Here is a 109,886-nt window from a genome sequence, read left to right on the forward strand (position 1 = left end):
CGACCGGTCCTATGATCCCTCGGTCAAGCCCTGCCCCGACATCAGCGATGTCAGATTACCGAACCCGCTGGACCTGAAGCTGTTCGACAAGACGTGCTTCATCAACAACGCCGAAGTGCAGTTCCGCGCAGCAAGCTGATGACAGGCCGCGGGTGAGATCGCTCACCCGCGGCTTGCGGCCTCACGCAGCAGCCAGCGACATTTCGAGCTTGCCGGCGATGTAGCGCCGCTCCTGCGTCAGGCCGCCAAAGCCGTAGGCATCGCTCTTGACCTCGTCGACATGCAGATAGGTCTCGGGATGCAGCGGGCCGAGGATATCGGCCATGCGCTTGAACATCGCGGCGAGATAGGACGCCTTCTCGTCCTTGGTGTTGGTGCCTTCGCTGACATGGATGTCGATCCAGTAGCTGGCGAGCTTCTGCTCGGCGAGCGACCTGCCGCCGGCGAACCAGTCGTTCGCATCGACCGACTTCACGATGATGGCGGTGACCTTGGGATCCTTGTGCAGGATTTTTGCGGTGAGCTCGGACACCGCATTCGCAATGTCCGCCTTCAGCGACGGCGATTGGCGCGACGTGGTGTAGGACACGGTGATCAGGGGCATGGTCGTTCTCCTCAAAATGCTGCGCAGGTCTTGCGCGGCGTTGATGAGAAGCTAGACCTCCCGTCATCATTTTGGTATCTTATCCTTTCTGATACCAGTGATAATCAATCATAATGACAGCAACACTCGACATCGCCACCATCAAGGCCTTCCTGCTGGTCGCCGACCTCCAGAGCTTTACGCGGGCGGCCGAGGCGCTCGGCACGACGCAGGCAGCCGTCAGCCTGAAGCTCCAGCGGCTTGAGGCGCTGCTGGGCAAGCGCCTCGTCGAACGTTCGCCCCGCGCGGTCCGGCTCACGGCCGACGGCGCGGCGTTCCTCGGTCGCGCCCGCGCGCTGATGGAAGCGCATGACCGCGCGCTGTCGAGCGAGGCTTCAACCGCGCAGTCGCTCTCGCTCGGCATCTCCGATCACGCCGCAGGCCCCGAATTGGTGCCGCTGCTCGAACGCCTGCACGCGATGTCGTCAAATCTCGCGCTCGCCGTCACCATCGGCTTCTCCCGCGAGATGCAGGATGCCTATGATTCGGGCGAGCTGGATGCGGTGATCGTCCGTCAGGAAGGCAGCCGCCGCGGCGGCGAGAAGCTGACCGAGGATGAGTTCGGCTGGTTCGCGTCACGGCGCTTTGTCCTGCCGAAGGGCGAGGCACTTCCGCTTGCGACGCTGGCCCCGCCCTGCGGCGTTCGCGCCATCGCGGTGCGCGCGCTCGACAAGGCCGGCATTGCCTGGCGGGAACGATTTGTCGGCGGCGGCGTCACGGCGGTGGTCGCAGCCGCACTTGCAGGGCTTGCAATTGCGCCGCTGGCGCGGCGGATCGCGCCGCCCGGGCTGGTCGACATCGGGCCAGCGCACAAGCTGCCGAAGCTCGGCAGCTCGAAGGTGATGCTGCATTCGAAGGTCAGCGATCCCGCCAAGCTCGCGGCGCTGCGCACGGTGGCGGCGACGTTCAAGAGTGTGGCGTCCTAACGCTCGGACCGCTATTCCTCTCTCCCCGCATACTTGCCCGCCACACTCCAGTAAACGATCCCAGCCGGGCCACCTGCGAGAACAAACGCCGCGCCGAGCGAGCCGATCTCCCGGAAGAGTAGCGCACAAAACAGCGCGCCGACCGCGACGCCTGACACCGCGTAGAACCAAATGGTGCGGATGCGCAAACGCTCGGCGAGCCAGACCAGGATGGCCGCTGGAGGCCCGGTCAGAACGCACGTGATCAACAGCGTCAGCGGGAAGACGAAGAGCGACGCTGCAAACGTGTCATCCACGATCTGCTTCGCGCTACGCTCAGGTGCGATCAACGCAAGGGTGGCGAATATCACCACATCCAGCACAATCGACGCCGTCAGACACCCACGAAACCAGCCATTCACAGCGCGGGGACATGCATCGCACGACATGACATCACCTCACAGGATCGCCTCGAACGCACTCCGCAACGTCTCGTGCCGGAATACAAACCCACGGCTCAGCGCCTTGTTCGGCAGCACGCGTTGACCGCCGAGCAAAAGCTCGTCGGCAAAGCCGCCGCCGATCCGGCGCAGCAGTCCACCGGGAATGCGGAACACGGCGGGCCGATGCAGGCGGCGGCCGAGTTCTTCGGTGAACTTTGCGTTGGTGACCGGGATCGGCGCCGTGGCGTTGACGGGGCCGGTGAGATCGGGCGTCGCCATCACGTAAGCGATCAAGCGAATGAGATCGTCGCGCTCGATCCAGGACATCCACTGGCGCCCGGTGCCGAGCGGTCCGCCGAGGCCGAACTCGAACGGCGTCAGCATGCGCGTGATGAAGCCGCCTTCCGTGCCGAGCACGAGGCCGATGCGCAGATTGACCACGCGCACGCCAAGCTCTTCCGCGGGGCGTGCTGCCTTCTCCCAGGCCGCGCAGAGTTCATGGCTGAAGCAGGCATGAGACTTGGCAGACTCCGTCAGCACCTGGTCGGCCCACAGGCCATACCAGCCGATCGCGGAGCCGCTGACGAGCACCTCGGGCTTGCGGTCGAGCCGTGCGATCAGCTTGACGACCTCGCCGGTCATGTCCACGCGCGAGCCGATGATCTTTGCGCGCTTCGCCTCGGTCCAGAGCCCGTTGCCGATCGGCTCGCCGGCAAGATTGACGATGGCGTCGATGGGCGTGTCCGGGGCGAGCTGATCGAGGCTGGTGATCAGCGTCACCGGCGGCGGCAGCATCTCGGCCTTGGCGGGGTTGCGGATCAGCGCGATGACATGATGCCCTGCTCCACTGAGGCTTGCGGCAAGACGACCGCCGATGAAACCGGTCGCGCCCGTGACCAGCACGGTCTTGCGGCCCGGCAGCTTTTCGACAAGTCCGCTTGCAGGAACGCTCTTCATGCGGCCGAGCCGGCGCATCGCTGCAAAGTCCCTGACGCCGCAGAGCGCCGCGCCGACCGCGCAGGCACTCGCGGCGAGACTGAGCAGCCCTTGGTTTACGACGATCACGCCAAAGGGCTGCACCGCCCAGTCGATCAGCACCGGCAGCAGCAGCACCAGGATGGCACCGTAATTGATCGCGAGCAGCGTGTGATTGATCCGCTCGCTCGGCGGCAATTTTCGGCTCAAATCCTCCTCGACGAAATCCATCAGCGTGATCACGATCTCGGCGACCAGCACGGCGACAATCAGCAGCGCCAGCACGCCATAGACTTCGAGCCAGCCAAGCAGCAGGAACAGCAGCGCATAGAGCATGTTGCGGATGCCGTGCAGCTTCAGCTCGAAGCGCTGCGAGGGGCGCCAGGCGAGACGCTCGGTGAATTCATGGTGATAGAAGGTGTCGAACACGCCCATCACGATCTGGATGGCGATGAGCGTCCACAGCAGCGGCGTCATGATATGGCCTCCCTGAACACGGCGGACTGGTGGATCAGCGCGCCGTAACGCGGATGAATGACATCGAGGGTGAAGCGGAACGCGCCCTCGCCGAGATCGCTGTGCGTCACCGTGAGATCGCCCGGCGTGAGCCATTGCGGCAGCGGGATCCACAAGCTGCCGATCTGGAGGCCGTAACCGGCGCTGCGGAAGGTCAGCGCATGGCCTTCGACCGCGATACGCAGCGCCATCGAGACGCCGAAGCCGACATATTCCTCCAGCCCGGTCGGGCCGGCAAAACGTTTGGCGGAATGGATCACCTGCGGAAAGCCGCGCTTGCGCGCGCAGATGCGGGTCCAGGTCTGGCCGCCGGTCGCACCGTCCTCGGTGACGGTCACGATCATGGGCACGCCGGTGTCGCGGCCGGTCGGCAACGGGCCGCCGATCAGACGCGCGGCCTGCGCGAACCACCAGCCGATGTCGCTGAAGGATAGCTCGTCGACCACGCCGACATAGACCACGCTGTCGCCGTCCGCCACGCGCTTCGAAAAGCGCCGCCAGGTCCCGAGCGGCAGGCGTCCCCAGTCCTCGTCCGACAGCAGCGCGCGGAAGCGGCGGTCGTCGAGCAGTTTGATGTGAGTGGAGGTTGATGCGCTGGAGGCTGATAATCTCGCCGACGTCATCACAACCTCCTCAGACCTATTTGGCTTTGCCCAGCGGCAGCAAATTGGCGATCTTCTCGCCAAGCCGCATCAAGGCGACCAGCCGCGGCCGCGGCACCTTCAGCATCTGCATGAACCAATGGTCGGCGAGCTCGGTGAAGGCGAGCATCTCCTTCAGCCGTTTGCTCGCGACCGGATTGATGGTGGGATCGTCGGCGGCGTCCGACACGCAGGCCCGGAGCGCCGTGATCGCCGGGTCGAGCTCCCGCTCCTTGCGGCGCGCCGCGATCCGAGCTGCGACCTCCCAGATGTCGGTCTCCGCCTCGTAATGGTCGCGGCGGTCACCCAGGATCGGCACCCGCCGGATCAGGTTCCAGGCGAGCAACTCTTTCAGCGAGTTGGAGACGTTGGACCGGGCCATGCCGAGCGTGTCGGCGATGTCCTCGGCCGTCATCGGCGCCTCCGCGAGATAGAGCAGCCCGTGGATCTGGCTGACCGAGCGATTGACGCCCCACCCGTCCCCCATGTCGCCCCAATGCAGGATGAAGCGCTCGACGGCGGCAGGGAGTTTCTTCTTTCCGGTTATTTCTGTCATGACAGAAATATCTGACGAATACGATTGGGTGTCAAGTGCGGATGCGGCTTGCGTCCTGTATGCCGCTGATCGAAATTGCCTAAAGACTGACCGACAAGGGAACCAAACGCACGCTTGCGCGTTTGCCCCGGTTCAGGCGGGGTTGTGGAATGGTCAAAAAGTCCAGTCAACAGAGAGACTTGTTCGAGAGCGAACGGAGTTTCCGGCTGTTGGTGGAGGGAGTCGCGGACTACGCGCTCTACATGCTCGATCCGACCGGCATCATCACGAGCTGGAACATCGGCGGCGAGCGCATCAAGGGCTACTCGCCCCAGGAAATCCTCGGCCAGCATTTCTCCCGCTTCTACACCGAGACCGACCGGGCCATCGGCAAACCGGCGCGTGCGCTCGGCATCGCGCGCGACCAGGGCCGCTACGAGGAGGAAGGCTGGCGCGTCCGCAAGGACGGCACGTTCTTCTGGGCGAGCGTCATCATCGACCCGATCTACGAGGACGACCGCCTCGTCGGCTTTGCCAAGATCACGCGAGACATCACCGAGCGGCGCACCGCGCAGCTCAAGCTCGAGGCGATGCAGACTCAGCTCGCCGAGTCGCAGAAGTTCGACGCGCTCGGGCAGCTCACCGGCGGCGTCGCGCACGATTTCAACAATCTCCTGATGATCATCACCGGCAGCCTTCACATCCTGAAGAAAGGCGATCCCGACGACGAGAAGTTTCAGCGCGCGATCTCTGCGATCGATACCGCCTCCAAGCGCGGCGCCGCGCTGACCGCCCAGCTGCTCACCTTCGCGCGGCGGCAAAGCGTCAATCCGCAGGCGATCACCTTCGGTGAGCGGATCGATGCGATCCGCGAAGTGCTTCACGCCGGCGTCGGCAGCGCGGTTCGTCTTGCCTTTGACATCGAGCGTGAGGTCTGGCCGGTCAGGGCCGACGTCTCGGAGTTCGAGACCGGGCTGCTCAATCTCGTCATCAACGCCCGCGATGCCATGCCCGACGGCGGCACGGTCACGGTCGGCGCGCACAACATCGTGCTGGACGATCCGCTCCACAGCGGCGAGTACGTCGCCATCACCGTCGCCGATACCGGGCTCGGCATTCCCTTCGACGTCGTCGACAAGATCTTCGAGCCGTTCTTCACGACGAAGCCGGTCGGCAAAGGCACCGGTCTCGGCCTGTCGCAGGTGCACGGCTTCGCGCACCAGGCGGGCGGCACGGTCAAGGTCGCAAGCGAGCTCGGCAAGGGCACGACCTTCACCATCCTGCTGCCGCGCGCAACCGCGACCGCAGCGCATGAGACTATCGAGACAGCGCCCGTGCGTGGCAGCGGCACGGTGTTGCTGGTCGAAGACAATCCTGATGTCGCCATCGTCAGCATCGGCCTGCTGGAGCAGCTCGGCTATCGTGTGCACCGGGTCGCCGACGCCGAGTCCGCGCTGCGCGAGCTCGAGCACAACGGCGTCGACTTCGTCTTCTCGGACATCGTCATGCCCGGCAAGATGGACGGGCTCGGCCTCGCCCATCTCCTGCGCCAGACCCGCCCCGACCTGCCGATCCTGCTCGCCAGCGGCTACAGCGAAGCCGCCGCCGGCGTGCGCGGCGTTTTCCCGATCCTGCGCAAGCCGTATGAGATTCACGAACTGAGCGAAGCGATCTCGAAGCTGCCGAGGTGACCAAGCGAGCTTAGGGCATCAAAGTCACCACGGCGTCATGGCCGGGCTTGACCCGGCCATCCACGGCTAGCCGCGCGGGAGGAAGAACGTGGATGCCCGGGACAAGCCCGGGCATGACGAGATTCTCTGAAGCTACACCGTCGGCAACACCGAGAACGTCTCGCCTGCCCTGCGCAGGTTCAACTCATCCGTGCTCGCCGTCTCACTCGTCACACTGTCCACGCGCGCCGACGGCGGGCCATGACGGCACAGCGCGACCATGTCGGCGACGTGATTGGGCGGACCTGCGAACAGCGCCTCGACGCTGCCGTCGCGGCGGTTGCGAACCCAGCCTTCGAGCCCGCAGGCGACCGCCTGGGATTCGAGCCAGGCCCGATAGCCGACGCCTTGCACGCGACCGCTGATCATGACCTGAAGGATCGCCCGGCTCATTTTTTCAGTCCGAGAAAATCGGCGCTGCGCGCTTTCACGTCGGCCTCTCGCATGACGCGCGAGGTCAATTCAGACGATGGGAGGCCTTTGAGGTTTTTCGGCGGCGTGCCGTCGCGCAGCGCCTTCTGGACCTCGTAGACGGCCTGCGTCGCCGCCGCGATCGGCGCGTGGCCCTGGAGCGCGATGCGCACGCGCTGGCCGGCTAGATAGTCGATCGCGTTCATGTCCTCAGGCGCGCCGCCAAGCACGATCGGCAGATGCGTGGCCGCGACAATCGCCCCGAGCTCGGCACGCGACTTGATGCCGGTGAAGAACAGCGCATCGACGCCGGTGGCTTCATAAGCCCTGGCGCGGCGGATCGCATCATCGATCGAAGTGATCGAGGCCGCGCCGGTGCGGCCGATGATGACCAGCGAGGGATCGCCGCGGCCATCGAGCGCGGCCTTCATCTTGCCGACGCCCTCTTCCAGCGAGATCAACTGCGCCTTGGCCTCGCCGAAGGCGGCCGGCAGCAGCGTGTCCTCGATGGTCAGGCCGGCGGCCCCCGCAGTCTCCAGCTCCTGCACCGTGCGGCGCACGTTGAGCGCATTGCCATAGCCATGGTCGGCATCGACCAGCACCGGCAGCGCCGCCGCGCGCGACATCCGCCGCATCTGCTCGGCCAATTCGGTGAGCGTGATCAGCGTGACATCGGGGTCGCCCAGCACCGCGAGCGAGGCGACCGAGCCGCCGAACATGCCGAGGGAGAAGCCGAGGTCCTCGGCGATGCGGATCGAGATGGCGTCGTAGACCGAGCCGGGATGGACGCAAACCCCGCCCGACAGGATCGATCGCAGTTTCTCGCGGCGGGAACGAAAGGCCATGGTGCTGTCTCTCTCTGGGGACCGACGCGGTTGCCCCAATCTCCGTCATTGCGAGGAGCGCTTAGCGACGAAGCAATCCAGTCTGTCTCCGCGGGTGCGTTTCTGGATTGCTTCGCTGCGCTCGCAATGACGGCGTTTGTGGCGCCGCCATCGCGTCTTGACGAGCTACGCAAACTCCAGGATCAGCGCGTCCACCGCAAGCGTCGCACCGGCGCTGGCGTGCACCTTCTTCACGGTGCCGTCCTGCTCGGCGCGCAGCACGTTCTGCATCTTCATGGCCTCGACCACCGCAAGCGTCTCGCCGGCCTTGACCTCCTGCCCCTCGGTCACCGCGATCGAGACGACGAGCCCGGGCATCGGACAGAGCAGCTTCTTGCCGGTGTCGGCAGCCGTGGTCACCGGCATCAGCTTCGCCGAGGCAGCCTCCGCTTCGGTCCAGACATAGACCGGGACCTCGACGCCCTGATGCGCGAGGCGGATGCCATTGGCGATCGGGCGTGTCTGCACCGCGACGAAATGCCCGTCGATGGTGCCCTGCCAGACCGGATCGCCCGGCTTCCATGCCGACTGCAACAGATGCGCATTGCCGGCCTTGCCGCCGGCATCGACGAAGCGGATCGCAATCGCGTCGCCCTCGCGCGCGACTTCGAGCAAAATCTCCTGGCGATCGAGCCAGACTGCGCGGCGGCGCTCACGCTGCACGATACGGCCGCCCATCTGGCCCGAGATCTGCCGCTTGCGCTCGCCGAGCACGTGATCGACGGCGGCGCCGACAGCGGCGATCCGCCGCGCGACCTCGCCTTCGGGCACCCGCACCGCAAAGCCCTTGGGAAACTCCTCGGCGATCAAGCCGGTCGAGAGATTGCCCTCGCGCCAGCGCGGATGATGCATCAACGCGGACAGGAACGGGATGTTGTGCCGGATGCCGTCGACATAGAACGAGTCCAGCGCGGTCGCCTGTGCTTCGATCGCGGCCGCGCGCGACGGCGCATGCGTGACGAGCTTGGCGATCATCGGATCGTAATGGATCGAGATCTCGCCACCCTCCTGCACGCCGGTGTCGTTGCGCACCGTGATGCCGTCCTTGCTCACTTCCGCCGGCGGGCGATACTTCACCAGACGCCCGATCGAGGGCAGGAAGTTGCGGAACGGGTCTTCGGCATAGAGGCGCGATTCCACGGCCCAGCCGGTCAGAGTGACGTCCTTCTGCGTGATCGCGAGCTTCTCGCCGGCGGCGACGCGCAGCATCTGCTCGACCAGATCGACGCCGGTGACGAGCTCGGTGACGGGATGCTCGACCTGGAGACGCGTGTTCATCTCCAGGAAGAAGAAGCTCTTGTCCTGGCCTGCGACGAACTCGACGGTACCGGCGGAATCATAATTCACGGCCTTGGCCAGCGCGACGGCCTGCTCGCCCATCTTGCGGCGGGTGGCCTCGTCGAGCAGCGGCGACGGCGCCTCCTCGATGACCTTCTGGTTGCGGCGCTGGATCGAGCACTCGCGCTCGCCGAGATAGATCACGTTGCCGTGCTTGTCGCCCAGCACCTGGATCTCGATGTGGCGGGGATCGACGATGAACTTTTCGACGAAGACCCGGTCGTCGCCGAACGACGCCTTCGCCTCGGCCTTGGCGAGATTGAAACCTTCCGCGACCTCGGCCTTGGAATGCGCGATGCGCATGCCCTTGCCGCCGCCACCGGCTGAGGCCTTGATCATCACGGGGTAGCCGATCTCGTCGGAGATCCGCACCGCGTGCTTGTCGTCCTCAATGACCCCGAGATAGCCCGGCACGGTCGAGACGTTGGCCTTGGCCGCAGCCTTCTTGGATTCGATCTTGTCGCCCATCGCGGCGATCGCGCCCGGGTTCGGGCCGATGAAGACGATGCCGGCGGCTTCCAGTGCGCGCGGAAACGCCTCGCGCTCGGAGAGGAAGCCATAGCCGGGATGCACGGCCTCGGCCCCCGTTTTACGGCAGGCCTCGACGATCTTCTCGATCACCAGATAGCTCTCGGCGGCTGCGGGCGGGCCGATCAGCACGGCCTCGTCGGCCATCTCGACATGGAGGGCGTCGCGGTCGGCCTCGGAATAGACCGCAACCGTCTGAATTCCCATGCGGCGCGCGGTCTTGATGACCCGGCAGGCGATTTCGCCGCGATTGGCGATCAGAATGCGTTTGAACATGCTTTTCTTGAGTCTCGACCTTGGGCGGGACCCTTCCCTGGCCGTTGGGGCCTATGGGACGGGCCGTGTGGCACCCGTGGTACATCAAAATCGGCCGGAGGCAACGGTCTAAATCCGGCCGCTCTGGCGTACCAGCGCAAGACCGAAACGGGCTAGCTGGTCCCCGCGACGGACTGCGGCTTCCCGGCTCTGGCCACGTCCCGGACGAGGCTGTGAATGAAGCCCAGTTTGGCGACCACCGCCGGCGACAGGATGAAGGGATAGAGGTCGCGCGCGCCCATGGCACGGTTGACGCTGTTGATGGCGAAGGTGAAAGGTAGCCATGCGTTGACGATTGCCTCGATGCCTTTCGCCTCGTAGGGGTTGAAGCGGATGCGCGTCGTCAACTCCCCGTCGTGGTCGACCCTGGGGCGCACCTCCATACCGAACTCGGCGGCCATCTCCAGGGTATCGACGATGTGGAGGTAGTGAGCCCAGGTTTCGGCAAAGTCTTCCCAGGGGTGCGTGGTGGCGTAGGCCGAGACGTAGCTCTGCTGCCAGTCCGGCGGTGCGCCTTCGGCATAGTGGCGCTGCAAGGCCTGGCCGTAATCGACGGAATCGTCGCCGAACACCGCACGGCATTCCTCCAGCCTGCCGCCGTCGCGGACCAGCACGTCCCAGAAATAGTGCCCCACCTCATGGCGGAAATGCCCGAGCAGCGTGCGGTAAGGCTCGCCCATCTCCAGCCTGCGGCGCTCGCGCTCGCTGCCGTCGGTTTCGGTGAGTGCGATCGTGATCAGGCCGTTGTCATGGCCGGTCAAGACTTTCTGTCCGCTGTTCGGATCGTCGGCAAGGAAATTGAAGATCAGCCCGTGCTCGGGATTGTCCTGCCGGGACTGGAGCGGCAGCTTCCAGCGGATCAGGGAATAGAACAGCCGGTGTTTCGCCACCTCCAGCTCGCGCCAGCCGGCGAGCTGAACGGTGTCGGAGAGATCGGGCACGATGCCGTTGTGGCGGCAGGCCCGGCAGTAGCCGGTGGTATCGCCCGCGTCCGTCAGCCAATTGCAGGCATCGTAATCGGCGTTGCTGCACAACATGCGTCTTTCGCCCTTGTCCGCAAGGATCTTCCAGCCCTCCCCGTCGGGCTCGATCGCCGACATCGTCTCCTTCTCCGGCAGGAAGGCGACCCGGTGGCCGCAGCGTTCGCAGGCGCGGTTCTCGAAATAGAGAACGTTGCCGCAGTCCTGGCAGACAAAGAGCTTCAAGATTTAGCCTCTTGGGAAAGGGAGTCTTACGAATATCAGTTGTGGCGCCTCGCAGATACGCGCCCACAGCCTCATCGTTCCAATGTTTGGAACAAATAGCCAGACCGGCCGTTCGTTCATACCCGCCACGCCGTTCGGTGGGCGTTTCCTGACCTATTCCCTTTTGAGCAATGGCCATCACGCTTTGTCTGTGTGAATATCGGTTCGGCACGTGCGCTCCCGCATCACACCGGCCGACACCTTGAACGATCCCTTGCCCGAGACCATCGCCGCCGAACGGCTGCGCCAGCACCTCGACGAGATCGCGCGCGAGCGCGACAACGCCTATCGCGCGCTCCAGGAGCGTGAGGCGGAGCTGGCGCGCGTCCAGCGCATCGGCAGGGTTGGCGGCCTCGAGGTCGACTTCCGCGAGGGCTTCAAGAACCGCCGCTCGCCGGAATATCTGATGATCCACGGGCTGCCCGCCGAGGCCGCCGACGAAACGCACGAGGACTGGGTCGGCCGCGTCCATCCCGACGACCGCGACGCGACCGTCCAACATTTCATGGATGCGCTGGCCGGAACCAGCGAGGACTACACCGCCGAATACCGCATCATCCGGCCCAGCGACCACGAGACCCGCTGGATCCGGGTCGTCGCCAAGATCGAGCGCGACGGCAATGGCCGCGCCATCCGCCTCGTCGGCGCCCATATCGACGTCACCGACCAGATGCTGGTGCGCGAAACCCTGCGCGAGAGCGAGGAGCGATTTCGGCTGATCGCCGACAGCGCGCCGGTGCCGATCTGGGTGACGAAGCTCGACCGAACGCGGTCCTTTGCCAACCAGGCTTATGTCGATTTCGTCGGCCTGCCCTATGACGAAGCCATCGCTTTCGACTGGCGCAAGGTGCTGCATCCCGACGACCTGCCGCATGTGCTCCAGCAATCCGTCCAGGGCGAAGCCTCGCTGAAACCGTTCGTGCTGGAGGCGCGCTACAAGGACGCATCCGGCGAATGGCGCTGGCTGCGCTCGGAATCGCAGCCGCGCTGGGATCCGACCGGCAAGCATATCGGCTTCATCGGCGTCGCCCACGACATCACCGTCGCCAAGCAGGCCGAGATCGAGCTGCGCCAGCTCAACGAGACGCTGGAAGAGCGCATCGTCGAGCGCACCGCCGAACTCGAATCCAACGAGGCGCGTCTGCGCGCGATCCTCGAGACCAGCAACCAGTATCAGGGCCTGGTCAATCTCAAGGGCGAATTGCTCTACGCCAACAACACCGCGCTCGATGGCTTCAAGGCGCGCTCTGAGGACGTGATCGGCAAGCCGCTATGGGAGACGCCCTGGTTCACCGGCACGCATGGCATGAGCACAACCGTTCGCGAGGCGTTCGAGACCGTGCTGAAGGGCGAAGCGGTGCGGCTTGAAATGCGGCTGCGCCTGCCCATCGGCGAGCGCGATTTCGAGTTCGGCATGCGCCCCGTGCTCGACCGTCACGGCAACATCACCGGCGCGGTGCCCGAGGCCGTCGACATCACCGAGCGCCGCCGCGGCGAGGAAGCCCTGCGGCAGTCGCAGAAGATGGAAGCGATCGGCCAGCTCACCGGCGGCGTCGCGCACGACTTCAACAACCTCCTCACCATCATACGCTCCGCCACCGACTTCCTGCGCCGGCGCGAGCTGCCGGAGGAGCGCCGCCGCCGCTATGTCGACGCCATCTCCGACACCGTCGAGCGCGCCTCGAAATTGACTGCACAGCTGCTGGCCTTCGCGCGCCGGCAGCCGCTGAAGCCGCAGATCTTCAACGTCGGCAGCCAGGTCGAGGGCGTGGCCCAGCTGGTTCGCCCCCTGGTCGGCGGTCGCATCGAAATCGTCGTCGAGATCGACGATGCCGATTGCTTCACGGTGGCCGACATCGCGCAATTCGAGACCGCGCTGATCAACCTCGCCATCAACGCCCGCGACGCCATGGACGGCGAAGGCCGCCTCACCATCGCCGTGCGCAAGGTGGAGGGCATACCCAGCTTGCGCGCGCAGTCGGCGCGTGGCGGCAACTATGTCGCGATCTCGGTCGCCGATACCGGCAGCGGCATCGCGCCCGAAAATATCGACGCCATCTTCGAGCCGTTCTTCACCACCAAGGAGGTCGGCAAAGGAACAGGTTTGGGTCTCAGCCAGGCGTTCGGCTTCGCCAAGCAGTCCGAAGGTGACATCGCGGTGACGAGCGCGCACGGCAAGGGCGCGACCTTCACCATCTACCTGCCGCAGGCGCAAAGCCCGGCCGCCGAGAAGGAAGCCGCGGCGCTGACCAGCGAGACCGCCACGACGGGGCGCGGCTACCGCGTGCTCGTGGTCGAGGACAATGACGATGTCGGCCAGTTCTCGACCGAGCTGCTGGAAGACCTCGGCTATGTTACCCGCCGCGTCGCCAACGCCAATGCCGCGCTCGCGATCCTCGGCGAGAACGAATTCGCCGTCGACCTCGTCTTCTCCGACGTCATCATGCCCGGCATGAACGGCGTCGAACTCGCCGGCATCATCCGCGAGCGCTATCCGGGCCTGCCCGTCGTGCTCACCTCCGGCTACAGCAACGTGCTCGCGGAAAATGCCCATCGTGGATTCGAGCTGATCCAGAAGCCGTATTCGGTGGAGTCGCTGTCGCGCATCCTGCGCAAGGCGATCACGGAGAAGCTGTCGGTGGCACGGTAGGTATGAAGTTCGCAAGACGCCGCCATCAACTCCGTCATTGCGAGCGCAGCGAAGCAATCCAGAATCGTTCCGCGGAGAGATTCTGGATTGCTTCGTCGCTCCGCTCCTCGCAATGACGGCGCGGTGACGCAGTCGCACTCGAACAGGCTTATATGACGTGAAACCCGCCCTCCTCTCCGCCTGGCAGACCTGGGCACTGCTCTCCGCCTGCTTTGCCGCGCTCACCGCCATCTTCGCCAAGGTCGGCGTCGAGAACATCAATCCTGACCTCGCCACCTTCATCCGCACCATCGTGGTGCTGCTGGCCTTCTCGGTGCTGCTGTTCTTCACCGGGCAATTCGCGGTGCCCTCGGCGGTCTCCTCGAAAACATGGCTGTTCCTGGTGCTGTCGGGGCTGGCGACCGGCGCGTCGTGGCTTTGTTATTTCCGCGCGCTGAAACTTGGCCCGGCAACACTGGTCGCGCCGATCGACAAGCTCAGCGTCGTGCTGGTAGCCTTGTTCGCCTTCGCCTTTCTTGGCGAGCGCCCGACCGCACAAGGCTGGATCGGCATCGCCATGATCGGCGCGGGCGCGGTGCTGCTGGCGGTGAAGTTCTAGGGCGGAACAAGCTGCGGCAAGATTGGTTGGTGCCGGGGTGCCCCCAGCCGCGATCGAGAAACGGATGTCGAGCGAAAATCCCGATCAGGCAAGGCAGGCCGGCCGCGCGCTGGATGCGGCGAATTTCTTCCTTGCCGACGTCCGCGATGGGCTCGGCCCCTATCTCGCCGTCTATCTCCTCACCGAGCAGCATTGGGACGAGGCGCGCATCGGCCTCGTGATGTCGATCGCGACCATCGCCGGCATCGTGGCGCAGACGCCGGCCGGCGCGCTGGTCGACACGACGCGGGCGAAGCGGCTGCTGATGGGGATAGCCGCCATCATGGTGACCTTCGCCTCGCTGTCGCTGCCGTTGTTCCCGGGCTTCCTGCCGGTCGCGATCTCGCAAGGCATCGCGCAGGCTGCCGCGGTCGTCTTTCCACCGGCGATCGCTGCCGTCTCGCTCGGCATCTTCGGCCATGCCGCCTTCACCCGGCGGATCGGCCGCAACGAGACGTTCAATCACGCCGGCAATGCGGTCGCGGCGGGGCTTGCGGGGCTCTCCGCCTACTGGTTCGGTCCGACCGTCGTGTTCTACCTTCTCGGCGGCATGGCCGTCGCAAGCCTCGTCAGCATCCTCGCAATCCCCGCCCGCGCCATCGACCACGATCTTGCCCGTGGGCTGCACGATGCAGGTCCGGATGCGCAGCACGAGCAGCCATCCGGCCTCGCGGTGCTGCTGACCTGCCGTCCCCTCCTCGTCTTCGCGATCTGCGTCCTGCTGTTTCATCTCTCCAATGCCGCGATGCTGCCGCTGGTCGGGCAGAAGCTGGCGCTTCAGGACAAGAACATGGGCACCAGCCTGATGTCAGCCTGCATCGTCGCCGCCCAATTGGTCATGGTGCCGTTCGCGATGCTGGTCGGCGCCAAGGCCGACAGCTGGGGTCACAAACGCTTCTTCCTCGCTGCGCTGCTGATCCTGCCGCTACGAGGGGCGCTCTATACGCTCTCCGACAATCCGTTCTGGCTGGTCGGCGTGCAGCTGCTCGACGGCGTCGGCGCCGGTATCCTTGGGGCGATATTCCCCGTCATCGTCGCCGACCTCATGCGCAACACCGGCCGCTTCAACATCGCGCAAGGCGCCGTCATCACCGCCCAGAGCATCGGCGCTGCGCTGTCGACGACGCTCGCCGGCTTCGTCGTGGTCGGTGCGGGCTATAGCGCGGCGTTCCTCACGCTTGGCGGGGTCGCAGCGATCGGTGCGCTCGTCTGCCTGCTCGCGCTGCCCGAGACACGGCATGGCAACCCGCGCCCGAGGGGGAAGACAGCGGCATCGGCTTCCGCTATCGCTGCCGAGTGAACCATTCCATTTCAAGGATTGAACGTGCCGTCTGACGCCATCTGGGCCTGGAGCATCATCGTCGCCGCGACCGCAGGCGTCATCATCCGGCCCTTTCGGCTACCCGAGGCGATCTGGGCTGTCTTCGGCGCCGCGGCGCTAGTGCTGTTTGGCTTGCTGCCGTGGCAGGACGCGCTGACAGGCGTCGAGAAGGGAATCGACGTCTATCTCTTCCTGATCGGCATGATGCTGATCGCCGAGCTGGCGCGGCTCGAAGGCCTGTTCGATTATCTCGCCGCGGTCGCCGTGGAGTATGCAGCCGGCTCGCCGCAGCGGCTGTTTCTCCTGATCTACATCGTCGGCACGATCGTGACCGTGCTGCTCTCGAACGACGCCACCGCGATCGTGCTGACGCCCGCCGTCTATGCCGCGACCCGCGCAGCCGGTGCAAAACCGCTCCCCTATCTCTTCGTCTGCGCCTTCATCGCGAATGCCGCAAGCTTCGTGCTGCCGATCTCGAACCCCGCCAACCTCGTGGTGTTCGGCGCGCACATGCCACAGCTCACCGAATGGCTGCGCCTGTTCGCCCTGCCCTCCGCAGCTTCGATCCTGCTGACCTATATCGTGCTGCGCCTGACCCAGCACCGCGCGCTGAAGGAAGATACGATCGCGCGCAGCGTGCCGCATCCGAAGCTCGGCCGCGGCGGCAAGCTGACGGCGGTCGGCATCGTCGCGATTGGAGTCGTGCTGGTCACGGCGTCGGCGCTGGACAAGCAACTGGGGCTGCCGACGTTCATTTGCGGCGTGGTGACGGCTGCGATCGTGCTGCTGATCAGCCGGCAATCACCGCTGCCCGTGCTGCGCGGCGTGTCCTGGAGCGTGCTGCCGCTGGTCGGCGGGCTCTTCGTGATGGTGGAGGCGCTGGTCAAAACCGGCGTGATCGGGCAGCTCAGCGCGCTGCTGCATCAGGCGGTCGGGCAATCCGTGACGCAGGCCGCCTGGAGCGTGGGCATTGCAACTGGAGTCGCGACCAACATCGCCAACAATCTGCCCATCGGCCTCGTCGCTGGCTCGGTTGCCGCCGGCGATCATCTGCCCGCGCCCGTCGTCAGCGCCATCCTGATCGGCGTCGATCTCGGACCCAATTTGTCGGTTACAGGTTCACTCGCCACCATCCTGTGGCTGGTCGCGCTGCGGCGGGAGAAGATCGAGGTCGGCGCCTGGCGGTTTCTCAAGCTCGGCATGCTGGTGACGCCGCCGGCCCTGATCGCGGCCTTGGCCGCCGCGATCAGGTAACACGCAGACGTCAGTCGTTCTCGTAGCCGTAGACTTCCGGCAGGATGAAGATTGCGGCAAGCAATCCGATCAGCGGGAAGATCGCGACCATCAGCGTGGCATTCGCCTGCCCGATCGCGGCGAACACCGTCGGGAACAGGAAGATCGCCATGAACGACGGCAGCTTCACGAACATGTATGCGAAACCGCTGGCTGTGCCGCGGTACTTCGGCTTGGCGACCATGGTCGGGATCGTCATGCAGTTCGACGCATCCCAATAATGGCCCCACAACATCGCGGCCGCCGCGAACGGCAGCAGGATCTTGTTGTCGGTGTAGAGCGCGAAAGCCGCGACCAGCAGCGAGACCAGCACGATCGAGAAGCCTGCGATGGAGATGCCGCGGTGCCCGATCTTCGGCGTCAGCAACGGACCGACCCAGCCCGATACGGCGGCGAAGGAGAACAGCGCCATCGTCACCAGATTGATGCCCAGAATGCTCGACACGCCGACCATGACAAAGAGCACCGGCAGGTAGAACGCGAAGGTCGAGAACTCGCTGGCTTGCACGAAGCAGGCGATCCAGCCGTAGATCGTGGCGCGCCAGCGGATCGGATCCTTTCTGAGGTCGGCGATGAAAGCGCTGGTAGAGACCTTCGGCATCACCACGTCCTGGTCCGGCAGCATGGCGAGATCGTCGTTGAACATTTCGCGCGCGACCTTTTTGGCCTCGCGGTAGCGTCCCTTCTGCACCAGCCACACCGCCGTCTCCGGCACGTCGTGGCGCATCACCAGGATGATCAGCGCGGGCAGCGCGCCGAGGCCGAGCGTCACGCGCCACAGCGTCTCGTGGTTGATGTCGAGCAGCAGGAAGATGACGATGACGCCGATGGTCAGCACCTCACCGACGGCGAACATGAACTGCCAGCGGTTACCCATGACCTCGCGCTCACCCTTGGCCATGGATTCCATGATGTAGGTGTAGCCGGTCGAGATGTCCGAGCCGAGCGGAATGCCGAGCAGGAAGCGGATCACGATCAGCCATGTCACGTTCGGCACGAAAGCCTGCGCCAACGCCAGCACGATGAACATCACCATCGTCACCAGGAACATGACGCGGCGGCCGATCTTGTCGGACAGCCAGCCGCCGAGCAGCGCGCCGATCAGGGCGCCACCTTGCGTGCCGGCCGCGGCAAGGCCCAGCATCAGCGGATCGGGATTGAACTGCTCCTTGATGAAGATCAGCACGAAGGCGATCGAATAGAGGTCCCAGGCTTCGACCAGGATCGAGGCCATCATCAGCCAGCCGACCTTGTTGCCCTTCGGACTGTAGTTCGTGATGAGGTAGCGGACCGCGGCTTCGCTCGCGGTCGGTTGTGGCATTGCCATCGTCGACATGTCTGGTCCCTTCTTCAAAACTCTTTCCGCCCAGTACTTTTCAAGCGCCAAGCAGCGGCTCGATGCTGCAGTCGAGCAGGCGCGGATCGATCCCCGCCTCCATGCCCTTGAACATCTGGTCCATGTAGTCGATCAGCGCATCGCTCGCCTTCACGGCGTCCTCGACGTGACGTCCGGCGACTGCACTGAGAATGGCGAGGTGACGATCGATCGTGCCTGACAGATCGGTCTGCCCCGGCATGAAGCGGTGGTGGATGTAGCCGATGCGGCGGTACAGCGTGTGCAACGGCCGCAGCGTGTGCACCAGGAACGGCTCGCCGGCGGCTTCCAGCACCAGCGCATCGATGCGACGATCGATGCTGTTGAACTCGTCGAGGGTCAGGGTCGCGCGGCGCTCGCGCAACAGACGCTCGATGTGCAGCGCCTGATTGCGATGCGAAAGGCTGGCGCGATCGGCCGCAAGCCGCACGACGAAGCGCTCCATGTCCCGGCGCAGGGCCAGCAGCATGCGCTCACGCGCGAGATCGATCGGCGCGATGTGCAGGCCATGGCGCGGGCGGATGATGATGAGGGTGTCGGCGGACAGACGGTTGACGGCATGGTGCACCGGCGTGCGCCCGAAGCCGGTGATGTGCTGCAATTCCAGCATCGTCATGAATTGTCCGGGCTTGAGCTCGCAGTGAACAAGGAGCTCTTCGATCTTCTGGTAGGCCAGCTCGAAGAAGTTGAGCCGGTTACGTCGGGAGGGCTTGCCCTCGCCGTCGTCGTCGTTCCTCACCACCTCGAGCGCGCGCTTGCGCTTTGCCATGTCGTTCTCTCCCGTCAGCCTGCGCTCTCGTTGCTGGATGGCGCCCTTTGTCGCAGCCTTAAAACATGTTGTGATATATTACAAGCAGGCGTAAGACGTCCGCGCGTGCTGCAACATGTTGCAGCGCAAAATGAGAAGTCAGGCGCGAGGCGCCTGTGACGGGAGGAGAATGGCCGTGAAGATCACGTCGATCGAGACGCTGCGCACCGAGGAATTCTCCAACGTCATCTGGGTACGCGTCCACACCGACACCGGCATGATCGGTCTCGGTGAAACCTTCTACGGCGCGGGCGCAGTCGAAGCGCAGATCCACGACACCTTTGCCGGCCGCCTGCTCGGCCGCAATCCCCTGCACATCGAAGCCATCCATCGCGACATGCTGAACCTGCCGATGGCGCAGTCGTCCACCGGCGTCGAGTATCGCGCGGCCTCCGCGATCGACATCGCGCTATGGGATTTGTTCGGCAAGGTCTGCAATCAGCCGGTGCACCAGATGCTCGGTGGCCTCTGCCGCGACAAGCAGCGCATCTACAACACCTGCGCCGGCACCCAATATGTCCGCTCGACCAATATCAGCCCGGTGTCGAACTGGAACCTCGGCGCCAACAAGGGTCCCTATGAGGATCTCGACGGCTTCATGAACCGTGCCGACGGGCTCGCCGAAAGCCTTCTGGAGAGCGGAATCTCCGCGATGAAGATCTGGCCGTTCGATCCCGCCGCACAGGAAAACAAGGGCCTCTACATCACCGCCGCGCAGATGAAGCAGGCGATCGAGCCGTTCGAGAAGATTCGGAAGGCCGTCGGCGACAAGATGGAGATCATGGTCGAGCTCCACTCGCTCTGGAATCTCCCGACCGCCAAGCAGATCGCGCGCGCGCTCGAACCCTACAAGCCGACCTGGTACGAAGACCCGATCCGCATGAACTCGCCGCAGGCGCTGGCCGAATATGCCCGCTCCACCGACGTCTGGGTCTGCGCCAGCGAGACGCTGGGCTCGCGCTTCCCCTACAAGGACATGCTCGACCGCGATGCCATGCATGTGGTGATGGCCGATTTGTGCTGGACCGGCGGCCTCACCGAGGGCCGCAAGATCGCGGCGATGGCCGAGACCTATCACCGGCCCTTCGCACCGCATGACTGCATCGGCCCGATCGGCTTCATCGCGGCCATCCACATGTCGTTCAGCCAGCCCAACACGCTGATCCAGGAATCGGTGCGTGCGTTCTACAAAGGCTGGTACAATGAGCTTGTCACCACGATGCCCACGATCAAGGATGGTTTTGTCTATCCGATGGAAGGACCCGGCCTCGGCGTCGACCTTCTGCCTGCGGTGTTCGACCGCTCCGATCTGACCGTGCGCCGCTCCAACGTTTGAGGAATTCTTGAGATGAGCACCGCCCTCTTCGACCTTTCCGGCCGCACCGCGCTCGTGACCGGCTCCTCCCGCGGTCTCGGCCGCGCCATCGCCGAGGGCATGGCCAAGGCCGGCGCCAGGATCATCATCAACGGCGTCGATCCGAAGCGCGTCGAGCAGGCCGTCGCCGAGTTTCGCGCCACAGGCCATCAGGCCGAAGGTGCCGCGTTCAACGTTACCGACGAGCCCGCGATCGTCGCTGCGTTCAACGACTTCGACAACAAGGGCATTGCGGTCGACATTCTCGTCAACAATGCCGGCATCCAGCACCGCAAGCCGCTGGTGGAATTCACCACCGACGAATGGCGCAAGGTGATCGAGACAGATCTCACCAGTGCCTTCGTGATCGGCCGCGAGGCTGGTAAGCGCATGATCCCGCGCAAGCACGGCAAGATCATCAATATCGGCTCGCTCGGCAGCGAGCTGGCGCGCCCCACCATCGCGCCCTACACGGCGGCGAAGGGCGGCATCAAGAATCTGACCCGCTCGATGGCGGTGGAATGGGCCCAGCACGGCATCCAGGCCAACGCGATCGGCCCGGGCTACATGCTCACCGACATGAACGAGGCGCTGCTCAACAACACTGACTTCAACAACTGGCTGATGGGCCGCATCCCCTCCAAGCGCTGGGGCCGACCGGACGAGCTGGTGGGCGCTGCGATCTTCCTCGCGTCGGACGCTTCCACGTATGTCAATGGCCAGATCATCTATGTCGATGGCGGCATGATCGCCGCGATGTGATCGCGAAACGCTGAAGGAACGAGCCCATGCGCGCCGTCGTCATTCACGCCCCGAAGGATCTGCGGATCGACAGTTATCCTGATCCGGCGCCCGGCCCGGGCGAGGTCCGCGTCAAGATCGCCAATGGCGGCATCTGCGGCTCCGACCTGCATTACTATCACCATGGCGGCTTCGGCGTCGTCCGCATCCAGCAGCCGATGGCGCTCGGGCATGAGATCGCCGGCGTGGTCGCAGCGGTCGGTGACGGCGTCACCGCCGTGAAATCAGGCACGCGCGTCGCGGTCAACCCGAGCAAGCCGTGCGGCCAGTGCCTGCATTGCCAGGAAGGCCTACGCAACCAGTGCTTGGACATGCGCTTTCTCGGCAGCGCGATGCGCTTTCCCCATGTGCAGGGCGGTTTTCGCGAGTTCATCACGGTCGATGCGACGCAGGCCGTACCGATCGCCGACAAGCTGTCGCTGGCGGAAGCCGCCGTGGCCGAACCGCTCGCGGTGTGCCTCCACGCCGGCAGGCAGGCCGGCCCCCTCCTCGGCAAGCGCGTGCTGATCACCGGCTGCGGCCCGATCGGCGCGCTGATGATTCTTGTTTCGCGTTTCGGCGGCGCGTCCGAGATCGTGGTGACCGACGTCGCGGACGCACCGCTTGCGGTCGCGAAAAAACTCGGCGCCACGCACGCCATCAACGTCGCGACGAATGCCGATGCGCTCGATCCCTGGCGCGCCGGCAAGGGCGTGTTCGACACGCTGTTCGAGGCCTCGGGCAACCAGGCCGCGCTGCGCGCCGCGCTCGACGTGCTCCGGCCCGGCGCAACGCTGGTGCAGCTCGGCCTCGGCGGCGAGATGACGCTGCCGATCAACGCCATCGTCGCCAAGGAATTGCAGCTCCGCGGCACCTTCCGCTTCGATCCCGAGTTCGAGCTCGCGGTGCGGCTGATGGGTGAAGGCCTGATCGACGTCAAGCCGCTGATCACGGCGACCATGCCGTTCGAGAACGCGGTCGCCGCGTTTGAATTGGCCAGCGACCGCTCGCAGTCGATGAAGGTGCAACTGACGTTCTAAACTAGTGGCTCTCGACCAGCCGTTCGCTCACCAGCCGCACGGCGCCCCGCTTCCACGAATAGTCCGCGCCCAGGCGCAGGCCACTGTCGCCGCGTGCCAGCACCGCACCGGTTCTGGCATCGCGAACCTGGAAGCCGAGCGTGTACTCGGTGCGGCTGACCCGCCGCACCACGCCGATCAGTGACTGATCCGCGCCGAGCTTCTGCGCGATCGCGGCCTCACATCCGTTGCAGTCGCGCAAAGCCTGCGCTTTTGCCACCTCGCCGCCGACATCCACGATACGGTAGCGGCCGGACTGACTGAGCGCCTCGCGCACGCTGCCGGTGACTTCGGCGAGGTAGGACGCATCCGAAATGGCCGACGCGCCCGCCGAGGCGGCCGTCGTGTCCTCCAGCTCGAAATCGAACACAGCAAGTGCGACCGGCGCGGGTATGGTGAGCGCAGCCATGACTTCGCGAGACACAAAGACCTCGGCGCGCTCCCATGATTCATCATTGTCGCCGCGGAAGGTGTAGAGCTTGTCCATCACGAGCCTTTTGGCGCCGACGTCGATGACGGCGACCTTGGCCCATTGCACCAGCGTGCTGGTCTTCTGGATGCCGCCGATGACCTTGAATGCGGCGCCATCCTGGGCTGACGGCACCAGCCGAAAGCGCCCGCCCTCGCCGATATCGCGCCTGAGCGCGGCCATGAACGCCTGAAGCCGCCGCTCATGGGCAGCGGTCTGGTTGGCCGGCTCGGCCGACGTGTCGGTGTAGCTGAAATCGTCCATGGCCACGCCGATGGCGGCCTCGGCATCCGCTGGCGAATACGCCGCCGGAAGGGTGAAGAGGAGGAAAGCGGAGAGGATCAACCTGATGCGGCGCATGCGGGCCTCGTGTGATGGAGCGGCGCGGCAATCTGGATGGCAATCCCGGGCCGCGCAGCAGCGTCGGTCCCGACCAGAGCCGGGAAAATTTCACGACGTTGCACTGCGGTAAGCGTGGCGCTTTGCGCCGCCTGCGTTCTGCCGTCTAATGCGCGCGCGACAATCCCGTTCGCGCCAGGTACCCGCCGATGTGGAACCGTCCGAGGTTCGATCTCAAGGTCCGTCTGACGTTACGCGTGGCCGCGATATCGGCCGCCTGTTTCGCGGCGATTTCCGCCTATTTCCTCGTGACGGCTGACCGCGCGGCCCACACGCGCCTCGACGATATCGCCGCCATCGTGGCCAAGACGCTGGAGCTGCAACAGGGCAAGATCCAGTGGGTGGCGAGCCCGCGCTCGGACTTCCCCAACCTCGACCCCGTCTCGGCCTATGTGATGACGCCCGGCCTGTGCTTGGGATTCCGCGGCCCGAGCGGCGAGATGATGCAGCGATTCTGTAGCGGCGCGCCAATCCCGGCGAACCCGCCGCCGCAGGCCTTTGCCGCCTTCTACCGCAGCCTGTTCGACCCCGGCCGCGAGGCGACGCGTCCCGTGATCGTGCGCGGAGCAACGCTGGGCGAGACCATCGTCACGGTCGATCCGGCCGTGCAAACGGCTGAGGCATGGCACGAGGCCGGCCGCCTGATGCTTGCGCTTGCGATCGCACTGCCGCTGTTGTGCGCCCTGGTCTATGCCGCGCTGGGCCGCGCACTGCGCCCCACCCGCATGATCCGTACCGGCCTCGAGCGCATCGCGGCCAACGATCTAACCACGCGGCTGCCGCCGTTCGACCTCGCCGAGCTCTCGGCGATCCGCGACGTCTTCAACCATCTCGCCGAAAGCCTCGACAATGCGCTGGCCGAGCGCAGCGAGCTGACGCGAAAGCTGATCGCGCTTCAGGACGAGGAGCGCCGCCATCTCGCCCGCGAGCTGCACGATGAGTTCGGCCAGTCGCTCGCCGCCATCCGTGCGCTCGCCTCGTCCGCCCGCCAGACTGCCGCGCAGGACTGCCCTGCTCTGCTCGGCGAGTGCGACGGCATCGCGCGAACCGCGACCGGCATGATGGAGACGTTGCGCGGCACGTTGTTCCGGCTGCGCCCGCCTGACGTCGAGGAGCTCGGGCTCGTCGCCAGCCTCGAAGGCCTGGTCGCGGGCTGGAACGGGCGTAGCCGCGGCCAGACACGCTTCACGATCCGTTTCGACGGTGCGTTCGAGAGCCTGCCGGCCGCGATCAGCGCCAGCCTCTACCGCATCGTGCAGGAAGCACTCACCAACGCCGCCAAGCACGCCGATGCCACCAAGGTGAGCCTGGAACTGGTGATGCGCAATGAGGAGATCGCGCTTGCGATCGACGATGACGGCCGGTCGCACGATCCCGCCTCGAAATCCGGCATGGGCCTGCTCGGCATGCGCGAGCGCGTCGCGGCGTTGCGCGGCCAGTTGAGCTTCGAGGCCACACCGAACGGCGGATCCGCCCTGCGCGTGGTCATTCCGCTCGCAGCCGCCGACCGGCAGTTGCTGGAGCGCGCGGCATGAGCGCGGCCGACGCGACCATTTTGCTGGTCGACGATCATTCCGTCGTCCGCGAGGGCTATCGCTCCGTGCTCCAGAAACAGCCGGGATTGCGCGTCATCGCCGAAGCCGCCGACGGCGCCGAGGCCTACCGCCTTTTCAAATCGGAGACGCCCGACCTCGTCATCATGGACCTGAGCATGCCCGGCATCGGCGGCATCGAGGCCGTCAGGCGGATCCGGCAATGGGACAAGGGTGCGCGAATCCTCGTCTTCACCATGCACGAGAATGCCGGCTTCGCCGTGCAGGCGATCCGCGCCGGTGCGAGGGGTTATGTCACCAAGACCAGTCCGCCGGAGACGCTGGTGCGCGCCGTCATGGACGTGCTCGCCGGCAAGATCGCGATCAGCCCCGACATCGACCACGAGCTTGCGCTGAGCCGTCTCGCCGGCGAAAGCTCCGCCGCCGACGTGCTCACGCCGCGCGAATTCGAAGTGATGCGGCTGCTGCTCGCCGAGAACACGACGGAGCAGATCGCCGAGACGCTGCATGTCAGCCCGAAGACCGTGGCGAACCTGCATTCGCTGATCAAGGACAAGCTCGGCGTCGGCTCCGACATCGAGCTGGTCCGGCTGGCACTGCGCCAGGGACTCCTGACGCAGCTCGATCTCGGCGAAGCCTGATCGCGTGGCCGCGGATCATTCGCGCGCAACCACCGAATCCAGCCATGCGCAGTTCAGCGGCGGCACGCGGGGATCAGCGACCCGTACGCCGCGCGCGGCCGCATCCAGCCGCATGTCGCGCAGGCGTTTGCGCTGTTCTTCGGGCATGTAAAGCCGCTCGTGGCCCCATAGCGATGGCCCGTCAAAGGTCTCGTGCGGCTGCCAGGTCTCGGGATCAATGATGCGCCCGCCCCAGCCGTATTCGATGAAGAAGCCGGACGGTGTGTTCACGTAAAACGAGGTCATGTGGTCGTTGGTGTGCCGTCCCAGCGTATAGACGACGCGGTCATCTTCGAGCTGTGCGAGGTCGTAGCCCTGCCCGACATCGTCGAGACTGCCGAGCTCTACCATGAAATGGTGCATCGCCTTCCGTCCCGAGCCGACCATCGCAAAGGAATGATGGCGGCCATTGACGTGAAAAAAATACAGCCCGTAGGGCTTCAGCCCGAAATCAGAGACGTGAAAGCCGAGCACGTCGCGATAGAACGGGACCAGCGGCTCGACGTCCTCGACATTGAGCACGACATGCCCCATCCCAAGCGCGCCGGTGCGGAAACCCGTGATCGGCCGGCCCGGCTTGAAGGGTTCGCTCGCAAGCTCGGGCTTGCAGAAGGCCTCCAGTCGGTTGCCGGCGGGATCGGCGAAAATGATCAACTCGGCCACGTGCCGCTCATCGGCGAGCGCACGCGCGCCGCGCGTCACCTTCACGCCGTGGCTTTCCAGCCGCCCGGCCAACTGGTCGAGCGCGGCGGTTGACGGAACTTCCCAGCCCATCACGGCCAAACCCGCATCGCTGCTGCCATCGACGATCAGGCGCTGCTTGCGATCGTCCATGCGGAAGGCGCGCATCTTGCCGCCACGATCGACCTGCTGCATGCCGAGCAGCCCGGTCGCCATCCGGCCCCACTGATCGAGCTGGGATGAGTTGATCCCGATATAGCTGAGCGCGGTGATTTCCATCGACGTTCTCCCAAGAGCATCGCATCCGCTGCACTGCGGCGAACTTGATACCTATCGCGCACGATCCTACGGTGACCCGCAATCGCTTCGCGTTTGCAGTGACGATAATCGCGAGGCCGCCGTCCACAAGGGAGGAAATACGAAGTGTCCAAGGAGCGGACGCGCACCGGGGCGCCGCGACAGTCGGAAGGCGTCCGCGCCTTCAAGCGCGGGCTGGACGTGCTGCAGGAGGTCAACCGCTCCGGCGGCATCCGCGCCGGCGACGTCGCCCGTGCGCTCGATTTGCCCCGCCCGACCGTCTATCGCCTGCTCGAGACGCTGGAGGAACTCGGCTACGTTGCCCGCAGCGCCAGCGACGATCGATTCCGCGTGACCCGGCGCGCGCTGAGCCTTGGCGATGGCTACGATCCCGGCGTCGTGATCTGCCAGGCGGCAGCGCCTTATCTCGCCGAACTGAGCAAGACGCTGGTCTGGCCAGTCGATCTCTCAACTTATGAGAACGCGGCGATGGTGGTGCAGGAGACTACGCATTCCCGCAGCCCGCTCTCGATCGACCGCGGCATGATTGGCAAGCGCCTGCCGATGCTGCGAACATCCGCGGGCCGCGCCTATCTCGCCGCCTGCTCCGCGCGCGAGCGCGATCTGATCGTCAACCATCTGCGCCGCATCGACGAGGCCGACGACCGCCCCTTCCTGGCCGAGGACCGCCTCGATCGGGTGATCGCCGAGACCGCCGCACGAGGCTACGCTATCCGCAGCGAAGGCGAATACAATCCGAAGACGGCATCGATTGCAGTTCCAATCGTTCGCGATGGCGCCGTGTTCGGCTGCATCTCCATCATCTGGATTCGTTCGGCGCTTGGGATTGAGGAGGCGGTGACGCAGTTTGCGAGCCAGCTTCAGGAGACGGCCGCAGCCATTCCCGTCGAAGTGTGACACTCTGGCGTCCAAGCAGAAGTTAGCTCCACAACGTGTACCAAATCTCCCTTGTTATCAGGAACTGAAATACCGCAATCAGACCGCCGCGCAATCCATAGAAATCATCTGCATTTAGCGGCGGAAACGCGAAGGTACCGTATCTGCTCTCGGGGTGAAACGCCCTGACGCGATCATGATAGTCTAACTTTCTGTAGCGTTTGCTGTCGATTTCCTGTGCTGAAATGCCATAGGGCTCTGCCAGCAGCTGAGGCTGTGCGTCGGCAAATTGAGAAACGAGACTTTTCGCCTTCTCGTATAAGTCTGATCCGCCCGAGACATCATCACTATGTGCGCGCCGCCCGGATAAATATGTAAGATTCCATGATCTGGTCGCATCGAGAGAAGCAGTGCAGATAAGAAGCGAACTTCCTCGAACGCGAAGAATGTTACTTCCGACCAATACTTGTGAGCTCGTTGTTCGTCGGTTTGAACCGCGACAAAGCCGAACTCCTCATCCAAGTAGTAGGTCCCTTTGATCCTTGGATGTTGCCTCGGGGATAAAGACCACTCTTGGAAAGAAACCTGATTCTAAATGACGGTCCCCGGCTTGTCCGGCCGGGCAGTGACAAGAGCCCACCACTGACAATCTGCCCGACGGCCACGACGAACTCCCCAAATTAGCGCAGCACATTTTCATGCTATAGCCCGTTGATTGCGTTGCCTAGCTCCACCACGGGCACGTTCACATCCGCAGCTCCCGCTGAGGACAGGCCTAGGCGCGGCAGGCGCCAAGGCGTTTCCGTCCGCACAGCGGACACTTGGCGCAGCGGCGTTGATGCTGCAGCACGTCTTGGGGAAGAGATAGCCCCATGCAGGATAAATCCGCCCCCGAAGAATTTGACGTCGTGATCGTCGGCCGTGGCCCGGTCGGGGCCACGCTTGCCAATCTGCTCGGCCTGTGCGGCGTGCGGACGCTGGTGCTGGAGCGCGAGGCGCGAACCTATCATCTACCGCGCGCGGTGCATTTCGATGACGAATGCATGCGCGTGTTCCAGACCATTGGCGTTGCCGACGCGATCGTGCAGCAAACCATCCTCAGTCCCGGCATGCTCTTCCTTGATGCGAGCGGCAAAATGCTGCTGGACTGGTCACGACCGCAGACGCTGACGCCGATGGGCTGGAATCTCAGTTACCGCTTTCACCAGCCTGATCTGGAGGATGTGCTGATCGGTGGTCTGGCGCGCTGGCCGCACGTCACTTTGCGCAGCCGCTGCGACGTGTTCGCGCTCGATCAGGACGAGACCGGCGTACGCGTCCGCTATGAGGACCTGTCCAACGGCAGGTTGGCCGAGGTCCGCGCCGCCTATGTCATGGGCTGCGACGGCGCCCGCTCGCTGGTGCGCCGCTTCATCGGCTCCGGCATGGACGATCTCGGCTTCCACGAACGCTGGCTGGTGATCGACGTGCTGCTCAAGCGCGAGCGCGACGACCTCGGCGATTACAGCATTCAGCATTGCGATCCCAGGCGGCCCGCGACTTACGTCCGCGGCACCGGCACGCGCCGGCGCTGGGAGATCACGGCGCTTCCGGACGAGGACTCCCAGGACGTGGCGCAGCCGGCAAAAGTCTGGGAGCTGCTGTCGCGCTGGATCACGCCTGAGGATGCCGAACTCGAGCGCGCGGTGGTCTATACCTTTCATTCCGTGATCGCACAGCAATGGCGCAACGGACGGCTGCTGCTCGCGGGTGATTCCGCGCACCAGACCCCGCCCTTCCTCGGCCAGGGCATGTGCGCCGGCATCCGCGATGCCGCCAACCTTGCATGGAAGCTCGGTGCGGTCGTCCGTGGCGACGCTGCGCCTGATCTGCTCGACACCTATCAGAGCGAACGCCAGTCGCATGTCCGCGAGTTCATCGAGCTCGCCATTCGGCTGGGCGGCGTCATCAACACCAAGGCGATCGAAGCCGGCCTTGCCGCCGGGCAGGCGCGCGAGAATGCGCCGGTCAAGCTGGAGGTGAAGAAGCCCCTGATCGGCCCAGGCCTTGGGCTCGACGACCTGCCTCTGGCCGGTCATCTCGCACCGCAGTTCGTGCTGAATGACGGCAGCCGCGGCGACGACCGGATCGGGTACAGGCATGTCCTGCTCGTCAAGAGCGCGGCCACGCTGCCGTCGCGGCCGGCTCATTCGCAGGCAGGAATCAATATCCTGACCAGCGACGACGCCGAGGGTATCGGGCCATGGCTGCGCGAGCACGGCATCATCGCCGCGCTCGTTCGCCCCGACCGCTACATCCGCGGCACCGCCCGCAACGATACCGAGCTCGACCGGCTCTTCGCCGCCATCACGCCTCCAACCCATGTGCCGTCCGCGGCCTGACCGACCACTCATCAAGGATATCTCATGAAGCTGCTCTCCTTCATCGCCAACGGCCACGCCTCCTTCGGGGCCGTCAAGGACAACGGCGTCGTCGATCTCGGCACGCGCATGGCACCCTGCGCCACGCTGCGGCAGTTGCTCGAAGCGGGTCGCACGGCCGAGGCGGCAAAGCTGGTCGCGTCCGCGGCGTCCGATCATTCGCTCGATGAGATCAGCTTTGCGCCCGTCATCCCCGATCCCGGCAAGATCATCTGCGTCGGCCTCAATTATCGCGACCACGTCGCCGAAACCGGCCGCACCGTGACCGAGAAGCCGGCACTGTTCGTCCGCTTCCCCTGCAGCCAGGTCGGCCATCTCCGGCCGATCGTGAAGCCTGATGTGAGCGACGATTTCGACTACGAGGGCGAGCTTGCGCTCGTCATCGGCAAGCAAGGCCGCCATATCCGCGCTAGCCGCGCGCTCGACCACATCGCCGGCTATTCCTGCTACAACGAAGGCAGCATCCGCGACTGGCAGCGCCACACCAGCCAGTTCCTCTCCGGCAAGACCTTTGCGGAGAGCGGCAGCTTCGGTCCTTGGCTGGTGACGACGGACGAGATTCCCGACCCGTCGAAGCTCTCCTTGCAGACGCGGCTCAACGGCACCGTGGTGCAGAACACCACCACCGATCTGCTGATCACGGCGATCCCCGAGCTGATCGCCTACATCTCGACGATCTGCCCGCTTGTCGCCGGCGACGTCATCGTCACGGGCACGCCGGGCGGCGTCGGCGCCAAGCGCTCGCCGCCCTTGTGGATGCGCCCCGGCGACACCGTCGAGGTCGAGATTTCCGGCATCGGCACGTTGCGCAACAAGGTCATCGCCGAACCGGCCTGATCGCCAACACCAATCAGTCAACGATAAAATCGGGAAACGCCATGGCCACTCTTCGCACGACGTCCACCGCCATCCTGCTGACCGCGCTGGCGCTCGCAGGCACCGCGCGCGCCGAGATCAAGCGGGACGCCGTCCGCATCGGTGTCCTCACCGACATGAACGGCATATTCGCAACCGCGATGGGCCCGGGCTCCGTCGAGGCGGCAAGGATGGCGGCGGAGGAGTTCGGCGGCAGGATCGGCGGCAAGCCGATCGAGATTTTGCAGGCCGATCACCAGAACAAGCCGGACCTCGCGGCCTCGCTCGCCCGCAAATGGTTCAGCGACGGTGTCCAGGCGATCGCGGACGGCGGCAGTTCCGGCGCGGCGCTCGCGGTGCACGAGCTGGTGCGTGGCAACGGCAAGATCTTTCTGATCTCCGGCGCTGGCGCCAACCAGCTCACCGACGAGGCCTGCGCGCCGACCAGCGTGCAATGGACCCAGGACGCATATTCCACCGCGACCGCCGTCGTCTCCGGCATCATGCAGACCAGCAAGGAGCCGTGGTTCTTCATCACCGGCGACTATGCGTTCGGCCATTCGATCGAGGCGACCGCGCGCGAGCGCATTGCCGCACTCGGCGGCAAGGTGGCCGGCGGCGTGAAAGCGCAGCTCGGCACACCCGACTACAGCTCGTTCCTGCTCCAGGCACAGTCGTCCGGCGCAAAGATCCTCGCGATCAATGTCGCCGGCGACAACGCCACCGCGATCAAGCAGGCCGAGGAATTCGGTCTTGCCGCGCAGGGCATGAAGATCGTGCCGATGTCGTTCCAGAACGTCGACATCGAGGCGGTCGGGCTGAAGGCCACCCGCGGCGATCTCATCGTCACCTCATTCTTCGAGGACGTCTCCCCGGCAGCCCGGAAGTTCTCAGACGCGTTTTATGTCCGCCGCAAGGCGATGCCATCGCAGATCCAGGCCGGTGTCTATTCCGCCGTACGCCACTATCTGCAAGCGGTGAAGGACACCGATTCCGACGACAGCGCGACCGTCATGGCGAAAATGAAAGCGACACCGGTTGCGGATGCCTACACCACCAATGGCCGCATCCGCGAGGACCAGCGCATGGTGCACGACCTCTATCTGGTGCAGGTCAAGACACCCGAAGAATCCAGGGGACCGTGGGACTTCGTCAAGCTGATCGCGACCATCCCGCCCGACCAGGCCTTCCGCCCGCTCGACCGCAGCAAGTGCAATTTGGTCGGCAAATAATCAGGCGAGATAGCGCGTGAGATAGCCTTCCATCGCGTAGAGCGCACAGAGCGCGAGGCTCGACCACACGGCGGCGCTGAAATACAGGAACATCCAGGTCAGCTCGCCCTTCCAATGCGCGATGTCGTGGGTCACCACCCAGCGCGTCGAGACGTCATGCAGGCCTTCGAGGAAACCGAGCAACCTGCCGCCCTCTTGATGCCCTGCCCGCCAGCGGCTGAGATACATCGGCACGTCGACGGTGACGAGGAAGGCGAGGAAGCAGGCGATGCCGATGATTCCGGCAATCAGCGCCCAGCGCACCGGTCCCTGGAATTCCGGCATCAAGCGGCACAGCGCAATGCCCGCGAGGAAGAAGGTCACCGCCCACAGCGAGTTCTCGATCGCGTTGTAGAGGAAGTTGGTCGTCACCACCGCGTACCAGGAAAAGCACTCCGCGATGATGATGATGGGCACGATCACGAGCGCGATGTTTACCGCGGTCTCCGCGCCCGTCATCTGACCCAGCTGATGCAGGATGATCGCCCATTGCGCGACGAAGCACAGTTCGGCCACTGTCGCGACCGTGCGGCCAACGAAGATGCTCGACAGCCAGGTGTCGAACAAACAGATTCGCTGCACGTCGGCGCGCGGCAGCACCGAGCGGAAGGCGCAGCCGAACACATAGCCGGCGCAGAGCAGCAACATCAGGCCACTGTCGGAGCCGCCACTGATGCTGCCCGCGACCGTCGGATAGAACTCGCGGTACAGCATGAACCAGACGAGGATATTGGCCGCACTGACAAGCGTCAGAGACCCCCACCACCACGCGAGGGGATTTGACCGGGCCTGCCACTGCAACATGATGAATCGCTCCGCTTTAATCGATATGACATCTAGCGGTAGCAATTCTGTCATGAATGAGCGCTAAGGCGCGACAGAAATCGATGTCATGATACTGTCATAATAACGCCGCGCGCTGTCATATTCGCGAAGGCTGCTCGACGTTCAGCGATGGAGAGCGCCCGTTCGAATCACGGGCATCAATCACGACGAACCGTTTCGGCGCCGCGAATATATCCCGCCGATCCGGACGACGAAGTGAGCGCTTCGCGCGGCTCAATGATCTCGATCTCCTTCCTCAAGGATCCTTGCAATCCAAAGCCACAGACCAAGGCTTCTCAGGACTGGGGAATGGCGCCGATTTGTCCACATATCGGACGGAAACATTCAAAATCTATATCTATTCGACAATTTTGATCTGATCGTCCATAATAATGCTATGGCCCAAACTCCTCGGTCCAAGGCACCCCAAGCCTCCTCGTCCGCCGCCGTGGTGCTGGCATCGCGCGCCGATGATGCCGCGTTCGCGACGACACTCGCAAAAGGCCTCGTGGTGCTCGAAGCCTTCAAGGCCGGGACGACGTTGCTCGGCAACATGGAGCTGTCGGGCCTGACGGGGATTCCCCGGCCGACGGTGGCGCGGCTGACGCATACGCTCACCGAGCTCGGCTATCTCCGCCACGATGCCGGTCGCGCCAAGTACCGCGTCGGCGCACGGACGCTTCGCATGGCGCATCCGCTGCTCGCCGACATGCAGTTCCGCCAGGTCGCGCGGCCCATGATGCAGGAACTGGCGCAGAGCGTGCGCGGCACGGTCTCGATCGGCCTGCTCGATGCGACCTCCATGATCTATGTCGAGACCGCGCGCTCCGGCGACGTCGGCCCGCACGTCCCCGACATCGGCATGCCCATTCCCGTGGTGATGACGGCGATGGGCCGCGCCGCGGCTGCGACCTTGCCGCAGACCGATGCCGCACTCCTGGAAAAGCGCCTCGCGAGCGATGACGCCGAACTCTGGTCGGCCTTCCGCGACAAATACCACGCCGGCCTTGCCCAATGCGCGAACCGTGGCTTCTGCACCTGCTGGGGCGAATACATGGCCTCGATCCACGCCGTCGCGGCGCCGCTGTTTCACGCGCGCGAAACCAGCCGGTCGTTCTCGATCAATTGCGGCATCCCCGCGTTCCGGCTCCAGCCCGGCCAGCTCGAGGGCGAGATCGGCCCGCGCATCGCCGCGCTCGCCGACAGCATCCGCGCCATCGTGGGCGAGGCGGCCCCGGCGGCGGGACCACAGAAGCAAAACAAGAAGAGGGCCAGCAAATGAACAAGAACACTGGCACTCCACGACCGGGAGGCCACCATGACCATCACACGCCGAACCTTGCTGGGCACCCTCGCCCTCTCGGGACTTCCCTGCCCTGCACGCAGTGAGGACGCCTGGCCGTCGCGGATGGTGCGACTGATCTCGCCCTACGGGCCCGGCGGCTCCAACGATATCTCGCTGCGTCTGCTCGCCGAAGAGTTCGGCCGCAGCCTGCACCAGCAATTCATCGTCGAGAACAAGCCGGGTGCCGGCACGCGCATTGCGAATGATCTCGTCGCGCATGCGCCGGGCGACGGTTACACCATTCTCTATGTCGCGGCCCCCTACGCCACCGCCGAAGCGCTGTTCGGCAAGCTGACCTACGATCGCAAGGAGCTACAGCCGGTCGCGATGGCGGTGATCGCGCCGCTGTTCCTGATCATCAGCGCGGACGCGCCGTTCAAGACGCTGCCCGAATTGATCGCCTACGGCAAATCGAAGCCGGACGGATTGACCTTCGCCTCGCCCGGCGCGGGTTCGCAGCCGCATCTCGCCGGCGAACTCCTGTTCCGCGATGCCGGGGTCAAGGGCCTGAACATCCCCTTCCGCGGCGATGCAGCCTCCTACACCGAGCTGCTCGCCGGCCGCGTCGATGCGACGCTGACGGCGCTACCGACTGCGCTTCCCTACATCCAGAGCGGCAAGTTCATCGTGCTGGGCGTCGCGTCCCCCGAGCGCAGTGCGCTCTACCCGCAAGCGCCGACCCTGCGCGAGCAGGGGTTTCCAAACGTGGCCGCAGCCGGCTGGTACGGATTCATGGCGCCGTCGACCACGCCGCAGGCCGTCGTCGACAAGTTCCAGGCCGAAGCGCTTCGCGCGCTCGCTGAGCCTGCCATCAAGAACAAATTGACCGCCCAGGGCCTGGAGGTGCGCGCCGGCACGGCCGCCGAGTTCGGCCGGTTCATCGACGGCGAGACGCAGAAGTGGACCACGCTGATCCGAGAGGCCGGGCTCAAGGGCGAGTGACGATCACAAACAGGGGATGGAAATGAAGACCGGTTATTTGAAGCACGCCACGACCGCCGCGCTCGCCCTCGCGCTGTCGATCCCGGCCGCACAGGCGCAGAAGATATACGACCCCGGCGCCTCCGACGCCGAGATCAAGATCGGCCAGACCGTACCACTCAGCGGCCCGGCCTCGGCCTATGCCGTCATCGGCAAGACCCAGGCTGCCTACATGAAGATGATCAACGACCAGGGCGGCGTGAACGGCCGCAAGGTCTCGCTGATCCAGTATGACGACGCCTACTCGCCGCCGAAGACGGTGGAGCAGACCCGCAAGCTGGTCGAGAGCGACGAGGTCCTGCTGACGTTCCAGATCATCGGCACCGCGCCGAACGTCGCCGTGCAGAAATATCTCAACGCCAAGAAGGTGCCGCAGTTGTTCGCTGCCACCGGTGCTGCACGCTTCACCGATCCAAAAAACTATCCATGGACCATGGGCTTCAACCCGTCTTACCTCGTCGAGGGCCGGATCTACGCGCAGTATCTCCTGAAGAACCATCCGAACGCCAGGATCGGCGTGCTCTATCAGAACGACGATCTCGGCAAGGACTATCTCGCCGGCCTGAAGGCCGGCCTCGGCGACAAGGCGAAGATGGTCGTGGCCGAGACCTCCTACGAGATCACCGAACCGACCATCGATTCCCAGATCCTGCGCTTGAAGGACGCCGGCGCCGACGTGCTGTTCAGCGCCACGACGCCTAAGCAGGCGGCGCAGGCGATCAAGAAGGTCGCCGAGATCGGCTGGAAGCCGCTGCACATCATCGACATCAACGCCTCCTCGGTCAGCGCCGTGCTGAAGCCCGCCGGGCTCGACAACGCCAAGGGGGTCGTCAGCGTCGGTTACGTCAAGGACTCAGCCGATCCCGAATGGAAGGACGATTCCGGCATGAAGCGCTATCTCGCCTTCATGGCGAAATACTATCCGGACGGCGACAAGGATTCGAATCTGAACGTCTACGGATACATCACCGCGCAGCTCCTGGTGCAGGTGCTGAAGCAATGCGGCGACGACCTCACCCGCGAGAATGTGATGCGCCAGGCCGCCAACCTCAGAAACATCGAGCTCGACCTGACCCTGCCCGGCATCTCGGTGACGACGACACCGACCGATTACCGCGTCAACAAGCAGTTCCAGATGGTGCAGTTCGACGGTCAACGGTGGCAGAAGCTCGGCGACATCATCACGGACGAAGCGAAGGAATAATGAGGCCCGGCGCGGCGGATAAACCGCCTCGCTCGCCATCGCCGGGCTTGAGCCAGCTTCCCTCGCGCTCGCTCACGCGACGCCAGATGTGGATGCCCGGGCCTCCGAGTCCGGCCCGGGCACGACAACGGACGGCGCCGCTACCCCTTCATCCCACCCACATACGCCGCCAACTTGTCCAGCGTCTGGTAGCCGTACTCGACGGCGCCGAAGCCGATCGCACCATCGCGTTGCGCTGTGTTCGACATCAATTGCCGCATCATCAGCACCGTCTTGCCGTTGCTCTGCTCGGCAAACGTGACGGTGAAGCGGAACATGCCGGGATCCTCGTCCTGGTCGACGCCGTGATCCATCTCCATCAACGAGGGCCGCTCGATGCGGCGGAAGCGCATGCGGTTCGGATAGACGGTGCCGTCGGGACCGATCATGTTGAAGCGCCAGACGCCGCCAACGCGCACGTCGATCTCGAAAGTCTCGAGCTTGAAGCCCTTCGGCCCGAACCATTGCGGCAGATGTTTTGGGTCGGACCACGCCTCGAACACGAGATCGCGCGGCGCGTCGATCACGCGCGACATCACGATCTCGCGGTCGAGCGACCATTGCGACAAAGCGGGATTGGCAGAATTCGTCATCGTCAGGCACCTTTCCGTTTGCTTGAACGGGATGGCCGCTTGGCGGCCGCCCGCTCCTTCTCTTTCTTGAGCTTCATCACGTAGGCCTCGAAGCGGTCGAGCCGTGCCTCCCAGATCGCGCGCTGCTGCTGGAACCAGTCCTCGGCGCCGACGAGCGCGTCGGGGCGGAGGCGGCAGGTGCGCACGCGGCCGGATTTTTCCGACTGAACGAGTCCGCTCGTCTCCAGCACGTGGATGTGTTTCATGAAGCTCGGCAGCGCCATCTCGAAGGGATCGGCGAGCTCGCCGACCGACGCCTCGCCGTCGCAAAGCCGCATCACGATTGCCCGCCGCGTGGGATCGGCAAGGGCTGCGAAAACCTGGTCGAGTGGGGATAATTGGTTAGCCATGGAGCTAACTATACAGGGACGGCGACCGGCGTCAATGATTGTTAGCCGATCAGCTAAGTTATTTGCGGACGTGCCGCCGCACGCGTGGAACCCACAACGCGCAATCGTGAATTGGGGCGCGCCGCCCTCTCCGCTAGAAAGAGATCGGGGGCGCATCACATCATGCGTCAGAGCCGTGCCATCTATTGACACATCATCGCACCTCACCCGGCGGGCGTTCGCTGCGCTCGTTCCCCTCGCATTGGCCTGGCCGTGCCGCGCAATCGCGGATTCCGATATGATTGCGCAGATGCGCGACATCGTCGCGGGTGAGCTGGCGCCGACCATGACACCGGACCAGCCGGGCGGCCTCGCCGCTGCGCTCTACGCCGGCCACCATGTCGAATTCTTCAACTACGGCTTTGCGGACGACGCCACGCGCAGACCGGTCACGCCGGACACGCTGTTCAACCTCGGCTCCTTGCGCAAACCCTTCGAGGCCACGCTGGTGGCCCTCGGTGCGCTTCGCGGCGAGCTGCGGCTCGACGATGCCTTGCCGAAATATCTACCCGAGCTCACCGGCGACTACGTCCGCCGCGTCACCATCGGCGAGCTCGCCACGCATACGTCGGGAATGCTGCTGCCGACCGACCATCCGCCGTGGCCGAACGAGCAGTTCTCGCGGGCGCAGTTCATCGCGATGTTCAACGCCTGGACACCGCAAGCCGGCGAAGCGCCCGGCAAGCAACGCATCTACAGCCATGCCTGCTACGTGCTGCTTCAGCTCGTGCTCGAGCGCTGTTACGACACCCCGATCGCAACATTGTTCGAGCAGCGCATCCTGAAACCGCTGGGCATGAAGGCGACTTCGGTGCCCGAGCGCGGCGAGGACAACCGCGCCTTGATGGATGCAACCTGGATGCAGCGCGTGGTCCAGGGTTATTCGGACCAGGGCATGGCGATCGGCCCGCCCGGCAACCAGCAAAGCTATTTTAACTTTCCCGGCAGCGGCCAGATGTTCTCGTCGCCGCGGGATCTCGCAACCTTCGTTGCGGCCTGCGTCGACGGCTGCGCGGCTGATCCGCCTTTGTGCGAGGCGCTGCGGATGACGCAGCGCCAGACCTTCCGCGTCGATGAGAAGTTCGGGCAAGGCATGGCCTGGGAAGCGGTCCACCTCCCCGGCGTCACCATCGTCGACAAGCCGGGCGGCCTCAACAATACGTCCGGCTATCTCGGACTCGTCCCTGACAGACAGATCGGCTTCGTCCTGCTCGCCAATCGCGGCGAATACCCGCACGAAATCGTTCGCTACAAGATCCTGCCCGCGCTGGCGCAGCTCGCGGCCTCGCACTGAGCCGTCCCGCAAAACAGAAAGCCCCGGCAGAGCCGCGGCTTTCCACACCAGATCCGGAACGGGAAGCTCAGTATCTGGCGACGACGGGGCCGCCGAACTTGTAGTTCACGCCGACGCGCACGATGTTCGACTTGAGGTCGACCGAATGGGTGAAGGTCTGGGCCGGCAGTGCCAGGCCGATGTTCAGATTGTTGCTGGTCATTCTGCTACGACCAAGATCGACATAGAGATATTCGGCCTTCAACGACCAGCCGCCGCCGACCGCATATTCGCCGCCAAGGCCGGCGGTCCAGCCGACGCGGGTGTCCCGGATCGTTCCGGATTCGGTCGCGGCCAAGAAGGTATCGGTAAAGGTGAAGTTGCCCTTCACTTCCGCGATGGCGGCACCGCCCGTTGCATAAATCAACCAGCTCGGTGTCGCGAGGAAGCCGATGCGGCCGCGAATGGTGGCGAGCCAATCAGCCGAAACCGACGAATTGATGGTGAAGCTGGTCGGCGCGCAGCAGGGATACAAGGCGGTGCCGCTCGCGCTGCCCTTGAAACCGAAATAGTTAATGTCGCCCTCGAGGCCGAGCACCGCGTTGTTGACCTGCCAGTTGTAGCCGGCGGTGAAGCCTCCGGTCACGCTGGAGCTGTTGATGCGCTGGGCACCGACCGCGGCGATGGCACCCACGCTCGAGTCCGCGAAATACGCGGCCACCGGAAACAGGGTCGTGGTAGCCGGGTTCGCGCTGCCCCACTGCCCTCCGACATTGCCGCCGACGTAAAAGCCCGTCCAGTTATAGGCCGGCGCCATCACCGGCGCCTTGGTGTATTGCGCCGCGAGGTCGGCCGCCTGCAGGGATGCGGTGCCCAACACAATCGATGCAACCGCCAGCAAAAACTTCTTCATTCCAGTCTCCTCGCCCCACGCGATCGATCTCGCGTTTCGAATGCGCACGGGCGGAAACCATCCGGCGCAGGCTGAGAATAGGATGTGCGTCGCTGTCCGTCTTGGGCTGCGGCGCAGTCCATAGAGACTGTGACGTAATATGCGCCTCGGATCATGCGAAAGAACGACGGGTGTGACTAATTGGCCACGCGTCCTCGATCATCGGCGACGCGCAATGCACGTCCATGTCGCATCACGACAAGGCCGCGGGGGCGGGCGCGAATCCGTGCGCCAATTCATACCGAGCGGGTCAGCCCGCCGTCGACGCGGATGTTCTGGCCGGTGATGTAGGCCGCGCCGTCTGAAGCGAGGAACGAGACTGTGGCCGCGATCTCCTCGACCTTGCCGTAGCGCTGCATCGGCACGCTGTCGCGACGCGCGTCCGTTTGCGGCAAACTGTCGATCCAGCCCGGCAGCACGTTGTTCATCCGGATGTTCTCGGCCGCATGCGTGTCGGTGAAGATCTTCGTGAAGGCGGCAAGGCCGGCGCGAAAGACTGCCGAAGTGGGGAACATCGCGCTCGGCTCGAACGCCCAGGCGGTCGAAATGTTGATGATGGTGCCCGCCTTCTGCGCCTGCATCACCGGCGTCACCAGCCGGGTCGGACGGATCACGTTGAGCAGATAGGTGTCGAGGCCGGTATGCCACTGCTCGTCGGTAATCTCGGTGATCGGCGCACGCGGCCCATGGCCGGCGCTGTTGACGAGCACGTCGATGCGGCCCCATTTGGCCATCGCAGCGTCGATGAAGCGCTTCAGATCGTCGTTCGACTTGTTGGAGCCGGTGACGCCGAGACCACCGAGTTCGGCCGCCAGCGCCTCGCCCTTGCCGGAGGAGGACAGGATCGCAACGCGAAAGCCGTCAGCCGCAAGCCGCCGCGCAGCCCCTGCCCCCATGCCGCTGCCGCCTGCCGTGACGAGTGCGACCCTCTCTGCTGCCATGACCGTTCATCCTCTGTGATATCGTTGAGGCCTTCTACCGCCGGACCTGCCGGCAGGTCCACCGTCGAAAGCATCCGTCATGAGCGATCTGCAGATCCGCAATTTGACCCCTTCGGAGATCGCCATCGCCGCCGAGTGGGCCGCGGCCGAGGGCTGGAATCCCGGCCTCTCGGACGCCGCCTGCTTCGCGATCCCCGACGCGCAAGGCTTCTTGGTCGGCGAGATCGACGGCGAGCCGGTCGCGACCGTCTCCTGCGTCAATTACGATGATCGCTTCGCGTTTCTCGGCTTCTATATCGTGCGCGAGAACTATCGCGGCTCCGGCCACGGCCTGCGCATCTGGAACGCGGCGATCGCGCATGCGGGCGCGCGCGTGATCGGGCTCGACGGCGTCGTCGCCCAGCAGGATAATTACCGGAAGTCCGGCTTCCAGCTCGCCTACGCCAATATCCGCTATGGCGGCATCGTCGCCGCGCCGCCGGCGCCTGCCGATGTCGTTGCTCTCGACACGATTCCGTTCGCGCTTGTGGACGCCGACGATGCCACGGTCTTCCCGGCTGCGCGAAGTGCCTTTCTGCGCGCCTGGATCAACACACCGGGCCATCTCGGTCGCGCGCTCATGCGCGACGGCAAGCTCGCCGCATGGGGCGTGATCCGCCCGTGCCGCAGCGGCCAAAAGATCGGCCCGCTCGTCGCCGATGACCGCACATCGGCCGAGGCTGTCATGTGCGCCCTGCTGGCCAGCGCAGGCGCCGGCAAAATCTTCCTCGACGTTCCCGCCGTCAATCGCGCGGCGGTCGCGCTCGCGGAGGCGCTCGGCCTCAAGCCGGTGTTCGAGACGGCGCGGATGTACACGGGGGCGATCACGCCGCTGCGGATCGACCGCGTCTTCGGCGTAACCAGTTTTGAACTTGGCTAGCGCTGCTCAGTAGCAGCGCATGATGTTGACGGTGTGCTCGCCGCCGCCGCGGCCGGGCACCGTCACCTGTTCGGTCGGACAGCTCGGCACATAGGGCCGGTCGGACGGCACGACGTTCGGCGGGAAGCGATGCGCCCAATCCCAGGGAACGTCATAGGTGTAGGTGTAGCGTATGTCGGTCGAGACCGGCTGCGCGGACTCGGCGAAGGGCTGATTGTAGCCGGCGTTGTCGTAGAAGAACCCGCCGCCGCCCGGCCAGTAGACCCAAGGCCTGCTGCGGCCGTGGAACCGGGCGCCGGGCGCCATCGATGGACGCGCCACCGGGCCGGACGGCGCAGTCGCAGCTGTCGCAACGCCGTGCGGCGCGGCGCCGCCGGGTCTGGCAAAACTGTCGCTGGAAGCAAGGAGCAGCGCGGCTGCGCTGAGCGAGGCGAGCAACGCCCCATATGATCTCGACATCATGATACGCACCAACTCGTTCGGCTTTTCGCGGCTCCCCACCGCACGCTAGGCCCGCCTGTCGCCCACCCGCAAACGTATAATTAATTGTTGGTTAAGGCACGGGATTAACGGGGAACAGGGTGCGGCATGACGCCCGGAATTTCCGGGTGATTTCAGGTACTTCGTTCCAGAAAGCAACGCTTCATCAGCTGTTGATCGGAGTTGATCGCACCTTCGCGCGTCAAGGCCATGCGTCAGCGGCCCTGCTGCTTCCGCAGCCAGTCGAGCATATCCTGCGGATTGCCGCTGCCCTGCGTCACGATCGCGGTGTTGCCGCCGCTGCGGCGATAGACGGTGGTGCGGCCAGGCTCCTTGTCGATCCTGACCTCGGCCTGCGCGGGATCGCCGCTCTGCGTGATCGCCGCCGTCCCGTTCTCGTCCTGGACCACCGTGGTGTGGCCGTCGCCGGCGCCAGCCGGCGCCATCGCGATGGCGCTGACGAGACCTATTCCGGATGCGAGCAGAAGCAATCGCATGTCACATCTCCATCATCGGGCGAACTGAAAGATCGCCAGCCAATTGAAACGACCGAACTGCCGCACCGCTCCACTGTTCATGTCCCCGATCTGGAGCAGGAGCGCGTTGGTGGAATTGCCGATCTGGGTGATATCGGCCGTGTTGCTCAGACCGGACTGACCGATGGCCGCATTGGTGGTGCCGCCGACCTGGATCACATTGGCATAGTTGCGCGTGCCGTTCTGGATGATCGTCGCATCCACCGTGCCGGTCCCGCCGATCTGGATCACCCGCGCGATGTTGACGCGGCTGCTTTCCTCGATCGTCACCGGCTGAACGTCGTTGCCGAACTGCACGATCGTCTGGATGCTGACAGCCCGGTTCGTCGTGCCGCGCTGGACCGAGCCGGCGTGAGCCTGCGTCGCCGTGCCGACCGCGGCAAGTATCGCCGCCACGGCGAGAAGGCGCTTCAAGACATCTCTGCCAAACCGCATCGCGTTTCCCCGCTGGTTCCCGCCGCCGATGAGTCCGCGTGCGCCTTACGGTCCGGTCTGGACGATCGTCGACATATTGACCGCGCTGAACTGCGCCACCGTGCCGGTGTTCATGGCACCGAGCTGGGACACCAGACTTGTCGCTGACTGACCGGCCTGGCCGACGAAGGCAAAATTGTTCATGCCCGCCTGCCCGATCGATGCGGAATTCGTGCCGCCGAACTGCAGGACGCCCGTGGCATTGTTGGTGCCGTTCTGGGTCACCGTCGCGCTGGTGCTGCCGCCGATCATGAACACGCCCGCCATGTTGAGCTGACTGTTCTGGTTCAGCACGACGGGCGGTCCGCCGATCGACACGATGGTCTTGATGTCGGCGGTCTGGGCCCCGGCTGGTCCGGCGCCAGCCAGGCCGAGAGCGAACATGGCGGCGCACGCACCTGCCAGGAGATGTTTCAAGAGATGTTTCGAGAGACGTTTCATGACGGCCTCACCACTTCATGCCTGCTCACGGGGTCTGCTGGAGAACCGTCGAGCCGTTCAGGATTCCGAGCTGACCGACGCCGGCCGCGTTGTTGCCGCCGATCTGGCCGATCAGGCTCGAATTGGCGCCGCCGACCTGACCCGCCAGCGCCGTGTTCGACGACGTCGCGGTGGTGCCGCCCTGCCCGATCACCGAAGTGTTGACGGTGAAGAGCGAGCCGGTCTGCAACGTGGTCGCGGTGTTGGTGACGCCGAACTGCATCGTGGTGGCGCTGTTGCTGGTGCCGCCGCTCTGCGAGATGAAGGAATTGTTGGTGGCACCGAATTGCAGCACGCTGGCCGAGTTGCCGGCTTCGGCCTGGACCGTGGTCAGCACGCCGAACGTGACGACCGCTGCAACGAGATATCTGCTTCGCATGTCATTTCCTCCGCCAAAGCTGGCGATCGCTCCGTCATTCGGTCGATCCGCCCATTGCGGTGCTTTCGAGAATGGCGCGGACGCGCCGCGTCGTGACGCGTCCGGCCAAACGGGGCTGGTTCAGTGCGCCGTCTGCGAGACGGTGCTGCCGTTGACGCCGAACACGCTGAGCTGGCCGACGCCGGCGGAGTTGTTCTGGAGCGCGGCAGGCCCGAACGAGTTCTGGGTGATCGAGCTGCCGTTGTTGCCGAACGCCACCTGGCCGGTGGCGGCCGTGTTCTGCACGCCGATCTGGTTCACCGTGCTGCCGTTGTTGAGCGAGGCGGCACTGGTTCCCTGCATCGTGGTAGCACTGTTCACGATGCCGAGCTGGCTGGTCGACGAGGTGGAGTTGGTGAGGCCCTGCTGCGAAACGCTCGAACCGTTCACGACGCCGACTTGCACCGTGGTCGAGGTGTTGGCGGCCTGGGCCGCGGAAGACAGGGCGAGCACGGCAACCGAAGCAAAAAACAATTTGCGCATGGAGTATCCCTTTCTGGCCAAGTTGTCTGACTGGATTTTGATGCCGTCTTTGGAGGAGGCCGACATCGTAGGGATGACTCTGAACCGATCGTGCGTCGTACGATAGACTGCAGTTCATGCTAGTCGATACGGACTAGACGAAGCGCTCCATTCCCATGCTGTCGATCAATCGCGCCACCTCGATCGGCGAACGCAGCTCCAGCTTTCGCATCATCCGGGCGCGATGAACCTTCACCGTCACCTCGCTGACGCCGAGCTTGGCCGCGATCTGCTTGGCGACGAGCCCCTCTGCCATCAGCAGCATGATCTCGCGCTCCCGCGCCGTCAGCGTATCGACGCGCTGCCGCACCTCGCGCACGCCGTCCTCGCGCGTGAGGCGCCTGCGATCGCGCTCGATACCGTGCCTGATCGCATCGAGGATCTCCTGCTCGCGGAACGGCTTAGGCAGAAACTCGATCGCGCCGCGCTTCATGGCCTCGACCGAGACACGCACGTCCGAGTGACCGCTGATGAAGACGATCGGTATCGGCACGCCGGTCTCCGCCAGCCTGCGCTGAAGCTCGAGCCCGGTCGGCGACGTTCCGGGAAAGCGGATGTCGAGCACCAGGCAGGACGGTCCGTCCGTAAGCGTCTCGGTGAGGAATTCGTCGGTCGATGCAAACAATCTCACCTGGTGCCCCGTCTCCTCGCAGAGGCTTCCGATCGCGTTTCGTATCTGTATTTCGTCATCAACGACATAAACTGTGGCTTGATTTGAATTCATTCCAACAGGCTCCCGGACTTGGCGCTCGCTGATCGATCACGAGCCATCCATTGTTCTTGCAAGCGATAACAAGGTGCTTGGAAGCATGCGCGATGACCGAGAGAATCTCATCGGTCCGCAGGTCTCACGTCTTAAAGCCAACACCCCGTGGAGGCGAGTGAAGGCGTTCACATATCGGACTTCGTGATTGAAAGAGATCGACGCCGCCACTGGTGGCGTCAGGGCGAGCTGCCATCTGGAGAACGCAGCGGTCGGAAGCCGCCGCTGTGATATCGCCCACTGCGTCATGGCGTCGCCACCCATACGCCAATCGAACGCCTGTCACCTGAAAACCTGACGGGACGTTCAGTCGGCTATCGAGTCTTGATACCGCGCGCGTCGTTTTGAATACGCCGGGTATGCGTTCGGCGCAAATCACGAAAAGTCGCAGCCGCAGACTTTACTTCTGGATCATCGAACGCGCCCGACCGTCGCCCCGAGAACGGCGACATAAGGCCGATAGCTCGATATCAGTTTCGACGAAATACAACTATAGCGCGACCAACGACCTCTCCGCCAGCAAAGTCATTTCAGAAGGGCGGGCTTTTGATATGCGATTTGTGCCAGTTATTGCCTTGATCGGAACTGCGTGTGGCCTCGCCGCGATCTACGGTGCGGGGGCGGACACCATCACCAGCGCTGCCGGACACGCCGCGGACGGCGCGGCTCGCGCCTATCAATCGACGAGGAAGCTCCTCGCGCCCCCCGGACGGGACGCTCCGACCTTTGGATCGGATGCACCCTTGTTTCGCTATGCCGCGATTCAACGCGGCAGCATCGAGCAGACCGTGACGGTCACCGGCGCCCTGCAACCGGTCAAGACGATCGAGGTGGGTTCCCAGCTGTCCGGACAGCTCGCCCGCGTCTATGTCGATTTCAACGACACCGTCAGCAAGGACCAGCCGCTCGCCCTGATCGATCCGCGCAGCTTTGCCGCCAAGGTCGACGAAGCCAAGGCTTCCCTCGCTGTCGCCAACTCACTGGTTGATGTCGCGCGCGCCAGGCTCGATCGCGCCAGGATCGATCTCCAGAACGCCAGGGGCAGCCGGGATGTGCTCGCGGCCAAGCTGGAGAGCGCCCAGGCGGTCAAGAACTCGGCGCAGAAGACGTTGCAGCGGAAACTGGCGCTCCAGTCGCAAAACGTGGTGGCGACCTCGACGGTTGACGATGCCCAGACCGAGTTCACGGCGCGCCTCGCCCAGGAGCGCGAGGCTGAGATCATGATGGCCCTCAATGCCTTTTCCGTGGATGGTGCGCAAGCCGACGTCCGCCGGATCGAGGCAGAATTGCAACAGGCGAAAATGGCGGTCCCGGAGAAGGCGGCCGTGCTCGCCGCAGCGCAGGCCGATCTCGACCGCACCGTGATCCGTTCGCCGATCGACGGCGTCATCGTCGGCAGGTTCGTCAACGAGGGCCAGACCCTCGCCGTGGGCCTGGAATCGCGCACCACCTTCGTGGTCGCGCGACGCCTGGAGGACATGGAGATCCACGCCCAGGTCGACGAAGCCGATATCGGGCGCATCGCCCCCGGCCAGCGCGCCCATTTCACGGTGGATGCCTATCCCGACCGCCGCTTCGAGGCGGCGGTGCGGCAGGTGCGCAAGGCTCCGCAGAACCAGCAGCATGTCGTCACCTACACCGTCGTGCTGGCGACCTCCAATCTCGACGGCGCGCTGCTGCCCGGCATGACCGCCCTGGTGAAGATCGTGATCGAGCGGCAGGACGACGTCCTGAAAGTGCCGCTTGCCGCGCTGCGCTTCCAGCCCTCCGGCACGCGGCCGGATGCCACTGCACGCAGCGGCGTGTGGGTGCGCAGCGCCAATGGCTCACTCCAGCGCGTTGCCGTGACAGTCGGTGCGGCCGGCACCGAACAGGTCGCGCTCAGCAGCGGCGACCTCGTCGAAGGCAGCCAGGTCGCCGTCGGCCAGGCAATCCGTCCGGCGGGTACCGAGTTCCTCGGAATCAGGTTCGGATCATGACGGCTTCCCTGACCGCTTCCTTGCCCCTCATCAGCCTCCAGTCGGTCTCGAGGACCTATCGCTCCGACGGTGTCGCGGTGACGGCGGTGCGCAATGTCAGCTTCGACATCATGCCAGGCGAGATCGTTGCGGTGATGGGACCGTCAGGCTCCGGCAAGTCGACGCTGATGAACATGATCGGGCTGCTCGATTTGCCGAACGAAGGCGCGGTCTATCTCGAAGGGGCCAATGTCGCGGATCTCCCCGAAGATCGCCGGTCGTCCTTGCGCGCCCGCAGCATCGGCTTCGTGTTTCAGTCCTATAACCTGCTCGCCCGCCACAACGCCATCGAGAACGTCGCGTTGCCGCTGGTCTATGGCGGCGTCAGCCGCAAGGAACGGCTGGCACGCGCCGAGCAGAGCCTGGAAGCGGTCGGCATGCTGCACCGGGCTCATCATTTTCCACGGCAGCTCTCGGGCGGCGAACAGCAGCGCGTCGCGATCGCGCGCGCGCTGATCGCCTCGCCGCTGATCGTGCTCGCCGACGAGCCGACCGGCGCGCTCGACAGCCGCACCGGAACCGAGATCCTGGCGCTGTTCGCCGCGCTCAACCGCACCGGCCAGACCATCGTGATGATCACCCATGACCCCGCCATCGCGAGCCAGTGCCGGCGCACCATCCGCCTGCACGATGGCGAGCTCGTCGGCGACGAGACGGCTGCTCCGCCCCTGCCGGAACGGAGTCTTGCGCCATGACGATGCTCCAGGGCTTTCAGATCGCCTTGCATGCCTTGCGCCTCAATCCGCTGCGCAGCTTCCTCACCATGCTCGGCATCGTGATCGGCGTCGCCTCGATCGTGACGGTGTTTGCGATCGGATCCGGCGCGCAGCTTCGCCTCCAGGAACAGATCCGCTCGATCGGCGCCAACGTGCTGATGATCACGCCCGGCGCGGTCTACCAGGGCGGCGTGCGTCTCAAGGACGGCAGCAAGCTGACGATGACCGAGAGCGACGTGCAGGCGATCCTCGAGCAGATCCCGGAAGTCCAGGCCGCGGCCGGCTCGATCGCCGGAACCGCGCAAATCATCCACGAAAGCAAGAACTGGAACACGACCATCAACGGCACGACGACCGGACACTTCATGGTCCGTGACTGGCAGCTCTCCTCCGGCCGCTATTTCTCCGGCGCCGAGGAAGCCGCCGCCGGCAAGGTCGTGATCCTTGGAAGCACGGTCGCGCGCGAGCTCTTCGCGCCCGGCGACGATCCGATCGGGGCGCAGATCAGGATCATGAAGGTGCCGCTCGAAGTGGTCGGCGTGCTCGATCGCAAGGGACCGGCACAGGACGACGTCGCCTTCGTGCCGCTCACCACGGCCAAGCTGCGCTTCCTCGGCAGTGCGAGCAACATCAACCGGGATTCGGTCGCCTATATCATCGCCAAGGTGGCCGCTGACGGACAGATGGCGGGCGCGCGGTCGGAGATCGAAGGCCTGCTGCGGCAGCGTCACCGTGTTCCCGCCGGCCAGGAGGACGATTTCAAGGTCCAGGATCCGGCCGCCGCGATGGAGGCCCAGCAGGGTGCGATCCGTACCGTCGCGCTGCTGCTCGTCGCCATTGCCTCGGTCTCCCTGCTCGTCGGCGGCATCAGCATCATGAACGTCATGATCGTCTCGGTCACCGAACGGACGCGGGAGATCGGCATCCGCCGCGCGCTCGGCGGCAGGATGCGGGACATTCGCCTCCAGTTTCTCTGCGAAGCGCTGGTGCTCTGCCTGCTCGGCGGGGCCATCGGCGTTGCCGGCGGCATCACGCTGTCGATGACGGTCGCCCGCATGGCGGGATGGATCACCTCGATCGACGGCCAGGCGATCGGTCTTGCCCTCGCCTTTTCGATCGCGACCGGTCTCGTCTTCGGGTTCTACCCCGCTCACAAGGCGTCCAGGCTGAGCCCGATCGAGGCGCTCAAGACGGAGTGAGACGATGCGTGGGTCGGCAATGTCAGACCGAAGACCAGGGAGGAGCCAGTAATGAGTCCGGATTCGCAGGATTCGATCACACCGACACCGCGCGAGCGTGAGCTGATGATGCTGATCGCGCGAGGACTACAGAACAAGAACATCGCCTACGAGCTCAAGATCTCGGAGAACACGGTGCGGGCGCATATCGGCAACATCATGCGCAAATACCGCCTCCAGAACAGGACGCAGATCGCAATCATCTATGCGCTCAAGGCCGCACCGCTTGCGCTGCGGCGCGCCCTGACCAGAAGCGGAGCCAGCCCGGCGACGGTCAAGCCGGCACAGGTGCTGGCGCAAGATCCGCTTGTGCCGACCGCGCCGGAATGACGCCACAACCCCTGCGCAGCCCGTCGGGCAAAACACCCAGGGCGGGGTCAAGAGAGGGCATCCAAAATAATTCTCTTTATTCGAATTCGGATTTTTGTTAGACAATTCCCGCTCCGGCCCAAGGAAGAGGGGCGTATCGCGATCGTCACGAACGCGGGCTGGACGGCGGTGGACGCCGATGACATCGGCGCGAAGGGTTTCGCAGGGCGGGCAACCGTGAGCGAGGCCGTCGCGCACACGACCGGTGTGATCGGCGTACGGCCAAATCGTGTGGTCCTGGCGCCCGGGGTCTGTGCGCCAAGTCTTGCGGTGATGTGTCTGGCCCAACCGGGTCTTCGCGTCAGTTATCTGCAAGGCGACGGGGGCAATAGTGCATCGCTCCCCGGGGAGAGCACGACATACGCCGTTCCAACCACTGCGCAGGGAAGGCCGGGATGTCCTGGCTACACCTGTATGCCACTGTGCAAATTTCTCACCACAACTTCGCACAGTGGACCTCGGGTGCCAGCGGGCTCCCGGTCTTCCCTGCGCCCTCTTTCAATGGGGGGTGACGCGACGAAGCAAAGCTCGGGCGAGATGAGCCGCGAGGAAGCGATCCCATGTCAGCAATCCACCAACGCTCTCGTGCCCCGGACGCTGCGCAGCACTCCCGGCGATGCGAAGCATCGTCCGGTGTGATGCGCTGCAGAGCCGGGGCCCATGCTTCAGCGAGTGCGGAGCCCGCTGGGTCCCGGCTCTGCGCAGCAACGCTTGCGCGTTGCAGCGCGTCCGGGACACGAGACCGGTTGATGCCGCCGACTGTGCTTCATCGCGACGAGTTGCGCCCGCAATGACTTGTCCGTGAAAACAAAGCCCTCCCCCAATCCTCTTGCGTGCCCCTCCGCTCTTGTAACAAAACTGTCATACAGCAAAACTAAACGATTGCCGGGGGCCGCGGTTGGCGGCCAAGCCGCCTCACCGCTAGGAGATCTTGATGCGCCGTTCACTGGTGTTGCTGTCAGCCGGACTGACAGTGCTGTCCACCGGATTTGCCTCTGCCGAGAACAACACACCCCGCAACCTGATCCTGTTCATTCCGGACGGCCTGCGCGCGCTGAAGGTGACGCCGGAGACGGCCCCCGCAATGGCCGCGGTTCGCGACAAGGGCGTCAATTTCAAGAACCCGCACTCCCTCTTCCCGACATTCACCATGGCCAATGGCTCGGCGATGTCCACCGGTCACTATCTCGGCGACACCGGCGTGTTCTCCAACACGATCTGGACCAACTACACCTCGGTCCCGGCCGGCGACACCGTGGTCCCCTTCATCGAGAACGACGCCGTGCTCGGCGACATCGACGAGCATTTCAAGGGCGACTACCTCAACGAAGAAACCATCCTGAAGATGGCCCGCGACAAGGGCCTGAGCACGGCGGCGATCGGCAAGGTCGGCCCGACCTACCAGTTCGACCACACCGACAAGCCCGAAAGGCCGGGTCTGCATTCGGTCGTGTTCGACGATTCCACCGGCGGCAAGAACGGCGTGGCGCTGTCGGACGAGGTGAAGGCGGCGCTGACCAAGGCCGGCCTGCCCCTCGCCACGCCGCCGCGCGGCGACAACTCCAAGGCAGGCGATGCCAAGACGCCCGGCACTGTCGTCGCCAACGTCGCGCAGCAGGCCTATTTCGCCGACGTCGCCGCCAAGGTGGTGCTGCCGATGTTCAAGGCGCGCAACAAGCCCTTCGTGCTGGTGTTCTGGTCGCGCGATCCCGATGGCAGCCAGCACAACACCGGCGACAGCCTCAACCAGATCAAGCCCGGCATCAACGGGCCGACCTCGATGGCCGGCATCAAGAACGCCGACGACAACCTCGCCCAGCTCCGCAAGGCGCTGGACGAACTCGGCCTCGCCGCGAATACCAACATCATGGTCCAGGCCGACCACGGCTTCTCGACCATTTCCAAGGAAAGCAAGACCAGCCCCTCGGCCAAGCTCAGCTATGACGACACGCCGAAGGACTTCCTGCCGATGGGCTTCCTGGCGATCGACCTCGCCAAGGCGCTCGACCTGCCGCTGTTCGACCCCAACGACAAGAACGCGAAGGTCGAAGGCAACAAGCATCCCAAGGCCGGCAATGGCGTGCTCGGCAAGGATCCGGAGAAACCCGATCTCGTCGTCGCCACCAATGGCGGCTCGGACCTGGTCTACCTGCCGAACAAGGACAAGAAGCTGGCAGCCAGGACCGTCAAGGCGCTGCTCGAGCAGGACTACGTCTCCGGCCTGTTCGTCGACGATTCTCTCGGCCGCTTCCCCGGTACGCTGCCGCTGTCGAGCATCAATCTGCGCGGCAAGTCGGCGACGCCAACGCCGTCGATCGTCGTCAATTTCCGCTCCTATGCCAGCGATTGCGGCGAGGCGCCGACCAACTGCTCGGTGCAGGTCGCCGACACCGTGCTGCGTCAGGGCCAGGGCATGCACGGCAGCTTCAGCCGTGGCGACACCATGAACTTCATGGCCGCCATCGGCCCGGACTTCAAAGCCGGCTATGTCAGCGAAATCCCGGTCAGCAATGCCGACGTCGGCATGACCGCGGCCCAGTTGCTCGGCCTGCGCGGTTCGCAGAACGGTGGCCTGGTCGGCCGCGTGATGTCGGAGGCGCTGCCCAACGGCATCGTGCCCAAGGCCTACAAGGCTGTGGAAAGGTCGAAGAAGAAGTCAGAGAGTGGTCTGGAGACCGTGCTCAACGTCCAGCGCGTCGGCAGCCAGCGTTACTTCGACGCCGCCGGCTTCCCCGGCCGCACGCTCGGCCTCGAACCGGACGCCGGCAAACAAAAAACGGCGGGGAAATAACCCCGCCGCTTTCGGCTCGCGCCCCGCAAGGGGCGCGAGAATATCTCGGGCGTTACATGCCCAAAACCTTACATCCCAATGTCGAACACGTTCGGCAATTGGCCCGCCAGAGGCAGCGCGGTGGCGCCCAGGAAGGTCGCCACCAATGCCATCAGGCGACGGTTGTTCTGGCGCTTGCCGCGCATCTGGCCGGCGATCCACTCCAGCATCTCGCTGTTGACCTTGGAGGCGTAGGACGGCGCCCAGTTCTCGATATCGGTGTCGGCCGACAGCGCGACGCTGCGCGGGGGCACCTTCAGGCCAGAGGCGCTCGCGGCATAGTGGGCCACGGCCTTGGCAAGCAAATCGTCGAACCGGCCACCATCGGTGCGCTCGGTCCCGGCTTCGTTGATCTCGAACAGTGCCTCAGCTTCCGCGCGGCTGACCGGCTGGTCGTTGACGGCGGTGGCGGTGAGGATGCGCGTGCACCAGGCGGTGTCATCGGCATCGAGCGAACGGGAAAAATGGACGCGGCCCTTGGTGGTCGGGCCTTCGCCCGTGATCACACCGTCGCGCACGATGGTCAGTGCGTGGGCCGAGGTATTGCGGCAGGACGGTTCGAGGGACGGCTGGTCAGCAGATTTAGGCGCAGCGGCGGACATAGTTCACTTCCAGATTTCTTCTGATCGACCAGCATTTTCATGCCGGCGTAAAGGGGTGGTTAATGATTCGATACGGCGAACGCGACTTTTTGAGATGGTTGCCAATTGGTCGCTGTCAGGACCGTTTTGGTTCTAGCAAGCGCAGGGCGTGCGTGATGGAAGTCATAAAAGGCTTTATCGCGGCAATCGAGCCCGTGAAGCTCCGGTGGGGATGTTTCGCCGCAGGCGCGGCTGTAACAAAAAAGTGCTAGGAGATCGGCGCTTCAGGGAAGGAATTCACATTTTACTTGAAGCGGTTCAGTCAGCGTTCACTTAAGTGCACCAAGCGCTTATACTAAAGCCGACGGCCAGAGACTAGTTCTCAAATAGATTCAGTGCGATGAGGTAGAACCATGACACTTCCGATCGGCGCCACCGCCCCCGACTTCGAAGCCGAGACCACCGAAGGAAAAATCAAGTTCCACGACTGGATCGGCAGCAGCTGGGCGCTGCTGTTCTCGCACCCCAAGGACTTCACGCCGGTTTGCACCACCGAGCTCGGCGCTCTCGCCAGGTTGAAGCCGGAATTCGACAAGCGCGGCGTCAAGCTGATCGGCCTCTCGGTCGACCCGATCGACCGCCACGCCAAATGGGCCGAGGACATCAAGGAGACGCAAGGCACTGCTCCGAACTATCCGCTGATCGGCGACACCGACTACAACGTCTCGAAGCTCTACGAGATGCTGCCGGCCGCGATCTCGGGCGATCCCCTCACCCGCACCGCCGCCGACAACCAAACGGTCCGCAACGTCTTCGTCATCGGGCCGGACAAGAAGATCAAGCTGGTGCTGGTCTATCCGATGACCACGGGCCGGAACTTCCAGGAGATCCTGCGCGTGATCGACTCGCTCCAGCTCACCGCCAAGCATCGCGTCGCGACGCCGGCAGACTGGTCGCAGGGCGACGACGTGATCATCGCGGGCTCCGTCTCGAACGACGAAGCCAAGACGATCTACCCGCAGGGCTGGAAGGAACCGAAGCCCTACATCCGCATCGTTCCGCAGCCGAAATAACCAACAGTCATTCGGGCGATGCATCAGCATCGCCCGGAAATGACGACGTTGGAGCCTCAGGCCGCGTGCACGCGATCCAGGAAACCGTCGACCTCGGCCTTCAGAAGCAGGCTCTCGCCTGACAGCGCCTGGGCGGAGGCAAACATCCGGCTCGAGGTCTCACCCGTCTCGCTGGCGCCCTTGGCGGCGTGGCGGACGTTCGTCGCAACATCGGCAGTGCCCGAGGCCGCAGCGCGAACGCTGGCCGCGATGTTGTGGGTGGCGCTCCTCTGCTGCTCGACCGCGCTCGAGATCGAGCCGGCGATGCCGCTGATGCGCTCGATGGTCTGGCCGATCGCCTTGATGGCCGCAACCGATTCCTCGGTCGCAAGCTGCATGCTCTCAATCTGGTTCGAGATCTCGTCGGTCGCCTTGGCGGTCTGGCCGGCAAGCGTCTTGACCTCCTGAGCCACCACGGCGAAGCCGCGGCCCGCATCGCCCGCACGCGCCGCCTCGATGGTGGCGTTGAGCGCCAGCAAATTGGTCTGCTCGGCGATCGAGGTGATCAGCTTGACGACGTCGCCGATGCGCGCGCCCGCCTCGGAGAGCTGCGTCATGCGCTGGTCGGTGGCTTCGGCCTGCCGCACGGCCTCGGCCGAGATCTCGTTGGATTCCTGCACCCGGCGGGTGATCTCGGAGATCGACTGCGACAGCTCGTCGGAGGCCGAGGCGGCCGAACGCACATGCTCGGAGGCGTTCTCGGAGGCGCCGGCCGACTGCGCCGACAGATCGGCGGTGGAGCGTGCGGTGTCCGTGAGTTGCCGCGCCACCCGCTCGAACTCGCCGGAGGAGTTCAGCACCTTGTCTAGGATGCCGCCGACGCTGCCGCGGAACTCCTCGACGAAGTTGCGCAACTCCGCCTTGCGCTGCTCCGCCGCGGCAGACGTGGCCGCAGTCTGCTCGCTGCGCAGGCGTGCCCGCTCCAGCGAATTGCTCTTAAACACCGCAACCGTGCGGGCGATCTCGCCGATCTCGTCGGCACGATCCTCGCAATCGATCTCGACGTCGCTCTGGCCTTCGGCCAGCGCGGTCAGCGAACGCGTGACCGAGGTGAGCGGCTTGGTAATACGGCGGACGACCAGCAGGGTAAGGACCAGAACCAGCAGCGCGGCGATGCCGGCGGCTATCGCCATGCTCTCGATCGCCTGCGACAGCATGCTCTCGTACTGCGCCATGGGGATGCCGACATAGAGGATGCCGATGACCTTGCCCGCCGCATCCGCGACCGGGAAATAGGCGGTCATGAAGGATTTGCCGAACAGGGTGGCCGGACCCTTATAGGCCTCGCCACGGCGAAGGCTGGCCTGGGCCGGATGATCGGCGGCAAGCTGGGTGCCGACGGCGCGGTCGCCGTTTTCCTTTTTCACATTGGTCGAGCGACGCACGAACTGCCCGCTCGCATCGTCGAACACGAACAGGGTCGCGTTGCCCCCGACATAGGACACCATGCGATCGACGATCGCATGGTCCTTGAAATCCGGCATCCTGGGGATCTCGGCGCGCGCCACCGCGCCATCCTTCATCGTGATCTTGGCGTCGGGAACGACCTCGGCGAAGGCCAGCGCCAGCGTGCGCAAGCTGACCTCGATGTCGCGAAGCGCGCGATCGTTGAAAGCAGAGGTGAGCGACCAGTATCCGGCGCCAACCACGAGCGCCGTATTCATGGCGATCAGCAGCACGGCGCACAGGACGGCCTTGGTGCCCAGCTTGAATTGCGGCAGGAATTTCGCCGTTGAAAGGTTGATCATGAATGGAACTACCCCCGTAATTCCTGCATATTCATGCAATCGGCTTACGGGCCCATTAACGACGGTTCATAGCGCCGCACGCGGCATGGTTTCCAAAGTGTAAACGAGGCCCTCCTGACCCCGCCAAGCACTCCCCCCATCATCGTCTGGTTCCGCGACGACCTCCGCCTGTCCGATCACCCCGCCCTTCATGCCGCCGCGAAATCCGGCGCGCCGGTGATCTGCCTCCATGTGCTGGATGATGCGGCCGGGCGCGCGCCAGGCGGCGCGGCGCGCTGGTGGCTGGCACAGTCGCTGCGGGCGCTGGGCGCCGACATCGCCACGCGCGGCGGCTCGCTGATCCTGCGCAAGGGACCGGCCGCCAAGGTCATCGCCGGCGTGGCGCGGGAGAGCGGAGCCGCCGCCGTCTACTGGAACGGGATCGCGCAGGCGGCACATCAGGCGGTCGAGAAACAGCTCGAAGCGGCGCTGTTAAAGCTCGGCGTGGACTCGCAAAGTTTTCCCGGCGATCTGCTGGTCCCGCCCCCGACGATCCGCAACAAGGAAGGCCGCGGCTTGCGCGTGTTCACGCCGTTCTGGCGGCGGGTGCTGGCGCTCGGCGATCCGCCCAAGCCGCTGCCCGCACCAAAGGAGCTGCGTCCGGCGCCGAAGATCGCCAGCGACACGCTGGAGAGCTGGAAGCTCGAGCCGACCAGGCCGGACTGGGCGAGCGGCCTGCGCGAGACCTGGACGCCGGGCGAAGCCTCGGCCCGCGTGCGCCTGCGAAACTTCCTCAAACACATCGCGCGGGGTTATGTCGGCGATCGCGACCGTCCGGACCGCGAGGGCACCTCAGGCCTGTCGCCCCACCTGAGATTCGGCGAGCTCAGCCCGCGCCAAGTCTGGCACGCCGCGCGGTTCGCCGCGGCGGAAAATCCCGCGATCGGCTCCGGTGTCGAAAAGTTCCTGAGCGAGCTCGGCTGGCGCGAGTTCTGCCGTCACCTCCTCCACGATCACCCCGACCTTGCCAGCGAAAACCTGCAAGCCAATTTCGACGGCTTCTCCTGGAAGGGCGACAGGACAGCGCTCGCCGCCTGGCAGGGCGGCCGCACCGGCTATCCCATCGTCGATGCCGGCCTGCGCGAGCTCTGGCACACCGGCGTCATGCACAACCGGGTCCGGATGGTGGTGGCATCCTTCCTGGTCAAGCACCTCCTGATCGACTGGCGCGACGGCGAGAGCTGGTTCTGGGACACGCTGGTCGATGCCGACGCCGGCAGCAATCCCGCCAATTGGCAATGGGTCGCAGGCTGCGGCGCCGACGCTGCGCCCTATTTCCGCGTGTTCAACCCCACGCTCCAGGGCGAGAAGTTCGATCCGGATGGAACCTATGTCCGACGCTGGGTGCCGGAGCTGAAGGATGTGCCGGCAAAGTTGATCCACCAACCCTGGCAGGCAACGCCGATCGAGCTTGCGAGTGCCGGCGTCACGCTCGGCAAGACCTATCCGCAGCCGATCGTCGATCACGCCAAAGGACGCGAGCGCGCGCTCGCTGCCTACGCAAAGATTCGCAAAGGTTGAGCGTTGCTTTGACACAATTATGAAACGCGCTATCGTCATCGCGCCATACAAACCGTGGGGGACGATATGGACGACGAGAAGCCGATCACTGAACAGGCGATGGAGACGATCACCAGTGCCGTGGAAGCGACCAAGGAAGCCGCTGTCACCGCCGTCCAGAAGGTGAAGAAAGCCGCCAAGAAGGTCGCGAAGAAGGTCACGCCGAAGAAGGCTGCGAAGAAGAAAGCCGCCAAGAAGTCTTCGAAGAAGGCTGCAAAGAAGTCGTCGAAGAAAGCGGCCAAGAAACCCGCAAAGAAGGCGACCAAGAAATCTGCGAAGAAGGCCGCCAAGAAAGCGACCAGGAAAGCCGCCAAGTCGAAAAAGAAGGCCAAGAAGGCCAAGCGCTGATCGCAACGCCCAGGTCTCCGGGTGCAGACGCGCCCGGAGACTGCTCCCGCGCCCTACCCTCGCGGCTTGGCCGCGCGCCGGATGGCATGATGCTCGCCTTGCGGATCGCGGAATTCGCTGCGATGGCCGCGCCGGTCCTCGGCCTTGAAGCGCCGACGCTTCTCCGGCGATCCGAACGCCTTGATCAGTCTCCTGCCGTTGACCTTCTTGATGACGTAGCCGCCCTCGGTCATGGAGAACGGCTCCTTCAGCGATCCCATGTGGTCGAACTTGGTGCCGCGGGGATGCTTGAACGGCTCGAACCAGGACGGATAGACGAAATTCGACATCGGAAAGCCGTTGACGAGGAAAGCCTGCTCCTCCACGGCGTCGCAGACCTCGTAAGCGTATTGGGTGTGCCGGGTCTTGTCGGCCCACAGATTGGCCATGGGATCGAGCACCATCTCGAACAGCTCGTGCGAGGCCGCCAGGCTGACCGGATCATCCTCGCCCAGCGCCTTGAGGAATATTTTCGAGATCGGCTGTCCCCGATGCGTCAGCTCGTGCCGCCCGAGGAAGTTCTTGTGGGTAGCATCGTCGAAGTAGACCAACTGCCAGTCGGTCGGCTTCGGCTTGCGGGTGACGTCGAGATCGACGGGATAGCCCCACACCGGCAGGAAATGCTCGTCGTAGCATTTCTGGAGCGCGGCGGTGAGCCTTCCCATCATCCGGTCGCTCATCATCTCTTCCGCGTAGTTGATGCAGGCAATCCGGACCGGCTTCAGGGATCTGCCGAGTAATGCGCGTCGCGCCTTCTTCATCGAAATCACCGTGTGAAAGGGAGGCTGAAAATGCGGCCAGCCTAACACGACGCGCCGTACACGCCAGGGATGTATTCCCTCGGTGCGGCCTTCTGTCTGCTAGAAGCGCCGGTTGACCACGAACACCGCCGCCGCGCACATCGCCATGCCGGCAATCGCCAGCGCATCGAGTTTTTCCCCGAACAGCAGATAGGCCATCAGCGCGGTGACCGCCGGCACCAGATAGAACAGGCTGGCGACCGAGGTTGCCGCGGCGTTGCGGATCAGCCAGTAGAGCAGCCCGATTGATCCGATCGAGAGCGCCACGGCGAGCCAGGCGAGTGCGAGCACGAACTCCTGCGTCCAGTGCACCACGCGATCCTCGAACAGGAAGGCGCCAATCGCAAAGAAGATCGTGACGGCGACGTATTGCACCAGATTGCCGGCACGCCAGTCGATGTGGTTGCAGTAGCGCCGCTGATAGAGCGTTCCGAGCGTGATCGAGATCAGCGAGACCACCGAGGCGAGCCAGCCGAGCCCGGCTTCGCCGGTCATGGGACGGCCGTGCAGAATCAGCACCACGCCGCCGAGGCCAAGCAGGAGCCCTGCCCATTGCACCGGCGTCACCTTCTCGCCGAGCCAGCGGTTGGCGATGGTCGAGGTCAGGATCGGCTGAAGCCCCGGAATGAGGGCCGAGAGCCCGGCCGGAATCGAATGCGCGATCGCGATCGCGGTGCCGCCGAGATAGAAGCCGTGGACGAGAATGCCGGCGACCGCGCTGTGCGCGATGCCGATACGGTCCGGCCATTTCGGCCGCGCAATCGCGGCGATGATCGCCATCAGGCCGACCACGATCGCCATGCGGATGGCGAGATAGGTCAGGGGATCGGCGTTGTTGATGACGTATTTGGTGCCGATGAACCCGGTGCTCCAGAGCAGCACGAACAGGATCGGCGCGGCGCGGGCGGCCAGGGCTTCTTGATTGTGGTTCATTGCCGCCCTCATTGCCCCACCCGGGGGCCATGCGGCAATGCGAATTTCGGCGAACTTTGCCCCGGCGGTGCTGCGCTGCGAAGGGCGGCGGCTCAGCTCAACCGCTCACCATTCTTCCGGACAGGGGTCGACGATCTTCCAGAGCTCGACACCATTCTTGATCTTCTTCATGTCGGTGGTGAGCCCGCCATTGCGGCGGATCCAGTCCTTCACCTTGTCGGGGTAGTAAGCCATCAGGTCGGAGGTCCCCTCCGTGCTGGTGACCTTGATGCCGAAGGTGAAAGCCTTGTCGTAATAGGCTTGGTGAAAGCCGAGGCTGGCGCGCGGCGTCACACAGATCTTGTTCATCGGCACGATGCCGAGAACCAGGGTGCACGCCGAGTTGCAGATGCCGTCGATGATGACCCGCTCGCCCTTCTCGCGGACGCGCTTGTACTTGGTCTTGTACTCCTCGACATAACCACCGTGGTCACGGGTGATGTGCAGCTCGGCGCGCGCGGGCGTGGCGGCGGCGAGGCAGAGCAACAGCAGGCTCAGAAGCGTGATGCGCATGATGGCGTGACGGCGAAGCCTTCAGAAATGGACCGACTCGAAGGACCCCCAAAGGGCCGGCGACGGGATTCTTAGCTCAATTCTCTTTGGTCATACTTGTGTGGGGAATTCGTTAAGCATCTCGAAAAGGCCAAAAATGGGCAGCCCCGGACGGGCCTTTGGGCAATTCTGTCACACCCACCCGGGAATCTGCGGGATCAGCTCCGTTTTCGGGACGCCGGACGGGTGCCCCGGCGGCCCGAACTGGCTATAGATGGCTGACCTAATCGTGCGGGTTCCGGAGAATCGAGATGAGCAAATTGAAGCTTGTAGCCGCGGTTGCTGCCCTGTCGGCCGCAATCCTAGCCCCCAGCCTCGCGGAGGCACGGGGGCATCATCGGTACCACCGCTACACCAACCCGCTGCCCTACCCGATCAGCTACGTCCACAATTACGGCCCCGGCATCACCCCCGGCACCTTTGCCTTTTACGACGGCCCGTCGACCAACCATTGCTACCGGAGCGCCGCCGCCTATGTCGGCCAGGACCGCCGCCGGCACCCCTGCTACTGAGGGGCACTACCGCGTCCCCGGGGCGCCAGCTGCGCGCGTCGCTATCCGGCGGCGCCTGACATCAGCAATTGCTTCTCGATTTCGTGGACCGGCAGCTTGACGAGGTCTTTGCCGACCTCGGCTTGCAGCGCCTTGCGAACCCCGTTCGAATAATCGGCGCGGATCATGCCGAGCGCACGCGGTGAGGCCACCATGGTCAGGGCCGAGGTCTCGCCCGCGCTAACGGCGGCATCGAGCCGGCCGGCCAGGTTGCGCAGGAAGGCGCGCTCGGCACCATCGTGCCAATCTGTCTGCTCGACCGAGCTGCGCGCACCGCCTGCGGCAGCATGCAGCCGGCCCGGCGCATCGGTCCCTTGTGCGCCGGTCGGAGGATTGGGCTGCTCGTGCACCTCCTTTGTGTGGAGGTTCGGAAACATCTCGTCGCCGAGGTTCTCCAGAATGAGCGCCTTGCGCCCGTCGCAGACCACCAGCCAGTCACCCTTGTCCAGTCTCATCTTGTCCATTGCACAGCTCCAAGCAACTTCGCGAGCCCGCTCTTCGAATTCCTCGAAAGGCCAGCCACAGCGCAAGACTAGGACGAAGCTGCGCAGGCAAATTGCGCAGGATCAAGCATCGTGGCGATGTCGTGCGGAGCATCATCAGCGCAGATGCAGCATTGGTCACGCGGACGAAGCTGCGCTAGTCTGGCGGCGTGAGCGGTCAGGCCTGCGGCGGACTGGCTGAAGATTTGTTCATCAGCATTACATTTTGGTTCCGCCACAATTTGATCAGAACAACTTCGATATCCTGTATCGCGTCAGCGGAGGAAGACATCATGAAGCTCAAGACTGGCCTCGTCGCCGCATCCCTGTTCGGTGCCATCATGGCATCGCCGGCGGCGTCCGCCATGCCCATCGCACCCGCACCTGCGACACCGCAGATTTCCGACGTCGAGCAGGTTCGCATGGTCTGCGACGCCTGGGGACGCTGTTTCTGGCGCCCGAACTATTATGGGTATTACGCGCCGCGGCCGTATTACGGACCCCGATATTATGCGCCGCGCTACTATGGCCCACGCGTCTACGGACCACGTTATCGCCGCTGGTGATTTCGGGAGGGGCCTTCGGGCCCCTTCGCTTTTGCGAAATGGCTTCCGCTCTGGACCAGCTCCAAAACTGATCCAGATCAAGGACGCCAGACGCTATCCGGTCATCCTGTGTCGATGGCGGATTTTATTGTTTTTCGATGCCCCCAGACGGGCATGAATGTTCAGACGCATCTGGAAAAGCAGCAGAGCCCCGAAGGTCGCAGCTTCGAGTCCTTCGCCTGCCCCGCCTGCACACGCCTCCATTTCATCGACCTCGCCTCCGGCCAACCGATCAACCGGGACCGTTGACGGTGACATCGATCCGCCCGGCATTGTTGGCATGATGTCCGCAATACTACTGTCCGGAATCCGGTTTACTGAATCGTCCTGTTTCGCCATTGATTGCGTGTACCGACATTCATTTTATTGTCACATTGCAGCATTCGGCCGGACGCATGTTTTTCGACGCCCTCGCCCCCTCCTCCTCACTTCAGCTGGTTCGGTTTACAGACGTCGACGCGTTTCGGCCCGCCGAGCAGCTTGAGGACGCCCGGAGCATTCCGCTCGACGTCGCCAATTTCGCGGCGGCCCGCGCGATCGTAAACCTGCCGGGATGCCGGATCATCGTGGCGAGATCGTTTGCACGCATTCTCGATAGCGCCTACCGCGCGCCGGGCGGCATGGTGATCCTGCCGATGACCGACGATCTGCGCGCCAGCTCGAGCGGGATAGATCTGGACTCGCGCGTCTTCATCGCGTTGCGCGGCAATCATGAATGCCATTTCGTCGAGCATCAGACCAATTACCACGCGCTCATCATGTTCTCGCCCGCGCTCAGGGATCGCGGCTGGTTCGATCGCGCCGACTCCTTGTGGGTTCGCATCGCGGACCGCGACGCTCATCTCTACGCCCGTCAGCTCGTGCAAGACATCCTGCGGACCGCGTCGGTCGACCCGCACATGTTCGAAACCACGGAGGTGGCCGCGCATCTCCAGGAAGGCCTGCTGCTCGCCTTCGACGACCTCTTTCAGATCGACCCGCTCTCGGAACGCAACGCCCCGAATGCAGGCGCGCGATCCGCAAGACTCGTGCAGCGGATCGACGACTACGTCACAGCCTATCCGAACGCGCCGATCTACACGGCCGATCTCGCCGGCGAATTCGGCGTCTCGGTCCGGACGCTCGGCGGTGCGGTGAGCAAGGTGCGCGGCATGAGCCTGCATCAATACATCCGCCTGAAGCGCCTGTGGGCCACGCGCGCGCGGCTCCTCAAGGGCGGCGGCACGACGGTTGCCACTTGCGCACGCGCCCAGGGCTTTCATCATCTCGGCGAGTTCGCCGCCGCCTACCGCGCCACCTTTCACGAGGCGCCGTCGGACACGCTGGCCCGCGCCCGGCACCCCGGCTTTTCAGCGAACTGACTTACTGGCGGCGATGCGGCTTCCAAGCCGCGGCCGACGAGCGGGAACAAGTTCCACCGAACTGCGTTGGCACATGAGAGCGGTGTGCCCCAGCGACCCTGGGTACACCGAAGAGCCCCGCGCATCCACGCGGGGTTTTTCTCGACATCAGCCAAGGAGTTCAGGGAACAGCATGTCCATCAACCGCAATGTCCTGTTTCTGATTATCGGCGCTCTGGTCGTCACGGCAGCCGTGCTCGGCTACAATCTCTACCAGGAAAAGAAGCAGCCGGACGGACTCCAGATCAATGTCGGTCCCAACGGGCTGAAGATCCAGGGCAAGTAGACAGGAATTGTTTGGGGCAAGCCTCTGGCCTGACAAATGGCGCGCTCGGAGAGATTCGAACTCCCGACCCTCGGAATCGAAATCCGATGCTCTATCCAGCTGAGCTACGAGCGCCCTGGCCCCGATCAAGGGCTTTCACCGAACGGCCCTGACAGTGCTGGACGAGCCATCACCGGACGCGGCGTTCGGATGGGTTCGAATTAGCAGAGAGACTGACCAATAAAAAGCCCTCCCCGGCTCGATTCGAGACGGTTCGGAGGCGCTCTTACCAAGTGCTGTTGAAGAAGCCGAAATGCGGCTGCTGCGCCATCACCATCATCGGCCGGCCCTGCTGCGGCGCCGGATGTGCCCTCGCGACCTTGCGCTTGGGCTGGGCCTGGGGAGCCGGGGTTGGGGGAAGCTGAGCCTGAGCCTGGGTCTGGGCCTGCGGCTTGGCCTCGGTCTTCCTGGCGGCATCCCTTGGGGCCGGGGTGAACTGGGCAAAGGTCTCGCGCACCCGCGCCTTGGCCGACATCTCGGCCAGCGCGGGCGACACAGCCTCTTGTGCCGACGGCTGCGGCGCGACCGCTGCGGTCTTCACCACGGGCGCAGCAATCGTCGGCTGGCTGGTGTCGAGCACCACGCGCTCGGGCAAATGGCGATCAGACCGAATCCGGATCAGGGGTTGATCGTTGCTTGCGGTGGCAATGGCCTGCGCAACCGGCTGCGATGGCAGAACGTAACCCGCCGCGAACAACAGTGCGAGCAAGGCTCCACCGACAAAAACGAAATACCGAAAGATGGGCATCGACCGCGCTCCGCCCCCCGCATCCCCGCGTGGGCTCTTCGCCTTAACAGGCGATACTCTCATTGGTTCCTACACCCAGCCTTTGGTTCAAATGGCAACGCGACGTTTTTGCGCCAAGGGCCACGACGAGCTGCGGACAGTAACTTTTCCGCTACCGGAAACGCCGTCCCTTATGCGCGCCGTGCTGCGACCAGCGAACACTTCGCCTGATCTGCATTAACGTTGACGACGCCGACAGGAATACGCGCAAAGGTCTTGCGGCTTTTCATCATTACCGTATCGGCCAGCACACGGCTGCGGTCGGTGAGATGACTGCCATCGCGTCGCGCAAAGGCGCAAACAATTTCCAGATCCTTTACGGCATATTCATTGTCGTTTCGCAGCGTGAACGTCACCAGCGCCTTCGAGCCGAGCCCGCCGCGGCGCCAGGTCTGCGACCAGATCTTGAGGCGATCGAGTTCAGCTGATGCAGGAATTTGCGTCATCGGCGAGACCGCAGCAGCCGCATCGCTCGAAGCGGCCGGCTCGACGGTCGCCAGGTCGGTCGTCACGTCTGATTTCACGGGCTCGGTGCTGTTGCCTTTGGAGAGCGGGAGCAACATCCAGATGCCGCAACCGACGATGATGGCCGCCAGCAACCAGAGCACGCTCCGGCCGAATGAGACGCTCGCGACCGTCACGGCGTGCGCCAGTCGCTCGCCGCTCCCGGCGAAACGTCCCAGCCCGATCCGGTCAAACCTCGCGTTCATGGCATCACCGATAGCGGCCCCACACGCATTCGACGGCGGACTTGGCCGACGACGGATTTGGCCACTGCTTACCTTAATCCGACGGACGAACTAAGGTTCCCGCGCGCATGCCGAGTCGGCAAGGACGGTAGCGATCACGGCCCGAGGCCGCTAACATGCGCTGCAACATCAAAGACCCCGTTGGGAGAATATGAAATGCCTGTCGTCGTCACCTGGGATCACGTCCATCTGCGCAGCCCCGATCCGGAGGCCACCGCGGCCTGGCTGCGGGACATCCTCGGCGGCGAGGTCGTGCAGGCGCCCGGACGGATCGACGTGAACCTCGGCGGCGCAAAAATCTTCATCGCGCCGCTCGAGGGCGACAACGCCGTCAACCCGCCGCCGCCGCACCCGCATCAGGGCCTCGACCATTTCGGGCTCACGGTGAAGGACATCGACGCTGTCGCCGCCGAGATCAAGGCCAAGGGCGTCACCTTCACGCGCGAGCCGACCACGATCCGGCCCGGCGTGCGGATCTGCTTCATCCGCGGCCCCGAGGGCATTTCCATCGAGCTGCTCGAGCGCGACAAGAAATATACCTGACGCGGCCTTTCAGCTGAAATCGGGCGAGACGCCGGGCACGGGACTGCCCGGCCGGGTCACGCGACCGGCATAAGTCAGCGGCTCGCTGGCGCTTTTCGATTCGCGCCGGCTGATCCCAATCACACCGTCATAGCGGTGTCACAGACACCTTGGGCTTCCAAGGCCAACCGGCAAACTGCCGCGTTGCGCGAGCGGATGCGCTTTGGCATAAAAGCACTACCGGTTACGCCATTGGGCGATGGCGGCCGGCCTCGGGACGTTATGAAGAACGGCCTCTATTCGATTCACGTGAACCTGCTCGATGGTCGAGTCGGCAAGGGCAGTGGCGTGATTCTTTTCAGGGACGGCAAGATCCTCGGCGGCGATGCCTACCTCTATTACACCGGCAGCTACGTCGTGAAGGACGACCATACCTTCAAGGGCGAGGTGCTCGTGCAACGGCATACCTCGCCGCGGGGCGATGACAATCCGCTATTCGGCGGTCCCGCCCCGGTCGGCATCGGCGTCAGCGGGACCTATACGGACACCAGCGCGGAGATGACGGGAACGGCGCTGGTCGGCAAGGCCAGCCTGATCTTTGGCGCGACTCTGCACAAGCTCGCAGAGGCTGACTAGGTCATTCCGCAGCCTGCTCCAGCGGCGCGGTGCGCGGCAGGATGATCTGGATGCGCGTCCCCTCGCCCTGCTCGGAATCGAGATCGAGCCGTCCGCCGAGCCGGTTGGTGACGATGCTGTAGACGATGTGCAGACCCAGACCGGTGCCGCCCTGATCGCGCCGTGTCGTGAAGAACGGATCGAAGGCGCGGCGGCGAACGTCGAGGCTCATGCCGCATCCGTTATCGGCGAAGATGATCTCGACATTGTCCTTGCCGGACTCGCGCACCTGGATGTCGATGATCCCAGGCCGGCCATCCGGAAACGCGTGCGCCACCGAATTGAGGAACAGATTGGTCAGCACCTGTCCATACGGGCCGGGATAGCTGTTCATGGTCAGGCTCGGCTGGCACTCGACATTGAGCGTCAGATTGTGTTTGCGCAAACCAGGCCGCAGGCTCATCACCACCTGCTCGGTCAGGTCGCCGAGATCGAATGAACGCTGGTCCGAATAATTGCGGTCGGCCGCGACCTGCTTGAACGACTGGATCAGCTCGGCAGCACGATTGAGATTGGAGACCAGCTGAGAGGACGCGTCGCGGCTGGTGCTGAGGAAATCATTGAGCGTGGAGCGGCGGAGCTCGCCGCGCTCGACTTCCGACGTGAACATCGCGGTCTTGCGCTCCAGTGCGGAGGCGACCGTCAGGCTGATGCCGACGGGATTGTTGACCTCGTGCGCGACGCCGGCGACGAGCCGTCCGAGCGCGGCCAGCTTCTCCGCCTCGATCAGCGAGGCCTGGGTCTCGCGCAGGTTCCGCAGCGCGGTCTCGGCGGATTCCTTGGCCTTGCGCATCTCCTGCTCGCCGCGCTTGCGCTCGCCGATGTCCAGCGCCACGGTGACGATCCGCTCGATCTCGCCCTCTGCATCGAGCAGCGGAAGCTTGTTGACCAGCCATTGCCGCATGTTGCCGGAGGAATCCTTGTACTCCTCCTCGTAGAAGCCGAGCCCCTTGCGGATGCTGAGCACGCGCTTGTCGTTCTCATCCGTCTTGGCCGCGCCGTAGCGCGACATCAGGTCCGCGGTGGTGCGGCCGAGCGCATCGCCCGGCTCGATGCCGAAGATGCCGGCCATATAGCGATTCATCAGCACGTAGCGCAGGTCGCGGTCCTTGACGTTGATGACCGCAGGCACGGTGTCGATGACCTGCTGGAGCAGGCGCCGTCCTTCGGCGATGGCATCTTCCGCCCGCTTCTGGTCGGTGATGTCGCGCAGCGTCCCCTCGTAGCGGACGATGTTGCCGGCCTCGTCCCGCACGCCGGTGGCGCTGTCGGAGAGCCACAGGATGTTGCCGCTACGCTGGCGCACCTGATACTCGAACTCGCGCACGATGCCGTCGCGCGTCATCAGCCGCTGGTATTCGACCCGTGCCTCGGGGTGGACATAGATGGTGTGGGCGATGTCGTTGATGCTGTCGATCAACTGCTTGGGGCTGTCATAGCCCATCATCCGCGCCAGCGCCGGATTGGCGTTGAGCAGGTGTCCGGCCGGCGTCGTGACGTAGATGCCGTCGACCGAGCCCTCGAACAGCTTTCGATAGCTCTCTTCGGCCAGGCGCTGCTCGGTGAGCGCGCGCACCGCCGCCTCGCGTGCCGTGTCCGCCTCCTCCAGCGCGCGGCGGAACACTTCGGCCGCACGCGCGATGTCGCCGATCTCGTTGTCGAGATCGGCCGACGGGATCGAGGTGTTCTTCTCGCCCGCTGCGAGCGCGCGAATGGATCGCGCGATCTTCGCGAGCGGTCGGACGGTCCGCCGCACCACGAAAGCGGCCGCGACCATGCCGATCAGCACGCCGATCGAGCCGAGCACGATGCTCTGCCACCGCGCCTCCGTCAGCGTGCGGGCAAAATCGCGCGACAGCACATGACCGCGCCGGGCGCTGACCTCGCGCAGGAGCTCGGTGACGCGACCGATCAGCCGGCCTTCGGTGCCCAACACCTCGCGGTCGATGTCCGCGATCTGCCGCTCCCGGACGGCCACCGCGATGATCGCCTCGGCGTAGTCGTTCACCGCCGTCTTCAGGCTGATGTCCGCGATGTCCATGGTCCGCATGTTCTGCGCGGCCTGCTCGGCGGCAGACGGGTTGCGGGCGAGCAATCCAAGCGCGATCCGGCTCTGCGCCTCCGACAGGCGGGACGCCAGCTCGCGGTCCGCCGTGGCGCCGACGGCCGCGTCGAACCGGTCGCGCAACGGCGGCAGGCCGGCGAGCAGCTGGGCGCGACGGTCGATCAGGGTCGAGATCCGCTCGAGGCCGTTGCGATAGGTCGCGAGGCGCTCGGTGACCCCGTCGATCATGTCCTGCTGCTCGGGCGCAAGCTCGATACGGGTCTTCTTCAGGATGTCGCTCAGGGTCGACGCCGCCTCGCCCACCTGCTTGAACTGGATGCCGGCGCCGGGGTCGGTGACGAAGTCACGCGCGGCGAGACGCAGCTCGTTCATGCGGCGGTCGATGTCCTCGGCGAGGTCGCCGACGCTCTGGAGCCGCTGCAATTCTGCGAAGGTAGTATCGATGTGCCGGATCGCGATCACGCTCGCGGTCGAGGTGACGATGATCACCGCCAGCACCAGAAGGAAGCTGCCGAAGGTGAGCTGGCCGATGGAGAGCGAGAATGTTCGCTTTTTCTCAGGGGTCGGCGTCAATTCGGCGGACATCTGGCTTTGGGGAACCGGGCTAGTGGAGGCCCAATATACGACGTATTGCACCCCCGGGGGAACATGCCTTAAGCCGCCGGATATCCTTAATATTGTGGCCGCCCGCCCCTCCCGATTATGACGTTTTGACGCTGGCGGCCCGCCGGGCCGGAATGGTCATGGCGGCAACGCCGAGGACGACGCAGGCAAGGCCGATCCAGGCCGTCCGGCTCAGGCTTTCCCCGAGGAAGGCGACGCTGATGGCGACCCCGATGGGCACCCGCAAATAGGCCTGCGCGGTGGTGCCGACCGAGCCCAGGGTCTGGATCAGGCGGAAGTAGATCGCGAAGGCCGCGGCGGTCGAGAACACGGCGAGCGCCAGCAGCGCCAGAATCGAGCTCAGCGATGGCGACAGCGTCCAGGGCTGCTCGACGATCAGTGAGGCCGGGATCAGGACCGCCGCGCCCGCCAGCAGCGAGCCGGCGGCGGGCGCCATCGGATCGAGGCCCTTGAAGCTGCGGCCGAAGATTGCTGCGCAGGCATAACAGATGGTGGCGGCGACGATCGCGGCTTCAGCGACAAGGCCGCTGCCAAGGTCGTGGAAGGCATCGACGCCGACGATCAGCAGAATGCCGGCCATGCCCGCGACCACGCCAAACAGCTTTCGCGGGCTCGTCGCCTCATGGCGGGTGACGACGGCCGTGAGCAGGAAGGTGAAGATCGGCCCGGCCGAGTTGAGGATGGTGGCGAGCGAGGCATCGACGTGACGCTCGCCCCAGGCGATCAGCGTCCAGGGGATGACGCTGTTGAGCACGGCCTGGAAGGCGAAGCGTTGCCAGGTCGCCCCGTCCGTCGGCATCGTGATGCCACGCGCCCACATCACGGCGAGCAGCAGCAGGCCGGCGATCGCGGTGCGGGCCGCGATCAGCGTGATCGGCGGGATGGTGGCAACGCCGAGCTTGATGAAGGTGTAGGAGCCGCCCCAGAGCGTTGCGAGCGCGACCAGCAGCGCCAGCTCGATGGCGATGCCGGTGTCCTGTCGGTTGTCCATATTGCGCGCTCCGTCCCGTTGTCAGGAACGGAACCTAGCGCGTCCGTAAACGGAATACTTCGCTAGATGTCGAAGTGTCCTATCCGACCGCCCCGACCTCGAACACCTCGCCGTCATAGCCGGCCTCGCGGGGGATGCGGAGCTGGCGGCCGGTGTCGGTTTTGGTCATGACAGGCATCACCGTGACGATGGACATGCTCTTGGCATGGTCGAGCGCCGCGCTCACGCTGCCCTGCTTGGCAAGCCGGATCAGATTGCGCGTGGTCGGGAACGGCAGCTTGAAGCGGCCGCTCTCGCCGCCCTCCACCGCTTCGCGCGCCGACAGCCAGATCGAGTCGGTGGACTCGCGGCCGTCATGCGCGCCGAGTTGATCGGGGGGCGCTGCCGCGAGGAAGAACCAGGTGTCGAACCGCTTCGGCATGCCCTCCGGCGTGATCCAGTGCGCGTAAGGCACCAGCGTGTCGAGCGCGAGCTGAAGGCCGTTGTCGGCCAAAATACTCAGGAAGCTGACCTTGTGCTCGTTGAGCGCGACGCGGTGCTTGTCCGCGATTTCGCCGGCACGCTTGGCATCGACAGGCGTGCCCGAGTCCTTCGCGCGCGCCAGCAGGATGCCGCTTTCCTCGAAGGTCTCGCGGATCGCGGCGATGCGGAAACCGCGGTCCGCTTCGCTCAGGCCCTCGCCGCCCGAGTAGAGGTCGGCGCGGGCGACGATCTCCTTGTCGCCGGCATCGACGCTGCCGCCGGGAAACACCAGCGCGCCCGAATTGAACTCGATCTGATGATGGCGGACCATCATGAAGATCTCGACTTCGCCGCGGCCCTGGCCGTCGGCCTTTGCTCCGTCACGGAGCAGGAGGATGGTCGACGCCGGGCGTGATGCTGATGTCTCGGGCATTCAGTTAACCTGCAGCGCTGGATTGCGGGCTGAGATTGGCGCGCCTGTCGACGCGGGCGACGCGCGACAGGAGATAATCGACCTCCGCCTTCGCCGCCGGCGTGATGGTCGCGCCGGGCTTGCGCTGGGCGCTGGAGGAAATGATGCCGCGCTTCTGCAGGACGTGCTTGCGCACGGCAAGGCCGGCACCCGGCTGCTGCTCATAGCGGATCAGCGGCAGATGCGCGTCGAACAGATCATGCGCGGCGTCGCGCTTGCCAGCCTTGGAGAGGTTCACGACGTCGATCAGAAGCTCGGGGAAGGCGTAGCCGGTCATGGCGCCGTCGGCGCCGCGCTCCATCTCGAAATCCAGGAACATGCCGCCGTTGCCGCAGAGGATCGAGAGCGGACGCAGCGACCCGTCTTTCTGGAAGTTGCGCAGGGTCGAAATCTTTTCCAGGCCCGGCCAATCCTCGTGCTTGAGCATCACGCAGTTCGGATTGTCCATGACGATCTTGCGGATCACCGCGGGCGTGAAGATCACCGAGAGCGTCAGCGGATAGTCCTGAAGCACCCAGGGAATATCCGGACCGATCGCTTCCGCTGCCTGCTTGTAATAGCCGACGATCTGGTCGTCGGTGCGGAGCGACGGCGGCGGCGCGATCATGACGCCGGCCGCGCCCGCGTCCATCGAGGCCTTGGCCAGCGAGCGCATGGTGGCAAAGCCCGGCGCGGAGACGCCGACGATCACCTGCATTTTCTTGGCGCGCTTGACGAAGCGCACCGCCACCTGCTCGGCCTCGGCGGCGTCGAGCTTGGGCGCCTCGCCGAGGATGCCGAGCACCGTGACGCCGTCGCAGCCGACCTCCTCGTAGAAATCGGTCAGGCGGTCGATCGAGCGCTCGTCGATCCGGCCGTCATCATGGAACGGCGTCGGCGCGATTGCGAAGGTGCCCTTGGCGGCGGCGGTGAGTTTCATCTAGTTCCTCGTCTCTCTCTATCTGTCATTCCGGGGCGCGACGCAGTCGCGAGCCCGGAATCCATAACCACGACACGGAGTATGGATCCCGGGCTCACGCTTCGCGTGCCCCGGGATGACGGCCTCTTAAAACCTCCGCGCCCCCATCTTGATCTGCTCGTCGGAGAAGAAAATCTCCTTGGCATGCTCAGCGATGTCCTGGGCGTTCCAGCCCGAGTGCGGCGGTTTCCAGCCTTCCATTTCCATCATCCGCATTTCGCGCACGCCGCGGGGCCCGGACACGCCCAGCACCTTGCCGGTCTGGTCGCCGGACAAATCGCTGACCATGTATAGCACGGCCGGCGCGATGCCGTCCGGCCCCAGCGCCGCCCCCGGGTTCTCCTTATAGCGGGGCAGGTCTGCGGTCATGCGGGTCAGGGCGCCCGGGGCGAGCGTCCAGATCCGGATGTTGTACTTCCGGCCCTCGATCGCCAGCACGTTTGACAGGCCCCAGATACCGCCCTTGGCAGCTCCATAGTTGGTCTGGCCGAAATTGCCGATCAGGCCCGAGGTCGAGGAGGTGTTGACGATGACGCCACCGCCATTTTCCCGCATCCAGCGAAACACCGGCATGGTACAACAAAAGGTACCCTTCAGATGAACCTTGATGACCTTGTCCCAATCGGACTCGGAGGCCTTTGAGAAGGTCTGATCGCGCAAAATGCCGGCATTGTTGACGAGGATGTCGGCGCGGCCGAAATGCTTGATGGCATCGTCGAACAACGACTGGCCGCCTTCCATGGTGGAGATGTCGGCGCCGTTGGCGACCGCCTTGCCGCCATCGGCCTTGATCGCATCGACCACCGTCTGCGCCATGGACTTGTCGGCGCCGGAGCCATCGCGGGGGCCACCGAGATCGTTGACGACGACCGAGGCCCCTTCCCGCGCGAACAGCTTTGCGTAGGCCTCACCGAGCCCGCCGCCCGCGCCGGTGATCAGCGCAACCTTGCCATCGAGTAGTCCCATGGTGGCTTCTCCCTGATTGTTTTTGTTCTCTCGTGTCCCGGACGCGATGCAGCGTGAAACGCTGCGTCGCAGAGCCGGGACCCAGTTCTTTGCTACGTCCTCTGGGCCCCGGCTCTGCAGCGCACCGCTTAAGGAGCGCTGCGCTGCGTCCGGGGCACGAGACCGACCTAACCCAGCACCGTCTTGCCGTTCTTGATCACGGTGACGCCCCTCGCCTTCACCTTGGCTTCGAACGAGATCGTGTTGCCGTCCTTCCAGAGATCCATGGTCACGGTCTCGCCGGGATAGACCGGCGAGGAGAACCGCGCGACGTGCTGGCGGAAGGCGGACGCGTCGTAGTCGGCATAGGTCTGGAGCACGCCGCGGCAGGTGATGCCGTAGGTGCACATGCCGTGCAGGATCGGGCGCGGGAAGCCGGCCTTCTTGGCGAACTCGGGATCCGAGTGCAGCGGGTTGCGGTCGCCGCAGAGGCGATAGACCAGCGCCTGATCGGGACGCGTGACGATGTCGATGGTCTTGTCGGGCGCGCGCGCGGGAATCTTGTGCGGATCGGGCTGGGTCAGGCTCGGCCCGCCAAAGCCGCCGTCGCCGCGGGCGAAGCGCGAGGCAACGAGCGTTGCAAGCTTCTCGCCCTTCTCGTTCTTCAGCACGGTCTGATGCGCGATGACGACGCCCTTGTCCTTGCCCTTGTCGTAGACCTCGACGACGGAGGAGTCGGCGGTGATATTGGCGGCCACCGGCAGTGGCTGGTGGAAAGTGATGTCGCGCTCGCCGTCCACCACCATCACGCGGTTGAGGTTCATCTCGCCGGGCCCCGAGCCCCACGCGGCAACGGAAGCAAACGTCGGCACCACCTTGAGCGGCCGCGGCGTGAACGTGCCTTCGTTGACGAAGGCGAGCTCGTTCTCGTCCATCGGGTCAGCGCCGAGGCCGATGCCGTAGGCGTAGAGCATGACGTCGCGATCGGCGTAGGTGTATTTCTGGCCGAGGTTTTTCAGGCCTTTGAGTTCTTCGTATCTGGCGGACATTTTGGTTGGTTCCTCCCGGTGGTTCTCATCCTCATGGTGAGGAGGCGCTCTTGCGCCGTCTCGAACCATGAGGCTGCCCGAAACGCTTCTTTGTCGTGGCCATCCTTCGAGACGCTTGCTTCGCAAGCTCCTCAGGATGAGGACCGTCCTACACGACGTGAAGAACGGAGAATTCGTAGGATGGGTAGAGCGCAGCGAAACCCATCATCGCCGGTGTCGGTGGGTTTCGCTGCGCTTGACCCACCCTACGCAGCGTCGCCTCAGGCCACCGTGAAGAACGGCAGCGGCGCGCCATCCGTCGGCTTGAACACCACCTTCACCTTCTGGCCGATCTTCAGCGTCTCGAGATCGCAGTCGACGAAATTGGTCTGCACCGACGGTCCCTCCTTCAGTGTGACGTAGCCGATCGCGTAAGGACCGGTCGGCGACTTCCGCATCAGGCTCCAGGTGTAGATCGTGCCCTCGCCCGAAGCTTCCTCCCACACCGTCTTGTCGGAGTAGCAGAACGGGCAGATCGAACGCGGGAAGTAATGCGCCTCGCCGCACGCCGTGCAGCGCTTGATCATGAACTTGCCCTGCTTGGCCGCATCCCAGAAAGCCGCGGTCTCGGGGTTCGTGACCGGGGCCGGATACTTTTTTGCATCTACCATCACACGCGCTCCAGAATGGCCGTCGAGGCGGCGTGGCGAACGCCCAAAAGGCCGCCGGTGCCGTGGGCGATGGCGAGATCGCAATTCTTGACCTGCACCTTCGGATGCGCTTCGCCGCGCAGTTGCCGCACGGCCTCGATGATCTTGGTCATGCCGCCGCGGTTGACAGGATGGTTGCTGCAGAGGCCGCCGCCGTCGGTGTTGAACGGCAGCTTGCCGACGCCCGAGATCAGATTGCCGTCGGCGACGAACTTGCCGCCCTCGCCCTTCTTGCAGAAGCCGAGGTCCTCGAGCTGCATCAGCACCGTGATGGTGAAGCTGTCGTAGATCGAAGCGTATTTGATGTCCTTCGGCGTGATGCCGGCTTCCTCGAACGCACGCGGACCGGACCAGATTCCGGCCGAGTACGTGAGATCGAGATCCTTGCCGCCGCGCGGGCCCTTCATCGCCTCGCCATGGCCGATCAGTTTGACCAGCGGCTTCTTCAGGCTCTTGGCAATCTCCGGCGTCGTCACGATCAGCGCGCCGCCGCCGTCGGAGACGACGCAGCAATCCATGCGATGCAGGGGATCGGAGATCATCGGCGAATTCATCACGTCCTCGACGGTGACGACGTCCTTGAGCATCGCATGCGGATTGTATTGCGCGTGATGGGAGGCTGCGACCTTGATCCAGGCGAGTTGCTCGGAGGTGGTGCCATAGTCGTGCATGTGGCGCATGGCACACATGCCATAGGCATTGTGCGTGGTTGCGCCATAAGCCAACTCGAAATCGGCCTCGGCGCCGGACGCACGCGGCGGCATCACGCCGGTGCGCGGCTTGCCGGCGAGCGTGATCAGCGCGATCGAGCATTTGCCCGCGGCGATCGCTTCAGCCGCATGGCCGAGATGGATGATGTAGGAACAGCCGCCGGTCTCGGTGGAATCGACGTGGCGGAGTTTTTTGGTGTTGAGGCCGAGATAATCGACCATCGGCCAGGCGCCACCGGGCGCGTCGCCCGCGCAGAAATAGCCGTCGACATCGTCCTTGCTGATCCCGGCATCCTCGATCGCCCCCTTGGCGACCTCGGCGTGGAGCTGGGCTGTGGATTTGTCCGGCGCATGCCGGGTCGGGTGTTCGTAGATCCCGGCAATGTAGGCCTTGCCCTTGATGGTCAAAACAGAGGTCTCCGCTCGCGTTTCTTATTGGCTCTTTTTTCTGAACCCCGGTGGACTGATTGGCAAGCGCGGAAATATTCCGTCGGGCGAGAGGGCAGCGGCTTGGCGCAAAACCAGCACCGTCATCCTGAGGTGCGAGTGATGGGGCGCGAAGCGCCCCATCGGGAGCCTCGAAGAATGCACGGCCGAGCTGCCTCTCCGTGGCCAAAGCCGGGCCGTCGTCCTTCGAGGCTCGCCGAAGGGGCTCGCACCTCAGGATGACGGTTATGCATCATGCTACGGCCTCTCCACCGTCATTGCGAGGAGCCCTTGCGACGAAGCAATCCAGAGTCCCTCCCCGGAAGGATTCTGGATTGCTTCGCTCCGCTCGCAATGACGGAATTCGTGGGAACTGACAGCGCTCTTTCAACTCAGAACGCGTTCGCAGACACACCCCCGCATCCTCGCGGCGCGTTTCGCCCGAGTTTTGCTTCCGTCTTGCTCCCTCAAGAACAGAGGGCGCAGGGAAGACCGGGTGCCGGCTGGGCACCCACGGTCCACTGTGCGAAGGTTGCGCTACAAGAGGCTGCACAGCGGCATACAGGTGCGGCCAAACATCCGGCCTTCCCTGCGCAGTGGCTTTACGGCTTATGTCGTGCTCTCCCCGGGGAGCGTTGCACTATTGCCCCCGTCGTCTTGCGAGTGACCGCAAGCCTTGACGCACAGACCCCGGGCGTCAGGACCACACGATTTTGCCGTACGCGAGACCGCGCCCGTCGTGCACGAGACAATCACTCGTGCGACGCAGCCCGCGTCCACCGCCACTCATCCCGCGTTTCGTGACGATCGCGATACGCCCCTCTGAGAGGGATGAGGTAGCAGGGAGATACGACAATTCCGAATTTCGGTAAAGCGGAATGTTTTACGCCGGCGGATTGACCCACGGCATGGGTGTTTTGCCCGACGGGCAACACCAGGGACGGTGCCGTAGGGTGGGCAAAGCGAAGCGTGCCCACGTCTTCTTCATAATCAATGGCAGGTGGTGGGCACGGCGCTTCGCGCCTTTGCCCACCCTACGAAGCCCCTACTCCGCCGCGATCTGCCGTGGCGCCGGAGGTGGGCTTGCCAAATCGGCGGCGAGCTGCGCGTAACGCACCTTCGCATCCGCGACCGCCTTCTCCTTCACCGGGCCGTAGCCGCGGATGCGGTCGGGCAGCGAGAGGAGTTCGACGGCGGTGTCGACCGTGACCGGCGAGAGCAGGCCGAGCACGGTGGCGACGTCCTTCTCGTAACCCGCGATCAGGTCGCGCTCGAGCTTACGGTCGGCATTGCGGCCGAAAATGTCGAGTGCCGTGCCGCGCAGGAACTTGAATTTTGCCAGCACGCGGAACGCCGGGAGCATCCATGGGCCGAAGGCGCGCTTCTTCGGGCGGCCGAGCGCATCGACGCCACTGCTGAGGATCGGCGGCGCCAGATTGAAGCTGAACTTGAAGTCACCCTCGAACTGCTCGCGGAGCTGCTTTTCGAAAGCGCCGTCGCTGAACAGGCGCGCGACTTCGTATTCGTCCTTGTAGGCCAGAAGCTTGGCGTAGTTCACCGCGACCGCGCGCGGCAGCGCATCGTCATAGCCGCCCTGCTTCGCGGCATTGCTGACCTGGTCGACCAGCTTGCGATAGCGTTTGGCGAGGCGGCTGTTCTGATAGGCCGTCAGGTGCCTGGCGCGATGTTCGACCACCTCGTCGAACGTCATGGCGTCCAGCATCTTCGGCGCAACGACCTCGTCCGTGCCCTTCAGCATGTCGGCAAGGCGCGCGGGCTCGGCGACCGCAAGACGGCCGAGACGGAAGGCTTCCTTGTTCATCTTGATCGAAACGCCATTGACCTCGATCGCCTGCTCGATCGACGCCGCCGCCAGGGGCAGCAAGCCCTTCTGATAGGCATAGCCCATCATCATCATGTTGGTGGCGATGCTGTCGCCGAGCAGCTGCTCGGCCGGCTTGGTGAAGTCGAAGAACACGGAGTCCTTGTGCAGCGCCGTTTCCAGCACCGCATTGAGCTTGCGGGTCTGGAAGTTGAAGTCGCGGTTGAGGACGAAGTCGGCAGTGGGGATGACGTGGCTGTTGATGATGCCGCGGGTGCGGCTGGTGTCGCACAGCGAGATCGTGTCCTTGGCGACCGCGACCACCTCGTCGGCGGCGAGCACGACATCGGCCGTGCCGGTAACGATGCGCGAGCAGGTCACTTCGGCCGGATGATCCGACAGCCGCACGTGGCTGAGCACCGCGCCTCCCTTCTGCGCGAGGCCCGACATGTCGAGGATCATCGAGGCCTTGCCCTCGATATGGGCGGCCATGCCGAGCAGCGCGCCGATGGTGAGTACGCCGGTGCCGCCGACGCCGCCGACCGCGATGTTGTAGGGCTTGTCGAGCGTGGGGCGCGAGGCCGGCTCGGGAATCGTACCGATGTCGGAGAGATCGGCCGGCGCGCGGTGGCGCGGCTTGCCGCCGTCGACCGTGACGAAGGACGGGCAGAAACCCTTGAGGCAGGAATAGTCCTTGTTGCAGGACGACTGGTTGATGGCGCGCTTGCGGCCGAACTCGGTCTCCAGCGGCTCGACCGAGATGCAGTTCGACTGCACCGAGCAATCGCCGCAGCCTTCGCAAACGGCCGGATTGATCATGACGCGGCGCGCCGGGTCTTCCATCAGGCCGCGCTTGCGGCGGCGGCGCTTCTCGGCCGCGCAGGTCTGCACGAAGACGATCGCGGATGCACCCTTCACCTTGCGCAGCGTCTTCTGAACCGCGTCGAGCTCGTCCCGATGCGCGATCTTGACGCCTGGCGCGATCTCGCTCGCCGGATAGGCCTCGGGATTTTCGGAGACCAGATAGATCTCGCGAATGCCTTCGGAGTGGAGCTGGAAGGTGATCTGCTGCGGCGACAACTCGCCGTCGACATGCTGGCCGCCGGTCATCGCGGTCGCATCGTTATAGAGGATCTTGTAGGTGACGTTGGCGCCGGAGGCGATCGCCTGGCGGATCGCAAGACTGCCGGAGTGGAAGTAGGTGCCGTCGCCAAGATTGGCGAACACATGCTCTTCCTTGGTGAAGGGCGCAACGCCGACCCACGGCACGCCCTCGCCGCCCATATGGGTAAAGGTCTCGGTCGAACGGTCCATCCACAGCGCCATGAAATGGCAACCGATGCCGGCGAGCGCACGGCTGCCTTCGGGCACTTTTGTCGAGGTGTTGTGGGGACAGCCGGAACAGAAGTACGGCGTGCGCGAGACAGGCGCGGTCGCCTGCATCTGGGTGGCTTCGCGGCCGTTGAACCAGTCGGCCTTGGTGCGGATCATCTCCGCGATTTCAGGGTTGAGATTAAGTCGAAGCAGACGTTCGGTCAGCGAGGTCGCGAGCGAGGAAACGCTAAGCTCCGCGGAGAAGGTCAGGAAGCGCTTGTCGTGCTCGTCCATCTTGCCGACAATGCGCGGGCGGACGTCGTCGCGCCAGTTGAACAGCTCCTGCTTGACCTGGTTCTCGACGATCTCGCGGCGCTCTTCGACGATGAAAATCTCTTCGAGGCCAACCGCGAACTGGCGCACGCCTTCCGGCTCCAGCGGCCAGGGCATGCCGATCTTGTAGAGACGAAGCCCGATCCTGGCGGCGACCTCCTCGGTGATGCCGAGTTCGCGCAGCGCCTGGCGGACGTCCTCGTAGCTCTTGCCCGACGCCATGATGCCGAAGCGGGCATTCGGCGAATCCATCGTGACGCGGTTGACCTTGTTGGCGCGCGCGAAGGCGATCGCGGCAAAGCCCTTGTAATCCTGAAGGCGGCGATCCTGCTCGAAGCGGTCATCGGGCCAGCGCAGATTGAGACCGCCTTGCGGCATCTCGAAATCGGGCGGGATGATGAAGGGCTTCATCTCGTCTGAGAGGTCGATCTCGGCGGTGGTCTCCACCGTCTCCGTGATCACCTTCATGCCGACCCAGCAGCCCGAATAGCGCGACATCGCGATACCAAGCAGGCCCATCTCGATCATCTCGTGGATGCTCGAGGGGTAGAGATACGGCATCAGCGCCGACATAAAGGCATGGTCGGACTGATGCGGGACGGTGGAGGATTTGGCGCCGTGGTCGTCACCGGCCAAACACAAGACGCCGCCGTTTTTGGCGGAGCCGGCGGCATTGCCGTGGCGGAACACGTCACCGCAGCGGTCGACGCCGGGGCCCTTGCCGTACCAGATGCCGACGACGCCGTCGTAATTGGCGCCGGGCGAGAGATTGAGCTGTTGCGACCCCCACACGGCCGTGGCCGCGAGGTCCTCGTTCACGCCGGGCTGGAACTTGATGTTGTATTGTTCGAGGTGCTTGCGGGCGGCGAACAGCTGCTGATCGTAGCCGCCGAGCGGCGAGCCGCGATAGCCGGAGATGAAGCCTGCGGTGTTGAGGCCGTTGGCGCGGTCGCGCCGGATCTGAGCCATGGGCAGCCGCACCAGGGCCTGGATGCCCGTGGTGAAGACGTGTCCGGTTTCCTGGGTGTATTTTTGATCGAGACTGATCGGACCCTGGTTGATGCCCATTCTTGTCCTCTTCCGCCTTCTTGAGCGCCTGGCTGCTTAAGCCGTTGCCTGCCCGTTGTTTTTAGCTAGGGCGCGCCGACCAATTCCGCCACTCTATGTCGGATAATTAACGCAGCGCATCACAAATCTGGAGCAAAGGCAGCGCCGGGTAAAAATCGCAATTTCGTGGCCGGATGCCCACCGGGGTTTTCAATTTGTGTCACCATACCCCCACAGTCGCGCAATGAATGGACGTTCCCTGCCATGCGGGGCGACGTCGATGGGGCGCAGGAGAGGCTTTCGATGCGGACGATTCTGGCCGCCCTCGCGTTGTGCAGTGCGATTGCATGTATGGCTACAAATGTAGCCTTCGCTGCCGATCCGTCGCCGGAACTGATCGCCTACGGCAAGACGCTGGTCGAGGCCGGCGACTGCGCGGGCTGCCACACCGCCGATCCGGCAAAACCCTTCGCGGGCGGCAAGCGCATCGACACACCCTTTGGCGCGATCCATGCGCCGAACCTGACGCCGGATCGCGAGACAGGGATCGGCGCCTGGACGGACGCCGATTTCACCCGCGCGGTGCGCACCGGCATCGCGCCCGACGGCTCGAACTACTACCCGGCGTTCCCCTACCCCTATTTCACGAAGATGACCAAGGACGACACGCTGGCGATCCGCGCTTATCTCGGCACGCTCGCACCCGTCGTCAACCGCAACAAGGCGCCGGAGCTGCGCTGGCCGTTCGGTTATCGCGGCCTGATGCGGGTCTGGAACGCGATGTATTTCAAGCCGGGCCTGTTCGAGCCGGACCAGAGCCAGAGCGCGGCATGGAACAGGGGCGGCTATCTCGTCACCGGGCTCGGTCATTGCGGCGCCTGCCACACGCCGAAGAACTGGTTTGGCGCCGACAAGACCGCGCAGGCGCTCTCGGGCAGCGAGGTCGGCGGCTGGTACGCACCACGGCTCGACGGCGCCGCACGCACCGGGCTGAAATCGTGGAGCGTCGAAGACATCGCCGAATATCTGCAAAGCGGGCGCAATGCCAAAAGCCATGCCGGCGGGCTGATGGCGGAGGTGGTGGTCAACTCGACGACGAAGATGAGCGACGCCGATGTGCGTGCGATCGCCATGTACCTGAAGAGCCTGCCGTCGGTACGGCGCGAGACGATCGTGACGCCGCCGGACGATGCCGAGATGAAGACCGGCCAGGCTGTCTACGCAAAGCTCTGCATCGCCTGCCATGAGGCCGACGGCACAGGTGCCCCCCGCATCTATCCGCCGCTGCCCGGCAACGCGCTGCTGCAATCGGTCAACCCGTCCTCGACATTGCGCATCATCCTCGACGGCGCCCACACCGTGACGACACCACGCGCACCGAACACCGGGGAGATGCCGGGATATGCGAAGCAATTGTCCAACGAGGAGATCGCGGCGGTGACCAACTACATCCGCAATTCCTGGGGCAATGCGGGCCCGTTGGTGACGCCGGCGCAGGTGGCGAAGGCAAGGAAGGGACAGCCGTAGTTGGCCGCCTCCTCCTCGTCATTGCGAGGAGCGCAGCGACGAAGCAATCCAGACTGTCTCCACAGATATATCTCTGGATTGCTTCGCTCCGCTCGCAATGACGGCGTGGTTGGAGCTACTTCTCCTCGTCCCCCGTGAACACGAATTTCGGCATCTCCCATTTGTAGCGCACCGCGAGCAGGCGGAGGCTGATGCCGAGCACGAAGGTCAGGATGGTCCAGAGCTCGGCGTTGAGATTGAAGCCGAACGCGGTCGCGTAGAACAGGCCGGTGACGACCGACACCGTCGCATAGAGTTCGGAGCGAAACAGCAGCGGCACGTCGTTGCAGAGCACGTCGCGGAGCACGCCGCCGGCGCAGCCCGTCACCATGCCGGAGACGATGACGATCGGCAGCGACGCGTCCATCTGCCAGGCGATGTCGCAGCCGGCCATGGTGAAGACGACGAGGCCGATGGCATCGAGCACGATGAAGGCGAGCTTGAGCCGGTGCACGAGAGGCGCCATCAAGATGGTGAGGAAGGCAGCGCCGCCGGCGAGCGCGAGGTAGATGGGGTTGGCGACCCAGGCCAGTGGATAATGTCCGAGGAAGAGATCGCGTAGCGTGCCGCCGCCGAGTGCAGTGATGCAGCCGAGGAAGCAGACGCCCAGCCAATCCATGCTGCGCCGCCCCGCGGCAAGCGCAGCTGTCATGCCTTGCGCGGCGATCGCGACCAGCGACAGAAGATGCAACACGCTATCGCTCGGCGGCAGGCTCCACATCGGCTTGTTCCCCTCTCCCTGCAATGGAACTTACGCTTTGGGTTCCCTGACGAACAGGTTCCCGATTCCCGACGCAGGAGCAACATGCGACGAAAGCATGAAGGAGGCGGAACAGAATCTCGCATCTACGGGTTGTCCCGGCACAATAAACGAGGAGATCCAGAGATGGCTGACGACCGCTTTCCCAACGATCCGTATCGCCCGAACCTCAGTGACGACGAGTACCTGCGCATGGCACGGCGCCAGGATGAGAAGCTTCAGGCCGATCCTGAACTCGCCGAAGGCCCCGCCTCCAGCGGCAAGGTCGCGATGTTCGCGGTCGCTGTCGCCCTGGTGCTGGGCGCCGTGTTCTATGGCTTGAACAACTCGAGCACGAGCAATCAGGCCGGCAACGCCCCGACGACGCAGACCGCCCAGCAGGCGCCGGCGACCAATCCCGCCGCCCCTCCCGGCATGCGTGACGTGACGCCGCGCGCCAACACCGAGCCGGGCATGACCACGGGTGCGGCGCCGAGCAAGCCGGCTGCTCCGGCGGATACGCCTGCGGCAAAGCCTGATCCGGCGGCCCCGACTGAGGGTGCGAAGTAAGCCACAACTGCCATCGCCCGGCTTGACCGGGCGATCCAGTACTCCGAGACGGCAGCGATTTCATCGAGAAGCCGCGGCGTACTGGATGCCCCGCCTTCGCGGGGCATGACACCGAGAGGATGAAAGCGGCGGGACTCAAAAAGTCCCGCCGCTGTTCGTTTAGCTGAACATCTTGTTGAGCTCGCCGCCGGGATAACCGCTGCCGAGCTCGGTGAACGTCCCCTTCTCCGCCATCTCCTTGGCCGCGCGCATGAAGCCGCCCCAGGCGGCGCGGGCAAGCGAGCCGCCGACGCTGATGCGGCGCACGCCGAGATCTTCGGCTTCCTTCAACGACAGGCCGGACGCGCCGATCAGCAGGTTGAACGGCTTTGGTGCGACAGCCTTCACCACCGCGGCGATGTCCTCGCGGGTCTTCAGGCCCGGCGCGTAGAGACAGTCGGCGCCGGCATCGGCGTAAGCGGTAAGCCGGTCGATGACGAGCTTGAGGTCGGTGACGCCCCACAAATACGCCTCGCAGCGGCCGACCAGCATGGTGTTGCTGTCGCCGATCGCCTTGCGCGAGGCCTTGATGCGCTCGACTGCGAGTGCGCGCTCGTAGATCGGGTTGTTCTTGTCGCCGGTGGAATCCTCGATCGACAGGCCGGCGACGCCGGTACGCACGCAGCGCTCGACATTGTCGGCGACCTTGTCCGGCTCCACCGCGAAGCCGCCCTCGAAATCCGCATTCACGGGGATGTCGACGGACGAGCTCAATGCTGCCAGATGCTGACAGATATCCTCGACGCTGACGCGGTTGTCAGCCTTGCCGATGGTCCAGGCAAAGCCCGCGCTGGATGAGGCCAGTGCCTTGAAACCGAGATGCTGCAACGCCTTGGCGCTGCCGACATCGACCGGATTGGGCAGGATGAAGCAGCCGCTCTCGTGCATCGTCTTGAACGTCGCGCGCTTGTCAGCGGTCGTCACATGCATGTTTCTCTCCCTGAGTTGGCCGCGCAGACATAGGCACAGGCGCCGGTTAACGCTAGTGCGCGTCGTGCACCGCGCGGCTGTCCTTCGGCGCCTGCTCGCGATCGGTCATGCTGTAGTCCCTGACGACGCTGGCGATGCGCAGATGATAGTCGGCGAAAATCTGGCCGCGACCCTTTGCCTGGGTGCGACGGTGCTCCATCGTATTGCGCCAGGCCTGGACTGCGGCCTCGTCCCGCCAGAACGACACTGACAGAATCTTGCCCTTGTCGGTCAGGCTCTCGAAGCGCTCGACCGAGATGAAGCCGTCGATGGTTTGCAGGATCGGCTTGAGATCGGCCGCGAGGTCGAAATAGTCCTGGCGATGTTCCGGCTTGGGCCAGACTTCGAAAATCACGGCAATCATGAGCGTCTCCTTGTTGGCGGCCTACAATACCACCTTGCGCAAGAACGTGCGCTCTTCCGCGAGGATGAATTTGTGCTCCTCGGCGAAATGGAAATTGGCCATGCCCTCGGCATCCTGCCGCAGCCGCGCGCGGTAGGCTTCATAAGCGGCGAGGCTCTCGAAGGTGATCAGCGCGAATGCGATGTTGTTGGTGCCCTCGTGCGGCATGAAATAGCCGATGAGGTCGCCGCCGCATTTCGGGATGATGGTGAGCCAGCGCTTCGAATATTCCTCGAACTGCGCGCGCTTGAAGGGATCGAGCTGGTAGCGGATGAAGACGGTGACGGACATGATGGGCTCTCCTGTGTTTCCATCGTCGATGCTGCGCAGGTCTCGTAGGGCGGGCAAAGCGAAGCGTGCCCACGTCCTTTGTCCGCAACGACGATTGGTGGGCACGTCGCTGCGCTCCTTTGCCCACCCTACGGGGCTGGATTGCCTTGCTCGCAATGACGTGTTTGCAGCCACACGCTACGCTCTTGCCCCACCACAATGCTTCGGCTACCATCGAAGCATGAAATCAGGCCCTGACATCGCCATGGTCGCCGCGCTGGTCGGCGATCCCGCCCGCGCCAACATGCTCACGGCGCTGATGAACGGCCGCGCGCTCACCGCGAGCGAGCTGGCGCAGGAGGCCGGCATCACGCCGCAGACCGCGAGCTCGCATCTTGCAAAGCTCGAGGCCGGCGGACTGATCGAGCCGGAGAAGCAGGGTCGCCACCGCTACTATCGCCTCACCGACGACGACGTCGCCGGCGTGCTCGAAGGGCTCGCGGGGCTCGCCGCGCGCACCGGCCACATGCGCGTGCGTACGGGGCCGAAGGATCCGGCGCTGCGGCGCGCGCGGATCTGCTACGACCACCTGGCGGGCGATCTCGGCGTGCAGATGCTCGACTCTCTTCGCACACGCAACCTGATCAGGCAGAAGAAGCAGGACATCGAGCTGACCGCCGAGGGCGAACGCTTCCTCGCAAAGCACCTGCAGATTTCGGCCGAGATGCTCAGCCATCCGCGCCGCCCGGTGTGCAAGGCGTGCCTCGACTGGAGCGAGCGCCGCCACCATCTCGCGGGCACGCTCGGCGCCGCCATGATGCAGCGTTTTGCCGAGCTGAAATGGGCCGCGCGCGATGCGACGCCCGGCAGCCGCGTGGTGAACTTCACCCGTACCGGCGAGAAGCAGTTCGCGACGCTGTTCGGCGACGGGAAGGACTGATCACGAGAGATGGGTGAGACCGCACGTTTGCGTGTGATCGGAGCTCCTCGTCATGGCCGGGCTTGACCCGGCCATCCACGTCTTTAGTGCAGTGCGCGTTGATCCACGTAGATGCCCGGGACAGCTGCGCGAAGACGCGCTTCGCGCTTTTGCCCGGGCATGACGGAGATTGGATCTCCTCGCTCCAACTCTACCCAGAGCCTTCCCATGAACCGCCTTCTCCCGGCCGCGCTTGCCGCCGCCCTCCTCGCTTCCCCCTTCACCTCCGCTCACGCTGCCGACACGCCCCAACGCGAGCCCTACGGCATCGCGCTCGAAGGCTTTGCCTATCCCTATCCCGTGCACCTCCTGCCCGTCGTCAATGACGGTGAGCAGCTCAGCATGGCCTATATGGACGTGGCCCCTGCGCAGCCGAACGGCCGCACCGTGGTGCTGCTGCACGGGCGCAATTTTCCGTCGAGCTATTGGTTGCCCGTCATCAGGATGCTGAACGAGGCCGGCTACCGCGTCGTCGTGCCGGACCAGATCGGCTTCGGCAAATCCTCCAAGCCCGCGGGCGAACTGCATTTCGACAATCTCGCGCGCAACACGATCTCGCTGCTCGATCATCTCAAGATCGACAAAGCGGACGTCGTGGCGCATTCGCTCGGCGGCATGCTGGGCGTGCGCATCGCCCGCGCCTATCCCGACCGTGTCGCTCACCTTGTTCTGACGGCCCCGATCGGCCTGGAAGACTACCGTCTCACCGTGCCGCCGACGCCGACCGAGACAATCATCTCGAACGAGGACAAGCTCACCGCCGAAGGCTATCGCAAGCAGCTCCAGACCAATTACGCGATCAAGCTGCCGCCGGATGCGATCACACCCTTCATCGACGCCCGCTTCAACATCAAGGGCAGCCCGGATTATCCGCGCTGGCTGCGCGCCTTCGTCAGCTCCGGCCAGATGATCTATCGCGAGCCGGTCGCGCACGAGGTCGCACTGATCACCGAGCCGACGCTGTTCATCATGGGCGCCGACGACCACAACGCGCCGGGCCGCCCGCTCGCACCGGAATCGCTGCGCGCGAAGATGGGGCAGAATGCCGAACTGGCGAAGGCACTTGCGGCGAAGATGCCGAATGCGCGGGCGGAAGTGATCCCCGACACCGGCCATCTCGTCTTTCTGGAAGCGCCCGAGAAGTACAAGGAATTGGTGCTGGGCTTTCTCGGCCGCTAGCGCCAAGTCATGTCGTCTCAGGCGGGATACGGCAGAACGTTCATGCCGCATTCAGGTCATGATTGGCAGGTTTGGATCGCGACGTGTCGGCACGTTGCAAAATTTAACATGTCGAATCGTGTCTTATGATTCATTGTGCGCCACAAGCGCCAGTCTCCGAGAATCTGCCCCCAGAAACTTGCCCCAAGGACAAGAAGGAAGATCAAATGAAATACCTGTTTGCCGCCGTCATGCTCGCCAGTGCAGTGGTCGGTTTCGGCGAGGCGGCCAGCGCCGCCGAGGGCTGCGGCCGTGGGTTCTATCGCGGTCCCTATGGCCATTGCCGTCCGATGGCCGGCCGCGGACCCGTTGTCGTGGTGGCACCTGCTCCTGCGCCGGTCGTGGTGGTGCGCCCCCGGGTGTGCCCCTATGGCTTCCGCTGGTATGCCGGCCGCTGCCGCCCGTTCTGATCTGACGTTCTCACATGACGACATGGCCGCGCGGCGAAAGCTTGCGCGGCCATTTCTTTTTGAGCGTCAGATGTCGGGGCCGAGAATCAAAACGGGGATCGCAACTGCGATCCCCGTTCGAACGCAAGCTTGCGCGAGGCTTACCAGTGGCGACGATGCCAACGCCGGCGATGCCAGCCCCAATGGCGGCGATGCCAGCCGCCGTGGCGATGGTGGCCATGCCAGTGCACCTGCTCCGGCTTGAGCTGCGCGGCTTCCTCGCTGCTGGTGACGGCGGGATGCGCATCCGGATTGCCCTCTGGCACGCGGGGATCACCGAGCGGCTGCGGCGCCATCGGCGCGGCTTGTGCGGCAGTCGTGAACGCGGCGGCGCCCGCTGCGACACCGATTGCGAGTTTCAAAAAGTTTCGGCGCTCCATGACATGTCCTCTGGCTGTCTGGCGAGTGATGCAGGGCCAGTGTCGCGGTGCCGACATGAACTGCCGCTGAATCGCGCGTTCAGATTCATGACAAAGGTGACAGGACGCTTCGTAGCTATGCCCCGAACGCCTGCGCGAGCACCAGCGTCTCGCGCGTGCGCTTGACGTCGGGCCAGTCGCGGTTGAAATCGGCGACGAGCCTGGTCAGCGCGTCGCCCTTCAGCATCGCAGCGAGCTTGGCCTCGTCGTCGAATTGATACATGGCCTGATGCAGCGAGGGATCGTCCAGGCTCCAGAACCGCCAGGCTTTGCTCACGCCGAACGCCTTGACCGCGTCCGGCACGTGTTCCGTTTCGTACCATGTGTCGAAAGCAGCGCGCTTGCTTGCATCGGTGACGGTGGCGCGGACGACGAAGTAGGCGGCGGGCATGTGTTTCCTCCTGTTGTTTGGCCGCAGCATAGCCGGTCCCGATGCCGGCAACAAAAAGAGTTGGCGGCGTTGTCGGAACGGCCGCCCCTCACCCGTCCTATGCTCTGAGCAGCACACGGAGACACCGCATGGCCGACCTCACCCTGACCACCTTCGACTGGGTTCCCCCGCCCCCGCGCGGCTTCGTGCGCGACCTTCGGGTACGCTGGGCGCTCGAAGAAGCCGCCTTACCCTACCGCGTCGCCAGTGTGCCGTTCGACGACCGCGGCGCCGCACACTTCGCCCACCAGCCGTTCGGCCAGGTGCCCTGGCTGACCGATGGCGACGTCTCGATCTTCGAGACCGGCGCGATCCTGCTCCATCTCGGTGAACTCAGCCCGAAGCTGATGCCGTCAGATCCGCGCGGCCGCGTTGAGACGAAGGAATGGGTATTCGCCGCACTCAATTCGGTGGAGATGGCGAGCCTGCCCTGGGGAATGTCGAAGTTCATGGGCCATCCGAGCGACACGGCGGCGTGGACATTCGTCGACGGATTCCTCAAGCTTCGCCTCAAGCACATGGAGACGGTGCTGGCGGGACGCGAATGGCTGGCGGGCTCCTTCTCGGTCGCCGACATCCTGATGGCGGACGTGCTGCGCGTCGTCGACGGTTTCGGCGCGCTGTCGGACAGTCCCTCCTGCCGTGCCTACGTCGCGCGCGCCACCGGTCGGCCGGCGTTCGCAAAAGCCCACGCCGACCAGATGGCGCATTTCGCCGCGGCGGATAAGACGCGTTCATAACTCGTCGCGGCGGATCAGCGAAGCGTAATCCGCCGCTCTTCGTTGCCGCGGAAAGATGGCTGATTGTGTCCAGCCCAATCCAGGAATGCCTAACTATGCTCACCGTCTATGGCGAAGGTCGTGGCTTCCGTGTTGTTTGGCTGCTTGAGGAATTGGGATTGGCTTATCGGCTGCACCCGGTCGATCTGCTGTCAGCCGAGAAAGATCGCGATTTCCTCGCGATCAACCCCGCCGGCTTCATTCCAGCGCTGCAGGACGGCGAGACAATCATGGTCGAATCGATCGCGATTCTTGAGTACCTGCTCGCCCGCCACGGCTCAGCTTCGCTTGCCGTCGCCCCGACCGATCCCGCCTTCGCTTCCTATCTGCAATTTCTCCACTTGGGCGAGGCCGGGCTCGCCGGGCCGATGAACGCTGTCTTGATCGGTCGCCAACTGGCGCCCGAAGCCGAGCGAAATGCCCGAGTGACCTGCTGGGCGCTCGAGACCTTCGAGAGCCGGCTGGAATTGGTTATTCGCCGCCTCGCGGAGTGCCCCTATCTCGCCGGCGATCGATTCACGGCTGCCGACATCTCGGTGAGCTACGCGCTCCTGCTCGGCCTGAGAACTGGCAACTACATCCCCGGTTTGACCGAGCGGGACTATCTCGCCCGCACGACGGCACGCCCTGCCTACGCGAGAGCGATGGACAGCTGCCAGGCCACCAAGGCTTGGGCGGCGCGATCACCGGGAGTGTAGTGCTCGCGCGTGACCCGCCGCACACAATTAACCCGCCATTCACCATCCCCCCACCACCTCCGGAACGAAGCAATTTGCTTCAAATTATTCCGACGGGAGGTACCACATGGCCCGCATCGATTATCTGAGAGAGCAAGCCGCCCGCGCCGAGCGTCTGGCGAAGACGATCCTCGACCGGGAGACGGTGGAACGGCTGCAAACCTTCGCCGCCGAATGCCGCGCGGAATTGACGGTGCTGACGTTGCAGGCCGCGACCTGAGGCGCCGCGTCACACCAGCTTCAGCGGCGCATCGGCGACCACGCGGAGGTCGAACGATCCAATCAACACCGCGCGTCGCGCCTCCGCAGCACCAATGGCGCTCTCGGTTTGTTGCAACGTGCTGATATTCGAACCGAGCGACACGATCCCGCCCAGCACCAGCGCGATCGATCCGAGCGCTGCGGTCAGACCGGCCCCGAACAGCCCGAGGATCGTGATCAACAGTAGAGTGCCACCGCCACCGATCGCGATCTTGGACGCCAGGATGTACTTGCGGCATCGCTCGGCGATCTCGGCGAGCCGCTCGATCCGGTCTTCGATGTCGGAGATTTCGTCGGTCGGATCGTCTTCGGTCATTGGATCAAGGATGCTAAATCAGAAGAAGCATGTCGCGGACCTGAAACGAAAACCCGGATGTCGCTTCCGCTTCATCCGGGCTGCGCTTCCCTCACAACGGCAAATTGTCGTGCTTCTTCGCCGGCGTTTCCACCTTCTTGTCCTTCAGCATCGACAGCGCCCGCGCGATCCGCTTCCGCGTCGAGTGCGGCATGATGACGTCGTCGATGTAGCCACGCTCGGCGGCGATGAACGGTGACAGGAAGCGGTCTTCGTATTCCTTGGTGCGCGCAGCGATCTTGTCGGGGTCGCCGATGTCTGAGCGGAAGATGATCTCGACCGCGCCCTTGGCGCCCATCACCGCGATCTGGGCGGTCGGCCAGGCGTAGTTCATGTCGGCGCCGATTTCCTTGGAGGCCATGACGTCGAAGGCGCCGCCATAGGCCTTGCGGGTGATGATGGTGACGAGCGGGACGGTGCACTGCGAATAGGCGAACAAGAGCTTGGCGCCGTGCTTGATCAGGCCGCCATATTCCTGCGCGGTGCCCGGCAGGAAGCCCGGCACGTCCACGAACGTCACGATCGGGATGTTGAAGGCATCGCAGAAGCGGACGAAGCGCGCGGCCTTGCGTGAGGCGTCGCTATCGAGCACGCCGGCCAGCACCATCGGCTGGTTGGCGACGAAGCCGACGGTGCGGCCCGCGATGCGGCCGAAGCCGGTGACGATGTTCTTCGCAAACAGGTCCGCGATCTCGAAGAAATCGCCCTCGTCCACGACCTTCAGGATCAGCTCCTTCATATCGTAGGGCTTGTTCGGATTGTCAGGGATCAGCGTGTCGAGCGACATGTCGACGCGACCGATGTCGTCGAAGCTCGGCCATTCCGGCACGCCGTCGGTGTTGTTGGACGGCAGGAAGTCGATCAGGCGACGCATCTGCAGCAGCGTCTCGACGTCGTTCTCGAAGGCGCCGTCGGCGATCGATGAGCGCGTGGCGTGCACCGAGGCGCCGCCGAGTTCTTCCGCCGTGACGACCTCGTTGGTGACCGTCTTCACGACGTCGGGGCCGGTGACGAACATGTAGCTGGTGTTCTTCACCATGAAGATGAAGTCGGTCATCGCCGGCGAATAGACGTCGCCGCCGGCGCAGGGGCCCATGATGACGGAAATCTGCGGGATCACGCCCGAGGCGAGCACGTTGCGGCGGAACACGTAGGAATAGCCGGCGAGCGCGGCGACGCCCTCCTGGATGCGGGCGCCGCCCGCGTCGTAGAGGCCGATGATGGGCGCCCGCGCCTTCATCGCCATGTCCTGCAACTTGGTGATCTTCAGCGCGTGAGTCTCGGACAGCGAGCCGCCGAACACGGTGAAGTCTTTGGCAAAGACAAACGTCTTGCGGCCGTTGACGGTGCCCCAGCCGGTGACGACGCCGTCGCCGGGCACCTTGTTCTTCTCCATCCCGAACTCGGTGGAGCGGTGCTCGACGAACATGTCGAATTCCTCGAACGATCCCTTGTCGAGCAGCAGCTCGATGCGCTCGCGAGCGGTCAGCTTGCCGCGGGCGTGCTGCGCCTCGATGCGCTTCTCCCCGCCGCCGAGCTTTGCGCCGGCACGACGATCTTCAAGGGCGTCCAGGATGTTCTTCATTTGCTCCCGCCAGTTCTTAGCCTAAATGCGATTGGCGGGGGTTCTAACACGGCATTTTGCGGGCCGGGAAGCGGCTTTCGGCGCCGCAGGGCTGCCTTGCCGCAGCGCCAAAGCGCAAGGAATTACAAAGTTTTGCCTGGGAGGCGACCATGGACGAGAGAGCTGCCGAGACCGGGGCTGCGACAGGCGGCGTCAAGATCCTGCTGCGGCTGGAGGGGCTCACCCTGTTCGTTGGCATGGTGATGCTCTATGCGGCCTGGGGCGGCTCGTGGCTGGTGTTTGCCCTGCTGTTCTTCGTCCCCGATCTGAGCTTCCTGGCCTACCTGTCGGACGCGCGCTTCGGGGCGATGGTCTACAACGCCGCCCACAGCTACATGGCCCCGGTGACGCTGCTGACGCTGGGCTTCGGTCTCGCCTCGCCATTGACCCTGTCCATCGCCTTGATCTGGCTCGCCCATATCGGCCTCGACCGGGCGCTGGGCTATGGCCTGAAATATTCGGCCGGGTTCGGCTTCACCCATCTCGGGCGGATCGGGCGGCAGAAGGATACCTGACCCCAAATTTGGCGACTCGGCCCGGTTGACCCGGCCTGCCGATTCAGGCTTGCTCGGGGCTTGCGATCAGGCGCCGAATGTTGCGTGAGCCCAGTCGGTACGGCGACGGTCATTGTGCCCTGGCTCCAGCATCACCCTCATGTCCGCGACGGTCGTCCCTCTGCCGCCGAACTCATCGTCTGAAACCGTCGACTTCCTGCGGCGCATGGCCAGCATGGTGTCGGGGCGGAACGGCGAGATGCTGCTGCGCGCAGCAAGCCTGATCGAGTCGCTGAGCCAGCGCGCCATGACGGCCGAGCGGCTCTACCACCAGACGCAGGAAGACAGCACGCGCCATGTCGAGCTGCGCGAGGCCGCCGAGCTCGCCTCCGACGCCATGGTCGGCCAGATCGCGGCGCTGCGGGCGCAGCTAGCTGAGGTCACCGCGGCGGCCGCGGCCGAGCGCGCGGCGTTCGATGCCGAGCGCGACAAGCTGCTCGGCCTGATGCAGCATGCCGAGAACCACATCGGCAAGCTCACCACCGAGCTCGACAGCCTCCGCACCTCCGTGGACAGCTTCAACGAGACCGTCGTCTCGGTGCCGATCGAGGTGCTGCGGCTGGCACGCACCCAGTTCGATTTCCTCTCCGCCGGCTTCGCCCGCAAGGGCGACGTGATCTCGCAGGCCATGAGCGAGATCGGCGGCTTTGCCATCGACCAGGCGCTGACGGTGAGGAAGACGGACACCGCCTGAGGCGGACGCGGGCGAAATTGACAGCGCGCTGGCCCGTTGTTCTACTCCCTGAAAATCACAGGGAGGATTTTATGCCGACGGCATTCCGCGTTGTTGCGACGCTCATTGCGCTCTGCGCTTCCACCGTGCTCGCTCATGCGCAAGCCCTCCCCAAGGAAGTCGCCACCCGCGCCGAAATCTACCCGATCCCCTCTCTCACCCTCTCCGACCAGCAATTCCTCAGCGGCGATGCCGCCGCCGCCAAGCCGGTGACGGTCGCCGGTGAATTCCGCGTGGCGCAGGGCAGCGGAAAACTCCCCGTCGTGGTGCTGATGCACGGCTCGAGCGGCGTCGGCGCCACCACCGAGGCCTGGGTGCACGCGTTCAACGCAATGGGCATCTCGACCTTCGTGATCGACGGCTTTACCGGTCGCGGGCTCACGGTGGTGGGGCCCAACCAGGCCCTGCTCGGCCGGCTCAATCTGATCGTCGACATCTACCGCTCGCTGGAGATCCTCGCAAAACACCCGCGCGTCGACCCTGACCGCATCGTGCTGATGGGCTTTTCGCGCGGCGGACAGGCGACGCTCTATGCGAGCCTGGAGCGCTTCAACAAGCTCTGGAACAAGTCCGGCGCCCAGTTTGCGGCCTACATCCCGTTCTATCCGGACTGCTCGACGACATATCAGGGCGACAGCGAGGTCGCCGCGCGCCCGATCCGGATCTTTCACGGCACGCCCGACGACTACAATCCCGTCAAGAGCTGCAAGGCCTTCGTCGAACGGCTCAAGGCCTCCGGCCGCGACGTGGTGCTGACCGAATACCCCGACAGCGCGCACGGCTTCGACAGCGGCCTGCTCGGTGTCAGCACGGTTGCGGTGTCAGCCAACGCGCAGACCGTGCGCAACTGTCATATCAAGGAAGGTGATGGTGGCGTGCTGATGAACGGCGAGACCAACGCGCCCTTCACCTACAAGGATGCCTGCGTCGAGCTCAACCCGCATGTCGGCGGCAATCCCGCGACGGCGGCGGAGTCGCGGAAAGCGGTGGTGGAGTTCCTGCAGGCTCTGTTCAAGCTGGGGTAGAGGCCACACAGCAGATGCCGTAGGGTGGGCAAAGCGGAAGCGTGCCCACCAATTGCCGATGACTTACAAGGAGATCGTGGGCACGGCGTTGCGCGCCTTTGCCCACCCTACGGCTTGCCATACAGCGCACATGGGAGCCAACATACTCCGTCATTGCGAGCGAAGCGAAGCAATCCAGAATCTCACCGCGGAGGCAGTCTGGATTGCTTCGTCGCAAGGGCTCCTCGCAATGACGCGGAGAGAACTGCGCTCGCAATGACGGGGCGAGAGAGCAGCCCTACGGCTCACCCGGCCTAAACGGCTCCTGCTTGTCCGGCGGCACCGTCTCCTCGGCCATCGCCAGCAGCATCGCGACCATCACGTAATTGCCGGCGAGCGCGGTGAGATCGACGATCTGCTGATCGTTGAACAATTTCTTCGCCCGCGCATAGGTCTCATCCGAAACCTTCTTCGTCGTGGTGAGCTCGGTGACGAAATCGTAGACCGCCGTCTCGTCCTCGGCCATTTTCGACGGCCGCTTGTTGGCCTTCAGCTCCGCGATGATGTCGGACGACAGGCCCGCTTTCGCCGCGAGCGGCGCGTGCGCGAACCATTCCACCTGCGAGCGCCATTGCCGCCCGATAATCAGGATCGCGAACTCGTTGAGTTTTGTTGGGACCGAGGTTTCCCAGCGCAGATAATAGAACAGGTCGAACAGGCGCTGGCCGAGCACCGGACTGCGGATCATCGGATTGTACGGACCGCCGATGCCGACGCTCGACACCTTCATGATCTGCTCGCCGAGCGGCTTCTGCTTGGCGTCGAGCTGGTCGAGGGTGAGCTGCGGAAAGCGCGGCTCCTTGCTGGTGGCGGGTGCCGCAAACATCGTGGCGGCGAGCCAGCCGCCGGCAGCAGCCAACGTGAGCGACGACAGCCAGAGTGGCGTTGAGTTCATTGTTATCCTCCCGACCTTTTTTGCTTGGTCGGGATGATGCTAGCAGGTTCGCGCGCGCCAGCTAGATCGCGCCGATCTCGGCAAGGCAGGCTTGCGTCAGCGGCATGCGCTCACTGACGAGACGCGGCTCCTTGCAGTCCATGTTGAGCGCGAACACCGTGTGCGCATCGCCCTTCTCGGCCCAGCCGACCATCCAGCCCAGCGACGGCTCACCGCGCTCGGCGCCGAGGAGCCCCGACTTGGCGCGGATGATGCTGTCGCCCACCTTGGTCACCGGCAGGATATCGGCGACGAGATCCTGGCTGCGCTTGCTGACCGGCAGCGAGCGGCGGCGCAGCTGGTCGACGAAATCGATCTGCTCGACCGGGTCGATGCGCAAATTCCCGGTGAGCCAGAACTGGTCGATACCGCCGCCGATGTCGCGATTGCCGTAGTCGAACAGATCGACATATTTCTGCATGCGCGCCTCGCCGATCCGGCGCGCGATCTCCTGATAGACCGGCACCGCACTCACCGCGATCGCGCTGCGCAGCGTGTGATCCTTGTTCCAGGCCTCGATTGGACGCTTCACGCCGTCCCACGGGAACACGTCCTTGTCGGGATCGGCGACGACGCCGGTCTCCAGCGCGATCAGAGAGTTCGGGATCTTGAAGGTCGAGGCCGGCAGCTTCGCCTCGCCGGAGCGTTCCTTGTCGCTGGCGATGATCAGATAATCCTCGACCTTGTAGCCGACGAAGGTGCCCGACGTGCCGAGGTCGGTGAAACGCTTTGCGAGGCTGTCACGGACCTCGTTGCGCGGCGGCGCGACATGGGCGAACGCACGTGACGGCAGGACCGCGGTGGCGGCAAGAAGACCGAGGGTGGAACGGCGGGTGAGCAAGGGAATGTCCGTCAAGCGATGAAGATGGCCGCGACCATGCAGCCGCCATCATGGTGAAACGATGACAGCGCGTCAGCGCCGGCCCGACAGCCGCAGCACGAACACCAGCACTTCGGCGACGGCCTTGTAAAGGTCGGGTGGGATCTCCTCGCCGAGTTCGACCTTGGACAGCGCACCGGCCAGAATCTCGTTCTCCTCGATCGGGATGTCGTTGGCCTTGGCGATCTCGACGATCTTGTCGCCGATCGAGCCCTTGCCCTTGGCGACGACGACGGGCGCGTTGCTGCCCTTCTCGTAATGCAGCGCGATCGCGAGCTTGGTCGGGTCGCTCATGTCGCGCGATCCAGGAAATGGCCGACACGGGCCGGTGCGGGCTGCGGCGGCGTGCCGTCGCGCACCAGGATGTCGCCGGGCTTGAGCTCGGCGCGCATCAAGGCGTGGTTGAGCTCACCGATGCCGGCGCGGAGTTGCTGCGCGGTCGACGGCCGCTCGGCCCACATCCGCACAAAGGTCTTGTCGCCGTTGAGCGTAATCAGCGCGTGCACCGGGCCGGCCGGCTCGACATTGAGCGTGAAGCGCGCGCGCCAGGCGCGCTGGGCGGAATCGGCGGATTCGTTACCGCCATCGCGTGAGATCTCGAATTGCGCCATCGCGGTGCCCTGCGGGGTCGCGAAGGGAATCTCGAAATTCCATTGCGGCGCGGTCGGGTCGATGCGGTGGCCGCTGGCGTCGGTGCGATCGGGAAGCGAGGCGACCTGCAACAACGTCTGACGGGCGATCGCGGCATCGGTGTCGTCGAGCAGGCGGTGCACGGTTGCCGAGAGCGGCGTATCCGGCGCGAGCGATGGCGAGGCAACCGCCTGTGCCGCCGGCAATGCGCCGCGGAACGGCGGCGGTGTGGAGCGCGAAGCGGCCTCGAAGAGATGGCCATCCGGCACGGCCTTGTTCGAGCCGGGCACATTGCCGGTCAGGCGCGGCAGGTTTTGCATGGCTTCTTGCAGCAGGGTCGCGGCAAGGCCGGCGGACACGGTGCGCGGCACCGCGGCTTGCGCAGCACCGCCGGCGATGTCGCCAAGCACGGCGGCAGCGAGATTGGCGTTGCGCGGCAGTTGCGATTGTTGCGCGATCTCGGGGCCGGATGAAGCCGATGCGGCCTCACCTGCCGCTTGCGTCGCTGCCGCGGCCTGCGATGTCGCCGTGGCACTGGTCGAAACCGCAGTGCCCTGCGGCGCGGGAGTCTCGAGCGTCGCCAGCGTCTGACGCAGCACCAGCAATGCGGCTTTCAGGTCCGGCGTTGCGCCGGAAGATGATGTTGCACCGGCGGCGAGCGAAGCTTCGAGGAACAGGCCGGATTTCTGGAAGGCGGATTCGATGTCGCCGCCGTCGAGGGCGGTGTTGAGCGGCGTCTGTTGCGCCAGCACGTCGAGCACCGCCTGCTTGAGCCCCGCCGGCAGATCGCTGCCGGTCACAACGGAGGCGAGATTGGCGAACAGCGGCGCCTGGCTGCCCTGTTTCGTGACGGCCTCGGCCGAAGCGGCGGTGACGGCGACCTGCTCCAACGGCGTCAACGTATTGCGGGCGGGGCTTGCGGATGGCGCAAGCGACGGGCTGTCCACCAGCGACGCCGCACGCGGCGTCAGCGTGACCTGATCGGCGGCCGCCTCACCCGCCCCGTTCATGACCGCGAGCCGGATGGTGCCGTCGTTCTGCGACACCGCGAGCTGGAGGCTCTGCCCCGGCGTCAGCGACACCTCCGACATCACGTCCATCGACAGATTGGCGATCGCGATGCGCACCAGATTGTCGGCGAGCACGCTGACGACCCTGGCGTCGACGACACTGCCGGCCACAAGATCGGGCGTCGCCGCATCAGCCGGAGGGCTGGCGGCACTGACCGGAAGGATGGAGTTTATCGGCGTCGGCATCTCAATGGGCCCGGGGAACGCTGCTCCCACCCTACGGCCGCCCTCGTAAACCTCTCGTTAAGGACCTTTGGCCGGTTGCGGCTTTACGGCGGCCAGAACCGCCACGGCGGCCTCGAAATCCCGCAGGCGCGTGGCCCGGCGTGCCGCGGCCTCCTCGTCCACGCCCCATTGCTCGGCGTTCCAGTCCTCGTCGACATGGGCAGCGGCCCAGATCTGGCCGGCATCGTGGACGCCATGGGCCAGCGCCAGCGCCAGCAGCGCCGAACCGGTCAGCGTCGTCACCACGTGGAGGGCTGCGACCGACCAGGCATCGCCGGGCAGCGCGGCACGGGCAGCGCGGAGCGCCTCGTCCGGCTGCTTCACGTGCATGATGCCCTCGGAGAGGATGAAATGCGCGCCCAGCGCCTCCGCGGCCCAGAACAACACGGGGTCCCAATGGGCGGCTTCGCGGGCGACCAACCCCTCGGGGTGGCCGGCGCGATAGAACAGCAAATCGGACTCGAAGAATTTCGCGAGGTCGTCGCGAACCAGATCGACGCGGTCGACGACGCCCTCGACCACGCTGTTGGCGATCCGCGTCAGCGGCATGCTCACCGGATCGATCATCTCGCCCTGGGCCGCCCATTCGGCGGCCACCGCATCGGCAAGGGCGCGCGCAGGGATCACCACATGGCGGCCCGAGGGCGTGCGGATCGGCCTGCCGTCGAGCGTGATGGCGAAGCCGCCCTCGGCCTCGGTGACGCCCGCCTCCTTGTAGAAGCGCTTGCGCAGTGGCGTGCGCGCGGACGCACGCGCCGATTCCCGGGGATCCCGCGGGGGCTGGCTTGCTGCTTCTTCGAACAATTCGCGCATGTGAGTTTTCGGTCCCGGTCGCTGGATGCTAGGCTTTTAAAGTAAGAGCGGCGGCCGATAAAGCGAGCGGCGGGCATGAGGGAACTTGCGGGCGTTGTGGCCCTGTTCGCCGGGCTTTGGCTGGCCGCGGCGGAGGCCGGCTTTCGCACCCCGGAATCGCTGGTCCGCAACGTCTACGCCTTTTACGGCGAGGGCGCACCGGAGCTGTCCAAAGGCCTGCCGCGGGATGCGGCCACCGCCCGGCAATTCTTCGATCCTTCCTTGCGCAAAGCCTGGAGCGCGCCGCGGGTCGAGCCCTACGACTTCCTGGTGCAGAGCCAGAGCTGGAAGCTCGGCCCGGTCGCGATCGCGGTCGTCCGCAGGCAATACGACAAGACCTATGTCGCGGCGAATTTCGACAATCGCGGCCGGCCGGTGACGTTGAACTTCATCCTGGTCAACGGTCCCGAAGGCTGGCTGATCACGGATGTCGAGAGCCCGCATGATAGTCTGCGGATGTTCCTGGAGCAGTTTCGGAATTGAGGGGGTGTGATTGTCGGTCGCAACCACAATCGCCGGTGTCATGCCCCGCGAAGGCGGGGCATCCAGTACGCCGCGGCGTGTCGGTTCAATCACTGCTGTCTCTGGAATACTGGATCGCCCGCCTTCGCGGGCGATGACACCTGAAACGAGGCAAACATCTCCTGCCCCATTTCAGCCCCCTACTCCTCCGGCGCGTTCTCGATCGGATCGAACCGGCTGGCATCCAGCCCGAGCAGATTCCACGATTGCTGCATGTGCGGCGGCAGCGGCGCGGTGGCGTCGATCACGCCGCCGCGGGGATGCGGAATGACGATGCGGCGCGCGAGCAGATGCAGCCGGTTCTGCAAGCCGCCCGGCAGCTGCCAGTTCTCGATGTTGAAATATTTGGGATCGCCGACGATGGGATGCCCGATATGCTCCATGTGGGCGCGGAGCTGGTGGGTGCGTCCCGTCACCGGCTTCAACGACACCCAGGTCAGCTTGTTGCCGGCGGTCTCGACCACCGCATAATAGGTCACCGCGTGGCTGGCGCCCTCGTCGCCATGCTGGGCGATGCGCATGATGGTGTCGTCCTCGCTTTCCTCCTTGGCGAGGAAGGTCGAGATGCGGCCTTGCTTCGGCTTCGGTAGGCCCGGCACCAGCGCCCAATAGGTTTTCCGCGCCGAGCGCGAGCGGAACGCGCCGGTCAGATGCGAGGCGGCAAAGCGCGTCTTGGCGATCAGCAGGCAACCCGAGGTGTCCCTGTCGATGCGGTGCACGAGGCGCGGCTTCTGGCCCTTGGAATCGCGCATCACCTCCAGCATCTGGTCGATGTGCCGCGTCATGCCCGAGCCGCCCTGCACGGCAAGGCCCAACGGCTTGTTCAGCACGAGGACGTCGTCGTCCTCGTAGATCGTCATCTCCTTCAGCGCGGCAAGAGTTTTCTGCGCGGCCTCCGAGAGCGGGCTGGCCGCCTTCGGCGTGTCGAGCTTCAGCGGCGGAATGCGGACGCTCTGGCCCTCCTCCAGGCGGTCCTTGCTGTCGGCGCGCTTGCCGTTGACGCGCAGCTCGCCTTTGCGGACGATGCGCTGGATGTGGGAAAACGACAGGCCGGGAAAGCGCGCTTCGAGGAAGCGATCGACGCGCATGTTGTTCTCGTCGGCCGTGACCTTGACGGTCTGCACCTTGGTCGGCAGCAATACCTCGACGGGCTTCTCGGGCGCAGCCCTTTCCGGCTCAGCTTTCGGCGGACGCCGCTCGGCGCGCTCGCCGGCAAAGCGTGGCGGCTTGGCACCACCGGGCTTGCCGCCCGGCCGCGGCCCCGCGGTCTTTGCGCTGCGCGCCTTAATCGGGCGCGCGTCGTCGCGCTCGTCACGCGAACGGGGCTTTGGGTTCATTCTTTTGATGCGGCGGCTCATGGTTGCCTGCCTAGCCCAAAAGTGCCCTTTCGTCACGACGAAATGGCGATTTTGGCCTCAGCCGCCCCGCTCCTTCCGCAGCTTGGCCCAGTAGTCCAGCCGCTTGCGGATCTCGCGCTCGAAACCACGTTCGGGCGGGTCGTAGAAGGTCTGGCGTCCCAAGGCCTCCGGGAAGTAGTCCTGGCCGGAGAAGGCGTCGGGGGTGTCGTGGTCGTATTCGTAGGCTGCGCCGTAGCCTTCCGACTTCATCAATTGGGTCGGCGAATTGAGGATATGCTTCGGCGGCAGCAGCGAGCCGGCGTGCTTGGCTGTCTGCATGGCGGCCTTGAAGGCGGTATAGACCGCGTTCGATTTCGGCGCGGTGGCGAGATAGACGACGGCCTGCGCGATGGCGAGCTCGCCTTCGGGGTGGCCGAGGAAGTCGAAGGCGTCTTTAGCGGCATTGGCGATGACGAGCGCCTGCGGGTCCGCAAGGCCGATGTCCTCGACCGCCATGCGCACGACGCGGCGGGCCAGGAACAGCGGGTCCTCGCCGGCGTCGAGCATGCGGCAGAGATAATATAGCGCGGCATCGGGATCGGAGCCGCGCACCGATTTATGCAGCGCTGAGATCAGATTGTAATGGCCGTCGGCCGACTTGTCGTAGATCGGCGCGCGGCGTTGCAGGATGTCCTGCAACTGCGCGGCATTGAAAATCTCGTCCGCCCGTGCCGAACGCCAGACCTCTTCAACGAGCGTCAGCGACGCCCGTCCGTCGCCATCGGCCATCCGCACCAGCACGGCACGCGCCTCGCCATCGAGCGGCAGCTTGCGGCCCTCGACCTCCTCGGCATGCGCGAACAGCTTTTCGATCGCGGCCGCATCGAGCGAGCGAAACACCAGCACGCGCGCACGCGAGAGCAACGCCGCGTTGAGCTCGAACGACGGGTTCTCCGTGGTGGCGCCGACCATGACCACGGTGCCGTCTTCCATGACAGGCAGAAACGAATCCTGCTGGGCACGGTTGAAACGATGCACCTCGTCGACGAACAGCAGTGTGCCCTTGCCCATCTCGCGGCGGGCGCGCGCGGCTTCAAACGCTTTCTTCAGATCCGCAACGCCGGAGAATACCGCGGAGATCTGTTCGAAATGCAGGTCCGTGGCATCCGCCAGCAGCCTCGCCACCGTGGTCTTGCCGGTGCCCGGCGGGCCCCAGAACACCAGCGATCCCAGCGTGCGCGTCTCCAGCATGCGCGTCAGCGCGCCATCAGGGCCGAGGATATGGTCCTGGCCGACGACCTCCGACAGCACACGCGGACGCAGCCGGTCCGGCAGCGGATGCGGAGCCTCGTGGTCGAGCCCCGCCGCGGCAAAGAGCGTTGGCGTCTGCTGTGGTCGCTTCGGACTCATCCGCCCAGCGTGACGTTGATCTGCTGGCCGTTCCGCACCAGCGTGATGCGCCAGATCCGCGGGCGCTCGCCTGCGGCCTTTTCGAGGTCGCCGGTCTTGCCGATCTTCTGGTTGTTGACGGCCAGGATGATGTCGCCCTTCTGGAAGCCGACATTCGCCGCCGCGCTGTCGCCGCCGAGATCGGTGATCACGACGCCTTCGGTGTCGGCGTCCAGATGCAGCTCGTCGGCGACCGCCGGCGTGATGGTGGAGACCTTGGCGCCCTGGAACGGCGAGCGCGCGGTGACGACGAGCTCGTTGCGGCCGTTATCGGGCGCGGTCTCGAGCGCAATCGTGACCTTCAGCGGCTTGCCGCTACGCTGCACATCGATCTGAGCGGTGCCGCCGAGCGGACGCGTCGCGAAGCGGTAGTCGAAGGCGTTGGGATCATCCACGGTCTGGCCGTCGATGCCGGTGATGAGATCGGAGGATTTCAGGCCGGCCTTCGCCGCAGGGCCGTTCGCGACCACGCTCGCAACCAGCGCGCCGGTCGGCGAGCGCAGGCCGAGGCTCTCGGCGATCTCCGGCGTCACCGCCTGCAATTTCGCCCCCAGCCATGGCCGCTTCACCGCCTTGCCGCCGCCCTTGGCGGAGGCGACGACGACGCGCACCATGTTGGCGGGGATCGCGAAGCCGATGCCCTGCGAGCCGCCGGAGCGCGAATAGATCGCCGTGTTGATGCCGGCGAGCTTGCCGCTCATGTCGACCAGCGCACCGCCGGAATTGCCGGGATTGATCGCCGCGTCGGTCTGGATGAAGAACTGGTAATCGGTGATGCCGACCTGGGTGCGCGCGAGCGCCGAGATGATGCCATGGGTCACGGTCTGGCCGACGCCGAAGGGATTGCCGATCGCCAGCACGACGTCGCCGACCAGCAGCTCGTCGGAATTGGTGAAGTCGAGCGTCGGAAACTTCTCCTTGGTGTCCTTCAGGCGCAGCACGGCGAGATCGGTCCGCGGATCCTTCAGCAGGATCTCGGCCTCGAACTCGCGCTTGTCCGACAGCGACACCTTCACCTGATCCGCGCCCTCGATGACGTGGACGTTGGTGACGACGAGGCCGGAGGCATCGACGATGACGCCGGAGCCGAGCGAGCGCTGCATCTGCTCGGGCTGCTGGCCCGGCACGCCGAAGAAGCGGCGGAAGATCGGGTCGTCGAGCAACGGGTTGCGGTTCTGCACCACCTTGGCGGCGTAGACATTGACGACCGCCGGCTGCACACGCTGCACGATCGGCGCATAGGACAACCGCAGCTCGGCGGGCGACGACGGGACACGGCGGTCCTGTGCGGCGGCCGGGTTGAAGTGGGCTGAACACGCTATGCACAATGCCGTGATGACGGCGGCGGCGCGGATCGATCGAAACATTCCTACCTCTCGGAAAAGACGCCGGAATATAGGCGCGTTCGCCCGCCAATAGAAGGGCGCCGGGCGGCAATATTGCGCCCCTTTCCGGTGTGTCCCGCATGCAAGCCCGGCGTGCGAATCGGCAATTCGCCGAAGCGGTGGATTGGCATGATGCACATCATCTTGCATGGTGGTGAGAAGCGGATTCGGTTGCGGCGAATTGGCATCATTGGGAACCGCGCAACCGGGCGCAGCGTCGCGGGGCAGTCATCGATCACTCATAGGCTCTCCGCCGGCGACTTGGGGAAGTTCGTCAAACGATGGAGGCGTAACGTGAGCAGAACAAGACTTGCAGCCACGGCGATTGGTCTCGCCGGCGCGCTGGCGGCCTCGCAGGCCCAGGCCCAATCGGCAAACAACAGCGAGCAGGAGATCGCGCTGCTGAAGCAGCAATTGAAAATGCTCGAGCAGAAGCTCGACAAGCTCCAGAGCCAGACCACCGCGAATACGGCGGCAACCGCGAAGGCCAAAGCCGAAGCAAAGGCCGAAGCCAAAGCCGAAGCGCGCTCGGAGGCAAAGGCCGTCGTCGCCAACGCCAATGCGGCATTCCCGGTCAAGGGGGCCCCGCCGGCATCCGGCGTCATCGTGACGATGCCGAACAACCGGCCGACCATCTGCACCGCCGACGGGGCCAACTGCGTCGCGATCACCGGACGCGTGCACTACGATATCGGCGGCTATGATTATCGTCCCAACACCGCGGCGACCGTACCGCAGAAGCTGGATAGCGGCGAGAACGTCCGCCGCGCGCGCATCGGCATCGCCGGCAAATTCTTCAACGACTGGAATTTCGCGCTGGTCTACGACTTCGGCGGCTCGTCCGACGGATTTGGCGGCGCGGCACCGGGCTCGCTGCCCGGAGGCGGCACCTCCGGCATCGAGAACGCCTATCTCAGCTACACCGGCCTGAAACCGTTCGGGGGCAAGATGGCGGTCGAAGTGGGCGTGATGGACCTGCCCTATACGCTCGACGAAGCCACAAGCTCCAACGACATCCTGTTCATGGAGCGCGCAACGGCCGGCATCGTCGCGACCAGCATCGCCGCTGGTGACTTCCGCTCGGCCGTCGGCACGCGCTGGTACAACGACGTGTTCTGGGCCGGCGCCTATGTGACCGGTCCAACGACGGGCGCGATCCATTCGGCGTCGAGCGTGGCGCCGAACGGTGCCTCCGAGCAGTATGGCGCCGTCGCCCGTGTCGCCGGCCAGGTCGTGAGCGGCAAGGACTACTCGCTGCATCTCGGCGGAAACGCCGAATGGCTGATCCAACCGTCGCGCAATATGGTGACGGGTGCGCAGACGGTCACGCTCAGCGACCGCCCGGAGTTGCGGATCGATCCGACGGCGCTGGCTACGACCGGCGCAATCGCCAATGCCTCCGGCGCGCAGGTCTACAGCGTCGAAGCGGCGGCCACCTACGGACCGCTCATCGTGCAGGGCGAGTACTTCTGGTACAACATCGATCGCAGCGCCAACACCGGCTTGCCGCCGCTGGGGGCACCCAGCCTCAAATTCCAGGGTGGCTACGCGCAGGCCGGCTACGTCCTGACGGGTGAGGGCCGCAGCTATAATTCGGCGAATGCGGCCTATGGCGGCGTCAAGCCGGCACACCCGTTCTCGCTCGAGGGCGGCGGATGGGGCGCGTGGGAAATCGCGGGGCGCTTTTCGACGATCGACCTCAACGATCAGTTCGGGACCGCCACCGGCATCGCCGGCGGACGGCAGACAGTCTATACCGCAGCGCTCAACTGGTACGTCAACGGCAACGTCCGCTTCATGCTCGACTATCTGCATGGCACGGTGTCGAAACAGGCCTCGCCGGTCTCGGCCGCCAATGTCGGCTCGAAGTTCGACGCGGTCGCGATGCGCACGCAGTTCGCGTTCTAGGCTCGTTCGTCCGGGAGCGGCACGCCGCTCCCGGACATTACGCCGCGCGCTTCGGCTTCTTCACGACGACCGGCGGCGGCGCATGGGACAGCCGCTGCTGGTGACTCTCGCCCCAGGTCTTCAAAATATCGATCACCGGCTTGAGGCTCTCACCCAGTTCGGAGAGGCAATATTCCACGCGCGGCGGCACCTCCGCATAGACCTTGCGGATGACGAGCTTGTCCTCCTCCAGCGCGCGAAGCTGTTTTGTCAGCATGCGCTGGGTGATACCGGGCATCCGGCGGCGCAATTCGCCGAAGCGCTGGGTGCCGTCCTGGAGATGGTAGAGGATCACGCCCTTCCACTTGCCGTCGATCAGGTCCAGCGTCGCCTCGACCGAGCAGCCCGGACGACGGGTGAAATCTCGCCGTTTCATGCGTGTTTTCCCAATAGTATCCAAACAGGGACTATATCCCCAAATTTACAGTACTTGCCAAATTGGAGCTATAGCGACAGTTAGGACGGCAGGCGAGCACGCCATCTGATGGAGACAAGCCATGAAGGCCGTCGGCTATAAAAAATCGCTTCCGATCGAGGATCAGGACGCGCTGATCGACTTCGAGACCGCAAAGCCCGAACCGAAAGGACGCGACATCCGCGTCGCCGTGAAGGCGATCTCGGCCAATCCGGTCGATTACAAGGTGCGCAAGCGCGCCGCTCCGCCCGAGGGGGAGACCAAGATTCTCGGTTACGACGCAGCCGGCGTCGTCGACGCCGTCGGCCCCGAGGTCTCGCTGTTCAAGCCGGGTGACGAGGTGTTTTATGCGGGCTCGATCCTGCGCCAGGGCACCAATGCCGAATTCCATCTGGTCGACGAACGTATCGTCGGCAGCAAGCCGAAGTCGCTTTCGTTTGCACAGGCTGCCGCCCTTCCCCTCACCTCCATCACGGCCTGGGAATTGCTGTTCGACAGGCTCGGCGCCGTGCCCGGCAAGAGTGTCGATCCGCGCACGCTGCTGATCACGGGCGGCGCCGGCGGCGTCGGCTCGATTCTGATCCAGCTCGCCCGCCGCCTCACCGGCCTCACGGTGCTCGCGACCGCGACGCGGCCGGAGTCGCAAAAGTGGTGCCTCGATCTCGGCGCGCATGCGGTGATCGACCACGGCAAGCCGATGAAGGAGCAGATCGAGAAGCTCAAGCTGCCGCCGGTCGCGCTGGTGGCGAGCCTCACCTTTACCGACCAGCACTACAAATCGATCGCCGACTTCATGGCTCCGCAGGGCCGGTTCGGCCTGATCGACGATCCCCCGGAGTTCACCATGAGCACCTTCAAGGGCAAGGCGATCTCGGTGCACTGGGAATCGATGTTCACGCGCTCCTCGTTTGGGACGACGGACATGATCGCGCAGCATCATCTGCTCAACGACGTCGCCGACCTCATCGACAAGGGCGTCTTGCGCACCACGCTCGACCAGACCTTCGGCACGATCAACGCGGCCAATCTCAAGCGCGCGCATGCGCTGCTGGAAAGCGGCAAGTCGCGCGGCAAGATCGTGCTGGAGGGGTGGTAGGCGATACTGCACAGGGTGGGTACGGGCGCAGTTGCGCCGTGCCCACCTGCCGCTACCTCAATATCCGCGACAAGGCCGACAATAGCCGGTCAGTCTGCTCGTCCGTGCCGACCGTGATCCGCAAATAGTCGGAGATACGGGACGCCGTAAAGTGCCGGACGATCACCGCCTGCTGGCGTAGCGCCGCGGCCAGCGCTGCGCCCTCATGCGCGGGGTGGCGCGCGAAGACGAAATTGGCCAGTGACGGCAGCACCTCGAAGCCGGCGCTCGTCAGTCCACGGGTCAACCGATCCCTGCCCTCGATCACACGAACGCGGCTCTGCTGAAAATAGGCCTCGTCTTCCAGCGAGGCGATGGCGCCGGCCTGGGACGGCCGTCCCAGCGGATAGGAATTGAAACTGTCCTTGACGCGGGTCAGCGCCTCGATCAGATCGGCATCGCCGATCGCGTATCCGATCCGCAACCCGGCCAGCGCGCGGGATTTGGACATGGTCTGGACGACCAGAAGATTCCGATGCGAGGCGACCAGCGGGATCGCCGTCTCTGCACCGAAGTCGACATAGGCCTCGTCGATGACAACAGGCACGTCCGGGTGCTCCTCCAGGAGCGCTGCGATCTCGTGGCGAGACAGCGCGATCCCCGTCGGCGCGTTCGGATTTGGCACGATCAGCGCACCGGCCGGTCGTCGATAATCGGCGACGCGGATCTGCATGGCCTCGTCGAGCGGCACGGCCTCAAAGGCGATACCGAACAGGCGGCAATAGACCGGGTAGAAACTGTAGGTGATATCGGGAAACAGCAGCGGCGCATCGTGCTTCAGCAGCGCCGCAAAGGCATGTGCGAGCACTTCATCCGAGCCGTTGCCGACGAACACCTGTTCGGGCTGCACCTGGTGATAAGTGGCCAGGGCCGCCCGCAACGCGGTGGCCTCCGGGTCCGGATAAAGCCGCAGCGTATCGGCCGCCTCGCCCCGGATCGCCTCCAGTGCACGCGGAGACGGACCTAGCGGGTTTTCATTGGTGTTCAGCTTGACCAGATCCGCCATGCGGGGCTGTTCGCCCGGCACGTAGGGTTTCAGATCATGCGTCAAGCTGCTCCAGAAACGACTCATTGCTCTGTCCGGACTCCGTCGATCTCAGTCGGCGCCGCACTGCCTTCGACGAAGGTTGGCCGCAGCTTCGTAGGGTGGGCAAAGGCGCTTTTGCGCCGTGCCCCACCCTCTTCTCAATACACGCAATCAAGGTCGTGGGCACGCTTCCGCCTTCGCTCTTCGAGCTACGGCGGACAAGTCGCTTTGCCCACCCTACGATACCTCGTGCTAGGCAATCGTGTTGACGATGCCGCCCTCGGCCCGTAGCGCCGCGCCGTTGGTCGCCGATGCCTCCTTCGATGCGACGTAGACCACCATGTTGGCGATCTCGTCGACGCTTGCAAAACGCTGGATCAGCGAGCTCGGGCGATGCTGCTTGACGAAATTGGCGGCGGCTTCATCGACCGACTGGCCGTTCTGCTTGGCGAGATCCTTCACGAAGGTCTCGACGCCTTCCGACATGGTCGGGCCTGGCAGCACCGAGTTCACCGTGACGCTCGTGCCCTGGGTGAGCTGCGCGAGGCCGCGCGCGACGGAGAGCTGGGCGGTCTTGCTCATGCCGTAGTGGATCATCTCGACGGGAATGTTGAGGCCTGACTCCGAGGAGATGAAGACGATGCGGCCCCAGTTGCGCTTGAGCATGCCCTTCAGGTACGCGCGCGACAGCCGCACGCCGCTCATAACGTTGACCTCGAAGAAACGGCTCCAGTCCTCGTCCGGAATCTCGAAAAAATCCTTCGGCTCGAAGATGCCGGCGTTGTTGATGAGAATATCGACCTCCGGCAGCGCCGCCACGAGCGCCTTGCAACCCGCCGCAGTCGAGACGTCGGCCGCGATGCCGCGCACCTTGGCCCCCGTCCCTTCCAGCTTGCGCACGGCCGCATCGACCTTGTCCTGGCTGCGGCCGTTGATCACGACGCTGGCGCCGGACGCTGCAAGGCCCTTTGCGATGGCGTGGCCGATGCCGGCGGTCGAGCCGGTCACGAGAGCAGTCTTTCCGGAAAGGTCGAGCTTCATGATTTATCTCCATTGATGCTGACGGAGATATCGTGCGCTGCACTTGCAGCTTCAATCGCGCCTCACCGATGCGTGAGGATTTAGCTGCGCGGCGGCAGCGTCCTGAGAAAGGCGACGATGGCATCGATATCCTGAGCCGTCATGCTGGCATAGGCAGCATAGGCCATCGGCGGCTTGAGCTTGCGGCCGTCGCGCGCGATGCCTTGCGTAATCGCACGTTTGATTTCGTCGTCACTCCATTGGCCGAGGCCTGAAGCGAGATCGGGGGTGATGTTGGGAGAGACGGACTGACCCCACGGTCCCCTGAACGTCCGGCCGCCTTTGCCGCTTGCTGCTGCGAAATCGTGCACCGCGGACGGGCCTTCCGGCGTATGGCATTCCAGACAATGGGCGATGGTCAGGAGATAGCGGCCGCGCGCGAGACTGTCGGACAGCTCCGCTTCGCTCGCCTGCTTGCCGGCATAGGTCGGCACTTCCGGCTTCAGCGCGATCCTGTACTCCGGCGCCAGCACGTCATGGCGCACCGGCGGCACCGAGCGCAGATAAGCCGTGAGCGCATCGAGATCGCGAGCCGTGAGCACCGTGTAGAACGCGGTCGGCATGATCGGCGCGACCTTGGTGCCATCAGGCCTGGCGCCGCCCACGAGAAACCGCTTCAGCTCCGCATCGCTCCAACGGCCGATGCCGGTCTCCTTGTCGGGCGTGATGTTGGAGCCGGAGACCTTGAACGCGGGCTCGTCGAAAACCTGACTGCCGCCCGAGAGCGCGCGGGAGAGATCCAGACCTTGCGGCCCGCGCGGCGTATGGCAGTTGTGGCAAACCATCACGCTGCCAACGAGATAGGCGCCGCGCTC

112 protein-coding genes and 1 tRNA gene (2 of these 113 only partly in view) are annotated in these 109,886 nt (G+C 64.7%); 49 read left to right on the forward strand and 64 right to left on the reverse strand.

The features are described from left to right. Positions 1–139, forward strand: partial view of a DNA helicase gene (locus AB7532_RS21530; protein WP_441236730.1) — the end only. It extends 575 nt beyond the left edge of the window; 139 of the gene's 714 nt are visible here — the last part of the coding sequence; its start codon lies off the left edge, out of view; its stop codon occupies positions 137–139. Positions 140–181: 42 nt separating this feature from the next. Here the strand turns inward: AB7532_RS21530 and AB7532_RS21535 are convergent, their stop codons facing one another. After that, positions 182–604, reverse strand: coding sequence for a tautomerase family protein (locus AB7532_RS21535; protein WP_441236731.1), 423 nt, complete (start codon positions 602–604; stop codon positions 182–184). A gap of 113 nt (positions 605–717) precedes the next feature. Between AB7532_RS21535 and AB7532_RS21540 the strand changes: the two genes are divergently transcribed. After that, positions 718–1,569, forward strand: a complete 852-nt coding sequence (locus AB7532_RS21540) for a LysR family transcriptional regulator (RefSeq protein WP_441236732.1) — start codon at positions 718–720, stop codon at positions 1,567–1,569. Between the two features lie 11 nt (positions 1,570–1,580). Here the strand turns inward: AB7532_RS21540 and AB7532_RS21545 are convergent, their stop codons facing one another. Genes AB7532_RS21545 through AB7532_RS21560 form a run of 4 tightly spaced genes read right to left on the reverse strand, consistent with a single transcriptional unit; the run spans position 1,581 to position 4,679 of the window. Then, positions 1,581–1,997 carry a hypothetical protein gene (locus tag AB7532_RS21545; RefSeq protein ID WP_441236733.1) on the reverse strand — a complete coding sequence of 139 codons (417 nt, stop codon included), beginning with the start codon at positions 1,995–1,997 and terminating at the stop codon, positions 1,581–1,583. Positions 1,998–2,006: 9 nt separating this feature from the next. Continuing rightward, positions 2,007–3,443, reverse strand: a complete 1,437-nt coding sequence (locus AB7532_RS21550; protein ID WP_441236734.1) for a TIGR01777 family oxidoreductase — start codon at positions 3,441–3,443, stop codon at positions 2,007–2,009. After that, the gene (locus AB7532_RS21555) at positions 3,440–4,105 is read right to left on the reverse strand and encodes a DUF4166 domain-containing protein (protein WP_441236735.1); all 666 of its coding nucleotides are present in this window, start codon (positions 4,103–4,105) and stop codon (positions 3,440–3,442) included. Before AB7532_RS21555 ends, AB7532_RS21550 begins: the two co-directional genes overlap by 4 nt. A gap of 16 nt (positions 4,106–4,121) precedes the next feature. After that, complete coding sequence (locus AB7532_RS21560) at positions 4,122–4,679, reverse strand: GbsR/MarR family transcriptional regulator (protein ID WP_212486519.1); 558 nt, start codon at positions 4,677–4,679, stop codon at positions 4,122–4,124. 149 nt (positions 4,680–4,828) lie between these two features. Between AB7532_RS21560 and AB7532_RS21565 the strand changes: the two genes are divergently transcribed. Next, positions 4,829–6,349, forward strand: a complete 1,521-nt coding sequence (locus AB7532_RS21565) for an ATP-binding protein (protein ID WP_441236736.1) — start codon at positions 4,829–4,831, stop codon at positions 6,347–6,349. A 132-nt stretch (positions 6,350–6,481) separates the two neighbouring features. On the opposite strand, the gene AB7532_RS21570 is transcribed toward AB7532_RS21565, so the two are convergent. The 4 genes from AB7532_RS21570 to AB7532_RS21585 form a co-directional block, all read right to left on the reverse strand. Then, positions 6,482–6,781: an acylphosphatase gene (locus tag AB7532_RS21570; RefSeq protein ID WP_441236737.1), complete on the reverse strand. Its 300-nt coding sequence runs from the start codon at positions 6,779–6,781 to the stop codon at positions 6,482–6,484. After that, positions 6,778–7,644, reverse strand: coding sequence for an isocitrate lyase/PEP mutase family protein (locus AB7532_RS21575; protein WP_441236738.1), 867 nt, complete (start codon positions 7,642–7,644; stop codon positions 6,778–6,780). The genes AB7532_RS21570 and AB7532_RS21575 overlap by 4 nt, the downstream gene beginning before the upstream one ends. Before the next feature lie 165 nt (positions 7,645–7,809). Then, positions 7,810–9,825 (reverse strand): acetyl-CoA carboxylase biotin carboxylase subunit, encoded by a 2,016-nt coding sequence (locus AB7532_RS21580; RefSeq protein ID WP_441236739.1) that lies wholly within the window; start codon positions 9,823–9,825, stop codon positions 7,810–7,812. 152 nt (positions 9,826–9,977) lie between these two features. After that, the gene (locus tag AB7532_RS21585; protein ID WP_441236740.1) at positions 9,978–11,069 is read right to left on the reverse strand and encodes a zinc-binding metallopeptidase family protein; all 1,092 of its coding nucleotides are present in this window, start codon (positions 11,067–11,069) and stop codon (positions 9,978–9,980) included. A gap of 211 nt (positions 11,070–11,280) precedes the next feature. On the opposite strand from AB7532_RS21585, the gene AB7532_RS21590 reads away from it, so the two are divergent. The 4 genes from AB7532_RS21590 to AB7532_RS21605 all read left to right on the forward strand — a co-directional run bounded on the left by AB7532_RS21590 (position 11,281) and on the right by AB7532_RS21605 (position 16,970). Next, positions 11,281–13,758: a PAS domain S-box protein gene (locus AB7532_RS21590; protein WP_441236741.1), complete on the forward strand. Its 2,478-nt coding sequence runs from the start codon at positions 11,281–11,283 to the stop codon at positions 13,756–13,758. A 157-nt stretch (positions 13,759–13,915) separates the two neighbouring features. Then, positions 13,916–14,356 (forward strand): EamA family transporter, encoded by a 441-nt coding sequence (locus tag AB7532_RS21595; protein WP_441236742.1) that lies wholly within the window; start codon positions 13,916–13,918, stop codon positions 14,354–14,356. 64 nt (positions 14,357–14,420) lie between these two features. After that, positions 14,421–15,695, forward strand: coding sequence for an MFS transporter (locus tag AB7532_RS21600; RefSeq protein WP_441236743.1), 1,275 nt, complete (start codon positions 14,421–14,423; stop codon positions 15,693–15,695). 24 nt (positions 15,696–15,719) lie between these two features. Continuing rightward, a complete protein-coding gene (locus AB7532_RS21605; protein ID WP_441236744.1) occupies positions 15,720–16,970 on the forward strand; it encodes an arsenic transporter in 1,251 nt (416 codons plus the stop codon). Between the two features lie 10 nt (positions 16,971–16,980). On the opposite strand, the gene AB7532_RS21610 is transcribed toward AB7532_RS21605, so the two are convergent. Next, positions 16,981–18,345 (reverse strand): MFS transporter, encoded by a 1,365-nt coding sequence (locus AB7532_RS21610; RefSeq protein ID WP_441236745.1) that lies wholly within the window; start codon positions 18,343–18,345, stop codon positions 16,981–16,983. A gap of 40 nt (positions 18,346–18,385) precedes the next feature. Beyond that, positions 18,386–19,153 (reverse strand): GntR family transcriptional regulator, encoded by a 768-nt coding sequence (locus AB7532_RS21615; protein WP_441236746.1) that lies wholly within the window; start codon positions 19,151–19,153, stop codon positions 18,386–18,388. A 175-nt stretch (positions 19,154–19,328) separates the two neighbouring features. Here AB7532_RS21615 and AB7532_RS21620 point away from each other — a divergent pair, with 175 nt between their 5' ends. From AB7532_RS21620 to AB7532_RS21630, 3 genes are read left to right on the forward strand one after another with little or no spacing between them, the layout of a single operon-like run. Continuing rightward, positions 19,329–20,528 carry a mandelate racemase/muconate lactonizing enzyme family protein gene (locus AB7532_RS21620; RefSeq protein WP_441236747.1) on the forward strand — a complete coding sequence of 400 codons (1,200 nt, stop codon included), beginning with the start codon at positions 19,329–19,331 and terminating at the stop codon, positions 20,526–20,528. 12 nt (positions 20,529–20,540) lie between these two features. Continuing rightward, complete coding sequence (locus AB7532_RS21625; RefSeq protein WP_441236748.1) at positions 20,541–21,308, forward strand: SDR family oxidoreductase; 768 nt, start codon at positions 20,541–20,543, stop codon at positions 21,306–21,308. Between the two features lie 26 nt (positions 21,309–21,334). After that, the gene (locus tag AB7532_RS21630) at positions 21,335–22,366 is read left to right on the forward strand and encodes an L-idonate 5-dehydrogenase (RefSeq protein WP_441236749.1); all 1,032 of its coding nucleotides are present in this window, start codon (positions 21,335–21,337) and stop codon (positions 22,364–22,366) included. A 1-nt stretch (position 22,367) separates the two neighbouring features. Here AB7532_RS21630 and AB7532_RS21635 read toward each other — a convergent pair whose 3' ends face one another. Then, positions 22,368–23,234 (reverse strand): DUF2380 domain-containing protein, encoded by an 867-nt coding sequence (locus AB7532_RS21635; protein ID WP_441236750.1) that lies wholly within the window; start codon positions 23,232–23,234, stop codon positions 22,368–22,370. 188 nt (positions 23,235–23,422) lie between these two features. Between AB7532_RS21635 and AB7532_RS21640 the strand changes: the two genes are divergently transcribed. Together AB7532_RS21640 and AB7532_RS21645 are read left to right on the forward strand one after the other, a co-directional pair. Further along, a complete protein-coding gene (locus AB7532_RS21640; protein ID WP_441236751.1) occupies positions 23,423–24,808 on the forward strand; it encodes a HAMP domain-containing sensor histidine kinase in 1,386 nt (461 codons plus the stop codon). Beyond that, the gene (locus tag AB7532_RS21645) at positions 24,805–25,467 is read left to right on the forward strand and encodes a response regulator (protein WP_441236752.1); all 663 of its coding nucleotides are present in this window, start codon (positions 24,805–24,807) and stop codon (positions 25,465–25,467) included. The genes AB7532_RS21640 and AB7532_RS21645 overlap by 4 nt, the downstream gene beginning before the upstream one ends. A gap of 15 nt (positions 25,468–25,482) precedes the next feature. Here AB7532_RS21645 and AB7532_RS21650 read toward each other — a convergent pair whose 3' ends face one another. Further along, a complete protein-coding gene (locus AB7532_RS21650; protein ID WP_441236753.1) occupies positions 25,483–26,466 on the reverse strand; it encodes a VOC family protein in 984 nt (327 codons plus the stop codon). Positions 26,467–26,610: 144 nt separating this feature from the next. On the opposite strand from AB7532_RS21650, the gene AB7532_RS21655 reads away from it, so the two are divergent. The 4 genes from AB7532_RS21655 to AB7532_RS21670 all read left to right on the forward strand — a co-directional run bounded on the left by AB7532_RS21655 (position 26,611) and on the right by AB7532_RS21670 (position 31,888). Next, positions 26,611–27,402, forward strand: a complete 792-nt coding sequence (locus tag AB7532_RS21655; protein WP_441236754.1) for a DNA-binding transcriptional regulator — start codon at positions 26,611–26,613, stop codon at positions 27,400–27,402. An 851-nt stretch (positions 27,403–28,253) separates the two neighbouring features. After that, positions 28,254–29,762, forward strand: coding sequence for a bifunctional 3-(3-hydroxy-phenyl)propionate/3-hydroxycinnamic acid hydroxylase MhpA (mhpA, locus tag AB7532_RS21660; protein WP_441236755.1), 1,509 nt, complete (start codon positions 28,254–28,256; stop codon positions 29,760–29,762). 24 nt (positions 29,763–29,786) lie between these two features. After that, positions 29,787–30,638 carry a fumarylacetoacetate hydrolase family protein gene (locus AB7532_RS21665; protein ID WP_441236756.1) on the forward strand — a complete coding sequence of 284 codons (852 nt, stop codon included), beginning with the start codon at positions 29,787–29,789 and terminating at the stop codon, positions 30,636–30,638. A gap of 41 nt (positions 30,639–30,679) precedes the next feature. Continuing rightward, positions 30,680–31,888, forward strand: coding sequence for an ABC transporter substrate-binding protein (locus tag AB7532_RS21670; protein WP_441236757.1), 1,209 nt, complete (start codon positions 30,680–30,682; stop codon positions 31,886–31,888). Here AB7532_RS21670 and AB7532_RS21675 read toward each other — a convergent pair whose 3' ends face one another. Next, entirely contained in the window at positions 31,889–32,731 is an 843-nt protein-coding gene (locus AB7532_RS21675; RefSeq protein ID WP_441236758.1) for a hypothetical protein, read from the reverse strand. 418 nt (positions 32,732–33,149) lie between these two features. On the opposite strand from AB7532_RS21675, the gene AB7532_RS21680 reads away from it, so the two are divergent. Genes AB7532_RS21680 through AB7532_RS21690 form a run of 3 tightly spaced genes read left to right on the forward strand, consistent with a single transcriptional unit; the run spans position 33,150 to position 36,282 of the window. Next, positions 33,150–34,034 (forward strand): IclR family transcriptional regulator, encoded by an 885-nt coding sequence (locus tag AB7532_RS21680; RefSeq protein ID WP_441236759.1) that lies wholly within the window; start codon positions 33,150–33,152, stop codon positions 34,032–34,034. 36 nt (positions 34,035–34,070) lie between these two features. Then, entirely contained in the window at positions 34,071–35,039 is a 969-nt protein-coding gene (locus AB7532_RS21685; RefSeq protein WP_441236760.1) for a Bug family tripartite tricarboxylate transporter substrate binding protein, read from the forward strand. Between the two features lie 22 nt (positions 35,040–35,061). Next, entirely contained in the window at positions 35,062–36,282 is a 1,221-nt protein-coding gene (locus tag AB7532_RS21690) for an ABC transporter substrate-binding protein (RefSeq protein ID WP_441236761.1), read from the forward strand. A gap of 140 nt (positions 36,283–36,422) precedes the next feature. On the opposite strand, the gene AB7532_RS21695 is transcribed toward AB7532_RS21690, so the two are convergent. Next, positions 36,423–36,914: an SRPBCC family protein gene (locus AB7532_RS21695; RefSeq protein ID WP_441236762.1), complete on the reverse strand. Its 492-nt coding sequence runs from the start codon at positions 36,912–36,914 to the stop codon at positions 36,423–36,425. Positions 36,915–36,916: 2 nt separating this feature from the next. Beyond that, on the reverse strand, positions 36,917–37,303 hold the full coding sequence (locus tag AB7532_RS21700; protein WP_441236763.1) for an ArsR/SmtB family transcription factor: 387 nt from the start codon (positions 37,301–37,303) through the stop codon (positions 36,917–36,919). Between the two features lie 277 nt (positions 37,304–37,580). On the opposite strand from AB7532_RS21700, the gene AB7532_RS21705 reads away from it, so the two are divergent. Beyond that, the gene (locus tag AB7532_RS21705; RefSeq protein ID WP_441236764.1) at positions 37,581–38,636 is read left to right on the forward strand and encodes a serine hydrolase; all 1,056 of its coding nucleotides are present in this window, start codon (positions 37,581–37,583) and stop codon (positions 38,634–38,636) included. A gap of 67 nt (positions 38,637–38,703) precedes the next feature. On the opposite strand, the gene AB7532_RS21710 is transcribed toward AB7532_RS21705, so the two are convergent. Further along, positions 38,704–39,528 carry an outer membrane protein gene (locus AB7532_RS21710; protein WP_441236765.1) on the reverse strand — a complete coding sequence of 275 codons (825 nt, stop codon included), beginning with the start codon at positions 39,526–39,528 and terminating at the stop codon, positions 38,704–38,706. A 275-nt stretch (positions 39,529–39,803) separates the two neighbouring features. Continuing rightward, on the reverse strand, positions 39,804–40,508 hold the full coding sequence (locus AB7532_RS21715) for an SDR family oxidoreductase (protein WP_441236766.1): 705 nt from the start codon (positions 40,506–40,508) through the stop codon (positions 39,804–39,806). 79 nt (positions 40,509–40,587) lie between these two features. On the opposite strand from AB7532_RS21715, the gene AB7532_RS21720 reads away from it, so the two are divergent. Further along, the gene (locus AB7532_RS21720) at positions 40,588–41,427 is read left to right on the forward strand and encodes a GNAT family N-acetyltransferase (protein ID WP_441236767.1); all 840 of its coding nucleotides are present in this window, start codon (positions 40,588–40,590) and stop codon (positions 41,425–41,427) included. 6 nt (positions 41,428–41,433) lie between these two features. Here AB7532_RS21720 and AB7532_RS21725 read toward each other — a convergent pair whose 3' ends face one another. The 7 genes from AB7532_RS21725 to AB7532_RS21755 all read right to left on the reverse strand — a co-directional run bounded on the left by AB7532_RS21725 (position 41,434) and on the right by AB7532_RS21755 (position 45,061). After that, the gene (locus AB7532_RS21725) at positions 41,434–41,889 is read right to left on the reverse strand and encodes a hypothetical protein (protein WP_441236768.1); all 456 of its coding nucleotides are present in this window, start codon (positions 41,887–41,889) and stop codon (positions 41,434–41,436) included. A gap of 233 nt (positions 41,890–42,122) precedes the next feature. Beyond that, on the reverse strand, positions 42,123–42,404 hold the full coding sequence (locus AB7532_RS21730) for a hypothetical protein (protein WP_441236769.1): 282 nt from the start codon (positions 42,402–42,404) through the stop codon (positions 42,123–42,125). 12 nt (positions 42,405–42,416) lie between these two features. After that, positions 42,417–42,857: a curlin repeat-containing protein gene (locus AB7532_RS21735; RefSeq protein WP_441236770.1), complete on the reverse strand. Its 441-nt coding sequence runs from the start codon at positions 42,855–42,857 to the stop codon at positions 42,417–42,419. 66 nt (positions 42,858–42,923) lie between these two features. Then, positions 42,924–43,358, reverse strand: coding sequence for a curlin (locus AB7532_RS21740; protein WP_441236771.1), 435 nt, complete (start codon positions 43,356–43,358; stop codon positions 42,924–42,926). A 25-nt stretch (positions 43,359–43,383) separates the two neighbouring features. After that, entirely contained in the window at positions 43,384–43,776 is a 393-nt protein-coding gene (locus AB7532_RS21745) for a curlin (RefSeq protein WP_441236772.1), read from the reverse strand. 120 nt (positions 43,777–43,896) lie between these two features. Continuing rightward, a complete protein-coding gene (locus AB7532_RS21750) occupies positions 43,897–44,298 on the reverse strand; it encodes a curlin subunit CsgB (RefSeq protein WP_441236773.1) in 402 nt (133 codons plus the stop codon). Positions 44,299–44,431: 133 nt separating this feature from the next. Continuing rightward, on the reverse strand, positions 44,432–45,061 hold the full coding sequence (locus AB7532_RS21755) for a response regulator transcription factor (protein WP_441236774.1): 630 nt from the start codon (positions 45,059–45,061) through the stop codon (positions 44,432–44,434). Positions 45,062–45,651: 590 nt separating this feature from the next. Between AB7532_RS21755 and AB7532_RS21760 the strand changes: the two genes are divergently transcribed. The 5 genes from AB7532_RS21760 (at position 45,652) to AB7532_RS21780 (ending at position 52,232) form a co-directional block, all read left to right on the forward strand. Continuing rightward, positions 45,652–47,079 (forward strand): efflux RND transporter periplasmic adaptor subunit, encoded by a 1,428-nt coding sequence (locus tag AB7532_RS21760; RefSeq protein WP_441236775.1) that lies wholly within the window; start codon positions 45,652–45,654, stop codon positions 47,077–47,079. A gap of 8 nt (positions 47,080–47,087) precedes the next feature. After that, on the forward strand, positions 47,088–47,813 hold the full coding sequence (locus AB7532_RS21765; RefSeq protein WP_441239332.1) for an ABC transporter ATP-binding protein: 726 nt from the start codon (positions 47,088–47,090) through the stop codon (positions 47,811–47,813). Next, positions 47,810–49,033: an ABC transporter permease gene (locus tag AB7532_RS21770; RefSeq protein WP_441236776.1), complete on the forward strand. Its 1,224-nt coding sequence runs from the start codon at positions 47,810–47,812 to the stop codon at positions 49,031–49,033. The genes AB7532_RS21765 and AB7532_RS21770 overlap by 4 nt, the downstream gene beginning before the upstream one ends. 51 nt (positions 49,034–49,084) lie before the next feature. Next, positions 49,085–49,402: a response regulator transcription factor gene (locus AB7532_RS21775; RefSeq protein ID WP_441236777.1), complete on the forward strand. Its 318-nt coding sequence runs from the start codon at positions 49,085–49,087 to the stop codon at positions 49,400–49,402. 973 nt (positions 49,403–50,375) lie between these two features. Continuing rightward, positions 50,376–52,232 carry an alkaline phosphatase family protein gene (locus tag AB7532_RS21780; protein WP_441236778.1) on the forward strand — a complete coding sequence of 619 codons (1,857 nt, stop codon included), beginning with the start codon at positions 50,376–50,378 and terminating at the stop codon, positions 52,230–52,232. 68 nt (positions 52,233–52,300) lie between these two features. Here the strand turns inward: AB7532_RS21780 and AB7532_RS21785 are convergent, their stop codons facing one another. Then, positions 52,301–52,873: a hypothetical protein gene (locus AB7532_RS21785; protein WP_441236779.1), complete on the reverse strand. Its 573-nt coding sequence runs from the start codon at positions 52,871–52,873 to the stop codon at positions 52,301–52,303. A 392-nt stretch (positions 52,874–53,265) separates the two neighbouring features. Here AB7532_RS21785 and AB7532_RS21790 point away from each other — a divergent pair, with 392 nt between their 5' ends. Next, the gene (locus AB7532_RS21790; RefSeq protein ID WP_441236780.1) at positions 53,266–53,925 is read left to right on the forward strand and encodes a peroxiredoxin; all 660 of its coding nucleotides are present in this window, start codon (positions 53,266–53,268) and stop codon (positions 53,923–53,925) included. 56 nt (positions 53,926–53,981) lie between these two features. On the opposite strand, the gene AB7532_RS21795 is transcribed toward AB7532_RS21790, so the two are convergent. Then, positions 53,982–55,712: a methyl-accepting chemotaxis protein gene (locus tag AB7532_RS21795; RefSeq protein WP_441236781.1), complete on the reverse strand. Its 1,731-nt coding sequence runs from the start codon at positions 55,710–55,712 to the stop codon at positions 53,982–53,984. A gap of 114 nt (positions 55,713–55,826) precedes the next feature. Here AB7532_RS21795 and AB7532_RS21800 point away from each other — a divergent pair, with 114 nt between their 5' ends. Further along, entirely contained in the window at positions 55,827–57,272 is a 1,446-nt protein-coding gene (locus AB7532_RS21800; RefSeq protein ID WP_441239333.1) for a cryptochrome/photolyase family protein, read from the forward strand. A 66-nt stretch (positions 57,273–57,338) separates the two neighbouring features. Next, the gene (locus AB7532_RS21805; protein ID WP_441236782.1) at positions 57,339–57,659 is read left to right on the forward strand and encodes a histone; all 321 of its coding nucleotides are present in this window, start codon (positions 57,339–57,341) and stop codon (positions 57,657–57,659) included. A 53-nt stretch (positions 57,660–57,712) separates the two neighbouring features. Here AB7532_RS21805 and AB7532_RS21810 read toward each other — a convergent pair whose 3' ends face one another. The 3 genes from AB7532_RS21810 to AB7532_RS21820 form a co-directional block, all read right to left on the reverse strand. Further along, a complete protein-coding gene (locus AB7532_RS21810) occupies positions 57,713–58,459 on the reverse strand; it encodes a hypothetical protein (RefSeq protein ID WP_441236783.1) in 747 nt (248 codons plus the stop codon). A gap of 99 nt (positions 58,460–58,558) precedes the next feature. Then, complete coding sequence (locus tag AB7532_RS21815) at positions 58,559–59,431, reverse strand: DMT family transporter (protein WP_441236784.1); 873 nt, start codon at positions 59,429–59,431, stop codon at positions 58,559–58,561. A gap of 105 nt (positions 59,432–59,536) precedes the next feature. After that, positions 59,537–59,983: a hypothetical protein gene (locus AB7532_RS21820; RefSeq protein WP_441236785.1), complete on the reverse strand. Its 447-nt coding sequence runs from the start codon at positions 59,981–59,983 to the stop codon at positions 59,537–59,539. Positions 59,984–60,273: 290 nt separating this feature from the next. On the opposite strand from AB7532_RS21820, the gene AB7532_RS21825 reads away from it, so the two are divergent. Beyond that, positions 60,274–60,534: a hypothetical protein gene (locus AB7532_RS21825; protein ID WP_441236786.1), complete on the forward strand. Its 261-nt coding sequence runs from the start codon at positions 60,274–60,276 to the stop codon at positions 60,532–60,534. Between the two features lie 41 nt (positions 60,535–60,575). Here AB7532_RS21825 and AB7532_RS21830 read toward each other — a convergent pair whose 3' ends face one another. Continuing rightward, positions 60,576–61,037 (reverse strand): baeRF12 domain-containing protein, encoded by a 462-nt coding sequence (locus AB7532_RS21830; protein WP_441236787.1) that lies wholly within the window; start codon positions 61,035–61,037, stop codon positions 60,576–60,578. Positions 61,038–61,348: 311 nt separating this feature from the next. Between AB7532_RS21830 and AB7532_RS21835 the strand changes: the two genes are divergently transcribed. Next, positions 61,349–61,621: a hypothetical protein gene (locus AB7532_RS21835; protein ID WP_441236788.1), complete on the forward strand. Its 273-nt coding sequence runs from the start codon at positions 61,349–61,351 to the stop codon at positions 61,619–61,621. 93 nt (positions 61,622–61,714) lie between these two features. On the opposite strand, the gene AB7532_RS21840 is transcribed toward AB7532_RS21835, so the two are convergent. Then, positions 61,715–61,999, reverse strand: coding sequence for a hypothetical protein (locus AB7532_RS21840; RefSeq protein ID WP_441239425.1), 285 nt, complete (start codon positions 61,997–61,999; stop codon positions 61,715–61,717). A gap of 56 nt (positions 62,000–62,055) precedes the next feature. Here AB7532_RS21840 and AB7532_RS21845 point away from each other — a divergent pair, with 56 nt between their 5' ends. Beyond that, on the forward strand, positions 62,056–63,021 hold the full coding sequence (locus tag AB7532_RS21845; protein WP_441236789.1) for a helix-turn-helix domain-containing protein: 966 nt from the start codon (positions 62,056–62,058) through the stop codon (positions 63,019–63,021). Positions 63,022–63,193: 172 nt separating this feature from the next. Beyond that, on the forward strand, positions 63,194–63,346 hold the full coding sequence (locus AB7532_RS21850) for a hypothetical protein (protein WP_441236790.1): 153 nt from the start codon (positions 63,194–63,196) through the stop codon (positions 63,344–63,346). Positions 63,347–63,383: 37 nt separating this feature from the next. Here AB7532_RS21850 and AB7532_RS21855 read toward each other — a convergent pair. The 3 genes from AB7532_RS21855 to AB7532_RS21865 all read right to left on the reverse strand — a co-directional run bounded on the left by AB7532_RS21855 (position 63,384) and on the right by AB7532_RS21865 (position 64,882). Continuing rightward, positions 63,384–63,460, reverse strand: a tRNA-Arg gene (locus AB7532_RS21855). 151 nt (positions 63,461–63,611) lie between these two features. After that, entirely contained in the window at positions 63,612–64,133 is a 522-nt protein-coding gene (locus tag AB7532_RS21860) for a hypothetical protein (RefSeq protein WP_441236791.1), read from the reverse strand. Positions 64,134–64,303: 170 nt separating this feature from the next. Continuing rightward, positions 64,304–64,882 (reverse strand): hypothetical protein, encoded by a 579-nt coding sequence (locus AB7532_RS21865; RefSeq protein WP_441236792.1) that lies wholly within the window; start codon positions 64,880–64,882, stop codon positions 64,304–64,306. Positions 64,883–65,077: 195 nt separating this feature from the next. Here AB7532_RS21865 and AB7532_RS21870 point away from each other — a divergent pair, with 195 nt between their 5' ends. Together AB7532_RS21870 and AB7532_RS21875 are read left to right on the forward strand one after the other, a co-directional pair. Beyond that, positions 65,078–65,464, forward strand: coding sequence for a VOC family protein (locus AB7532_RS21870; protein WP_441236793.1), 387 nt, complete (start codon positions 65,078–65,080; stop codon positions 65,462–65,464). Positions 65,465–65,725: 261 nt separating this feature from the next. Next, the gene (locus tag AB7532_RS21875) at positions 65,726–66,079 is read left to right on the forward strand and encodes a GrlR family regulatory protein (protein WP_441236794.1); all 354 of its coding nucleotides are present in this window, start codon (positions 65,726–65,728) and stop codon (positions 66,077–66,079) included. 1 nt (position 66,080) lies between these two features. Here the strand turns inward: AB7532_RS21875 and AB7532_RS21880 are convergent, their stop codons facing one another. The 9 genes from AB7532_RS21880 to AB7532_RS21920 all read right to left on the reverse strand — a co-directional run bounded on the left by AB7532_RS21880 (position 66,081) and on the right by AB7532_RS21920 (position 80,046). Then, positions 66,081–68,768 carry a PAS domain S-box protein gene (locus AB7532_RS21880; RefSeq protein ID WP_441236795.1) on the reverse strand — a complete coding sequence of 896 codons (2,688 nt, stop codon included), beginning with the start codon at positions 68,766–68,768 and terminating at the stop codon, positions 66,081–66,083. A 115-nt stretch (positions 68,769–68,883) separates the two neighbouring features. Further along, entirely contained in the window at positions 68,884–69,798 is a 915-nt protein-coding gene (locus tag AB7532_RS21885) for a DMT family transporter (RefSeq protein WP_441236796.1), read from the reverse strand. 79 nt (positions 69,799–69,877) lie between these two features. Then, positions 69,878–70,693 (reverse strand): NUDIX hydrolase, encoded by an 816-nt coding sequence (locus tag AB7532_RS21890; protein WP_441236797.1) that lies wholly within the window; start codon positions 70,691–70,693, stop codon positions 69,878–69,880. Between the two features lie 4 nt (positions 70,694–70,697). Then, positions 70,698–71,651 (reverse strand): dihydrodipicolinate synthase family protein, encoded by a 954-nt coding sequence (locus AB7532_RS21895; RefSeq protein WP_441236798.1) that lies wholly within the window; start codon positions 71,649–71,651, stop codon positions 70,698–70,700. A 126-nt stretch (positions 71,652–71,777) separates the two neighbouring features. Next, positions 71,778–72,656, reverse strand: coding sequence for an SDR family oxidoreductase (locus AB7532_RS21900; protein ID WP_441236799.1), 879 nt, complete (start codon positions 72,654–72,656; stop codon positions 71,778–71,780). Positions 72,657–72,823: 167 nt separating this feature from the next. Continuing rightward, on the reverse strand, positions 72,824–73,684 hold the full coding sequence (locus tag AB7532_RS21905) for a MaoC/PaaZ C-terminal domain-containing protein (RefSeq protein WP_441236800.1): 861 nt from the start codon (positions 73,682–73,684) through the stop codon (positions 72,824–72,826). Between the two features lie 260 nt (positions 73,685–73,944). After that, positions 73,945–74,334, reverse strand: a complete 390-nt coding sequence (locus AB7532_RS21910) for a Zn-ribbon domain-containing OB-fold protein (RefSeq protein ID WP_441236801.1) — start codon at positions 74,332–74,334, stop codon at positions 73,945–73,947. Further along, positions 74,334–75,491, reverse strand: coding sequence for a thiolase domain-containing protein (locus AB7532_RS21915; RefSeq protein WP_441236802.1), 1,158 nt, complete (start codon positions 75,489–75,491; stop codon positions 74,334–74,336). The genes AB7532_RS21910 and AB7532_RS21915 overlap by 1 nt, the downstream gene beginning before the upstream one ends. Before the next feature lie 1,063 nt (positions 75,492–76,554). Further along, the gene (locus AB7532_RS21920) at positions 76,555–80,046 is read right to left on the reverse strand and encodes an indolepyruvate ferredoxin oxidoreductase family protein (protein WP_441236803.1); all 3,492 of its coding nucleotides are present in this window, start codon (positions 80,044–80,046) and stop codon (positions 76,555–76,557) included. Between the two features lie 282 nt (positions 80,047–80,328). Between AB7532_RS21920 and AB7532_RS21925 the strand changes: the two genes are divergently transcribed. Next, on the forward strand, positions 80,329–81,552 hold the full coding sequence (locus AB7532_RS21925; protein WP_441236804.1) for a cytochrome c: 1,224 nt from the start codon (positions 80,329–80,331) through the stop codon (positions 81,550–81,552). 115 nt (positions 81,553–81,667) lie between these two features. Here AB7532_RS21925 and AB7532_RS21930 read toward each other — a convergent pair whose 3' ends face one another. Continuing rightward, positions 81,668–82,312 carry a trimeric intracellular cation channel family protein gene (locus tag AB7532_RS21930; RefSeq protein WP_441236805.1) on the reverse strand — a complete coding sequence of 215 codons (645 nt, stop codon included), beginning with the start codon at positions 82,310–82,312 and terminating at the stop codon, positions 81,668–81,670. A gap of 165 nt (positions 82,313–82,477) precedes the next feature. On the opposite strand from AB7532_RS21930, the gene AB7532_RS21935 reads away from it, so the two are divergent. Next, positions 82,478–82,900 (forward strand): hypothetical protein, encoded by a 423-nt coding sequence (locus tag AB7532_RS21935; protein WP_441236806.1) that lies wholly within the window; start codon positions 82,478–82,480, stop codon positions 82,898–82,900. A gap of 159 nt (positions 82,901–83,059) precedes the next feature. Here AB7532_RS21935 and AB7532_RS21940 read toward each other — a convergent pair whose 3' ends face one another. From AB7532_RS21940 to AB7532_RS21950, 3 genes are read right to left on the reverse strand one after another with little or no spacing between them, the layout of a single operon-like run. Then, on the reverse strand, positions 83,060–83,869 hold the full coding sequence (locus AB7532_RS21940; RefSeq protein ID WP_441236807.1) for an isocitrate lyase/PEP mutase family protein: 810 nt from the start codon (positions 83,867–83,869) through the stop codon (positions 83,060–83,062). 52 nt (positions 83,870–83,921) lie between these two features. After that, positions 83,922–84,272: an antibiotic biosynthesis monooxygenase family protein gene (locus AB7532_RS21945; protein ID WP_441236808.1), complete on the reverse strand. Its 351-nt coding sequence runs from the start codon at positions 84,270–84,272 to the stop codon at positions 83,922–83,924. Positions 84,273–84,293: 21 nt separating this feature from the next. Next, entirely contained in the window at positions 84,294–84,602 is a 309-nt protein-coding gene (locus AB7532_RS21950; RefSeq protein ID WP_018647290.1) for an NIPSNAP family protein, read from the reverse strand. Between the two features lie 220 nt (positions 84,603–84,822). On the opposite strand from AB7532_RS21950, the gene AB7532_RS21955 reads away from it, so the two are divergent. The 3 genes from AB7532_RS21955 to AB7532_RS21965 all read left to right on the forward strand — a co-directional run bounded on the left by AB7532_RS21955 (position 84,823) and on the right by AB7532_RS21965 (position 87,188). Then, positions 84,823–85,521, forward strand: coding sequence for an ArsR/SmtB family transcription factor (locus AB7532_RS21955; RefSeq protein ID WP_441236809.1), 699 nt, complete (start codon positions 84,823–84,825; stop codon positions 85,519–85,521). A gap of 207 nt (positions 85,522–85,728) precedes the next feature. Next, complete coding sequence (locus tag AB7532_RS21960; RefSeq protein ID WP_441236810.1) at positions 85,729–86,739, forward strand: alpha/beta fold hydrolase; 1,011 nt, start codon at positions 85,729–85,731, stop codon at positions 86,737–86,739. Between the two features lie 206 nt (positions 86,740–86,945). Beyond that, on the forward strand, positions 86,946–87,188 hold the full coding sequence (locus tag AB7532_RS21965) for a GCG_CRPN prefix-to-repeats domain-containing protein (protein ID WP_441236811.1): 243 nt from the start codon (positions 86,946–86,948) through the stop codon (positions 87,186–87,188). Positions 87,189–87,328: 140 nt separating this feature from the next. On the opposite strand, the gene AB7532_RS21970 is transcribed toward AB7532_RS21965, so the two are convergent. Further along, positions 87,329–87,607 (reverse strand): twin-arginine translocation signal domain-containing protein, encoded by a 279-nt coding sequence (locus AB7532_RS21970; RefSeq protein ID WP_441236812.1) that lies wholly within the window; start codon positions 87,605–87,607, stop codon positions 87,329–87,331. Between the two features lie 115 nt (positions 87,608–87,722). After that, positions 87,723–88,037 carry a hypothetical protein gene (locus AB7532_RS21975; RefSeq protein WP_441236813.1) on the reverse strand — a complete coding sequence of 105 codons (315 nt, stop codon included), beginning with the start codon at positions 88,035–88,037 and terminating at the stop codon, positions 87,723–87,725. Positions 88,038–88,165: 128 nt separating this feature from the next. On the opposite strand from AB7532_RS21975, the gene AB7532_RS21980 reads away from it, so the two are divergent. The 3 genes from AB7532_RS21980 to AB7532_RS21990 all read left to right on the forward strand — a co-directional run bounded on the left by AB7532_RS21980 (position 88,166) and on the right by AB7532_RS21990 (position 89,812). Then, positions 88,166–88,816: a glutathione S-transferase family protein gene (locus AB7532_RS21980; RefSeq protein WP_441236814.1), complete on the forward strand. Its 651-nt coding sequence runs from the start codon at positions 88,166–88,168 to the stop codon at positions 88,814–88,816. A gap of 95 nt (positions 88,817–88,911) precedes the next feature. After that, positions 88,912–89,553, forward strand: a complete 642-nt coding sequence (locus tag AB7532_RS21985) for a glutathione S-transferase family protein (RefSeq protein ID WP_441236815.1) — start codon at positions 88,912–88,914, stop codon at positions 89,551–89,553. Between the two features lie 106 nt (positions 89,554–89,659). Next, on the forward strand, positions 89,660–89,812 hold the full coding sequence (locus AB7532_RS21990; RefSeq protein WP_441236816.1) for a hypothetical protein: 153 nt from the start codon (positions 89,660–89,662) through the stop codon (positions 89,810–89,812). Positions 89,813–89,821: 9 nt separating this feature from the next. Here AB7532_RS21990 and AB7532_RS21995 read toward each other — a convergent pair whose 3' ends face one another. Both AB7532_RS21995 and AB7532_RS22000 read right to left on the reverse strand, forming a co-directional pair. Next, positions 89,822–90,169, reverse strand: coding sequence for a hypothetical protein (locus AB7532_RS21995; RefSeq protein WP_441236817.1), 348 nt, complete (start codon positions 90,167–90,169; stop codon positions 89,822–89,824). A gap of 91 nt (positions 90,170–90,260) precedes the next feature. Further along, positions 90,261–91,793, reverse strand: coding sequence for an acyl-CoA carboxylase subunit beta (locus AB7532_RS22000; protein WP_143845905.1), 1,533 nt, complete (start codon positions 91,791–91,793; stop codon positions 90,261–90,263). Between the two features lie 149 nt (positions 91,794–91,942). On the opposite strand from AB7532_RS22000, the gene AB7532_RS22005 reads away from it, so the two are divergent. The 3 genes from AB7532_RS22005 to AB7532_RS22015 all read left to right on the forward strand — a co-directional run bounded on the left by AB7532_RS22005 (position 91,943) and on the right by AB7532_RS22015 (position 94,144). Beyond that, positions 91,943–92,347, forward strand: coding sequence for a DUF4260 domain-containing protein (locus AB7532_RS22005; RefSeq protein ID WP_441236818.1), 405 nt, complete (start codon positions 91,943–91,945; stop codon positions 92,345–92,347). A 139-nt stretch (positions 92,348–92,486) separates the two neighbouring features. After that, positions 92,487–93,080: a hypothetical protein gene (locus AB7532_RS22010; RefSeq protein WP_441236819.1), complete on the forward strand. Its 594-nt coding sequence runs from the start codon at positions 92,487–92,489 to the stop codon at positions 93,078–93,080. 71 nt (positions 93,081–93,151) lie between these two features. Continuing rightward, the gene (locus tag AB7532_RS22015) at positions 93,152–94,144 is read left to right on the forward strand and encodes a dienelactone hydrolase family protein (protein WP_441236820.1); all 993 of its coding nucleotides are present in this window, start codon (positions 93,152–93,154) and stop codon (positions 94,142–94,144) included. 277 nt (positions 94,145–94,421) lie between these two features. On the opposite strand, the gene AB7532_RS22020 is transcribed toward AB7532_RS22015, so the two are convergent. From AB7532_RS22020 to AB7532_RS22040, 5 genes are all read right to left on the reverse strand, one after another. Further along, positions 94,422–95,078: a carboxymuconolactone decarboxylase family protein gene (locus tag AB7532_RS22020; RefSeq protein WP_441236821.1), complete on the reverse strand. Its 657-nt coding sequence runs from the start codon at positions 95,076–95,078 to the stop codon at positions 94,422–94,424. A gap of 61 nt (positions 95,079–95,139) precedes the next feature. After that, a complete protein-coding gene (gene blaOXA, locus AB7532_RS22025; RefSeq protein ID WP_441236822.1) occupies positions 95,140–95,958 on the reverse strand; it encodes a class D beta-lactamase in 819 nt (272 codons plus the stop codon). Between the two features lie 72 nt (positions 95,959–96,030). Beyond that, entirely contained in the window at positions 96,031–96,291 is a 261-nt protein-coding gene (locus AB7532_RS22030; RefSeq protein WP_441236823.1) for an EscU/YscU/HrcU family type III secretion system export apparatus switch protein, read from the reverse strand. Next, positions 96,288–97,883 (reverse strand): flagellar hook-length control protein FliK, encoded by a 1,596-nt coding sequence (gene fliK / locus AB7532_RS22035; RefSeq protein WP_441236824.1) that lies wholly within the window; start codon positions 97,881–97,883, stop codon positions 96,288–96,290. Before fliK ends, AB7532_RS22030 begins: the two co-directional genes overlap by 4 nt. 57 nt (positions 97,884–97,940) lie before the next feature. Next, positions 97,941–98,735, reverse strand: coding sequence for an ATP12 family chaperone protein (locus tag AB7532_RS22040; RefSeq protein WP_441236825.1), 795 nt, complete (start codon positions 98,733–98,735; stop codon positions 97,941–97,943). 75 nt (positions 98,736–98,810) lie between these two features. On the opposite strand from AB7532_RS22040, the gene AB7532_RS22045 reads away from it, so the two are divergent. Then, positions 98,811–99,257, forward strand: a complete 447-nt coding sequence (locus tag AB7532_RS22045; protein WP_441236826.1) for a hypothetical protein — start codon at positions 98,811–98,813, stop codon at positions 99,255–99,257. A gap of 179 nt (positions 99,258–99,436) precedes the next feature. Here the strand turns inward: AB7532_RS22045 and AB7532_RS22050 are convergent, their stop codons facing one another. From AB7532_RS22050 to AB7532_RS22060, 3 genes are read right to left on the reverse strand one after another with little or no spacing between them, the layout of a single operon-like run. Next, positions 99,437–100,654, reverse strand: a complete 1,218-nt coding sequence (locus AB7532_RS22050) for an RluA family pseudouridine synthase (RefSeq protein WP_441236827.1) — start codon at positions 100,652–100,654, stop codon at positions 99,437–99,439. A gap of 57 nt (positions 100,655–100,711) precedes the next feature. After that, positions 100,712–102,043 (reverse strand): replication-associated recombination protein A, encoded by a 1,332-nt coding sequence (locus AB7532_RS22055; protein ID WP_441236828.1) that lies wholly within the window; start codon positions 102,041–102,043, stop codon positions 100,712–100,714. Then, the gene (locus AB7532_RS22060) at positions 102,040–103,449 is read right to left on the reverse strand and encodes a DegQ family serine endoprotease (RefSeq protein ID WP_441236829.1); all 1,410 of its coding nucleotides are present in this window, start codon (positions 103,447–103,449) and stop codon (positions 102,040–102,042) included. Before AB7532_RS22060 ends, AB7532_RS22055 begins: the two co-directional genes overlap by 4 nt. Before the next feature lie 312 nt (positions 103,450–103,761). Between AB7532_RS22060 and AB7532_RS22065 the strand changes: the two genes are divergently transcribed. After that, positions 103,762–105,375, forward strand: coding sequence for an OprO/OprP family phosphate-selective porin (locus AB7532_RS22065; protein ID WP_441236830.1), 1,614 nt, complete (start codon positions 103,762–103,764; stop codon positions 105,373–105,375). Between the two features lie 37 nt (positions 105,376–105,412). On the opposite strand, the gene AB7532_RS22070 is transcribed toward AB7532_RS22065, so the two are convergent. Then, positions 105,413–105,790, reverse strand: coding sequence for a winged helix-turn-helix transcriptional regulator (locus AB7532_RS22070; protein ID WP_441236831.1), 378 nt, complete (start codon positions 105,788–105,790; stop codon positions 105,413–105,415). 121 nt (positions 105,791–105,911) lie between these two features. On the opposite strand from AB7532_RS22070, the gene AB7532_RS22075 reads away from it, so the two are divergent. Next, positions 105,912–106,925: a zinc-binding alcohol dehydrogenase family protein gene (locus AB7532_RS22075; protein ID WP_441236832.1), complete on the forward strand. Its 1,014-nt coding sequence runs from the start codon at positions 105,912–105,914 to the stop codon at positions 106,923–106,925. A gap of 52 nt (positions 106,926–106,977) precedes the next feature. Here the strand turns inward: AB7532_RS22075 and hisC are convergent, their stop codons facing one another. The 3 genes from hisC to AB7532_RS22090 form a co-directional block, all read right to left on the reverse strand. Then, positions 106,978–108,036 (reverse strand): histidinol-phosphate transaminase, encoded by a 1,059-nt coding sequence (gene hisC, locus AB7532_RS22080; protein ID WP_441236833.1) that lies wholly within the window; start codon positions 108,034–108,036, stop codon positions 106,978–106,980. 207 nt (positions 108,037–108,243) lie between these two features. Continuing rightward, entirely contained in the window at positions 108,244–109,032 is a 789-nt protein-coding gene (locus AB7532_RS22085) for an SDR family NAD(P)-dependent oxidoreductase (protein WP_441236834.1), read from the reverse strand. Positions 109,033–109,112: 80 nt separating this feature from the next. Beyond that, positions 109,113–109,886: the 3' portion of a c-type cytochrome gene (locus AB7532_RS22090; RefSeq protein WP_441236835.1), read on the reverse strand. Its footprint extends 66 nt past the window's final position; the window shows 774 of its 840 coding nt (coding positions 67–840); its start codon lies off the right edge, out of view; it ends in the stop codon at positions 109,113–109,115.

It is taken from the genome of Bradyrhizobium sp. 930_D9_N1_4 (assembly GCF_052076015.1).
Lineage (GTDB): Bacteria > Pseudomonadota > Alphaproteobacteria > Rhizobiales > Xanthobacteraceae > Bradyrhizobium.

Excerpts from the sequence above, each read along its gene's own strand:
- AB7532_RS21775 (WP_441236777.1), top strand. The coding sequence starts at position 49,085 with ATGAGTCCGGATTCGCAGGATTCGATCACACCGACACCGCGCGAGCGT.
- AB7532_RS21785 (WP_441236779.1), bottom strand. The coding sequence starts at position 52,873 with ATGTCCGCCGCTGCGCCTAAATCTGCTGACCAGCCGTCCCTCGAACCG.
- AB7532_RS21885 (WP_441236796.1), bottom strand. The coding sequence starts at position 69,798 with ATGGACAACCGACAGGACACCGGCATCGCCATCGAGCTGGCGCTGCTG.
- AB7532_RS21720 (WP_441236767.1), top strand. The coding sequence starts at position 40,588 with ATGAGCGATCTGCAGATCCGCAATTTGACCCCTTCGGAGATCGCCATC.
- AB7532_RS21685 (WP_441236760.1), top strand. The coding sequence starts at position 34,071 with ATGACCATCACACGCCGAACCTTGCTGGGCACCCTCGCCCTCTCGGGA.
- AB7532_RS22005 (WP_441236818.1), top strand. The coding sequence starts at position 91,943 with ATGGACGAGAGAGCTGCCGAGACCGGGGCTGCGACAGGCGGCGTCAAG.
- AB7532_RS22070 (WP_441236831.1), bottom strand. The coding sequence starts at position 105,790 with ATGAAACGGCGAGATTTCACCCGTCGTCCGGGCTGCTCGGTCGAGGCG.
- AB7532_RS21615 (WP_441236746.1), bottom strand. The coding sequence starts at position 19,153 with ATGGCAAAGCGCAAGCGCGCGCTCGAGGTGGTGAGGAACGACGACGAC.
- AB7532_RS21945 (WP_441236808.1), bottom strand. The coding sequence starts at position 84,272 with ATGATTGCCGTGATTTTCGAAGTCTGGCCCAAGCCGGAACATCGCCAG.
- AB7532_RS21805 (WP_441236782.1), top strand. The coding sequence starts at position 57,339 with ATGGACGACGAGAAGCCGATCACTGAACAGGCGATGGAGACGATCACC.
- AB7532_RS21650 (WP_441236753.1), bottom strand. The coding sequence starts at position 26,466 with ATGGAAATCACCGCGCTCAGCTATATCGGGATCAACTCATCCCAGCTC.
- AB7532_RS21740 (WP_441236771.1), bottom strand. The coding sequence starts at position 43,358 with ATGAAACGTCTCTCGAAACATCTCTTGAAACATCTCCTGGCAGGTGCG.
- AB7532_RS21790 (WP_441236780.1), top strand. The coding sequence starts at position 53,266 with ATGACACTTCCGATCGGCGCCACCGCCCCCGACTTCGAAGCCGAGACC.
- AB7532_RS21540 (WP_441236732.1), top strand. The coding sequence starts at position 718 with ATGACAGCAACACTCGACATCGCCACCATCAAGGCCTTCCTGCTGGTC.
- AB7532_RS21830 (WP_441236787.1), bottom strand. The coding sequence starts at position 61,037 with ATGGACAAGATGAGACTGGACAAGGGTGACTGGCTGGTGGTCTGCGAC.
- AB7532_RS21935 (WP_441236806.1), top strand. The coding sequence starts at position 82,478 with ATGGCTGACGACCGCTTTCCCAACGATCCGTATCGCCCGAACCTCAGT.
- AB7532_RS21985 (WP_441236815.1), top strand. The coding sequence starts at position 88,912 with ATGCTCACCGTCTATGGCGAAGGTCGTGGCTTCCGTGTTGTTTGGCTG.
- AB7532_RS21625 (WP_441236748.1), top strand. The coding sequence starts at position 20,541 with ATGAGCACCGCCCTCTTCGACCTTTCCGGCCGCACCGCGCTCGTGACC.
- AB7532_RS21570 (WP_441236737.1), bottom strand. The coding sequence starts at position 6,781 with ATGAGCCGGGCGATCCTTCAGGTCATGATCAGCGGTCGCGTGCAAGGC.
- AB7532_RS21780 (WP_441236778.1), top strand. The coding sequence starts at position 50,376 with ATGCGCCGTTCACTGGTGTTGCTGTCAGCCGGACTGACAGTGCTGTCC.
- AB7532_RS21755 (WP_441236774.1), bottom strand. The coding sequence starts at position 45,061 with ATGAATTCAAATCAAGCCACAGTTTATGTCGTTGATGACGAAATACAG.
- AB7532_RS21820 (WP_441236785.1), bottom strand. The coding sequence starts at position 59,983 with ATGCGCATCACGCTTCTGAGCCTGCTGTTGCTCTGCCTCGCCGCCGCC.
- AB7532_RS21865 (WP_441236792.1), bottom strand. The coding sequence starts at position 64,882 with ATGAACGCGAGGTTTGACCGGATCGGGCTGGGACGTTTCGCCGGGAGC.
- AB7532_RS21955 (WP_441236809.1), top strand. The coding sequence starts at position 84,823 with ATGAAATCAGGCCCTGACATCGCCATGGTCGCCGCGCTGGTCGGCGAT.
- AB7532_RS22075 (WP_441236832.1), top strand. The coding sequence starts at position 105,912 with ATGAAGGCCGTCGGCTATAAAAAATCGCTTCCGATCGAGGATCAGGAC.
- AB7532_RS21710 (WP_441236765.1), bottom strand. The coding sequence starts at position 39,528 with ATGAAGAAGTTTTTGCTGGCGGTTGCATCGATTGTGTTGGGCACCGCA.
- AB7532_RS22000 (WP_143845905.1), bottom strand. The coding sequence starts at position 91,793 with ATGAAGAACATCCTGGACGCCCTTGAAGATCGTCGTGCCGGCGCAAAG.
- AB7532_RS21645 (WP_441236752.1), top strand. The coding sequence starts at position 24,805 with ATGAGCGCGGCCGACGCGACCATTTTGCTGGTCGACGATCATTCCGTC.
- AB7532_RS21980 (WP_441236814.1), top strand. The coding sequence starts at position 88,166 with ATGGCCGACCTCACCCTGACCACCTTCGACTGGGTTCCCCCGCCCCCG.
- AB7532_RS21770 (WP_441236776.1), top strand. The coding sequence starts at position 47,810 with ATGACGATGCTCCAGGGCTTTCAGATCGCCTTGCATGCCTTGCGCCTC.
- AB7532_RS21870 (WP_441236793.1), top strand. The coding sequence starts at position 65,078 with ATGCCTGTCGTCGTCACCTGGGATCACGTCCATCTGCGCAGCCCCGAT.
- AB7532_RS21630 (WP_441236749.1), top strand. The coding sequence starts at position 21,335 with ATGCGCGCCGTCGTCATTCACGCCCCGAAGGATCTGCGGATCGACAGT.
- fliK (WP_441236824.1), bottom strand. The coding sequence starts at position 97,883 with ATGCCGACGCCGATAAACTCCATCCTTCCGGTCAGTGCCGCCAGCCCT.
- AB7532_RS21925 (WP_441236804.1), top strand. The coding sequence starts at position 80,329 with ATGCGGACGATTCTGGCCGCCCTCGCGTTGTGCAGTGCGATTGCATGT.
- AB7532_RS21895 (WP_441236798.1), bottom strand. The coding sequence starts at position 71,651 with ATGAAACTCACCGCCGCCGCCAAGGGCACCTTCGCAATCGCGCCGACG.
- AB7532_RS21730 (WP_441236769.1), bottom strand. The coding sequence starts at position 42,404 with ATGCGATTGCTTCTGCTCGCATCCGGAATAGGTCTCGTCAGCGCCATC.
- AB7532_RS21600 (WP_441236743.1), top strand. The coding sequence starts at position 14,421 with ATGTCGAGCGAAAATCCCGATCAGGCAAGGCAGGCCGGCCGCGCGCTG.
- AB7532_RS22040 (WP_441236825.1), bottom strand. The coding sequence starts at position 98,735 with ATGCGCGAATTGTTCGAAGAAGCAGCAAGCCAGCCCCCGCGGGATCCC.
- AB7532_RS21810 (WP_441236783.1), bottom strand. The coding sequence starts at position 58,459 with ATGAAGAAGGCGCGACGCGCATTACTCGGCAGATCCCTGAAGCCGGTC.
- AB7532_RS21760 (WP_441236775.1), top strand. The coding sequence starts at position 45,652 with ATGCGATTTGTGCCAGTTATTGCCTTGATCGGAACTGCGTGTGGCCTC.
- AB7532_RS21640 (WP_441236751.1), top strand. The coding sequence starts at position 23,423 with ATGTGGAACCGTCCGAGGTTCGATCTCAAGGTCCGTCTGACGTTACGC.
- AB7532_RS21860 (WP_441236791.1), bottom strand. The coding sequence starts at position 64,133 with ATGCCCATCTTTCGGTATTTCGTTTTTGTCGGTGGAGCCTTGCTCGCA.
- AB7532_RS21715 (WP_441236766.1), bottom strand. The coding sequence starts at position 40,508 with ATGGCAGCAGAGAGGGTCGCACTCGTCACGGCAGGCGGCAGCGGCATG.
- hisC (WP_441236833.1), bottom strand. The coding sequence starts at position 108,036 with ATGAGTCGTTTCTGGAGCAGCTTGACGCATGATCTGAAACCCTACGTG.
- AB7532_RS21695 (WP_441236762.1), bottom strand. The coding sequence starts at position 36,914 with ATGACGAATTCTGCCAATCCCGCTTTGTCGCAATGGTCGCTCGACCGC.
- AB7532_RS21555 (WP_441236735.1), bottom strand. The coding sequence starts at position 4,105 with ATGACGTCGGCGAGATTATCAGCCTCCAGCGCATCAACCTCCACTCAC.
- AB7532_RS21975 (WP_441236813.1), bottom strand. The coding sequence starts at position 88,037 with ATGCCCGCCGCCTACTTCGTCGTCCGCGCCACCGTCACCGATGCAAGC.
- AB7532_RS22010 (WP_441236819.1), top strand. The coding sequence starts at position 92,487 with ATGTCCGCGACGGTCGTCCCTCTGCCGCCGAACTCATCGTCTGAAACC.
- AB7532_RS22030 (WP_441236823.1), bottom strand. The coding sequence starts at position 96,291 with ATGAGCGACCCGACCAAGCTCGCGATCGCGCTGCATTACGAGAAGGGC.
- AB7532_RS21580 (WP_441236739.1), bottom strand. The coding sequence starts at position 9,825 with ATGTTCAAACGCATTCTGATCGCCAATCGCGGCGAAATCGCCTGCCGG.
- AB7532_RS21845 (WP_441236789.1), top strand. The coding sequence starts at position 62,056 with ATGTTTTTCGACGCCCTCGCCCCCTCCTCCTCACTTCAGCTGGTTCGG.
- AB7532_RS21700 (WP_441236763.1), bottom strand. The coding sequence starts at position 37,303 with ATGGCTAACCAATTATCCCCACTCGACCAGGTTTTCGCAGCCCTTGCC.
- AB7532_RS21675 (WP_441236758.1), bottom strand. The coding sequence starts at position 32,731 with ATGTTGCAGTGGCAGGCCCGGTCAAATCCCCTCGCGTGGTGGTGGGGG.
- AB7532_RS21920 (WP_441236803.1), bottom strand. The coding sequence starts at position 80,046 with ATGGGCATCAACCAGGGTCCGATCAGTCTCGATCAAAAATACACCCAG.
- AB7532_RS21815 (WP_441236784.1), bottom strand. The coding sequence starts at position 59,431 with ATGAACCACAATCAAGAAGCCCTGGCCGCCCGCGCCGCGCCGATCCTG.
- AB7532_RS21795 (WP_441236781.1), bottom strand. The coding sequence starts at position 55,712 with ATGATCAACCTTTCAACGGCGAAATTCCTGCCGCAATTCAAGCTGGGC.
- mhpA (WP_441236755.1), top strand. The coding sequence starts at position 28,254 with ATGCAGGATAAATCCGCCCCCGAAGAATTTGACGTCGTGATCGTCGGC.
- AB7532_RS21880 (WP_441236795.1), bottom strand. The coding sequence starts at position 68,768 with ATGTCCGCCGAATTGACGCCGACCCCTGAGAAAAAGCGAACATTCTCG.
- AB7532_RS22020 (WP_441236821.1), bottom strand. The coding sequence starts at position 95,078 with ATGAACTCAACGCCACTCTGGCTGTCGTCGCTCACGTTGGCTGCTGCC.
- AB7532_RS21995 (WP_441236817.1), bottom strand. The coding sequence starts at position 90,169 with ATGACCGAAGACGATCCGACCGACGAAATCTCCGACATCGAAGACCGG.
- AB7532_RS21670 (WP_441236757.1), top strand. The coding sequence starts at position 30,680 with ATGGCCACTCTTCGCACGACGTCCACCGCCATCCTGCTGACCGCGCTG.
- AB7532_RS21950 (WP_018647290.1), bottom strand. The coding sequence starts at position 84,602 with ATGTCCGTCACCGTCTTCATCCGCTACCAGCTCGATCCCTTCAAGCGC.
- AB7532_RS22050 (WP_441236827.1), bottom strand. The coding sequence starts at position 100,654 with ATGAGCCGCCGCATCAAAAGAATGAACCCAAAGCCCCGTTCGCGTGAC.
- AB7532_RS21635 (WP_441236750.1), bottom strand. The coding sequence starts at position 23,234 with ATGCGCCGCATCAGGTTGATCCTCTCCGCTTTCCTCCTCTTCACCCTT.
- AB7532_RS21960 (WP_441236810.1), top strand. The coding sequence starts at position 85,729 with ATGAACCGCCTTCTCCCGGCCGCGCTTGCCGCCGCCCTCCTCGCTTCC.
- AB7532_RS22045 (WP_441236826.1), top strand. The coding sequence starts at position 98,811 with ATGAGGGAACTTGCGGGCGTTGTGGCCCTGTTCGCCGGGCTTTGGCTG.
- AB7532_RS21940 (WP_441236807.1), bottom strand. The coding sequence starts at position 83,869 with ATGCATGTGACGACCGCTGACAAGCGCGCGACGTTCAAGACGATGCAC.
- AB7532_RS22060 (WP_441236829.1), bottom strand. The coding sequence starts at position 103,449 with ATGTTTCGATCGATCCGCGCCGCCGCCGTCATCACGGCATTGTGCATA.
- AB7532_RS21900 (WP_441236799.1), bottom strand. The coding sequence starts at position 72,656 with ATGGGACTACTCGATGGCAAGGTTGCGCTGATCACCGGCGCGGGCGGC.
- AB7532_RS21825 (WP_441236786.1), top strand. The coding sequence starts at position 60,274 with ATGAGCAAATTGAAGCTTGTAGCCGCGGTTGCTGCCCTGTCGGCCGCA.
- AB7532_RS21835 (WP_441236788.1), top strand. The coding sequence starts at position 61,349 with ATGAAGCTCAAGACTGGCCTCGTCGCCGCATCCCTGTTCGGTGCCATC.
- AB7532_RS21990 (WP_441236816.1), top strand. The coding sequence starts at position 89,660 with ATGGCCCGCATCGATTATCTGAGAGAGCAAGCCGCCCGCGCCGAGCGT.
- AB7532_RS21910 (WP_441236801.1), bottom strand. The coding sequence starts at position 74,334 with ATGGTAGATGCAAAAAAGTATCCGGCCCCGGTCACGAACCCCGAGACC.
- AB7532_RS21890 (WP_441236797.1), bottom strand. The coding sequence starts at position 70,693 with ATGCCCGAGACATCAGCATCACGCCCGGCGTCGACCATCCTCCTGCTC.
- AB7532_RS21970 (WP_441236812.1), bottom strand. The coding sequence starts at position 87,607 with ATGGAGCGCCGAAACTTTTTGAAACTCGCAATCGGTGTCGCAGCGGGC.
- AB7532_RS21550 (WP_441236734.1), bottom strand. The coding sequence starts at position 3,443 with ATGACGCCGCTGCTGTGGACGCTCATCGCCATCCAGATCGTGATGGGC.
- AB7532_RS21725 (WP_441236768.1), bottom strand. The coding sequence starts at position 41,889 with ATGATGTCGAGATCATATGGGGCGTTGCTCGCCTCGCTCAGCGCAGCC.
- AB7532_RS21575 (WP_441236738.1), bottom strand. The coding sequence starts at position 7,644 with ATGGCCTTTCGTTCCCGCCGCGAGAAACTGCGATCGATCCTGTCGGGC.
- AB7532_RS21750 (WP_441236773.1), bottom strand. The coding sequence starts at position 44,298 with ATGCGCAAATTGTTTTTTGCTTCGGTTGCCGTGCTCGCCCTGTCTTCC.
- AB7532_RS21930 (WP_441236805.1), bottom strand. The coding sequence starts at position 82,312 with ATGTGGAGCCTGCCGCCGAGCGATAGCGTGTTGCATCTTCTGTCGCTG.
- AB7532_RS21965 (WP_441236811.1), top strand. The coding sequence starts at position 86,946 with ATGAAATACCTGTTTGCCGCCGTCATGCTCGCCAGTGCAGTGGTCGGT.
- AB7532_RS21840 (WP_441239425.1), bottom strand. The coding sequence starts at position 61,999 with ATGGCGAAACAGGACGATTCAGTAAACCGGATTCCGGACAGTAGTATT.
- AB7532_RS21560 (WP_212486519.1), bottom strand. The coding sequence starts at position 4,679 with ATGACAGAAATAACCGGAAAGAAGAAACTCCCTGCCGCCGTCGAGCGC.
- AB7532_RS21690 (WP_441236761.1), top strand. The coding sequence starts at position 35,062 with ATGAAGACCGGTTATTTGAAGCACGCCACGACCGCCGCGCTCGCCCTC.
- AB7532_RS21610 (WP_441236745.1), bottom strand. The coding sequence starts at position 18,345 with ATGTCGACGATGGCAATGCCACAACCGACCGCGAGCGAAGCCGCGGTC.
- AB7532_RS21545 (WP_441236733.1), bottom strand. The coding sequence starts at position 1,997 with ATGTCGTGCGATGCATGTCCCCGCGCTGTGAATGGCTGGTTTCGTGGG.
- AB7532_RS22085 (WP_441236834.1), bottom strand. The coding sequence starts at position 109,032 with ATGAAGCTCGACCTTTCCGGAAAGACTGCTCTCGTGACCGGCTCGACC.
- AB7532_RS21905 (WP_441236800.1), bottom strand. The coding sequence starts at position 73,684 with ATGTCCGCCAGATACGAAGAACTCAAAGGCCTGAAAAACCTCGGCCAG.
- AB7532_RS22015 (WP_441236820.1), top strand. The coding sequence starts at position 93,152 with ATGCCGACGGCATTCCGCGTTGTTGCGACGCTCATTGCGCTCTGCGCT.
- AB7532_RS21535 (WP_441236731.1), bottom strand. The coding sequence starts at position 604 with ATGCCCCTGATCACCGTGTCCTACACCACGTCGCGCCAATCGCCGTCG.
- AB7532_RS21665 (WP_441236756.1), top strand. The coding sequence starts at position 29,787 with ATGAAGCTGCTCTCCTTCATCGCCAACGGCCACGCCTCCTTCGGGGCC.
- AB7532_RS21565 (WP_441236736.1), top strand. The coding sequence starts at position 4,829 with ATGGTCAAAAAGTCCAGTCAACAGAGAGACTTGTTCGAGAGCGAACGG.
- AB7532_RS21680 (WP_441236759.1), top strand. The coding sequence starts at position 33,150 with ATGGCCCAAACTCCTCGGTCCAAGGCACCCCAAGCCTCCTCGTCCGCC.
- AB7532_RS21705 (WP_441236764.1), top strand. The coding sequence starts at position 37,581 with ATGATTGCGCAGATGCGCGACATCGTCGCGGGTGAGCTGGCGCCGACC.
- AB7532_RS21875 (WP_441236794.1), top strand. The coding sequence starts at position 65,726 with ATGAAGAACGGCCTCTATTCGATTCACGTGAACCTGCTCGATGGTCGA.
- AB7532_RS21850 (WP_441236790.1), top strand. The coding sequence starts at position 63,194 with ATGTCCATCAACCGCAATGTCCTGTTTCTGATTATCGGCGCTCTGGTC.
- AB7532_RS21745 (WP_441236772.1), bottom strand. The coding sequence starts at position 43,776 with ATGCGAAGCAGATATCTCGTTGCAGCGGTCGTCACGTTCGGCGTGCTG.
- AB7532_RS22055 (WP_441236828.1), bottom strand. The coding sequence starts at position 102,043 with ATGAGTCCGAAGCGACCACAGCAGACGCCAACGCTCTTTGCCGCGGCG.